Raw genomic sequence first — 115,343 nt, 5'->3', positions numbered from 1 at the left:
TTTACTTTAGCGAAAGAAATACGTGAAAAGAATACCGATGTGCCTATTGTTTTCTTAACGGCTAAAACCATGAAGGAAGATGTTTTAAAAGGCTATAAAGTAGGTGCAGACGACTATTTAAACAAACCGTTTGATAGTGAAGTGTTGTTAATGAAGATTAAAGCCATCATGCAACGTAAAGCTACCGAAACAATTTCAGATAGTAAGCAGTTTGAATTCAAAATTGGTAGATTCGATTTAAATTCAAAGCTACGTTTTCTTAAATTTGATGGTGCAGACCCAGTTAAACTTTCTCCTAAAGAGAACGAATTATTGCGTTTATTGGCTTTGCATGAAAACGATTTAATGCCACGTGAATTAGCGCTTACCAAAATTTGGAGAGACGATAATTACTTTACGTCTCGTAGTATGGATGTTTACATTGCAAAACTACGTAAGTACTTAAAACTTGACGAAAAAGTAGAAATACTTAATATACACGGTGAAGGTTTTAGATTGGTTGTAAACTAATTTTGATACAACTGTTTTAGCACAAAAAAATCCAGCAAATAGCTGGATTTTTTTGTGTCTTATAAATACGTTTTCAGTAATAAATAATTCCTAAATGCGCTTGCTCAACCATTCCTTAAGCTCATAAAAATTTTGAGGCGCTACGCCATGACCCACAGGGAATTCTGAGTAGGTATTTTTAATATTTAAGCTATTTAAAAAAGGAGTTGTTTGGCGTGCCCAATCTACTGGAATCACTTGGTCTACACTACCGTGTGAGTAGTAAAAATCAAGATTTGAATAATCTCTGGTATTTATGTCTTCTGGTAAAATATCTTTATTTACATAGCCGCTTAGTGCTATGATGTTTTTAACTTTTTCAGGATAGGTTAATGCTACGGCATAACCTAAAATGCTCCCTTGGCTAAAACCTAAAAGGGAGATATTATTTTCGTTTACAGGGTATTCGGCAATCACTTCGTCAATAAACGTGGCAATTAAATCGCGAGATTCTTTGGCTTGCTCGTTGTCGTTCCACTTGCCTTGTTCTTCATCAAAATTGATCGCATACCAAGCATTACCGTAAGGCTGCATAGGATAAGGCGCGCGTACCGAAATGATGAAAAGGTCTTCAGGTAATTCAGATGAAAACGAAAATAAATCGTTTTCATCACTGCCATAACCATGCATCAAAATAAGCAATGGTGCATTTTCTGTTAAAGTAGATTTCCTAATGATATGTTGTAAAGAAAGAGATGTATTTGTCATAATTATTTTCCTAAGTTTGAAAAAAGTTTTTGAAACAGATTACCTAGTAATGGAATAGGTTGATATTTTCTTCCAATAGCATTAGAAAGCCCGTAAATGATAAGTGTAAAGAAGAACACGTATATAGCGGCTCTTAGTCTAAAAACATCAAAATTTCTAGTTATTGATAAGTTTATGACGATAAATGACAACCAAAGACCTAAAGACTGTCTGATATGAAAACTAGCAAAAGGGCTTTTTTTATCATTTTCATTATTTAAGTAATAAGCAATAATTACTCCGAATATTGTGATGTAACTAATAATGGCATTTTGTTTTCCTTTTTCAATATCTTGATCTGTCATACTTAAGAATTTAGCGAAACTTTATGGTTTGAAATAATGCCATACACCTTTCCTTTTAAAGCTTCGTGTTCGAAAATGGCATTTTTAGATTTAGAAATAATATCCTTAGTGGTAAACGTATATTTAGTATCAGGATTAAAAAGTGAAATATTTAAAATGTTCCCAACGTTAATAGGTGTTGGTGTGATTCCAAATCTACTTTTTCCTTTGGTTAAAATATCGATGGTTTTTTTAGTGGTAAAAAGAGTTTGTAAAGCTCCAAAAGCACTTTCTAAACCAATAGTTCCGTAGGCTGCGTAATCAAACTCTATTTTTTTATGTTCAATATCAATAGGGTTGTGGTCGCTGGTTACCATATCAATCGTGCCGTCTTTTACGCCGTCAATTAATGCGTCTGCATCCGTTTGTGTCCGTAAAGGAGGTAATACTTTAAAATGGGTGTTAAAGTCGGTTAAAACTGAATCTGTAAAGTATAAATTATGAATGGCAACACTACAGGTTACATCTAGTTTTTTCTTTTTAGCATCTCTGATTAATTCAACCGATTTTGCCGAGGATATAGTCGGAATATGCAATTTTCCTCCTGTGTATTCCAGTAAAAATAAATCGCGTACTACTTGCATTTCTTCAGCTAAAGCGGGAATGCCTTTTAGACCCAATCGGGTGCTTATAATATGTTCATTTACAACACCGTTTCCTGCTATTTTATTTTCCTGCGGAAAAGAGCACACCAAACCACCAAAATTGCTAGCGTATTGCAAGGCTATTTTCATAAGGTTTGGGTTGGTTATCGGTTTTTTATAATCGTAAAAAGCGACAGCACCGGCGGTATTCATATCGTAAAGTTCTGCTAAATCTTCACCTTTACTAGATGCCGTTAAAGCGCCAATAGGCAATAAAGTAACCGCATGATTAGCGGCCTTAGAATTTACAAAAGTAACATCGGAATTTGAATCTATCACCGGATTGGTGTGGGCATTCATCGCAACTGTAGTAAACCCAGAAGCTGCGGCCGTTTTCAACCCGTTTATAATAGTATCACGTTCCTCAAAACCTGGTTCGCCAAAACAAACGCTGCTATCAAACCAACCTTGCGATATATGAAGGTTGTCAAAACTAATTTCTTGATAGTTTTTCGGGTTTTTTATAGAGTTGGCAATCTGGGTAATCACACCGTTTTCAACTAAAATATCTTGAGTTGTATTGTGAAACTCGCTTTTAGAATCTATTATGGTGGCAGATTTTATAAGTATGTTCATTTAAAGTATTTTAATATGAGCATTTCAATAATCAATAACGCTAGTGCAAAAATAACAAACCATTTCCATAAGGCGTTAACTTTTGTATCACTTTTTATGGTGTCGAAAATTTCGGTTATTGAATCACTAACAGTTCCGTTTTTTAAGGCGGATAGGTTTCTGTAAACCAAGGTGCTTTCGGCTCGGTTGTAATTATAACTGACGCTTTTTAGTGATTCATTATTAGTGTTAATCGTGTAAATAGCGGCTGTTGATGGTGTTTCTGATGTATTAATCACCACTTTATTATTGAAATACTGTTGTTTCGGAATCATGTTTATATCTCCATTCACTAAAGTCACAATGGCATCTTGTTGTAATTCCGTTTCTACATCGAAGGTGTTTTCTTGACCAATTGTATAATATAAGGCAGGATTCTTCAAGCTGAATTTCCCTATATTATAAAGAGTTGGTACAATTAATGGTGAATTTTTAAAACTAGAATTAGCAGTATTTAATGCTGCTGTAAATAGGTATATGTTTTTAGTTTGATTTAAAAAAGGCTTCCCATCTTCAAACTTTAAAACGTCAGAGGCATTTTTAGATGCAATAGGATAAAAACTAGCAGTTGTTGGATATTGAAAATTAGTAACCTGTTTTTCAAATACCCCAGAATTGTATAGCGGATGTGAGTAATTTATAGTTGTGATGCGTTTTTCCGTTTGAATGCTATTACTAAAGTTACTTCCGAAGGTATTAAGTAATTCGTTGTAAGACTCTAAATTAATAGAGGTTGAAGGAATAATAATAAGGGAACCGCCTTGATTTGTGAACGATTTTAAAGCAGCAATAAGCGCATTTGGAATGGTTTTTAATTCATTTAAAATAACCACATGTTGTTGGTCTATAAGCGAATAATTTAATTGATTTTCAGGAGATGAAGTAAAAAGAAATTCATCTTCCGTATATATACGTTTTAAAAACGCATCGTTTTCCGCATGTATAGAAAGTACCTTTATTTTTGAAGTTTCATTGATGTTGAAAAACAAATTGTTATCAAACTGTAAGTTGGCATCATCAATGGTAATTTTCCCATTTATAACATCCTTAATTGGAAGTGAAAAGGTGGTTTCAGCACGGTCATTAATAGCGACCGATGTTTTTGCAATTAATACCTCATTATTAAATAAAGATACCGGAAGGTTATCAATAGGTTTGCCACTATTTTTTATGAGGACCTTAATATCGATTGTGGACGCTGTGGTTGCAGTAATAAAAGCGGAATCAATCGCAACATTGTTAGTGTTAACTGGTTTTAGTTGAACGAAATGAAGGTTGGTTAATGAGTCCAATTTTGGTGTGAATTCCGAGTCATCTTGCTGAAAATCAGAAATAAAAACCAGGTTCTTTACTATGTTTTTTTGTTTACTGAAGAAGGTATTGCTTTTTAGTAAGGCTGCTTCAAGCGTTAATGGGTTTGATGCGTATTCTAATTGTAATAAATCGTTTTTAATGGCTTTTATAGTCGTGTTTTTAAAGACGTCATCATTAGTAATCACACTTATGTTTTCATCTTCGGGTACATTACTAATAATATCTTGAACGGCACGTTTTAAAAGGTCACCTTTGCTGCCTTTGGCCTGCATACTAAACGAATTATCTAAATAAATAACCGTTTCTTTTTTCGTGTTAAAACTATTTGATTTAGAGGTGAATGGCTGTGCAAACGCTAGGATAATAGCAGCAAGTAGTAGGAGTCTGGTAAACAGAATTAACCATTTTTTTATTTGAGAGCTTTTACGGGTTTGTATGGTCGCTTCTTTTAAAAATGCGACATTGGTAAAGGCTTCTTTTTGAAATTTACGTAATTGAAATAAGTGAACAATTATAGGAACCAGCAGTAAAAATAAAGCGTAAAGAAGTTCGGGGTGTTTAAACTGCATGGGGTTTTGTGTTTTTCATCTGTTTATATGTTATTAGTTTATAGGTCAGATGCAATTGGTTTTTGAATATGGCAGTTGGTATATTTTCTACTGTTAGTACTCGTTTCAAAAGTAAACATTTTTTCATTATTAAAAGACAAGCAAAACAAATTCCGTTTCATAGGGAATGGGTTTTCGATGGAATTAACAAAAGAAAATATAATCTTTTAAAGGTTCCATTTGAAGTGATTTTAAATAAGCTCGTATTTCTTTTTGAGCCGTTTTGTTTGCAACAGTAATGAGGCTTTGCGGATTTTTAATATTGGAAAGTGCTTTAAAATTCTTCAAGGTTTTTCCGTAAATAGCTTTCCCTATTTTTTTAGGGTTATCGCAAATCCACTCAAAAGGAATGTCTTTTTCAATTAAAAGACTCGCCATCAATTTCCCTTTGGTTCCCGCTCCCCAAATAGTAATTGTTTTTTCTATATTATAATCAATATCTAAAAAGTGGCGTAATTTTAATTCGGTAAAATGGTTTTGTGCATAGTGTATGTGGGTTCTAGAGGTTCTGGTACTGTAATCGCGCCATTGGTGCAAAACGACATCGCAGGGAATGCATTTAAATTGGTGTTTGTAAAACCGGAAGGTTAAATCGTAGTCCTCAGGATATAAGTGTGGGTTAAAGGCATCACAGGCTATTAAATTGGTTCGATGAATCATCCAACAAGGTGATGGAATTACACATTCTTTATAAATTTCAGAATAATTAGTGCCTGTTTTGGTTAGGTTGTTCAACCATGTTTCATAACTTTTATAACCAGGACCAACGCCTAAAGCACTAAAATATTGGACTAAACCAACCGCGACATGCTTTTCACCATGGTTTAATAAATTATTCAACAAAACCTCTAATTTGTTTGGCATCATAATATCGTCGCTATCCATTCGGGTAATAAATGCTCCTTTACTTTGGTTAAAAGCAGCTTGTAAGGCATCAATAATACCGCTACCTTTATTTTTTAAAAGGCTTATGCGCGTGTCATTTTCCGCGAAAGCGTTAACAATATCATAGCTACTATCGGTAGAGCCATCATCAACAATAATCAATTCCCAATTGGTGTAAGTTTGTCTTAAAATAGATTCGATACAGTCTTTTAAATAAGCCTCTGTATTCTTAAAAGGGGTTAAAATGCTTATTAATGGTTTTTGCATATAGCGAATATACATAATTAAGCTTTTTAACAAAACCTTAAGATGCGGATGCGTAACATAATAGTATTTTGGACGTCACTTAAAAGAACCAAAAAACGCATTAATGAATTCTAAAACTTTAACCGCTTTATTTGCGGGTATTATATTAGCAGGTTGTAACGCAACAAAAACATCGAGGAACGATTTAGCCACCAGTTTACCTATAGAAACGGCTATAAATTTAACGCAGGTAGTGAATGATAAAGCGCCTGTTGTTATAAATCCGGGGCGTTTTACTGTAGAAACGGTAACGTATCGTTTGCCAAAAGTGGTACAAGGAACTTATTCAGTTAGTGATTTCGGCAAGTATGTTGACGATTTTAAAGCCTTCGATTACAAAGGAAATGTGATGCCAGTTACTAAAACCGATGATAATACTTGGGTTATTAAAAATGCAAAACAACTAGATAAAATAACCTATTTGGTTAATGATACGTTTGATGTGGAAACTGAAGGCGGTATAGGCAAAGAGACACCGTTTTCACCATCGGGAACAAATATAGAGCCAACAAACTATGTGCTTAATTTACATGGTTTTATTGGTTATTTTGATTCGTTAAAAAACAATCAATATAAGTTGGACGTAACGGCTTCTGCCGATTTTGTGCGTACGTCTGCATTACAAAATACAGGCTCGAAAACGAGTGAAGATGGTAGCACAATAACAACAAGTTACTTGGCAACTAGATATTTTGAAATTACCGATAACCCAATGATGTACGGTAATTTAAGTGTTGAAGAGTTTGAAGTTGGAAACATTAAAATTGTGTTAAGTGTGTATTCGCCTAATAAAGTACACTCTGCAGCATCTTTAAAGGAAACTGTTTTTACCATGATGAAGGCTCAAAAAGCCTTTTTGGAAGATATAAACGCGACACCTCGTTATGATATTTATTTATATTTATCTGAAGAAAAAGAAGAGTCGCCAAAAGGTTATGGCGCTTTAGAGCACCATACATCTACCGTGGTTGTTTTACCAGAATCGATGAATGAAGAAGCACTTGCTGAAAGTATGGTAGATGTGGTATCGCACGAATTTTTTCATATTGTAACGCCGTTGAGTGTGCATTCTGAAGATGTCCATTATTTCGATTATAACAACCCAACATTTTCAAAACATTTATGGATGTATGAAGGGGTTACCGAATATTTTGCAACCTTATTTCAAGTAAATCAAGGTTTGGTTGATGAAGATGCGTTTTACAATAAAGTGATGGGTAAAATTCAAGGATCTAAACGTTTGAATGATGCGATGAGTTTTACTATTATGAGTGAGAATGTTTTAAAGGAACCTTATAAAGACCAATATTTAAATGTGTATCAAAAAGGTGCTTTAATTGGTATGTGTATCGATATTTTAATGCGAGAAGAAAGTAACGGGAACCGTGGCATTTTATCTTTAATGAAAGAACTATCAAACAAATACGGTAAAAATAAACCATTTGAAGATGATAAGCTTATTGAGGAAATTTCAAAAATGACTTACCCATCTGTGCAAGACTTTTTAGAAACGCATGTAGTTGGAGATATTCCAATAAACTACAACGAATTTTTTAATAAAGTGGGTTTAGAAATAGGAGAAGGTAAAGTTGAAACTAATTATATTCTAATGAATGGTGCCCCAATTGTTAGTGGCGATCCGCAAGAAGGAACTATTTTCTTTACAGATATGGTTTTAAAAAATAGTTTTTGGACAGATAATGGTGCACAAACAAATGATATTATTAAATCTGTTGATGGTACAGATTTAACTATGCAAAATGCGAATCAAGTATTGCAATCGGTTTTTATGTGGAAACCAGGAAAAGATGTAGAAGTTGTATTAATAAGAGATGGTAAAGAGGTTGTAATAAAAACCAAAACCACACCAACCTTTACAACTGGTGAGGGGATTATGGAAAAGGCTGAAGTTACAGCAGCTCAAAAAACCTTGCGTGATGCTTGGTTAAAAAGCTAAATTTAATTTCAATTTGATAAAAAAAACGATTGATGAACGTAGGTTCATCAATCGTTTTTTTTATGTTGTTACTCTAGTGTTTTAATACTTTGCAGGTTTACCTTGGGTTAACGAACCTTGAATGAATTCACGCAAATCGTTGTTTGCTGAAATTAAATCTTCATTTCTTAAATACATCATATGTCCACTTCGGTAGCCTTTAAATGTAAAACGGTCTTTCATTTTTCCGCTAGGATCTACTTGCCACATGGTATATTTTGCAGCAAAATATGTGGTCGCACCATCATAATATCCAGATTGAATTAACACTTTCAAATACGGGTTTTCCGCCATGGCTTGTCTTAAACCTTCTCTGGTATAATCATTTTCTCTGTCCCAAGGGTGTACATCACCAAACATATTGTATTTCACATCGGTTTTAAAGTTTAGGTGTTCTCTAATATAATAGTTAATAGCAGGTGTGAAGGCGTGATTCCAACTTGAAAGTTCTGGGCTGTATTCTGGTGAATCTCCTGTTTCTCTTTTATCAATACCTAAATATCTGGAATCTAAGCGTCCAATAATTTGCCCTGTTTTAGTACGTAATAATTCTTTCCAAAAGAAACTGGCGGGTACCTCTAAGTTGTTTTGTAAAATGGAGGTTTTGCTTAGCCCTGAATAGAATGCCATTTTTTCAGCAATTTGATTTTTTTCTGTATCAGAAATAAAACCACCTTTAGCAATGGCAGGCATTAATTTATTAATGGTGAAGTCTTCAACTTCAGGTAAAATAGTCAATAGATCTTGTTGTTGTAACTCTGTTGCTAATACTTTTTGATACCAGGCAGCAGCCGTAAAGTAGGGGAGGTTTAAGGCAGAATAAATAGGTTGCCCAGTGCCATAAAGTTTATAATCGGCAGGAGATACCATGATAACACCGTTCAAAAACATCCATTGTTTATTTTGTAATTCGTTCGCTAAACCCATAACACGTGTGCCTCCGTAGCTTTCTCCAATAATGTATTTTGGAGATTCCCACCTGTTTTTTCTAGTTACAAAGGTGTTAATCCATTCAGCTAAATATTTAATATCAGCATTAATGCCGAAAAAAGTATCGTTACTTGGTAGTTTACCTTCTTTATCTGCAATCATTCTAGAGTAGGCTGTGTTTACAGGATTCACATAAACAATATCTGCAATATCAAGAATGGAATTAGGATTGTTTTTAACACCGTAGGGCTGTACAGGGTAGCCTTCTTCGTTCATATTCAGTACTTTTGGTCCTGTGTATGCTATATGCATCCAAACCGATGCCGATCCAGGGCCACCGTTGAAAGAAATAACAAGGGGTCTATTCGCTCTATCTTTAACATTATTGCGTTCGTAATACGTATAGTATAATGTTGCAATGGGTTCGTCTTTTGCATTCCAAACGGGTTGTGTACCTGTGGTGGCGGTATAGTTTAAGGCAGTCCCCTTAATTACAGTGCTATGCGTAGTAACAATGGTGGTGTCAACAGGGATTTTCCTGTTTTGGGAGATTAGAGATAAGGTAGAAAAACATAAAAGTAATGTTACAAGGTGTTTCATAAGTCGTTATTTAATATTCTAAAGATACTAAAAACAGAAGTTAAAAAAACCTTTCGAATACAACAGACTATTCTTTGTAAAAACAATCTATAAAAAACTTGTTTTCCTATTTAGGAAGCGTAAACATAAAGGTAGTTTCTTGGTTTATAATAGAGTTAACTTCGATGGTACCTCCCAATTTATTGATTAAGGTTTTTACAGTATATAAACCGATACCGGTTCCTTTATTGCCTGTTTTATCTTCAACATCGGCAGTATTAAATAAATCAAATAATTGGTCTTGTTTATTTGGGGCAATACCCATACCGTTGTCTTTTACATAAAAAATATGATGGGTGTTATTTTTAGAATAATCAATGGTAACTATTGGGAATGCATTCAAATTATACTTAAAACCATTATCTACTAAATTTAAAAGGATTTGCTCTAATGCCGATGGGTTCACATTTTGTAAAGAAGCTTTATTAAGTAGTTTGAAATTACTTGAATTAAGGGCTAAAATATTTTTAATAGCTTGAAAAACGTCTTCCAAAGTGGTTTCTTTTTTATCGGTTTTAAGAGATTCTTCACTCTTATAATGTTTTAAAATACCATCAATATAGGCTCTTAATGTATCGGCAGATTCTTCAATATAGTTTAAGTATTCCAGGTTAATTTCTGGATTTGTGATTTTTAATTCTTCTTTAAATAATTGAGATAGCGATGTGATATTGGCTAACGGCGATTTTAAATCATGAGATACTTTATTCGCGAAAGATTTTAGAGTGTCATTCCGTTCATTTAAGTTTGAAAGTGTTTCATTCAACGTTTTGTTTCTCAGTCTTAACTCAAATAGGTTGACTACTTGTTTTCCTAAAATGATTAAGGAATCTTTTTGTTTTTCAGTTAATTTTCTCGGGTTATTATCATAAACGCATAGTGTGCCTAAAGGAAAGCCTTGTGGATTGATTAATGTAACACCTGCATAAAAGGTTACATTGTATGCCTTAATAATGGGGTTATCATGAAAACGCTCATCTTTTGTAGCATCTTCAACAATAAATATGGGGTCGTCATTTAAAATAGTATGTCCACAAAAGGAAATATCTCGAGGCGATTCATTTAAAGCGAAGCCATGATGCGATTTTAAAAAGTTTCTATTGGTATCTAAAAGTGAAATTAATGATATGGGGACATCACAAATACTAGCTACTAATTTAGTGATATTATCATAATCTGATTCTGGTAGGGTGTCTAGTAAATTATAACTCTTAACAGCGTCTAACCTTTTAGATTCATTAAGGGGTAATTTTGGTGTAATCATGGTGTTTTAGTTTAGGGGCTTATAAAGTATACGTAATTAATTCACTAAATGTTTTAAAAACAGCTTAAAAATTTTCAAATACACCTAATCCAAATAAAGCGAAATCGTATTTCACGGGGTCGCTGGGATCGAGGGTTCTTAAGGCGGTATCTAACTCGTATAAGGCTTTACCATCGTTTTGTTTTCTTTTTAATAACTCTAATTTTCGAGCAACATTACCGGAATGCACATCCAATGGGCAGGAGAGTTGGGCAGGAGAAAGGCTTTTCCAAATACCAAAATCGACGCCTGTTTTATCGTTTCGAACCATCCATCGTAAAAACATATTAATACGTTTTGCTGCTGAATTTTTCAACGGGTCGCTAACATGTTTTTGGGTACGTTGAAGGTGCTCAACTTCAAAAAAAGTGGTTTTAAATTTAGAAATAGCATGTTGAAGAGAATCCTTTTCAGCATGTTTGGCAAATGTAGCTTCCAAACCGTTGTGTGCCGTGTACATATGTTTCAAACTTTTTATAAACTGAATAGCATCGTCGCTATTAAAGGTTCTGTGTACAAAAGGTTGAAGTTTTTCTAAATCGGTTTCTGTATGATGCATTACAAAATCAAAAGGAGAATTATCAAGAAATTCCATCAATCGATTGGCATTATTGATAATGCTTTTTCGATTTCCCCAAGCAATGGTTGCAGTTAAAAACCCTGAAATTTCAATATCTTCTTTCAGTGAAAATTGATGTGGAATTTGAATCGGGTCACTGTCTATAAACGTTGGGTTGTTATATTCTAAAACTTTGCTGTCTAGAAAGTCTTTAAGGTCTTGCGGATTTAATTTTTCTGGCTTTACATTCATACGTGTTACAAAAATATTGTAATAAGTTGAATTAAAACCCGTCTTAGTCATTTATAACAACTAATTTGGTTGCGAATTCTTCAATATGAATCACTCAAAACATATTTTACCCATCATTGTTTTTTCTCAATTTTGCTGCACCTCGTTATGGTTTGCAGGAAATGCCATTATGGGCGATTTGGTGAATACGTTTAATTTAGGAACGTCGGCCATGGCACATTTAACATCCGCCGTTCAATTTGGTTTTATATTTGGCACCTTTTTGTTTGCTCTTTTAACTATCACAGATAGGTTCTCACCATCAAAAGTGTTTCTTTTTAGTGCCATAATCGCAGGTGTTTTTAATTTAGGATTTGTTTTAAAAGGACACAGCTTAAGTAGTTTGGTAATACTACGGTTTTTAACTGGCTTTTTCCTTGCAGGAATTTATCCCGTTGGAATGAAAATAGCGTCTGATTACACTGAAAAAGGTTTGGGTAAATCTTTAGGGTTTTTGGTAGGTGCCTTGGTGTTAGGTACGGCCTTTCCACATGTTTTAAAAGCGAATATGGATATGTTTCCATGGAAATGGGTTATATATACCACGTCTTTTTTATCGGTTTTAGGAGGACTGCTCATGTTTTTTCTGGTTCCCAATGGGCCGTATAGAAAATCAGCCAGACAGTTAGAAATATCAACACTTTATAAGGTTTTTAAGTTACCAAAATTCAGGTCGGCAGCCTTTGGTTATTTCGGGCATATGTGGGAACTATATACCTTTTGGGCTTTTGTTCCCATTATGTTGGTTACTTATACTGAAATGCATCCAGAAACTCATTTTAATGTGCCTGTACTTAGTTTTATAATTATTGCAGTTGGCGGTTTGGCGTGTGTAGTATCCGGTTATGTGTCTCAAATTTATAATACAAAAAATGTAGCAGCGGTGGTGCTTGGTGTATCTGGTCTGTGTTGCTTAGTATCTCCACTATTTTTTGCCTTAAATTCTGAATACCTTTTTATTGGTTTCCTTGTTTTTTGGGGAATGGTTGTTATAGCAGATTCCCCTTTGTTTTCAACATTGGTGGCTCAGAATTGTTCGTCAGAGGCTAAGGGAACTGCATTAACTATTGTAAATTCCATAGGGTTTGCGGTTACCATTATAAGTATACAGCTTATAGGCTTTTTTATGAATGTTATAGCAGTGAAATTTCTGTTTATGCTTCTAGCCATAGGTCCCGTTTTTGGATTGGTGGGCTTGTACGGAAGCTCGAAACATTAAAAATTAGCAACAACCTCATTTAGAAATGTGTTGTATTCTTTTAGTTCTAAAGCAACATTTGCATTTTTTTCCATATCATGAAAATGGTGCGTTCCTAGTAATTCCATGCCTGTAAAAGTATTCATTTTATGAAAACCAAACATCACCCCTTGGTCTACGCTTGTTTCCTCAAAAAACTCATTTTCAAGAGTAAATGCGGTTTTAGGCGCGTTCCAACTTGTGGTAAGAATGTATTTTGTTCCTTTCATTAACCCACCTGTCCCATAATTTATTTCAGGATTGTTTCTACTTCTTCCATCGCTGGTATACATACCGTTTTGGTGTCCTTCTGTGAAAACAGTATCTATGTATTTCTTAAAACCAAAAGGCAATTGAAACCACCAAATAGGCGTATGGTAAATTACTAAATCGGCCCACTTAAATTTTTCAACCTCTTCTTTCGGGTCGTATGCGTCTCCAACTTGAGTGAATTGAACCTCATAGCCTTCTAAATCTTTAAAATAAGAGATTGAGTTATTGAAAATGGTTTTGTTAAATAGTCCAGAGGAATGTGCGAATGGATGTGCTCCATTAATTATAAAAATATGTTTCATTTTACTTGGTGTGATTTCTAATTTCGAGCAAATATACTCTGGGTTTTATTATCATGAAAATAATATAAATCATACCTTTGTATCACAATATTAATAGTTATGGTGAATTTAGAATGGTATAGAACGTTAAAAGAAATTTATGAAAACGGAACCTTAACCAAGGCTTCCGTGGCTTTATATGCATCGCAACCTGGTGTCAGTGTGCATTTAAATGCATTAGAAGCTTATGTTGGTAAAAAGTTATTTGAACGTACTTCTAGAAAAATGATTCCGACAGAAGAAGGGAAGTTTTTATATGAGTTTATTATAGAAGCTATCGAAAAATTGGAAGTTGCCGAACAACATTTTAAAAAAACGACCCAAGATAAAAAACCATCATTGCATATAGGTATGTGTTCTGAGATGTTTCAATTTGTTATAGAGGCTGAAATTCCTAAATTAAATTTTGATTTGGTAGCCAAATTCGGAAATCATACCGATTTAATAAAAGATTTAAACAATGGTATTGTTGATTTGGTTATTACTCCGAAAAAACAAAATGATAAAAAAGCGATAGTTGATTATACGGCTTTTTCTAAAGAACGAATCGTTTTAATTGCAGGGGTTAAAACCGATACAACCGTAATAAATAAGCTTATTGAGGACTCTAATTGGCAAGAACTTGAAAAAGAACTTCAGCTAAATACCTGGTATAGCGCATCTAACGAGATGGAGCATTTTAGGCGTTTTTGGCATGAAAATTTCAAAAATCACCCTGCCTTTAAACCTAATTATATATTGCCAAATATCAGTTCTATTATTAGATGTTTAAGTAATGATACCGGTTTGGCTTTAGTTCCAGATTTTTTATGTGAAGAAGCTATTGCCAAAAACGAAATTAAGTTAATATGGAATGGAAAAGTGAGTACAGAAAACATGTTGTATTTCGCTTCCAGAACCGATTTAAAATATAAAAAGGAATTAAATGTGCTACAAAGTATATTTAAAACAAAAATGAAAGGTATTGAGGAGTTCGTATAATATACGCAATGCCTAAACGACTATTTTCCCATCAACCATCACTAATTTTCTGTCTGCTAAATTGGCAAGCTCTTCATTATGTGTTACAATCACGAAGGTTTGGCCAAATTCATCACGTAATTTAAAAAATAAACTGTGTAAATTTTCGGCAGATTCACTGTCTAGATTCCCAGAAGGTTCATCTGCAAAAATTAAATCGGGGTTGTTTATAAGTGCTCTAGCCACAGCAACACGTTGTTGTTCACCTCCAGAAAGCTCGTTTGGTTTGTGGTGGTAACGGTGTGATAATCCTAAAAAGTCTAATAATTCTTTAGCGCGTTTTTCGGCATCAGCTTTCTTGGTGCCTTTTATAAAAGCAGGCAAGCAGGTGTTTTCCAGAGCAGTGAATTCAGGCAATAATTGATGAAATTGAAAAATAAAACCAATATGCTCATTTCTAAATTTAGCTAAGGCTTTATCGTTAAGTCCGTTAATGCTAATATTGTTAATAGTGAGTTCATAATCTTCTTTGGAAGAGGCTCTATCTAAAGTTCCTAAAATTTGCAATAAGGTTGTTTTTCCTGCACCCGAAGCACCTACAATGGAAACAACTTCGCCCTTTTGTACATGAATGTCAACGCCTTTAAGAACTTCTAAATCCTTATAAAATTTATGAATATTTTTTGCTTGAATCATAACTATAAAATAATAGCGTGAAAATACTACTTTAAGGTGTGCTGTACAATTAAGAATTGTTTTTATTGCTATGTCCTATTTATACTTTATATTTAGTATTAGAAAAATAGGAAAAATGCCATACAAAAAGTTCGAAGAATATAATATGCAGGTTACCGATGATGTGAAAGATAGATACAAAAACATTATTGAAGATTTAGGTGAAAATACAGAGCGTGACGGTTTGCTAAAAACACCAGAACGCGCAGCAAAAGCCATGCAATTTTTAACGCAAGGATACCATCAAGACCCTGTTGAGATTCTTAAAAGTGCTATGTTTAAAGAGAGTTATAACGAAATGGTTATTGTGAAGGATATTGAGTTGTATTCCCTTTGCGAGCACCATATTTTACCTTTTTTTGGAAAAGCACATATAGCTTATATTCCAAATGGTCACATTGTAGGTTTGAGTAAATTACCTAGAATTGTCGATGTGTTTTCACGTCGCTTGCAAGTTCAAGAGCGCTTAACAGAACAAATTTTAGATTGTATTAATGATACTTTAAAGCCTCAAGGTGTTGCGGTTGTTATTGAAGCGTCGCATATGTGTATGATGATGCGTGGTGTACAAAAACAAAACTCGGTAACTACGACATCGGGCTTTCGTGGTCAGTTTGAGAAAAGTGAAACTAGAAATGAATTTTTGAAATTAATAGGGAAGTAGTTTGTGGTATGTTTTTTGTTTCTTTTGAAATAATAAAACGATTGAATGAATAAATATAAAAAATTAGCATTAGGAATTCTTTTTGATGCCTTGGGATATGTGTCTTTTATCATCCCAGGTATTGGTGAGTTTTCAGATATTGTTTGGGCACCACTTTCGGGTTGGTTAATGACTAAACTTTATAAAGGAAAACCAGGAAAAATAGCGGGTGTTATAAACTTTGTTGAAGAAGCTTTACCCGGTTTTGATGTGATACCAACGTTTACACTCATGTGGATTTACACCTATGTGTTTGCTAAAGATAAAGGTGTTGTAGATATTAAGAAGTAAAAAAATCCCTTTCAAATTTGAAAGGGATTTTAAGTTTTTACAAATTATAATTGAGTCCAATAATGATATTGGTGCCCATATTAAAAACACCATCAGGTTTTAAGCGTGATAGGTGATTGATGTAGGTTTTGTTCGTTAAGTTTGTCCCCGATAAGGTAAAGGTAGCTTCCTTTTTAAATAGGTTAAAACTCCCACCAAGGCCTGCACTTAATAACGTGTATCCTAGCGTGTTTGTTTCAAAAGTACTTACATTTTTTTGACTAAATGTATTTGTGACTTTTATAAACGAATAGCCCTTTTTTAACCACGGTTTTTCAAATTCAATTCTTAAAATATTAGTTAATGAATTTGCTGGGATTAGAGGTAAATAGCTTTCATTGTCTTGTTTTCCAGTAACGGTTTCAAAACTCGATTCTATATGTAACCAATCTAGTGGGTGTGGGTGTATGTGTAAACCAATTTCACCACCATATAAATTGGCATCATTTTGTAGATACACATAAACGGGGTCTGTGTCTATTTCTGTTCCGTTAGGTGATAAATAAATGTAGTTATTTATTTTGTTATAAAATCCGTTTACGAAAAACTCAACATGGTCGTTTTTAAATTCTAAAGCAATATCTGTTTGAAAATTTTGCTCACTTTTTAAACTGCTGTTACCAATTTCGTAACGGTTGGTACCTTCATGTGTCCCATCCGAAGTTAATTCAGATAAATTGGGAGCTCTAAAGCCGGTAGCTAAATTTACTCTGGCTGTAACTTGTTTAAAAATATTGGTTTTAACACCTAAAGCACCATTAAAACTATTAAAGTCTTTTTGTAAGCCCGAACTAACATCGATAGATCGGTTGTCATATCTAGCACCCAATTGCACATCGGCTTTGTCAAAATGGATATGTGAAGTAGCTAAAACACCAACATCGTTTGTTGTAGCATCTGGAATTAATTGCTCTTCACCATAATTGGTATTCACTTGGTTCATGCCTTGTAGACCAACAATAGTTTCAAACCTTCCCAGTTTTGGTAAGTTGTACTTCACATCATAATTCGCTGTTTTTAGTTTCATATGTAAGGCAGCTTCCAAAATTTCATCTGAATGCTCTTCTTCTTCTTCTTCTTCTTCCTCATGATGCTCTTCAAATTCTTTTCTATCATTATAGATATAGCCTAAATTGATATCTAATCGTGAATTATTTAGGAATAGCGTCGATTTCGAACTAAACAAATGATTGGTAATATTCTGAAAAGGTAGTAAAGGTGTTTTTAAGGTAGATTGTTCACCAATTCCTTCAGGGATTCCTAATTTTGAATTGTTTACGTTATAACGAAATTCAGTTTTAAAATCATGGTTTTGGTAGCCAACGCCTGCCTTAAAATCATGCTCTTTAAAACGCGTATTGGTAACTCTATAGTTGTTTGTTTTGTAATCGGCATGTTCGGTTAGGCTTCCGCGGAACAAAAATTTAAAATGATCGTCTGATGTTTTGTAACCTGCATTGGTGCTAAACCCTTGGGTATTGCTGTAGTAATTACCATTGAAATCGGCATTATAAGTGTTGTTTTGTGCAAATTTTTCAGGATTTAAATACAGAACGCCACCAAGCGCATCACTACCATAAAGTAGGGAAGCAGGGCCTTTAATAACTTCAACACTTTCAATACCAGAGTCGCTAAGTCCTAAACCATGTTCGTCACCAAATTGTTGGTTTTCCAAGCGTACACCTTGCGCATAAACCAAAACACGATTAGAACTTAAACCACGAATTACGGGTTTGCCAATACCTAAACCAGTGGTCACGCTTTCTACGCCAGCAATATTGGTAATACCATCTGATAAATTTACAGCGCCGTTGGCTTTTAAGTTTTTTACAGTTTCATGCTCTACCTTCATAACATTTTCACTTTGAAGTTTGTGGAACGGAGTAGATACTATAATGGCTTCCATTTCAATTGCGGAAGGTGTTAAACTTATTTGAATAGTGGTTGTATTCGGAATGTTTAGGTTGACGGATTTTGTTTCGTAACCCAGAATTGAAACGACTACTTTGTAATGGCCAGCAGGTATGTTTTCTAATGAGAAATCACCATTTTCATTGGTAGATGTGCCTTTTTCTACTTCAGAGAAATAGACGTTAGCATATACCAAGCCTTGTTTTGTGTTGGCATCAACAACGGTTCCTTGTATTGAATTTTGGGCGTATGAGTTTGTGATTGCTAGAAATAGCAACACATTCAAAAATAATTTCATGTATAAAAAGATGTTTTCATTTCCGTTAAACGGAAACAGATTAATTTAATAATGTTTTATTACTGAAAAAGTTTTCAGAGTATGTAGTTATTAAACTAAAGAAGGAGGGCCCCGAAGTGCCGTTTGTAAACGTTGAAACTTACTTAAAAATTGATATTGAGAAATACTATCTAAAGTAATTTCTTTAGGAGAAATTAATTCAATATTGAAAAAAGTAAAGGTATAAGAATGGCTTAATTTGAATTTGTAAAAGTCACAATCTGTATTAATTTCATGCAGGTGTGTAGACTTTTCACCCAAACAAATATCATGTTTATGGTGAGAGAATATATGAGCAAACTTAGTAGCTGTAGGTATAAGTAAAAATAATACTACGAGTAATGTTGCTGTTTTAAAGGCGATATGTTCCTTTGTTTTTTGCACTAATCGACTAAACGTTTTAGTCCAATACGTCTTAGCATCTTTTTTTCAAAATTCCAGAAAAATTTGTGTTGTCCAAATAACCAACCAAAAAAAACAAGCATAAATTGATACATTATGAATAGTAAAACAATGCGAGTTACCCAATAGCCAAGAGATCCAAAACTTTCAGAAGTGATATTTAAATAGTGTAAAATAGGCTTTCCTATAAATGAAGCCGTAGAGCCAGTTACAGTAAATACAATAAGAATCATGATGATTTCCCAGTTCTGTTCGATACCCCAACGTTCTTTTAATTTTTCCACAAGCTTTATTTAAAGTGCAAAAGTAACTAAAAGAGTTTTAAATTCGAGGAACAAATCCAGCTAATTGTTGTTTATAGGTTAATTGGAAATAGATAAAGTAGTTATAAAGTTTGTAATTAACCTCGTAACCGTAATCTATACCTGTGCGATAATCTATTTGCATTTCGTACAAACTTGGGTTAAAGCGTTGCGGTTGTAAAACACGACTATTCCATTCAATTACATAGATATAATTTCTGTTTTCTAAATAACTTTGGGAATAAAAGCCCTCAGGTTTGGCTCTACTTGCTAACCAAGAATTAAACCCAGGTTCTATAATAATGATTTCGTATTCTAGCTCATCGTTTGCAATACTTACCGTGTCGCTGTACTTTGTGTTTTCAAGCGTCTCGTTTTTGTTGGTTGTAACAGGCTTTGTAGTGTTGCAACTTATGGCAAAACCGCAAATGAGTAGAATGGCTATAAGTGATTTCATTTAGTTTCGTTTTAAAGTGGATGCCAAATCTTATTCTCAGGAACAAGTAAAAGCGTCTCGATATGATACTTAAAATTACAAAAACCATTCCTTAAAAGATTGTTTTTGAAATGGTTTAACAAAAAAAAACGTCAAACATGGAAGTTTGACGTTTTAAGTTTATATCTAAGGTTGTTTTTATTTACCTCCAAAAAGACCACCTAGTAAACCACCAAGTCCGCCTTTCTTTTTGTCACCACCTAAAACCATACCAGCAACATCATCAATAACACTACCATCACCATCTGCATCTAAAATAGATTCTAAGAAACTTTGTTCGTTTGAAGCGGAGTTGCCACTTAATAAGCCACCTAATAAAGTTTCGATGCCATTCGCGCTATTTACATTGTCTTTTTTTGCTTGACTACTTAGCATGCCCATAACTATAGGTGCAGCTACTTTTAGTATTTGTGCTACCGATCCAGCATCCATGCCTGCTTTTGCGCCTATTGTATTTTCTACTTGCTTTTGCTTACCACCTAATACATGTCCTAAAATTTTACTACCATCATCTAGAACATTAGAATCTACACCGCCACCAAATAAACCGCCTAAATTATCTAAAATACTACCATCGTGCTTGCCGCTGTTTAAAGCGCCTAATAAGCCTTTAGCACCTTGTGGTGTTGATGCATTTCGTTTCATAGCTTGCATTAACACGGGTAATGCCATAGTTAATACTTCTTGTGTTTTGTTCTCTGGTTGATTGGTTTGACTTGAAACACCATTAATAATAGTTTTTCCTAGGTCGCTGTTTAATAAGTCTAAAATTCCTGACATGATTATTTATTTGTTTTATTTTACTACTTTTAATTGAAAGTTGAAGGTACAAAAAAAGTCCTAACTTATGGGTTAGGACTTTATGAAATCGAATAGATTACAATAATTAATTGTTACCTATTTTAAGATGCTTATAATTTGTTCTGCTAATTCAGTACCAATTCTATCTTGGGCTTCGTTTGTTGCAGCACCTGTATGAGGTGTAAGTGATAATCCGGAATTCATTAATAATTGAATTTCTGGTTTTGGTTCGTTTTCAAAAACGTCTAAAGCAGCACCAGCCACTTTTCCGCTTTCAATAGCGTTCACTAAAGCAGCTTCATCAATAACTCCACCACGTGCAGCATTTGCAATAAATACACCTTTCTTCATTAATTCGAATTCTGGGGCACCAATTACATACTCTTTTTGAGCAGGTACGTGTAAAGTAATAAAGTCAGCTTGTTTTAAAACTTCTTCTTTAGAAATAGTTACAATGTTGAAGTTTACTTTTTGACCATCAAAAAAGTCTAATTCTAAATTAGCACTTTCAAGAAACGGATCGAAAGCAATCACTTTCATTCCAGCACCTAAAGCAACTTTAGCAGTAGCTTGACCAATACGACCAAAACCTAAAACACCTAAAGTTTTTCCTTTAAGTTCTACACCTTTAGCGTATGCTTTCTTTAATTTACCAAAGCTAACATCACCTTCTAAAGGCATCTCTCTGTTAGAGTTATGTAAAAAACGTGCTAATCCGTAGAAATGACCAAATACTAATTCAGCAACAGAATGTGATGAAGAAGCAGGTGTGTTTATAACACTAAGGCCTTTGCTTTTAGCATAATCAACATCGATATTATCCATACCAACACCACCACGACCAATAATTTTGATACTTGGGCACACGTCGATTAATTCTTTACGTACCGTTGTAGCACTACGTACTAATAAAACAGTAATTTGTTTTTCGTTAATGTAGTTTGCTAATTGTTCTTGAGCTACGGTAGTAGTAATAACTTCAAAACCACCTTTTTCAAGGGCTTCAATACCACTTTTTGAAATACCGTCGTTTGCTAATACTTTCATTTTTTTAGTTTAAAGTTTTTAGTTTAAAGATTAAGTTGCAAGAACTTATATGCTTTATACTTTTATTAAATTATTTGTAAGTTTGAGTAAGCACTGAAAACTGTCACTGCCAACTACAAACCAATTTTATGCTTTACTTTCTAATTCGCTCATTACTTCAACAAGTGCTTTTACACTGTCAATTGGTAAAGCGTTGTACATAGAGGCTCTGTAACCACCAACACTTCTGTGTCCGTTAACACCACTAATACCTGCTTCTTTAAGCATGGTTTCGAAAGTTTCTTTTAATTTTTGTTCTTCTAAAGTAAATGTAGCATTCATTAAAGAACGATCTTCTTTTACAGAGAAACCTTTGAATAATGGGTTTAAGTCTATTTCAGAATACATTACTTGTGCTTTCTTCTCATTCAATTCTTCAATAGCTTTTAGGCCACCAAGATTTTTTAACCATTCTAAAGTTAACATGGTTGTGTAAACTGGAAAAACAGGAGGTGTATTGTACATACTATCTGCAGCAATATGCGAGTTGTAATCTAATATAGCAGGAATAGTACGAGATACTTTTCCTAAAATTTCTTCTTTAACAACAACAAGTGTTGTTCCAGCAGGTCCCATATTTTTTTGAGCACCAGCATAGATTAAATCGAATTGTGTAAAGTCTAGCACACGAGAAAAAATATCACTACTCATATCGCAAACCATAGGGATTGGAGAGTTAGGGAATGATTTCATTTGTGTTCCAAAAATAGTATTGTTTGATGTGCAGTGGAAATAATCGTAATCTGAAGGAATTGAATATCCTTTAGGAATATTATTAAAGTTAGCGTCTTTAGAAGATGCTACTTCGTAAATATCACCAATGTTTTTAGCTTCCTTAATGGCTTTATTACTCCACGCTCCAGTATTTAAATAACCCGCTTTTTTTTCTAAAAGATTCATGGCAACCATTAAAAACTGTGAACTAGCACCACCTTGTAAAAATAAAGCTTTGTAACCTTTACCTTCTAAGCCTAAAAGTTCTATAACCAATGCTCTGGCATTTTCCATAACATCAATAAAAGCTTTACTTCTATGAGATATTTCTAAAATAGATAATCCGTCATCATTAAAATCAAGAATTGCCTGAGAAGATTTAAGGATTACTTCTTGTGGTAAAATACTTGGTCCTGCACTAAAGTTGTGTTTCTTCATTTTTGTTGTAGAATTTAAAGATGCAAAGTTGCTAATTAATTAGAAATTTAATGCTAAATATTCGATAATTTTTTTAGGATATTGCTAATAAAAATTCAATAGAATCGACACTATCCGCATAATCCCAAAGTTGTGGTTTTTGTGTGGCACCAAATGCGATTTCGTTTTCTGTAAATCCGTTAGAAACAATGCACTGAATTCGACTACTATCTGCTTCCAGTTTTTCTTTTAATTGGTCCAAACCTTCATAAAATTCATAAAAAACAGTGGCTATTGGCGAAGCGTAACTGGCATCTTCTTTAATCATTAAAAAACCATTTTCCAGCATGTCGAATTCACTCATTAAATACACGGCTTTGTTGTAGTCGTAATTATTGGCGTATTTCGCCTTATCAATAATATTGTGCCAATGGTACATGCCATTAAAAAAGGCGTCAAAATTATAATTTTTGGGTAAAAATAGTTTCGAAACGTTTCTGCAACCCAAACCGTAATATCTAAAAATATCTTCTGAAAGGTTTTTAAAATCGGTTTCAGTTTCATTTCCAGTAATCACAGCGACTGAGTTTCTGTTGTTTCTAATAATAGAAGGTTTTCCTTTAAAGTAATATTCAAAATAACGGGCTGTATTGTTACTTCCTGTAGCAATAACGGCGTCAAAGTTTTCAATTTTACCTTCTGTAAACGTAATAGCACCTTTAAATTCCGGTTCTACAAATTCTAAATATTTAGCTAAATAGGGAAGGAGGTGTTTATCGTTTGATGATTGTTTAACAAGTACCCGGTGTCCCGAAATTAAAACTGATAGAAAATCGTGAAACCCAACCAACGGAATATTGCCCGCCATAATAATGGCCACTTGTTTTGAAGTGGTGTTTTCCATATTATAAGGAGCAAGCCATTTGCTTAAATTGGCCTCGGTTAAAGACTCGACCCAACCCGTAATGGCAAACTGAATGTTTTCTGACGTAAACCAACCATTGTGTTCTCGGGCCAGCTTTAATTGGTGCTTGAAACCGTCAAAGAATAATTCGTTATGTTCAATATTATCCTTCTTTTGAATAATTTCATTAGAAAATTGACTTAAAAAATCTCCTAATTTCACAAATGCGTAAATTCTTTGTTGTAATTGCATGCTTAATTTGGTTATGAATAGTTTTGGCGTTATTTTTGCGAGTACAAAGTTAGAAAGAAAATACACTATGGCAATTATTATAACAGACGAATGTATAAATTGTGGTGCTTGCGAACCTGAGTGCCCAAATACAGCAATATATGAAGGCGCAGACGACTGGCGTTACAAAGATGGAACTAGTTTAACTGGTAAAGTAGTATTAACAAACGGTACTGAAGTAGATGCTGAAGAAGCTCAAGAACCAGTTAGTGATGAACTTTACTATATAGTACCTGATAAATGTACAGAATGTAAAGGGTTTCATGACGAGCCACAATGTGCTGCAGTTTGCCCTGTAGATTGTTGTGTACCTGATGACGAGCATGTAGAAACTGAAGAAGCGCTTTTAGCGAAACAACGTTTTATGCACCCTGAAGGGTAGATTATTAAAAAACGAATAATTGATAATGAGTAGTTGTCAATTTTAATACTATAAAATCCTGAGCTTTGGCTTGGGGTTTTTTTTTGTTATTGTAATGAATAAAAGAAATCTAGAATAAAGTATAGAGGGTTGTGGTAATAACTCCTTTACCATTGGATAAAACAGTAGACACTAATTGTTTTTCTTCTTTTATTTTGAAATGGAATGGTGATGCTAATAAATTTAAACCACTTTGTTTTTTTAGCCTAATGCCTTGGCCTGAAATAATATCTTTATTAGGCGTGAAATCGCCTTGGGGTAGATGTTCAGTTAAAATAACATACTTATATTGGGCTAGCTTACTTATTATGCTTTGTATTTCAGTGTTCGATAGATGTTGCAGTACTTGTCTCAATAATGCACAGTCTCCAGAGGGTAAAGGGTCTAGAGCAATATCCAAACACTTAAACTCTAAATTATCAGCTTTAAAATGTGTTTTATTATGGGTTATAAGATTTGTAACGATATCGACCCCAATATATTCTTTGGTGTGCTTAACTAATTCTTTCCCTATATTAAAATCGCCACAGCCTAAATCGCAAACCACAAGCGGGTTTTTAAATGATGTTAAAAAAGGTATTAATGCATCTAAATAAGGGGATGTAATTTCAGGATGATGCGATCCTGATCCTGAATAGAAATCAGATTTATTATCACCCCAAAGTTTCATGGCATACACTTGCTCCATGGCATCTTTAGTAGGCCAGGGTGTTTTTGGTTTTTTAGTTTCGTTAGGTTTGTGCTTCATAAACAAGTTATGAGTCTGTATTCAATTTAGATATTAAAACAAACGTACAAATTTTAATTTGAAGAGTTGCTAATCTGTTTTTTTAGAAGTGTTTTCAGTTTCTTAAGTGGAGGCATGTATTGTACTATGAACGTATGAAAAAAAGAAAACCGAACTATATAGTTCGGTTTTCTTAATTAAAAAAAGATGTTCTATAATTAAAACTTGTAATTAAGTTTTGCGTAGTAGTAAGCACCACCAAAGCCCATTTGTACAGAATCCCAATAACCTCCAGCTTCTGTCCAGTCGTCTTGTTGGTCTGGGTAGATGTTGAATAGGTTATTGCTTCCTATATTAAGTTTTAAACTTTCAGATAGTTTCAAGCCCAGATTTAAATCTGTTACTATTTTAGATGCATAAGCATCTGTTGCGGCTGTTACTTGTTGAGCAAGTGAACCGTAATCGGCAACATCTTCATACATTTGGTAATCTAATAATTCAACTTCACTAAATTTGGTAAAGGTTAAAGCAGCATCAAATATATCTTTACTGTAGTTTAAATTTAAACTCATTTTACTTTTTGGAGCAGAGGTTAACAAGAAAGCTTTATCGCGTTCCCCAAAAAAGGTTTGCTCATCTAAGGCGCCATTTTTTACTTTGTCAATTTTCATGTCGTTAAAGTTTCCTAAAAAGGTAGCACCAATAGAACTATCGTCTGCCAGTCTTGTTTTATACGCTAAAATAACATCTAAACCGGTGGTTTTTGTATCGGCACCATTAGCGAAAAATTGTGCAGCCTCTACATTTTCAATTTGTGGTGCATCAAAATTACCTGTTAATACGATACGGTCTTTTACATTAATATAGTAACCATCTACTGTCGCTGTGAAATCTCCAAAAGAAGATGTGAACCCTAATGCAGCATTAAATGCTTTTTCTTCTTTTAACGGGCCAATACCAAAAGAGGCCGTTACAGGACTGTTGTTAGGAGATAAAAGAGATTCTAACGCTTGGCCCCCCACAAAGTTTGTGAATTTCAAGTTGTAATATATTTGAGCTAATGATGGCGCTCTAAAACCTGTACTTACAGATCCACGAATATTAATATTATCTGTAGCTTTAAGACGTGCTGCTAATTTTCCATTAACAGTGCTTCCAAAATCGCTAAAGTCTTCAAAACGGGCTGCTGCACTTATTAAGAATGTCTCGGTTAAATCGAATTCCGCATCAGCATAAAGCGATAAATTGCTTCGGCTTCTGTTTACTTCGTTAGCAGGACTGTAGCCTGGGAAACCTTGAGAGCCTCCTGGGCGCGGGTTACCATCATCATCTTCAGCTTGTGCATCTTGATTTTCTGGGTCGGTAATTAGAATACGGCCTTCTGTATAAGTTCCATAAGAGCGTTCTTCTCCAGCAAAAATCATAAAGTTTTCAGTTCTGTATTCAGCACCAAAAGCTAAGTTCATACCGCTTAATACATCATCATAATATTTTGAAAAATCAAAATTAATTGTGTTTTGGCTTAAGCTATGTCCACCTGCATCAAAATCTGTAGGTGATGTTTCTTCTAACGATGCGTTTAATGTTCCTTTAATAAAGTAGTGGAAATTATTTTTTCCGTAGGTATTACTAATATCAATTTTCCAACCACTCTCGGTCGTTGTTCTTACACCTGCAGAAAGTGAATTATCTGTAATAATAGATGTGATTCTAGGTGTAAATCCATTAGGGTAAATAGATTCTACAACACGTTCACCACCGTTTCTTGTAAATGCATAAGCATCTGTATCTCTATAATTTCTACCACCAAAAGCATAAACTTCTGTGTTGTCAGAAACAGGAATAGCAACATTTCCGAAGAAATTAAAGCCATCTATAGCAGCCTCACCAAAACCTTTTCTGAAATCGAAAGCGGGACGTAAAGTTTTGTTCTTACTTAAATACTCGGTAGTAAAGTTGGCATAGCCACCTTCACCAATTTCAAAACCATAGTTAGCAGTTACTTTCATAGAGCCACCATCAAAATTTTTGTCTTTTCCAATAGCGTTTCCGTCTCTTTCCGTGTCTAATCTATAACCATCGGTATTCCATGCGCCATATTCGCCAAAATCAGCAGTGTTTACATCGGCGTTAGTGCTGTATGCACCGTAGCTTACGCTTCCTGTTAATTCATCAATATTATCTTTTAAAACAATATTGATAACACCTGCAATCGCATCCGACCCATATTGAGCAGAAGCACCATCTCTTAAAATTTCTATTCTTTTAATAGATGAAGCAGGAATAGCATTTAAATCGGTTCCTGTATTACCACGACCTCTAGTACCAAAAACATTGATTAAAGACGATTGGTGTCTACGTTTACCATTAATTAAAACAAGTGTTTGGTCAGGACCTAAACCTCTTAAAGATGCAGGGTCTACGTGATCGGCACCATCAGAACCTGTTTGTTTATTGGCATTAAATGAAGGTGCTGCATATTGTAGCATTTCATTTATTTCCACTTTACCAACTTGGGTAGAAATTTGCGCTACATCAATAACATCAATAGCTACAGCTGTATCTACGGCTGTTCTTTTTGGGCTGCGAGATCCTACTAAAACAACTTCGTCAAGGCTTACACCTTCTTCTAAAGTAATATTAATGTTGGTTCTGTTATTAATGTCTATAGTGGCAGAGTTGTACCCAATGTAACTAAAAACAAGTGTGGCGGTAGGGGTCGCATTAATGGTGTATTTACCATCAAAGTCGGATGTTGTACCGTTAGTCGTTCCTTTCACAACAATATTTACACCCGGCAATGGGATGCCAGAAGGGTCTTTAACCGTTCCTGTAATGTTTTGTGCGAGGGAGTAGTTAATGCTAAATAGTACAAGCACTAAAAAGTAAATGTGTTTCATAAAAATTAGTTGTTTGAGTTATAGTTGCTAAGATATGGGAAATTATGGAAGAAAATAAATTGTTTTTATGGAGTTGTTTTAAATGACATCCTAAAAACACTTTATAAAATAATAAAAAGTATGCAGCCGAATTTTGAATTAAATTATAAAATACACTTTATATAGTATATCTTTGCAGCCTTAAATTAAAATTTTCGCATTTGCGGAAATGAAAAAAATAAATTTCAATGAAAGCAGGTATTGTAGGATTGCCAAACGTAGGGAAATCGACTTTATTTAATTGTTTGTCTAATGCCAAAGCGCAAAGTGCAAACTTTCCATTTTGTACTATCGAACCTAATATTGGTGTGGTGAATGTGCCAGACAAGCGTTTAGAAAAACTTACAGATTTGGTAAACCCTGTGCGTGTGCAACCGGCAACTGTAGAGATTGTAGATATTGCTGGTTTGGTAAAAGGAGCTAGTAAAGGTGAAGGTTTAGGAAATCAGTTTCTTGCAAACATTCGTGAAACCGATGCTATATTACATGTATTGCGTTGTTTTGATAATGATAATATTGTGCATGTTGATGGCAATGTAAACCCGATTCGCGATAAGGAAACTATCGATATGGAGTTACAGCTTAAAGATCTTGAAACTGTAGATAAGAAACTTGATAAAGTAAAGCGTGCTGCTAAAACAGGTAATAAAGAAGCCCAAAAAGAAGAAGCTGTTTTATTAAGAATAAAAGAAAGTTTAGAAGCCGGTATTTCTGTACGTGCTTTAGAATTTAGTGAAGATGATTATGAAGATTTTGTAAAACCGTCACAGTTTATTACTGAAAAACCAGTGATGTATGTGTGTAATGTTGATGAAGCATCTGCCGTATCTGGTAATAAATATGTTGATTTGGTGAAAGAAGCCGTTAAAGATGAAAATGCAGAAGTGTTATTTTTAGCTGTAGGTACGGAAGCTGATATTACCGAGTTGGATGATTATGAAGAGCGTCAAATGTTTTTACAAGACATCGGGTTAGACGAAGCAGGTTCTGCTAAATTAATTCGTTCTGCCTATAAATTATTAAAACAACAAACATATTTCACAGCAGGTGTTAAAGAAGTGCGTGCGTGGACTATCGATATAGGTGCTTCTGCACCACAAGCAGCCGGTGTTATCCATACCGATTTTGAAAAAGGCTTTATTAGAGCTGAAGTAATTGGTTATGATGATTATGTCGCTTTTGGAAGTGAAGCCAAAGTAAAAGAAGCTGGTAAAATGCGTGTTGAAGGAAAGAACTACATTGTTAAAGATGGCGATGTAATGCATTTCTTATTTAACGTATAGTTTAAAATAGATCGTTAGAATCTTAGATTTTTAGATGGCTTCGTTTTTATAAAAGAGCTTATTTGTATACGTCATTGCGAACGTAGTGAAGCAATCTTTATTTTAAAAACGAAGCCATGCCTAAAATAGAAATCAATATGCTTGTAAATGCAGGAGTTAAAACCTGTTTTGATTTAGCACGGAATATTGATTTTCATAAAGAATCACTCAAACATTCAAATGAGAAAGCGGTTGCAGGTAAAACTTCAGGACTAATAGAATTAGGTGAATGGGTTACTTGGGAAGCAACGCATTTTGGTGTTAAGCAGCAATTAACTTCTAAGATAACAGTGTTTGAGTCTCCAAACTACTTTGTAGATGAAATGGTTTCTGGAGCATTCAAAAGCTTTCGACATGAGCATTATTTTCAAAAAATCGGAAATACTACAAAAATAACTGATGTTTTCTCTTTTGAATCACCTTATGGTCTTTTAGGGAAATTAGCAAATTGGTTGTTTTTGAAAAAGTATATGACCAACCTTTTAATAACTAGAAACACGTTTTTAAAAGAGCAAGCTGAATCTGTTTAGCTTTTTTAATTAAAAATATTATAGACCGTCTTACTCAAAACCGACACCTAGTTTACATTCGTTTCATGCAATCAAAAAAGAAATTCATCACAGGTATTTTAATTGGAATTTTAGGGATTGTACTATTCTCTTCAAAAGCCGTTATGGTGAAATTAGCATATCTATATGAAGTAGATGCGCTAAGTCTTTTGTTGTTACGCATGCTGTTTTCTTTTCCGTTTTATGTGGTTATAGCGGTAATTTATTACAAAAAAGAAAACCCAAGTATGGTTGTTAAAAACGATTATTATTGGGTCGTGTTTTTTGGGGTAGTTGGTTATTATTTAGCAAGTTATTTCGATTTCGTGGGGCTTCAATATATAAAAGCAAGTTTAGAGCGTATTATCTTATTTTTGTACCCTACAATCATTATTATTTTTAATAAATTCTTTCTTAAAAAGGCTATAAACTCAACCCAAGCATGGGCTATATTTCTAACCTATGTTGGTATTGTTATTACTTTTTGGGGTGAAGTAGCTATTTCTGGAACCGATACGTATTTAGGTGGTTTCTTTATCTTGCTGTGTGCCATCACGTATGCGGCATATTTAGTGGGGAGTGGTTGGCTTATTCCAAAGTTTGGTGTGGTTAAGTTCACATCATATGCCATGATTGTTTCATGCTTTTGTGTGTTTATTCATTTCGGACTATTTTCTAACGTGAATATTTTTGGTTTTCAATGGGAAGTATATCTATTAGGGTTTTTAATAGCCATTTTCGCGACGGTTATTCCTTCGTTTTTAGTATCAGAATCTATTAACCGTATCAATTCTTCAAATTTTGCAGTTATTGCTGGTTTCGGTCCTATTTCAACCATTATATTAGCGGGTGTATTTTTAAACGAAGTACTTACTTTATTGCAGTTGTTTGGTGCATTAATAGTTATTTTTGGTATATTGCTTGTGTCTTTAAAAAAGAATAAATAAATAGCAATTCTTATTAAAATGATGACAGCTAGTGCAGCTGAAAACTGAGACTACGACTTATTAATGCATATTGTTAATTACTTTGTGTCTTGTCGGTTTCTTTTTTTCTTAGGTTGTATTATATTAGCGTCCAATCACGAAATTTTACTTAAATCTATGGCTGAATTAACCAGTTACACCGAAGATAATATACGTTCACTAGACTGGAAGGAGCATATCCGTATGCGTCCGGGAATGTATATTGGTAAGTTGGGTGATGGGTCTTCACCAGATGATGGTATTTACATTCTTCTAAAAGAGGTTTTAGACAACTCTATTGATGAGTACGTGATGGGTGCAGGAAAAACCATCGATATCTCTATACAAGGCACTAAAGTTATTGTTAGAGATTATGGTCGTGGTATTCCTTTAGGGAAAGTGGTAGACGTGGTTTCTAAAATGAATACCGGTGGAAAGTACGATTCGAAAGCCTTCAAAAAATCGGTAGGTTTAAACGGTGTTGGTACTAAAGCGGTAAATGCTTTATCTTCATTTTTTAGAGTGGAATCAAATCGTGATAATAAATCCGCTTCCGCAGAATTTGAGCAAGGTAATTTAATCAATCAAGATTTATTAGACGATACCACACGCAGAAAAGGAACTAAAGTATCCTTTGTTCCTGATGATACCATTTTCAAAAATTATAAGTATAGAAACGAGTACGTCGTTAAAATGCTTAAAAACTATGTATATCTAAATCCAGGTTTAACCATTGTTTTTAATGGTGAAAAGTTTTTTAGTGAGCATGGACTAAAAGATTTATTGTCTGAAAATATCAACGAATCTGATAGAGCATACCCTATTATTCACTTACGCGGTGATGATATTGAAGTTGCTTTAACACACAGTAAAACACAATATAGTGAAGAGTATCACTCGTTTGTGAATGGGCAAAATACCACACAAGGGGGTACGCACTTAAATGCTTTTAGAGAAGCGTTGGTGAAAACCATTCGTGAGTTTTATGGTAAAAACTACGATGCGTCCGATGTTAGAAAATCGGTTGTAAGTGCCATTGCCATTAAAGTGATGGAACCTGTTTTTGAAAGTCAGACTAAAACAAAGTTAGGTTCTACCGATATGGGTGGCGAATTGCCAACCGTAAGAACTTATATTAACGACTTTCTAAAAACCTATTTAGATAACTATTTACACAAAAACCCAGAAACGGCCGAAAAAATCCAGCGCAAAATTTTGCAAGCAGAACGTGAACGTAAGGAACTTTCTGGAATTCGAAAATTAGCCAAAGACCGTGCAAAATCTGCCAGTCTTCACAATAAAAAATTACGCGATTGCCGTGTGCATTTTGGTGATATTAAAAACGAACGTAATTTAGAATCGACTTTATTTATAACAGAGGGAGATTCGGCTTCGGGAAGTATCACGAAATCACGCGATGTTAATACACAGGCAGTTTTCAGTTTAAAAGGGAAACCTTTAAATTGCTACGGGTTAAGCAAGAAAATTGTTTATGAAAATGAAGAATTTAACTTGTTGCAAGCGGCTTTAAACATTGAAGAGTCGTTAGAAGATTTACGTTATAACAATGTGGTAATTGCTACCGATGCCGATGTGGATGGAATGCACATTCGGTTACTGTTAATAACCTTCTTTTTACAATTTTTCCCTGAGGTGATAAAAGAAGGGCATTTGTATATTCTACAAACGCCGTTGTTTCGTGTTAGAAATAAAAAGGAGACTATTTATTGCTATTCTGAAGAGGAACGCAGAAGTGCCATTGAAAAACTAAAACCAAAACCCGAGATTACTCGATTTAAAGGGCTGGGTGAAATATCGCCAGATGAATTTGTCCATTTTATTGGCGAAAATATAAGGTTGGACCCTGTTATGTTAGATGATAATATGTCTATTGAAGATTTATTATCCTTTTATATGGGGAAAAACACACCAACCAGGCAGGAGTTTATTATAGATAATTTAAAAGTAGAATTAGATATTTTAGAGGATAATTAAATTAAAAGTCATGTTATACAGTAAAGAAAAACCAGAATCAAGAAAAACCGTTTACGATTTCGTAACCTCATTCAATAGAAATTTAAGTCATAAAAGAGCCAATGGTTTCCAAAGAACTACGCTAAGCGGAAAGCCAAGAAAATAAGATCAATTAATGATTGAAGAAGATAACGATTTAATTAGCGGACAAGACGAACCAAAAGAAACCATTACCCGTGTTACGGGCATGTATAAAGATTGGTTTTTAGATTATGCATCGTACGTTATATTAGAACGTGCTGTCCCTGCTATTGAGGACGGTTTTAAACCCGTGCAACGCCGTATCATGCATTCTATGAAAGATTTGGATGATGGGCGTTACAACAAAGTAGCAAACATTGTGGGGCACACCATGCAGTACCATCCGCATGGAGATGCGAGTATTGCCGATGCTATGGTTCAAATTGGCCAGAAAGATTTGTTAATAGATACCCAAGGAAACTGGGGAAACATTCTTACTGGCGATAGTGCTGCAGCGTCTCGTTATATTGAAGCTCGAATTTCTAAGTTTGGGTTAGATGTTGTTTTCAATCCTAAAATAACCGAATGGCAATCTAGTTATGATGGGCGTCGTAAAGAGCCTGTAAACTTGCCAGTTATGTTTCCGTTGCTGTTGGCACAAGGAGGTGAAGGTATTGCTGTGGGGCTTTCAACAAAAATATTGCCGCACAATTTTATCGAACTTATTGATGCTTCCATAAAGCATTTACAAGGAAAACGCTTTCTTATTTTACCCGATTTTCCAACTGCAGGAATTGCCGATTTCTCAAACTACAATGATGGGTTAAGAGGTGGGCGAGTGCGTGTGCGTGCTAAAATATCTCAATCAGATAAAAACACCTTAGTTATTACCGAAATTCCTTTTGGAACTACAACTTCTTCGCTGATAGATTCCATTTTAAAAGCGAATGATAAAGGTAAAATAAAAATTAAAAAAATTGAAGATAATACAGCTGCAGAGGTTGAAATTTTAATTCATTTACCTTCCGGTTTATCACCAGATAAAACCATAGATGCTTTGTATGCTTTTACCAGTTGCGAATCGTCTATATCACCGTTAGGCTGTGTTATTGAAGACAATAAACCATTGTTTGTAGGTGTTACAGAAATGTTGCGTCGTTCTACAGATAATACGGTTCAGTTATTAAAACAAGAATTAGAAATTCGTCTTAATGAATTTGAAGAGCAATGGCATTTTGCATCTTTGGAACGTATTTTTATTGAAAATAGAATTTACCGTGATATAGAGGAAGAAGAAACCTGGGAAGGTGTAATTTCAGCTATTGATAGAGGATTAAAACCACATATTCAGCATTTAAAACGGGCTATTACCGTTGAAGATATTGAGCGTTTAACAGAAATTAAAATTAAAAGAATTTCTAAGTTTGATATTGACAAAGCGCAACAGAAAATTGATGCTTTAGAAGATCAAATTGCAGAAGTAAAGCACCATTTAGAGCACCTTATCGATTATGCGATTGCCTATTTTACCAGACTTAAAAAAGATTATGGTACAGGACGCGAACGCAAAACAGAAATTCGCACGTTTGATGATGTTGATGCGACCAAAGTTGTTATTCGAAACACCAAACTTTATGTAAATAGGGAAGAAGGTTTTGTTGGTACCTCATTGAGAAAAGATGAATATGTTTGCGATTGTAGTGATATAGACGATATTATTGTGTTTACCAAAGAAGGTAAAATGATGGTCACTAAAGTCGATTCAAAAACTTTTATAGGTAAAGATATTATCAATGTAGAGGTTTTTGATAAGAAGGATAGCCGTACCATTTATAATATGATTTATCGCGATGGCAAAAGTGGGCCATCGTACATAAAACGTTTTTCAGTTACAGGAATTACCCGCGATAAAGAATACGATTTAACTAACGGGAATAAAGGGTCGGTAGGCTTATATTTTTCAGCAAACCCGAATGGCGAAGCTGAGGTTGTTAGTGTTTTACTGCGACAAGCAGGAAGTATTAAGAAGTTGAAATGGGATATCGATTTTGCTGATATTTTAATTAAAGGAAGAAATTCTAAAGGGAATTTAGTGACTAAATATCCTATTAAAAAAATTGAGTTAAAAGAGAAAGGTATTTCAACTTTAAAGCCACGTAAAATTTGGTTTGATGATACGGTTCAGCGTTTAAACGTAGACGGAAGAGGCGAATTGTTGGGTGAGTTTAGAGGTGAAGATCGCATTTTAATTATCAGTCAAAAAGGAATAGTCAAAACCATTGTTCCAGAGGTTACCGCACATTTTGATAGCGACATGATTGTGATGGAAAAATGGAACCCTAAAAAACCTGTATCGGCTATTTATTTTGATGGTGAAAAGGAAAAATACTTTGTGAAGCGTTTCTTAATTGAAAACGAGAATAAAGAAGAAAGCTTTATTACAAGTCATGATAAATCGCATTTAGAAATTGTTTCAACCGATTGGATTCCGATGGCTGAAATTGAGTTTACTAAAGACCGAGGTAAAGAAAGAAAAGATAATTTAATTCTGAATTTAGAAGAGTTTATTTCCGTTAAAGGGCTTACTGCATTAGGGAATCAACTAACTAAAGAAAAAGTAAACCAAATAAATTTATTAGAACCATTACCACATGAAACTCCAGAAGAAGTGCATGCTGATGATTTAGAAGTGGTGGATGAGGAAGATGTTTCTTCAGATTCTGATGGAAATTCAGAAACTAGTAAACCCAAAAAGAAAGATTCTGATTCAGATACTGACGATGATGAAGGAGGTAAAGGGCAAACTAAACTGTTTTAAACCTTTTTTGTATATATGATTTTCAGACTCATAATTATCATGTTACTTGTATTAGTAGGGCACGATTTATACCGCATTTATAAAGGAAAAAGAACTACCAATTTTAGTTTTTAAATAAAAAAAAAGCGTTGATATTAAATTATCAACGCTTTTTTTTGCGCTCAATTCTAAAACTTAAAAACTCCACAAATAATGAAAATGCAATAGCAAAGTATAAATAGCCTTTAGGTATTGCTCCAACGGTATTTCCAAAGAATTTTGTGTGTGATAAATGCGCTGCTTCGGTAATTAACATAAAACCAATTAATATTAAAAAGGCTAAGCCTAATAATTGCATACTGGGGTGTTCATTAATAAAGCGGCGTATGGGGTTTGCAAATCCTATCATCACGATAATGGAAATAACCACTGCAATAATCATTAAAACAAGGTTGTAATTGTGATTGGAGTGCAAACCGTTAGTCATACCAACGGCGGTTAAAATAGAATCGATTGAAAAGATAAAATCGATAAGCATAATTTGCACGATGGCATGCGACAAGGTTTTTATCTTTTTTCCTTCTAAAGCAGTTTCATCATGTTTTGGTGCTTCCACTTTTTCATGAATTTCAGAAGTGCTTTTGTATATTAAAAACAAGCCGCCACCAAATAAAATAATAGCTTGCCAACTAATGGCTATGTGAAGCCAGGTCCATTCAATAGTATAAAAAGGGTCTTTCAAACTAATTAAAAACGAAACAAAAAACAAGAGGATAATACGTTGTACCATCGCTAAAAGTAAGCCAATAGTCGTAGCCTTCGATTGCTGGTGTTCAGGTAGTTTGTTAGCGGCAATGGATATGAAAACAATATTGTCTATCCCTAAAATAATTTCTAAAAAAGTAAGCGTTAGAAGCGCCATTATTGCTTCACTAGTCAATAGAAAGTCTATCACAATATAAAAATTTAGTATGTAAAATTAATTAAAAAACAGATGTGAGATGTTGATTTTGAACTAAATATTTTTAGGTTCGTTTCAATTGTTTTTTAATTTTTTCAATAGCCGCTTCAATAGATTTTTCGGGTTCAATAATATTATATTCACCCCAAAAAGCAGGGTCTTTAAACCCGGAAGTTTCATCAGCTAAAATTGTAGTGGGTTTTAGCATATGCTCTTTAGTTTTAACTAGTTTCGGGTCGTTGATTCTCCAATCTGTAATGGCCATTTCACTGTTTAAAGTATATACACTGTTAAAAAGTTTGCCTTTCCAATTCACTTTAAAGGTTAGTAAAATGTTGCTGTAAGCATAGTGCCATTTTCCGTTTTGGGTACGGTAATTTACGCGGTAGGTCGCTTCGGTAGGGTATACATCTACTTTTCTAGGTTTTTTCCTGATGTACATCTCGCTTGAGAGTTCTTTATTTTCAACATTGAGTCTAAAAACAGCATTCGTTAAGGCTAATGTTTCAGAATCTATATAAAGTTTCCCGTAGTATAACGGCTCTTGTATGTTAGGCTTTTGTTTGAAATTGATAACATAAACAGGTTTGTTGTTTACTTGAGTAGACACCCCAAAGTTAAAATCGTATAAAGGAATGTTCTCTTTTGTGAAAATGTACTCGGGGTATTTTATAATATCGGTATATAAATTACAGAATGGCCCACCTTGAAGTTTCACAGCGAGGGTATCTAATCTGGTATAATCTGTACTTTTTCTAGATTTTATAAGTTCGATGGCATCGTTTTTAAAATTGCTATATGGCTGCTTATGAATTTGAACAACAGCTTCAGATAGCGATGCATTTTTCCGTCTCTTTTTAATGGTTTCTCTGTAAAAAGCAGTCATCAACGCGTTTTCGTTGTTATACGCATGACTTCTGTTTTTTAAGGTTTCTCGTAATAGTGTTTCAGCATCTTTAAAAGTTTTTATTTCTACAGTTGATAATTCTGTGATAGCAGGAATGAGTTTTATTTTAGAGTAAGCACTTAATTCTGAAATTTTTAATTCCTTTTGTTGATAACCTAAATGAGAAAAACTAACAGATTTGTTTGCAAGCGAATCGGGTATTTTTAAAGCGAACTCACCATCAGAATTCGTGACAGTACTCATATTAGAATCTTTAATAATGATGTCGGCAAAAATTAAAGCATCATTAGAAGCATCGTCTACTATACGACCTTTTATTTCTATAAATGTTGTAGCTGGTTGTGCATGCAGCAACATCAACCCCATAAACATATAAAGACCTGTGAATAATTGAAGTAGAAAGCGTTTATTTTTCATGGTATATAGATAGCTAATAATTTAACTAGCATTAAGTTACGAAAAAAAAGCGCTTCTATATCCTTTTATGATGTTAACTTTTAGGGGTGAATTGTTGTTTTTAAAATAGTTAATATGCTTGTTTTTATTGAGTATCGCTATCGGTAAGGGTTTTCATAAAGGCGATTATGCTTGTTTGTTCTGTTTTTGTTAGGTTCAATTCATCAAACGGAAGGGTTTGGTGCGCTATGTTAAACCCGAATCCGTTACCACCGCCTTGGTTATAAAAATCAACGACTTCCTCTAAAGTTTCATATACGCCATTATGCATGTAAGGGGCCGTTTTTTCTATATTTCGAATGCTCGGTGTTTTAAACATGCCTTTATGCAGCGCTTCTTTATATTTCCAATAAAATCCTAAGTCAGTGTCTAATTGCTTGTTTTTGGCTGTTTGTGGTACGCCAATGACTTCTTTTTCGGTTTCACTAAAAAATGGAGGTACCGTTCCGTTTGTTAAAGGAATGAAATGGCAGGTAGCGCATAGGGCCTTTCCCATAAATAGGTTGTATCCGTGTTTTTCTTCATCTGTAAAGGTGTTTTCTTCACCTCTTATATTTTTGTCGAATTTAGAATTGAATCCGTTCAATGTCGAAATGTAAGACGAAATAGCCTTGATAACGTCCTTGTTGTTTTTAGAAATTTTTCCGTAGGCATCTTTAAAAAGAAGGACATAAGTAGAGTCTTTTAAAATGGCATCCGAAAATTCATGGACGTTTGTATTAAATTCTTTGTTATTTGTAAATACAAGTGAAATTTGGTCTATCAAACTGCTCGCTCTACCATCTAAAAAGAAACTTTGTTGAAAAGCAGTGTTAAGTAGTGTGGGTGTGTTACGTTGAAGCGGTTTGCCATGAGTATCTAAATTAACTTTCATACCATCTGCATAGCCTTTACTAGGTATGTGGCAGGTAATGCAGGCCATATTGCCACTTGCGGAAAGCTTAGGGTCTGAAAATAATTTTTCACCTAGAGCAATTTGTTTGCCCGACGGGTTTCTGTTGGTTGCAGGTGTGAAAAAGTTTAAATTGAATGAATTGTTTTCAAAAAAAGTGGGCGCATCAAAATTAAAAGCTTCCGTAGTTACAGCCTCCCAAAGCTGACTGGTTTTACGTATATCAACCCAGTTTCTAGTAATGGGGTTTAGATAATCTCTAGTGAAGGTAAATCTATCAAAGGTATCAAACTGGTTGTTTTTATCAATAAATAGGATGGCTTTAGAAATGTTATTCAAAAAAGCTTCATCTAAATACACGTTTTTATTCTGAATAATAGATTGAATACTATGTTGATAAACTGTTTTTAAACCTTCTAGTGAAATTTTTGTTTCATTAATACCTAGATGACTTACAGGCGTGTCAAAACCAGAAATGGCTAAACTGACAATGCGGAATAACTGTTGGTGTGTCGCAATAAAAAAACGTTGTGGGGTTAGTTTTCTTTTTTCTATACCTTTTTGTAGAACAGAAAGCATGCCGTTTGTAACGTATACTTCCTGGTCAAAATCGGTTTTGTTAGTGTCTTGATTGTAAATACTTTCTTCTATTTTTTGAAAACCAACGGGGTTTAAAATTTTTCCGCTGTCTTCTTTATAAACGGGTAACGCCGGCCCATTTACGCGATGCCCAACCTCTGGGTTCAAATAGGACGCATAAGGTTCTGCTTTTTTAAAAGCTTCCCGCGCAAGCGTGAAAAATTGTTTTGATTTGTCCCCATCAAAGCCTTCCGTTTTTAAACTATCTAGATATGCTATGGACGTACGCATATTTTCTAAATAATAATTTTGAGCCTTCGACCAATTTATAACAGCGATGGTCGTTTGTTTTTCGTTTTTACATGAAACAACGAATACTAAAAACAGTAATAAGGTTGATGCTTTTATTGATATGTTCATTTTGAAATTTTTATAAACAAAAAGAATCTCCATTAAATAAATGGAGATTTTTTGTTTTAAGAGTCGTTTAATTTTTATCTAGGAAGTCCTTTTAATACCACAATTTGACCACCTTGGTTGTGTGGTAAATTGGTTGACACGAAATCATCACTTTTCCAGTAGTGAGGTTGAAGTGCTAAAATAAAGGTGTCTGGTACGCCAACTTTATCAGAAACATCAACTAACGATCCGAATTCACCAGAAAAACTAGTGCTTCCTGTTGGAGATAGGTTGCTTTCTATTTTAAGTTCTAAAACAACTTTGGTGTTGTTACCGTTTAAATCAGATTGATAAATATATGCAGCGTGCCCTCTGCTAAAAGAGTTTGGGTCTTCCTGGAAATAAATAAAGTTTTCCGTTACACAAATATTATCTGGACTTTGAAGTGAAGACAGGTTTCCGTCTTTATTATTGCTGTCTGTATTACCACTTACTACTTGTGTTAATTTTCCAGCTAATGGGTTTGTTGCGTCTAGTTCTAATTTGTAAACGGTTCCCCAATCGTTAACATCGCCAGTATTTGGGCCAAGACCTGTTACTGCAAAATAAACGTTTCTTCCGTTGGCATCACTTCCTTTTTGGTAATCTACATCTTCAACTCTTATAAATTGAGAAGCGTTTACGGCAGTACAAGCTGTTTCCATTTCATTTTTTGTCATGGCTGCACCGTTTACTATTTCAACAAACTCTATATCGTAGGTTTTTCCAAAATCAAGAGATCCTTCGTCATAAGTGGTTGCAGGTGTCACATCCATAACGCCACCTGTGCCGTTAGAAACTTGTTTGTATCTAAGAACGTATATTTTACCATTTTCTAAATCGGCATCTCCGTTTTCAGATAAATACATGGTTACTTGACCTTTAGAACCGCTCGAATCATCATCACCACCAATAATAACGGTTTTACCAGAATATGCTCCTTTTGGAAGTGGTACGGCATTTTCCCAAGAAAATTCTCCAAGCGCATCTAAACCAAAATCGGCATTAGGGGTTGGTGTTGTTATCCAAGGGTCTATACCTTTAACATCATACGCAATGCTTTCTGATGCCGATAAAAAGATGTCTTTATCACCACCATGAATGGCTTTCTCCCACATAGTCCCAGAACATTGTCTGGCATAATCTGCAACACCCGCATTTAGCAGCCATTCGCCTTTAAGTGGGTTTAGGTCTTTATCAAAACGAATTCGCGATACACCATAATCGTCTTCCGCATTTACAACATAGATGTAATTCTCGCCATCTTTTAAAAACCCAGCGCCATCTTGAGCCCCAACTAAACGAAACCCGTTGGAAAGTACATCTGTAGAACTTATAAGAGAAAAAGCTTCTACGGCACTAAACTCAGCATGCATAGTAACTAAAGGTTCTAATGTTGATTTGTTTGAAAACATCATAGGTGATGGGGTGAAATCTTCACCATCGGTGCCATCAGCACCATCTTGTCCGTCTACACCGTCTTTTCCGTTTATACCGTTAACACCATCTTCACCTTCACAGCTTATTAGCACAGCACTAGTGGAAGTCATAGCAAAAACGAATAAAAATAGTTTTAGTAATTTGTTCATAATCTCATAATTTTTTTTGATTGTTATTTTGATGCCAAAGGTATAATGGGAGTTTATGATGCTTGTTAAGCCTATGCTGTGGTTTGATTAACTTAGGGTTATTGTAATGTAAAGAAGGTTAATGGGGTATTAATAGAAGCCAATTTTTAGTTTGCTATGTTATTTTAAAATGAAGTCGATAAAATTGTTAGGTTCCTTTTAGTGCTATGACTAATATTTTCTGTTTTTAGGAAGCTTCAGAATTCTTAACTTATTTTTTAGATTTCAAAAAATAGAATAACTGTATCTTTACACTTTAACTTTTACGTTTTATATGCCAGCAAATAGTATTTCATTTAAAAAAACAGGATATTTTTCTTCACTAATTTGTGATTATTTAGATGAAAACCCCACACTGAAACCTTTTTATAACAAGTTTCCGACTCTTGATAATTTTAAAGACCAGATTGATGAGAAGGCGGCATCTTTTAAAACAGCGTCCAGAGCTGTTTTAGTAGAACAGTTAAAAAAGCAGTACCAGCATACGGACGTTTCTGTATCAACTTTAGAAAACATAGAAAGTCTAAAATTGAATAATACTTTCACAATAACCACAGGGCACCAATTGAACTTGTTTACGGGGCCGCTTTATTTTCTGTACAAAATTGTGTCAGCTATCAATCTTTCAACCGAATTAAAACACCGTTACCCAGAATATAACTTTGTGCCCGTTTATTGGATGGCAACCGAAGATCACGATTTTGAGGAAATAAACTATTTCAACTTCAAAGGCAAAAAAGTACATTGGAACAAAGACGCGAGTGGAGCTGTTGGTGAATTGGCTACTGATGGGTTAGAAGCCGTTTTGGATTTATTTTCTTTGGAATTAGGCACCACCAAGAATGCGAATTATTTAAAAACCCTTTTCAAGGAAGCTTATATTAAACATGGAAATTTAGCCGATGCCACGCGCTTTTTAGCAAACGACTTGTTTAAAGCGTATGGTTTAGTTATTATAGATGCGAATGATGCTACTCTCAAAAAACAATTTATTCCATTTGTAGAAGATGAATTATTGAATCAAACATCTTTTAAAAAGGTGTCTGAAACAAATGAAAAAATAAACAAATTATCAAATTACGGCATTCAAGTAAACCCCCGTGAGATTAATTTATTTTATATAACCGAGAAGGTAAGAGAGCGTATTGTTTTTGAAGACGGTATATATATAGTAAACAACACCAATATATCTTGGAGCAAGAATGATATACAAAAAGAACTCTTAGAGCATCCAGAACGATTTTCGCCTAATGTGATTATGCGCCCTTTGTACCAAGAAGTGATTTTACCAAACCTGTGTTATATAGGTGGTGGCGGTGAATTGGCGTATTGGTTTCAATTAAAAGCGTATTTTAACGAAGTGAAAGTTCCGTTTCCGGCACTGTTGTTACGTAATTCTGTGTTGATTCAATCTGAAAATCAATCTGAAAAGCTTCAGAATTTAGCTGTTTCCATTGAAGATGTTTTTTTAAAGCGGGATGGCTTCATTAATAAAAAAGTAAGAGAGATTTCAAATATTGATATTGATTTTTCTGCTCAAAAAACGGCTTTAAAACAACAATTTGAAGCGATGTATAGCCTTGCGGAACAAACGGATAAATCCTTTTTAGGAGCCGTAAAAGCACAGGAAGTAAAACAACTAAAAGGTTTGGATGCTTTAGAAAAGCGCTTATTAAAAGCTCAAAAAAGAAAACTATCCGATCAAGTATTTCGAATGACTGAAATTCAAAATGAGTTATTCCCTAACGGAAGTTTACAAGAACGTAATACAAATTTTTCTGAATTTTATTTAGAATATGGCGACCAGTTAATTCCCAAATTAATTGAGAACTTAAACCCGCTTTCACAAGAATTTACACTTTTAACACTCTAGCAAAAGATGCACAAAATTGACCTTGAATTAGTAGAAATGACCTTAGATGTCATGAAATACACCATTGGCAGAATTTCATCTACAAACCATAAAATAGGAAAGCCTAAAAAGGCGGAAGAGTTAAAAGCATTAGTTGGAGAAACAATTACAAATGAAGGTATAGGTGGAGAAGTCGCTTTTAATTTATGGAAAAAGCATTTAATGAAAGCCAATGTGCCGGTAGACCATCCTAGAAATTTGGCTTTTGTACCAGCGGCTCCAACACGAGCTGCGATTATGTTCGATTTGGTAACCTCGGCTTCGAGTATTCATGGCGCATATTGGATGGAAGGTGCAGGCGGTATTTTTTGCGAAATTGAAGCCATGCGATGGATGGTGTCTTTAACAGGATTACCAGAAGGTGCTTTTGGCGTGTTTACTAGCGGTGGTACAGCGGCAAATTTGTCGGCCATCGTTGCAGCAAGAGAAAACTGGCGAAGTTTAGACGACCAGAATAAAGTAGAAAAAGGACTTATAATAACGTCTATAGGGGCGCATTCCTCTATTAAAGCCATGGCAAAAGTGGCGGATATTGATGTAGTGCTTGTAGATACAGAAGATAGGCTAGAGGGAGAAGCCTTGCAAAACAGCATTAAGAACCTAACAGCACACGAAAGGAAACGATTGTTTGCCGTTGTGGGAACTGGTGGTACAACCAACGCTGGTATTATAGACGATTTATTTGCCATTGGTACCATTTGTGAAAACGAAAACCTGTGGTTTCATGTCGATGCTGCTTACGGTGGAGGCGCTTTGGTGGCCGATTCTGTAAGACATTTATTTAACGGTATTGAAATGGCAGATAGCATCACTATCGACCCACATAAATGGATGTTTTCACCGTATGATTGCGGTGCTGTTATTTATAAGAAGCCAGAATTAGCTAAAAAAGCACATTCTCAAGAAGGATCTTATTTAGATATTTTTAAGGATGAAGGCGCACATGGTTTTAATCCAACCGATTATCAAATACAATTAACACGTCGTGTACGTGGGTTGCCTTTATGGTTTTCATTAGCCATGCACGGAACAGATCGTTATAAGCAAGCTGTAGAGCGTGGTTTAGAATTAGCACAAATTGCAGGAGCTTTAATTGAAAAGATGCCGCATGTCGAGTTGGTTAGAGACCCTAGTTTGTCTTGTGTTTTATATAGAAGAATTGGGTGGAAGCCTGAAGATTATACACATTGGACCTATGAAAACCACAAAAAAGGCTTTGCTCTAGTAGCGCCAACAAAATGGAAAACAGGCGATAGTTTTGAAACTGTTTCGCGTTTTTGTTTTATAAATCCAGATACCACAGAAAAAGATATTCAATTGATTTTAGAGAGCATGGTTTAAAATTTTAAAAAAAATCATAAATCATAAATCGTAATTATAAAATCCTTGCTATTTTTGCGCATGCAACATGACAAGGTACTTATTTTAGACTTCGGATCGCAATACACACAACTTATTGCTCGTCGAGTTCGAGAACTCAACATTTACTCCGAAATACATCCATTCAACAAAATTCCAACCAATTTAGAGGAGTTTAAAGCTGTTATACTTTCTGGTAGCCCTTTTTCAGTAAGAGGCGAACAAGCTTTACATCCCGATTTAACACATATTAGAGGCGAAAAACCTTTACTTGCAGTTTGTTACGGTGCCCAATATTTGGCGCATTTTTCAGGTGGTGAAGTAGCACCTTCTAATACTAGAGAATATGGTCGTGCTAATTTGGCATTTATAAAAGAGGAGGAAGGCTTCTTCAAAAATATTCAAATTGGAAGTCAAGTCTGGATGAGTCATAGTGATACCATTAAAACATTGCCAACAAACGGTGTTTTAATTGCGAGTACGCATGATGTAGCGAATGCTGCTTATAGAATTGAAGGTGAAGATACCTATGCGATTCAATTTCATCCTGAAGTATATCATTCTACGGATGGTAAGCAACTACTAGAAAACTTTTTAGTAAGTATTGCAGGCTTAAATCAAGACTGGACACCAGATTCTTTTGTTGAAGAAACCGTAGCGGCTATTCAAGAAAAAGTGGGAACAGATAAAGTGGTTTTAGGCTTATCAGGTGGTGTAGATTCTACCGTAGCAGCAGTATTATTAAATAAAGCCATAGGCAAAAACTTATACTGTATTTTCGTTAATAACGGATTGCTGCGTAAAAACGAATTTGAAAGTGTATTAAATCAATACGAAGGCATGGGACTTAACGTGAAAGGAGTTGATGCTTCTAAACGTTTTCTTGATGCTTTAGCAGGAATTGAAGACCCAGAATTGAAACGTAAAGCCATTGGTAATTCGTTTATTGAGGTTTTTGATGATGAAGCAAACAAACTTACAGACGTGAAATGGTTGGCACAGGGTACTATTTATCCAGATGTTATTGAAAGTGTTTCGGCAACTGGCGGACCTTCTGCAACCATAAAAAGTCACCACAACGTAGGTGGTTTACCCGATTTTATGAAACTTAAAATTGTGGAACCTTTACGTGCTATTTTTAAAGATGAAGTAAGACGTGTAGGCGCTACTTTAGGCATTGATCCAGAGCTTTTAGGACGTCACCCATTTCCTGGTCCAGGTTTAGGTATTCGTATTTTAGGTGATATCACAGCTGAAAAAGTACGTATCCTTCAAGAAGTTGATGCTATTTTTATTAACGGCTTAAAAGAATGGGGACTATACGATAAAGTATGGCAAGCAGGCGCGATGTTATTACCTGTAAATAGCGTGGGCGTTATGGGCGATGAGCGTACTTATGAAAAATGTGTGGCACTTCGTGCGGTTGAAAGTACCGATGGTATGACGGCCGATTGGGTAAATTTACCATACGAGTTCCTTCAAAAAACATCAAACGATATTATAAACAAAGTAAAAGGTGTTAACAGGGTTGTTTACGACATTAGTTCGAAACCACCAGCGACTATCGAGTGGGAATAAAGCCCCGTTTAAAATAGCAGCTCTTAACATTCTAGTAAAGTTATAGTTACACTATTTATAAGTTATATTTAGTACGTTAAACGGCTTAATTATATACATTGAACGTATATAATTAAGTCGGTACTGAATGGCTGTGTATTAAACGCTTTATTTTTGGCATGTTATATGCATTAAGAAAAACACCATTTTGTTTGTAACGCAATTAAAAAAATAGATTTACATGATTAAATTCTTTTCCGTTTTATGTTTCGCATTAGTGTTCAACTTAAATGCTGTAACAGCACAAAATTTTAGCACCCATCAGGTAAAAAAGGGAGAAACTATCCAAGGTATTGCAACGCGTTATGGTGTAGCAATTTCAGATATTTATACTTTAAATCCAGATGCGAAAAAGGAATTAAAATCCAACACTATTTTAATCATTCCTTTATCTAAGGCTAAAAAACCAGAAGCTATTGTTGTTAAAGAGTTGCAAGGTTATAAAGAACACAGAACGAGTAAAAGAGAAACGTTATACAGTATTGGTAAACGTTACGATGTTACCGAAGATGAAATAAAAAAACACAACACCTTTTTATACGCCAATACATTACGAAAGGGTGATAAACTTCAAATTCCTGTTTATAAATTAATTAAGGAAGAACCTAAAGCAGCTACCAAACCTTATATGGTAAAAGCGAAAGAAGGGAAGTGGCGTATTGCTTATAAATTCGGAATTACAGTACAAGAATTGGAAGATTTAAACCCAGGTTTGGGAGAAACCTTGCAAGAAGGGCAACAAATATATGTGCCTAATTTAGAAAGTGAAGCTGTTAAAGTGGTTGATGAAAAATACAGCTATTACAATGTATTACCAAAAGAAGGGTTTTACCGTTTAAAAATTAAATTGGGCTTAGAGCAAGCTGAATTAGAAACTTTAAACCCAGAGTTGAAAGAGACTGGTTTAAAGGAAGGTATGGTTTTAAAAATTCCGTATACCAATTCTACGAATGTAGCGGGAGAAACCATCTCTAAGAAGTCGCATTTAGAAACCAAAATAACGAATTTCGATACCAAACACATTGCGGTTATGTTGCCTTTTAGGTTAAACCGTGTGAATTTAGATTCTATTGGAAGCGCAAAAAATAGTATTAAAAAAGACCCGTATTTAGAAGCGTCTCTTGATTTTTACACAGGTGTACTAACGGCTTTAGATTCATTGAAAGCTTTAGGAGTCTCTGTTAAAGTCGATGTTTACGATACTAAATACCAAGTAAGTGACGTGATCAGAATTCTAAATGACAATGATTTCAAGAATTTAGATGCTGTTATTGGTCCGTTAACATCAGACACGTTTGATAAAGTAGCGAGCCAATTACTTCCATATCATGTACCTGTTGTTTCCCCAATAGGAACTAATTTGAATTTGTATGAGAATGTATTTCAATCGCGACCTTCAGACGATTTGTTAAAAGGTAGAATCATCAATTTTGTAAAAGCAGATTCACTTCCAAAGAACATTGTTATTATTTCAGATGCCAAAAATGCAGCGGTAGCAACCGATCTTAAACGTGAATTTAGCTATGCAAAACAAGTGTATTCTAGAAAAAATAAAGAAGGTAAGGATGAGAATTTTGTGTATGTTGAAGATATAAGAGCCACCTTGAAACCTGGTAAAAATTACGTGTTTCTAGAAACACAAAGTGAAGGTTTTGCATCAAACGTAACAAGTATTTTGGCTTCTTTAAGTCAACGTGGTGAAGGAAACCCAAATGCTATTGAAATTGTTTTGGTAACAACTAATTTTAATAGTGCTTTTGAGGGAGACCAAGTATCTAACGATCATTTATCTAAACTTAAGTTTCATTTTGCAACCGCTTCAAAATCGTATAACGACACCGAAAGCAATTCGTTTGCTAAACGTTACACGCAAACCTACCATACAACGCCAAGTAAACGTGCTGTAAAAGGCTTCGATTTAACTATGGATGTGGTATTGCGTTTAGCAACGGCAAAAGACATGTATATGTCTGTTAATAACGCACCGCTTACCGAGTATGTTGAAAACAAGTTTGGCTACAAGAAGAAACTGATGGGCGGTTATTATAACGATGCAACTTATATTGTAAAGTACAGCGATTTAACCATTGTTGAGGTAAAATAACGCCAGTGCTAGATAAACAATTTTTAATAGACTTAGCGCATACCAAAATGCCATATGGCAAGTATAAAGACCGCTACTTAATAGATTTACCAGAACATTACGTGGTTTGGTACAACCAAAAAGGCTTCCCTAAAGGTAAATTAGGCGATATGCTAAAACAAGTATACGAGCTTAAATTAAACGGTTTGGAAGAATTGATTTGGAATATTAAGAAGCAGTATCCGAAGCGGTAGTGTTTTTTAAATGGCTCGCTTATTTTTTTTGTAAGGTACAGAATTAGATTTTTGAATTTCTTCCTATATTTAGTTTCCCTAAGTACTATTTCCTTTTTAAATTTTTATGACAAATTATAAATTAAGTAAAATCTTAATTTATGTATAAAAAACTCTGATAGTCAAAAATTAAATACTTTAAAAACATATATTTGTTGTTAACTAATGTTTTTTTATGAAAATTAAGAATTTAACATACGTTGATAACATTCAAGAATGGGAATTATCCTCGATTGATTTTGATAACCTTACTTTATTAGTTGGAATATCTGGGGCAGGTAAAACACAGATTCTTAACTCTATATTAAGTTTAAAGGATATTGCATCTGGTGAATCTAAAAATGGGGTTAAATGGTCTATCGAATTTATTGATGATAAGAATACCTATAAGTGGGAAGGTGAGTTTGAATCGATTGAAGGTACTATTGATGAAATGTTTTCATTTAGTGAAGAAGATGAAGTTAAATCTAAATTAAAATCGGAAACGATATCCACTAATGGTAAAGTTGTTGCTAAAAGAAATTCAACTGAAATAACTTTCCAAAAAAAGAAAATGCCTAAGCTAGCTTTTGATGAAAGTATTATCAATTTATTCAAAGAAGAAGATAGTATTAAATCTATTTATGATGGATTTAAAAAAATAGTATTTCGTGACCATACGAGAAAAGAAGGGGCATTTAATAGATTTCCTTTTAGTGACTTGAAATCGAATATATCCAAGTATAAAACACTAGATGATATAAGAGAAAGTCAACTCGATACTCATCAAAAGCTTGCGTGTTTATATGAAAATCAAAAATCAGACTTCGAAGAAATTGTAGATCGTTATATTGATGTTTTTCCACATATCGAAAAAGTTAAAATGGAACCATTAAAAAATGAAAACATACACAGTTTTTTTAAAGAAGTTCCTATACTTCAATTTAAGGAACGAGGTTTGGATAAATGGATTTATGAAAACAGAATGTCTTCTGGTATGATACGTACTTTTGTTCATATTAGTGAAATGTTTTTATTAAGTGCAGGGACTTTAGTCCTTATTGATGAATTTGAGAATAGCCTTGGAGTTAATTGCATTGATGTATTAACGGAAGATTTGATATTTGAAAATAATAGACTTCAATTTATTGTTACAAGTCATCACCCATATATTATTAATAAAATTCCTTATGAGTATTGGAAAATTGTGAGTAGGACTCAAGGAAAAATAGAAACCTTTGATGCAAAGGATTATAAATTAGGTTCTTCAAATCATGATGCATTTATGAACCTTATAAACCTTCCTTCATTTAAGACAGGAGTAGAGCGACCTTTATAAAATGAATCTTTATATTATTGTCGAAGGCGAACAAACTGAAATGATGTTGTATCCTAGATGGATACAATATTTTATTCCAGAATTAACAAGAGTAGATAATTTTGAAAATATAACAAAGAATTCGTATTACTTGTTTAGTGGACAGGGAATTCCCTCTATTTATAATCATGTTGTTAATGCAATAAAGGATATAAATAAAATAAAAAGATATGATTATTTGATTGTTGTTTTGGATGCTGATGAAATTAGTGTAGAGGAGAGAAAACAGAAAGTAATCGATAGTATTAATAATAGTGGAATAGAGCTTAATCATGCTTGTAAACTTGAAATTATAGTGCAATCGAGGGCTGTTGAAACTTGGTTTTTAGGAAATAGAAGTGTCTATAAAAGGAATCCTCAAGGAGAAAGGTTTAAATTATATTCTAGGTTTTTTAATGTTGAGATTAATGATCCTGAACAAATGGAAAAATCTTTTGGATTTAAAAGAATAGCCCATTTTCATGAGTCTTATCTGAGAGAAATGCTTAAAGAATATAATATTAAATATAGAAAGTCTAATCCTGGAGAGGTTCTAAAAGATTATTATCTAAAAGAATTAATAAATAGAACAAATGATAAAGGCGAGCACTTAAAATCTTTATTTCACTGCTTTAATATCTTCATTGCTATTAAGAATAAGATAACTCGAGATAACTAAAAAAGAGTTTTTGATAAGATTTTGATTGTTCTATAAATTACTGGTAACTCTATAAAATAATTAATTTCATGCAATCATATCGGGCTTTAAATGAAATTATTCATTTAAAGCCAAACTTTTCATCCAAAAACAAATTAATTTTCCTACCAAATAGTTTGTTGAAAACTCATTTCAAATAACTAAAAACTTATTCAAGAATAACTATTTAAATTTTGTAAATTTGCCTGCGTTTATAAGCGCAACATGACAACTACAGCAAAATACATTTTTGTAACCGGTGGGGTTACATCTTCCTTAGGAAAAGGCATCATAGCAGCATCACTTGCTAAGCTATTGCAAGCACAGGGTTACAGGGTAACCATTCAGAAATTAGATCCATACATAAACGTCGACCCAGGTACACTAAACCCGTACGAACATGGCGAATGTTATGTTACGGAAGATGGTGCCGAAACCGATTTAGATTTGGGCCATTACGAACGTTTCTTAAATGTGCCAACCAGTCAAGCAAACAACGTAACTACGGGGCGTATCTACCAAAGTGTGATACAAAAAGAGCGTCGTGGTGAGTTTTTAGGTAAAACGGTTCAGGTGGTTCCTCATATTACTGATGAGATTAAAGAACGTATCCAGATTTTAGGAAAATCGGGCGATTATGATATCGTGATTACTGAAATTGGAGGAACTGTTGGTGACATTGAATCACTTCCATACGTAGAGGCTGTACGCCAATTGCGTTGGGATTTGGGTGAAGATAACGGTATTGTTATTCACTTAACCTTAGTGCCATTTTTAGCTGCTGCAGGCGAGTTAAAAACAAAACCGACACAACACAGTGTTAAAACGTTAATGGAAAGTGGTGTGCAAGCCGATATTTTGGTGTGTAGAACCGAGCACGATTTACCATACGATTTACGTAAAAAATTAGCCTTATTCTGTAATGTTAGAGAAGAAGCGGTGATACAGTCTATCGATGCTTCAACCATTTACGATGTTCCAAACTTAATGTTGGAAGAAGGTTTAGATAAGGTCGTACTTAAAAAACTAGGCTTAAAAAGTTCTGTTCCAGATATCACTAGATGGAACCAGTTTTTAACGCGTCATAAAAACCCTAAAAGCGAAATTACTATTGGCTTAATTGGGAAGTATGTCGAGTTGCAAGATTCATACAAATCTATTTTAGAGGCGTTTATTCATGCAGGTGCAGAAAATGAAGTGAAAGTAAATATAGAATCTGTTCATTCTGAATATTTGAATGAAGACAATATCAAACTTAAATTAGCACATTTAGATGGTGTTTTGGTAGCTCCAGGTTTTGGTGAGCGTGGTATTGAAGGTAAAATTGATGCCGTAAGGTTTGTACGTGAAAACAATGTACCATTTTTTGGTATCTGTTTAGGGATGCAAATGGCTGTTATAGAATTCGCTAGAAACGTGCTGAAACTTAAAGATGCCGATTCTATTGAAATGAGCCCAGAAACAACCAACCCTGTAATAAGTTTAATGGAAGACCAAAAAACCATTACAGATAAAGGTGGTACCATGCGTTTAGGTGCTTGGGATTGCGATTTAAAAATGGGTAGTGTTGTACGTGATATTTATAAAACAGAAAGCATTAAAGAGCGTCACAGACACCGTTATGAATTTAATAGTGTTTATAAGGAACAAATGGAAGCTGCTGGTTTAGTTGCTACAGGTTTAAACCCGAAAACAGGATTGGTAGAAATTGTAGAAATTCCAAGTCACCCATGGTTTATTGGGGTACAATACCATCCAGAATATAAGAGTACTGTTGCCAACCCACACCCTTTATTTGTGGCATTTGTAAAGGCAGCTTTAAATTATAAAAAGAAGAAATCTAGTGTCAGATTGGCACAAAGTTAATAGTGGTCAGTTTTTTGATTATAAACAATACGCAGACCTCACTGGTATAAAACTGGTGAGGTCTTATATAGATAACACATGGAAGAAAAAAAATTAGATGTTAATTCGATTGTAGGATTCTTACTTATTTTCGGAATATTAATGTACATGCTTTGGCAAAATCAACCAACGCCAGAAGAACTTGAAGCGCAAGAAAAAGCAAAACAAGAACAGGTTGAAGCAGATAATAAAGTTAAAGCACAGGAAGATACGAAAGTAACAACTGCTGAAGATTTTGCAGTTGGTACCACAGATTCTCTTAAATTAGTAGGTTTAAAAAACAAATTAGGTGCTTTTGCTTATTCTGCAGCAACGGCATCGACAGAAGAAACTCTAGTAGAAAGCGATTTATTAGCTTTAACATTCAATAATAAAGGGGGATATCTTTCAGAAGTAAAACTTAAAAAACATACTGATTTTAAAAACAATCCTATCTATATTATTAAAGATAAGAATGCTTCTTTAAATATTAATTTCGGAACTACAGATAGTAGAATTCTAAATACTAAAGATTTATATTTTCAGCCTACTGTAACTAAAAACGGTAACACGACAGTGGTTTCTATGAAACTAAAAGTGTCTGAAAGCAAGTTTTTAGAGTACCGTTACGAGTTGAAAGAAGGTGAATACATGATGGATTTTACCATCCGTTCACAAGGCTTAAGCGATGTTATTAATGGCTCTCAACCTGTAAATTTAGATTGGGATTTAAAAACATACCGTCATGCTAAAAGTATTTCATATGAAAACAGATATACAGAGGTGGTTTTTGAATATGAAGATGGAAAGGATGATTATTTAGGTCAAAGTGAACTATCTGATGATACAGCTGAAGATGTAACCTATGTAGCCTTTAAACAGCACTTTTTTACTTCTATTTTACTAACGGATAAACCATTTAAAACGGCAGCGTTTGAATCTAGAAACTTAGTTCAAAACGAAGATATCGATACGGTTTATACCAAATCGTTTTCAGCAAAACTTCCTTTAGAACTTGCTGGTGGAGAGATTAATCAATCTATGGACTGGTATTACGGACCAAGTGATTATAAAATTTTAAATAAATACGATAGAAATTTAGATGAAGTAGTGCCTTTAGGTTGGGGTATTTTTGGTTGGATTAACCGTTACCTTTTCATTCCGTTATTTGCATTTTTAGGAGACTTAATGCCTTACGGAATTGCCATTATTGTCATGACTATTTTAATTAAGTTGTTATTATCATTCGTACAATACAAGCAGTTTTTATCGCAAGCGAAAATGAAAATTCTAAAACCAGAATTGGATGCGGTTCGTGAAAAGCATAAAGACAACAAAATGAAAGCGCAACAAGAAACTTTAGCGCTTCAAAATAAGGCAGGAGCAAGCCCTATGGCAGGTTGTTTACCAGCATTGGTGCAATTACCCGTATTTTATGCTTTGTTCCAGTTTTTTCCATCGGCTTTCGATTTAAGACAAAAAAGCTTCCTTTGGGTAAAAGATTTATCATCGTATGATACGATTGCAGAATTGCCTTTTACCATTCCATTTTATGGCGATCACGTAAGTTTGTTCCCAATATTAGCGTCTGTAGCAATTTTCTTTTACATGCGTTTAACAACGGGAGACCAAATGGCGTCGCAACCAACACAAGAGGGTATGCCAGATATGGCTAAAATGATGAAGTATATGATGTATTTCTCACCACTTATGATGTTGTTTTTCTTTAATAACTATGCTTCGGGCTTAAGTTTATATTACTTTATTTCCAATCTTATTAGTATTGGTATCATTTTAGTAATTAAAAATTACATTCTTGATGAGGATAAAATTCATGCTCAAATTCAAGAGAATAAGAAGAAACCTAAAAAGGAGAGTCGTTTTCAACAGAAAATGAAGACCATGATGGAACAGGCAGAACAGCAAAAACAAGCGCAGCAAAAGCGTAAAAAATAATTTTTAAAGCTGCCGTAACTGGCAGCTTTTTTTTTAGATACAATTTGGTGTTTATTGTTTCGTTAATAGTAATTAAGTAACACTGAAGTATTTCAGCATTAAAAGACATTCAAAATAGACAGATGAAAACAGCTTTTGCAATTTTATTTCTAGTACTAGGAGGTTTTATTTCAGCACAAGAAATCAATCAGCTAGACGCTAATGGCAAGTATCATGGGGTTTGGAAAAAGAACTTTGAGGGTACTAACATTCTAAGATACGAAGGTGCCTTTTCGCATGGTAAAGAAATTGGAATGTTTAAGTTTTATAAAAACTATAACAAGAAAGCCATTTTAACAGCTACTAAAGCGTTTAATGAAACGGATGCTAAAGCATATGTGAAATTTTTCGCTTCTTCAGGGAAAGTGGTTAGTGAAGGCCAAATGGATGGTAAAAAACACATTGGTGCTTGGAAATACTACCAAAAAACGAATAGCAAGTTGTTAACCTTGGAGCATTATAACGATTCTGGGCATTTACATGGTGAGCGTACGGTGTATTACCCTAACGGGCAAATAGCCGAAAAGCAAACCTATATAAATGGTAAGCTGGATGGTGTTTCTACGGTGTACTCAGAAAAAAATATCTTGCTTAGTGAACTGATTTATGTAAATGGGGAACTGCATGGGTATTCAAAATACTATTCTCCTAAAGCAGAAATGCTTGCAGAAGGATGGTATAAAAACGGTAAAAAAGAAGGTGTTTGGAAGTATTATGAAGATGGTAAATTAACCGAAGAAAAAGATCTGAGTTACGTGCCTAAAAAAACTAAAAAGCAATAAGAAAAACCTATTACTGCTATAAATTTTAAACATGGTAGCATCTTTATGTTACCTTTTTTTATTCCTAAATTTGCAGAATATAAGGAGTTACTTAAAAAATAAGAGAACAAACAAATGAAACGAGTAATAATTGGACTTTCGGGTGGTGTAGATTCTAGCGTTGCCGCCTATTTATTAAAGGAGCAAGGCTATGAAGTGATTGGTTTGTTTATGAAAAACTGGCATGATGATTCGGTGACTATTTCTAACGAATGTCCTTGGTTAGATGATAGTAATGATGCTATGCTGGTTGCTGAGAAATTAGGAATTCCTTTTCAAACAGTCGATTTAAGCGAACAGTACAAAGAGCGTATCGTAGATTATATGTTTCATGAGTATGAAAAAGGACGCACTCCTAACCCTGATGTACTTTGTAATAGAGAAATAAAGTTCGATGTTTTTATGAATATCGCCTTAGAACTGGGGGCAGATTATGTGGCTACTGGGCATTATTGCAGAAAAGGAACTATTGAAAAGGATGGTGAAGAGGTGTATCAATTATTAGCTGGTAAAGATGATAATAAGGATCAATCGTACTTTTTGTGTCAATTATCACAACAACAATTAGCAAAATCGTTATTCCCAATAGGTGAATTAACAAAACCACAGGTACGGGAAATAGCCATGGAACTTGATTTGGTAACTGCTGAAAAGAAAGATTCGCAAGGACTTTGTTTTATTGGTAAAGTAAAGTTACCCGATTTTCTTCAACAGCAACTTAAGCCAAAAGAAGGCGTTATTGTTGAAATTCCACGCGAACAAGCTATTTTTAATGAAGTAGCACCCGAATTTAATTCCGAGGAAGAAAAACTACAATATCTATCACGTAAAATTGATTATAGAGTCGATCAAGGTAAAATTGTAGGCAAACATCAAGGTGCACATTATTTCACCAAAGGTCAGCGTAAAGGTTTGGCAGTTGGAGGTACTATAGAACCTTTATTTGTAATTGATACAGATGTTGATACCAATGTTATTTACACGGGCCAAGGAAAAGAACACCCTGGCTTGTATAAAAGAGCTTTGTTTGTTACGAATGAAGAATTGCATTGGGTACGTGAAGATTTAGCATTAGAAGTGGGTGAAACTATGGAAGTGCTAGCGCGAATTCGATACAGACAAGCTTTAGAAAATGCGACCTTGCATAAAGTTGATAGTGGCTTATACGTAGAATTTGAAGGGTTTCAATCAGCCATAACTGAAGGGCAATTTGTAGCTTGGTATTTAGACGATGAGTTAGTAGGTTCGGGAGTTATTGCTTAACTTGCAGTAACTTAAATCTATTTGCAATGAAAAAAAATCTACTTTTTTTAATATTGCTGTGCTTTCCTGTCATTCTATTTGCACAGCAAGATGCTTGGGTATACTTTAAAGACAAGCAAGATGTCGCCACTAAAATAGCAGATCCCATCTCTATTTTAACTCAAAAAGCCATTGATAGAAAAAATAAACACAATGTGGTTATTGATGCGCGTGATGTTCCGGTAAACGAAACTTACATTTCACAACTTAAAGCAGCAAGCGGTATTAGTGTATTTGCAAAATCGAAATGGTTTAATGCAATACATGTACGCGGTAGCCAAACAGATATAACTAATTTACAAAGTACTTTTACATTTGTAGATCATATTGAATTTGCAGATAGAAGCTTAAATGTTACTAAAAACATGAAGCAAAAACAACAATCGAAATTCAAAGAAGCCTTAACTACTTTTAATTACGGAAGTGCTGCCAACCAAATTCAGATGATAAAAGGGGAGCAACTTCATGTCGCTAATTATACAGGAACAGGTATGACTATGGCTGTTATAGATGCCGGGTTTCCTAATGTGAATACCATGACAAGCTTTCAACGCTTGAGAAACGCCAATAATATTCTGGGGACTTACGATTTTGTAGAGCGCGATGTCGATGTGTATACCAATACCACAAGTAACCACGGAACTTTAGTGTTAAGCACCATTGCTGGTTATATGGAAAATGAATTTGTGGGTACCGCACCAGATGCGTCGTATTATTTATTTATAACGGAAGATGCGCCTTCTGAAAACCCAGTTGAAGAAAGCTATTGGGTAGAAGCAGCCGAACGTGCCGATAGTTTGGGTGTTGATGTGATTAATACATCGTTGGGCTATACTACGTATGACAATGTTAATTACAGCTACACCAATGCTGATATGAATGGAAATACCGCCTATATAACTAAAGGTGCTAATATTGCTTTTGAAAAAGGCATGTTATTGGTGAATTCTGCTGGAAACTCAGGAAGTGCCAGTTGGGGAATTGTAGGTGCGCCTGCTGATGCTGCTGGGGTATTAAGTATTGGCGCCGTGAAATCGGATGGTACTTATGCTGCGTTTAGTTCACGAGGTAGCAATGCACAACCTTCACATAAACCAGATGTGATGGCACAAGGTCAATTTAGTGCTGTAATTACAGAAGCAGATATTATTACCACTTCAAGTGGAACCTCTTTTAGTTCGCCTATAATGGCTGGAAGCGTTATTTGTTTATGGCAAGCATTGCCAGATAAAACAAATGCCGAAATAATGCAATTAATTCGCGAATCGGCTTCACAATATACCACGCCCGATTATTTTTTAGGTTTTGGTATTCCCAATTTTCAGGTGGCTTTAAATACCGCTTTATCTGTTGAGAGTGAGTTTAACGACCAAGAGATAAACGTTTTTCCAAACCCAGTAAAAGATCTTGTTTATTTTAAGTTGCCTTCCAATGAAAATGGGGTGACTGTAAACGTTTTTAGTATGTTAGGTAAGCACTTGCTAAGTACTCTTGTTACTCCTAGCAATAATCAAATTGAAGTGTCTTCATTATCAAAAGGTATGTATGTGGTACAGTTGCAATCTGCAAATATCTCAAAAACTATAAAAATTATCAAGCAATAAATGGCAAACAGAATTACCCAATTATTTCAAATAGAACATCCCATTATTCAAGCAGGTATGATCTGGACTAGTGGTTGGCGATTGGCATCGGCAGCGAGTAATTCAGGTATTTTAGGACTTATTGGTGCGGGTTCTATGTATCCTGAAGTTTTACGAGAACATATTCAAAAATGTAAAAAAGCGACGAATAAACCTTTTGGGGTAAACGTACCGATGCTGTACCCAAATATTCAAGAAATTATGGATATTTTGGTAGAAGAAGAGGTGAAAATCGTTTTTACTTCCGCAGGAAATCCAAAAACATGGACTTCCTGGTTAAAGGATCGCGGTATAACGGTGGTGCATGTGGTAAGTAGCGTGAAGTTCGCGTTAAAAGCGCAAGAGGCCGGTGTAGATGCCGTTGTTGCTGAAGGTTTTGAGGCTGGAGGCCATAATGGTCGTGATGAAACCACCACGTTTACTTTAATTCCTATGGTTAAAGAACAAATAAACATTCCTTTAATAGCTGCAGGAGGTATTGCCACGGGACGTGGTATGTTGGCGGCTATGGTTCTGGGAGCTGATGGCGTTCAAGTAGGAAGTAGGTTTGTAGCTTGTACAGAAAGTTCTGCACACGACGCATTTAAACAAACCGTTGTAAACACTAAAGAAGGTGACACGCAATTAACTTTAAAAGAGTTGGCACCCGTACGTTTAATCAAGAATAAATTTTATAACGAGGTTCAAGAACTTTACAAGTTGGCACCAACACGTGAACAGTTAAAAGAATTATTAGGGAGAGCACGTGCTAAAAAAGGCATGTTTGAAGGTGATTTAGAGGACGGCGAACTTGAAATAGGGCAAATTGCCGGACTTATACACGACATTAAACCAGTAGCAAACATTGTAGAAACCATGCTGCAAGAATTTGAAGATGCTAAAAGGCAAATCGGGTCTTTATAACAAAAAAAAAGGAGGAAAATAATTTCCTCCTTTTTAAGTCCTGAAACTTAACTCATCTTAAATCCCTATAAAACAAAAGCTAATGTTTCCAATATTTCATGCTATTATTTAGTTTTAAGGTTTTCAAACTTACTAAATATTCGGGTAAAATAAAAGTAATACTTAACTTACTTATTAACATTTGTTAATTTGTGACTAAAAATCATTTTTTTTTAGTTAGTCTAAACTAATTCTAAAGCCTATTTTTGCACCATGCAATTAAAAGATTACACCAAAGAGTTTACATATAATTGGCAATTAGCAGCGCCTGTTATGTTAGGTATGCTAGGTCATACCTTTGTTGGTTTTGTAGATAATGTTATGGTTGGCCAATTAGGAACGGCAGAACTTGCTGCTGTATCCTTGGGTAATAGTTTTATGTTTATAGCCATGTCTATAGGTATTGGATTTTCAACAGCGATTACCCCGTTAATAGCAGAAGCCGATGCTGAAAAGGACTTTGAAAAAGGTAAATCGACCTTCAAACATGGGCTGTTTTTGTGCACCATGCTAGGTATTGCATTATTTCTAGTTGTACTTTTAGCGAAGCCGCTTATGTATTTAATGAAACAACCCGTAGAGGTTGTAGAGTTGGCTATTCCGTATTTAAATTTGGTTGCCATTTCATTAATACCCTTAATTGTTTTTCAAGGTTTTAAACAGTTTAGTGATGGCCTGTCTATGACGAGATTCCCTATGTATGCCACCATTATAGCCAACGTTTTAAATGTGATTTTAAACTATTTACTAATATTTGGAAAGTTTGGTTTTCCTGAAATGGGCATTGTAGGTGCCGCATACGGAACCCTTGTATCTAGAATTGTTATGGTCTGGTATTTATGGCTTTTACTGAAATTAAAAGGAAAATCGAAAGCCTATGTAACCAACTTGAAATTTTTTGTATTGGATAAACTCATGATTCGTAAACTACTGGATTTAGGAACTCCGAGTGCGATGCAAATGTTTTTTGAAGTTGGTATTTTTACCGCCGCTATTTGGTTAAGTGGCTTGCTGGGTAAAAATCCGCAAGCAGCAAACCAAATTGCACTAAACTTAAGTTCTATGACTTTTATGGTGGCAACTGGTTTAAGTGTCGCCGCTATGATACGTGTGGGGAACCAAAAAGGTCTGCAAAAATATGTCGATTTACGTCGTATTGCTTTTTCCATCTTTTTATTGGGTATCATTTTAGCGTTTGGTTTTGCTACCATGTTCTTTTTATTACACAACCAGTTACCCAAATTGTATGTCGATTTTGATGACGCTAAGAACTTTGTAGATAATACCGAAGTAGTTACCATAGCTTCCAAACTGCTAATTGCAGCTGCTATTTTTCAAATAAGTGATAGTATTCAAGTTATCTTTTTAGGTGCTTTACGTGGTTTGCAAGACGTTAAAATACCAACCATTATCACCTTTATCTCATATTGGCTTATTGGGTTTCCTGTAAGTTGGTTTCTAGGTAAAGAGGAGGCTTATGGGAGTTTTGGTATTTGGTTAGGCTTACTTGCAGGTTTAACAACTGCAGCTATTTTATTATACTTTCGATTTAACTTTTTAACAAAAAAACTGATCAGACTTAAAAATGCTTAATGTGAATTAAAGTATTGAAAGTTTAAAAGAAGCGGATAGTCTAGAGCGAGTTTGCTGAATAGCGAATAAATTATAACTTTGAATAATTAAATAACTAAAGGGCCTTTTGGGTCACTTATAACATATAACTTAAAATGAGCCTTCCAAAATTTATACTAGGTGATAACACCGAATATCCAAATGCGATTTATGTGATTCATACTGAATTTCCTAGATTTATAATTAATCTTGAAGATGATGAAATTGAATGGTTTGAAGATTTTGATGATGAAGATGAAAAGGAATTACTAGCCGAAACCGAAAACATGGTGCAATTGGCAACCGAGTTTTACGATAATGAAATATTAAAATACGAAGAGTAGTTGCGTTAAGGATAGCAGTGGAAAGCCCACAGCGAGGTACGAGCGAGGACTTGTAACGGATAGCCTGACCCGATAGGGGAACGCCAAAATAATAATTAATGATAGAACAACTTTTAGAATACGATACCAAACTATTTTTATTTTTAAACAATTTAGGTTCTCCAACTTGGGATAGTTTGTGGTTAGTTATAACACACGAAGTGACTTTTGTACCCTTGTACGCTATTTTACTTTTTCTTTTGTATAAGAAATTTGGACTGAAAGCTTTACTTATTTTTGTAGTGCTTGTAGCTTTAATGATTACGTTTACAGACCAAATTACGAATGTGTTTAAACGTGGTTTTCAAAGACCTCGCCCTTGTGGTGAAGCTAATTTAATAGACCACATACGTTTTATTGCAGTACGTTGTGGCAAGTATGGATTCTTTTCTGGGCACGCATCCAATTCTATGGCAGCGGCCGTATTTGCAGGTTTAATGCTGCGACCGTATTATAAAAACTTAATATTTATTTTACTTTTATGGAGTGCTGTTGTGGCTTATAGCCGAATTTATGTTGGGGTGCATTACCCTTTAGATATTTTTTGCGGGTTAACTTTTGGCGCTATTGGAGGTTTCTTGTTTTATAAATTAGCCAACTATTTTTTAGTGCGATTTAAAGCGGTTTAATGAGTTTAAGCGATTACTTTTAAGGCTTTATCGAGTATGGAAATAGTAATGATTTTATTTTTTATCATTATAAATTCACCATCAATTTGAGTTTGAAATATTGGTTTGTCTTTTTGTGTTATTTTTAATTGTTTTGTTTGATAGCAATCAACTTCTTTTAAAATATGATGACGCTTTATTAGCATTAATATGCTAAATAAGAATATTTTAAAAGCACCTATTTTTTTAACGATAAGGATGTCTAATTTACCATCTTCCAAAGAGGCATTTGGAGTTAAACTTACGTTATAACCCATTTGATTTGAGTTTGATATAAAAATTAAAAAGGGCTTGTGTTTAATCGTTTTACCATTGATATTGGTTTCAACTTTAGATAATTTTTTCACCTTTTTTAAGGATTTTAATGTGGCCTTAATATAGCTAGTCAACGTTCTTTCATTCGATGCTTCGTAATGTTTTATTACTTGCGCATCAAAACCAATACCGGTATTACTGAAAAAGTAATGGTTGTTAAGCTGTCCCACATCAATGCGTTTTGTCGCTTGGTTTTTAATGATTTGCAAGGCCTTATTAAAATTTTTTGGAATGTTTAAATTAGACGCTAGTCCATTTCCAGAACCAATGGGAATGATGCCTAAAATAACATTGGTGTTAATTAAGCAGGAAGCAACTTCGTTAATGGTTCCATCACCCCCACAGGCCACTATAATATGAGCTTTCTCATTTATGGAGTCTTGGGTTAATTGAATGGCATGCTTTTTATAACTTGTCGGTTTTACAATTAGCGTAAAATCCGTTTGGTTAAAATACGCTTTAAGAAGCGCTTGATCTAAATTGTTATTACCTTTTCCAGCAATAGGATTTAGAATAAAGTGTATGTGTGTCACTGACTATTTTTTTAATTTGAGGCCGTCATTGCGATATAGATAATCTGCTACTTGATAAAACGAAATGGTTTCATTCAATAAATTTGTGTCAATTGCTTTGGGTATTAAATCATCATTGTTCGTTTCCCATTCATAATAATTAACAATATGTTGATCGCTCAATATCATTAGTTTTCGGTCTTTTAAAAGGCCTAAATTGCGATAGTTGCCTATAAAGGCGCGTTCGTCTTCTTTTTTCATTTTCATGATATCCATACCAAATAAATTGGAATCGTAATCCCAATTTAAAAGTGAAAATAAGGTAGGAAACATATCTATTTGTGAACTTAATTTTTCGATTTTTTGAGGCGCCACATTTTCTACATTGAAAATTAAGGCAGGAATACGGTATTTATCAATATTCAAATTCCAACGTCCTGCACTACTTGCGCAATGGTCTGCCATAATTACAAACACCGTATTATTAAACCAAGGTTTGGTTTTGGCTTCCTTTAAAAAGTTACCAATGGCATAATCGGTATATTTTATAGCACCTTCTCTGCTTGTTCCTGAAGGGATATCTATTTTGTTTTCAGGGTAGGTAAAGGGACGGTGGTTAGAGGTCGTCATTACAAAATTAAAGAAAGGAGTTTCTGTTAGGTGTGCGGCGTCTGCTTCTTTTAAAACCTTATTGTAAATATCTTCATCACAAACACCCCAAGCATTTTCGAAAGTGACTTCGTCATCATCTATATTAGTTCGCTTGGTTTTAATGTTCGAATCTAGTAAAAAGCCACGGCCTCTATCTATAATATTAAAACCATTACCACCAAAATAGGTGTTCATATTATCGAAATAACCGTCACCACCATAAAAGAAATTACGTTCGTAACCCTGTTGTTTAAAAACGTCTCCAATAGTAAATAGATCTTGGTTTTTATCACGTTTTACAATACTTCTACCAGGAGTTGGCGGTATAGAAAGGGTAATAGCTTCCATGCCACGTACGGTACGTGTACCTGTGGCGTATAGGTTTGTGAAAAATAAACTTTCGTTGGAAAGTGAGTCGAGTGTAGGGGTTATGTCGAATTCGCCTCCTAAGGAGTTTAGGTAAGAAGCACTTAAACTTTCAATGCATATAAAAATAACATTGGGTTTTTGAGCAGGCGTTAAACTATCGGCATGTGTTATAGTTCTATAAATTTGTCTTTCTGTGGGTTGAGAAAACACACCGTTAGAAGCTGCTAATTTTTGCTTAACAGTAGCGAATGCTTGGTCTTCATCGATAGTATTATAAAACTCGGTGTATGATAATTCGTTGCTTCTAAAGGCTGCGAAAAAGGAATAGATACCTGTTTTTGCTAATTCGTTATTATATCTATTGCTAAATTGTTCTGCATCTTCATTTTTTATAAATAGCGCAAATAGGGCTGCTATGAAAATAATTAAGCTTGTAGGGATTAATTTATCTTTAAGAATCGTATCGCTATGAAAGGTTTTTTGAAAAACCTTTGCTTTCTTAGTAAGGTATATGAATACAAATAATACACTTAAAATAGCTCCTAATAATAAGGGAATGGGGTATGATTCATTAATGTTTTTAACCACCTCGTAGGTGTAAATTAAATAATCTACAGCTATAAAATTAAAGCGACGTTCAAATTCTTCCCAAAAGGTAATTTCAGCAAAAAATGAGAATAGAAATATGAGTAGCCCTAAGCCGTATGCTATATAGGTAACAGTACGGTCTAAAAGTGAGCCGTAAAGTTTTTGTGGTATTATTAAGAGGTATAAAGCGTATGGTAAGGCGAAGAATGATACGGTACCTAAATCAAATAAGAAGCCTATAAAAAAGGTTTTAATGACTGTAAGTAGAGAACCATCTATTTGCGGAAAGTACCAAAATGTTAAACAAAACCTTAATATAAATGCAATAAACATAAATATTAAGACATAAACCTTGAGTAACTCAAAACGTTTTGGGAAAATTTTATTCCACATAGTTATGTTGGTTGGGTTGATTTAATAACGATTAAAATCACTAATTATTCTTTAAGCGGAACAACTACTTTAACACGGTCCCATGCCATGGTTAATGATAAACTATCGGTAGAATTATCAAAAGCTATGGTAAATTGTTCAACGGGTGCATTTAGTTTTTCAACAGGAACTTCAATATCTACAACATCATAGTTGGGATCCCACATAGGTTTCATTTCAGAATTTACACCCCAAGAATATTGCTTAGAATTAAAAATAACGGTCCAGGTACTATCTCTTGGTACCGTCCATAACGTATATTTTCCAGCCGGTAGTGTCATGCCTTTTATAGCTAGGCTTTGGTTTGTTTCGAAGGTAGTTGCTTCATTCGCACCTGTTCTCCAAACTTGATTAAACGGCACTAAGGCTCCAAAAACGTCTCTCCCTTTTTTAGAAGGTCTGTTATAAAACACTTTAAGTTTCAAGTCGTTTAATTCAAACTTAACGTTGTCTTTTGGACTCAAACGCTTTTCGAAAATATTTTCAACAAAAAAAGAATATAAAAATAAGGCTAGAGCGACAATGGATAATAGTACTAAAATGCGTTTTAAAAAGGTATTCATAAAAGGTAATTATTTGGGATAAAGATACTTTAAAAAGTAATGGATTCTAAAAAGCAAACGTAGAATTCTTTAGTTTTGTTTTATTCATAATAAAAAATATTTTTTTAGTGTGTAACTTCTTTTTAGATCACTTTTTACTGAATAAACAAAAACAAATGTAAAACATACGAGAAATGAAACGCTTTAAACAGGTTACTGTTTTGATATATAGACGTGTGTATGTCTTGCTGAACTGTTTTTTTGGATGGTAGATGCGGTAGAAATTAATGGTGACCCACTTTTATTAGAGCTTAATAGCCTTTTAAGGTGTTGTTATTTTCCAGAAAATTAATTTCCTTCTTACGTTGAAACCTAATTTTTTATACAAAGCAACAGGGCCTGTATTAGTTTCATCTACATGTAAAAAAGGGGTTTTGTTTTTAGTGAAAATATTGTTTGCTGTATGGGTTACTAATTGTTTTGCATAACCTCGACCACTATAATCGGGGTGTGTAATAACAGCGCTAATTTCTATAAAATGATTGGTTTGCATGCGTTCTCCAGTTAAAGCAACCAGTTTTCCGTCTTTATAAATACCAAAATATTGCCCTAATATATTGCTTTTAGGTCTGAAGTATTCAGGGTATACTAATTTTATAAGCCCAATCAAGTCGTTGTAGTGCGCATCTGTAAGCTCTACAATAGTGTCGGTAATTGGATGGTTTATTTTGTTGTAAACAATCATTTGTAACCCTTTATGCTGTTTGGGTTCTTCAAAATGAGCAGGAAGTAGTGGTTTGTCGCCAACAATAAAAAAACCACTTATTAACGCTCCATGTTTTTCAATAGCTAAACGAGTGTCTGCATTATTTATGAAAGCACCAAAAGGGGTGTAATCTGGTTGGTAAAACTTTACATGATTATAATCAATTGCATGATTATAATGGATGTTGGTTAAAGCATGCCAAACAGGGTTATCTAATTCTTCTTCGTTTATCAACAAAACTAGTGCGTATTTATGTTTTTTATAATGTCTTCGAAAGGAGTTTCATAATCGAACCACAAAGTGTTTTCGCCCTTTTTAAACCAAGTAAGTTGGCGTTTTGCAAAGCGTCTACTATTCTTTTTAATTTCCGAAATGGCAAAATCGAGTGTCCATTCACCTTCTATAAAATTAAAAATTTCTTTGTAACCCACCGTATTTAAGGCATTTAAATCTTTAAACGGAAGCAGGCTTTTAACCTCATCCAATAAGCCCTGGTTTACCATAATATCAACTCGTTGGTTAATACGGTTATAAATGGTGTCTCTTTCTGCTGTTAAACCTATGGTGGTGGTGGTGAAGTTTCTGTTTATATTTTTCTTATTCAAAAATGAAGAATAAGGTTTGTTGGTGCCTATGCAAATTTCTAAAGCGCGAATAACCCGATGCGGATTATCAATCGCAATGGAATCATAAGATACAGGGTCTAGTTCTTTAAGTCGGTTTTGAAGAACTGGTAAACCTTCTATTTCCAATTGATTATTTAGGCTTTCTCTAATACTACCAGCGACTTCAGGGAAATAATCCAATCCTTTTGTTACCGCATCTACATATAAACCAGAGCCACCAACCATAATAACAACATCGTGTTTTTTAAAAAGGGTTCCTAAACAAAGGAGGGCTTCTTTTTCGAAAGTGCCAACATTATAAGTGTCTTGAATGGATTTATGATGAATAAAATGATGCTTTGCTGATGCTAATTCTTCTGTTGAAGGTGCCGCAGTACCAATACTCATTTCTTTAAAAAACTGTCGTGAATCTGCTGAAACAATTTCAGTATTAAAATAATTAGCAAGTTTAATACTTAAAGCTGTTTTACCAATGGCTGTAGGGCCTACTATAGAAATTAAGTGTTTAGGCATTATCAAATTTATGACCGCAGTTATAGCAAAATTCGGCGTTGTCTTTATGTCTTCCAGCCGCACAATTAGGGCAAGATTGTGTATTTAGATCTACATGCGGTTTTTCTGGTTCTTCTTTTGGTTTGTTTTGTGCGGTGTATTCTGCTGAAACGATACCTGTTGGTACGGCAATAATGCCATAACCTAAAATCATGACTAAAGCGGCTATAAATTGCCCTAAAGGTGTTTGTGGTGCAATGTCGCCAAAGCCCACTGTAGTCAGCGTTACAATACACCAATACACGCTTTTCGGGATGTTAGTAAAGCCGTTTTCTTCACCTTCAATTAAATACATAATGGTACCTAAAATGATGGCTACTATAATAACGGCAAATAAAAATACCGATATTTTAGCGCGACTCGCTCTTAAAGCTCTTACCAAATTATTGGAAGCACCTAAATAACGTGCAAGTTTTAAAATTCTGAAAATACGTAATAAACGTAAGGCACGTAAAGCAGCCAAAGCGTGTATACCACCAAAAATTAACGAGATGTATTTGGGGATGGTAGATAGTAAATCGATAATACCATAAAAACTAAAAATATAGTGAAATGGTTTTCTTACTGTTATAATTCTAGCAACATATTCGATGGTAAATAAAATGGTTATAATCCATTCGGATATGTTTAATAGGTTATGATATTTGGCGTCAATGCTTTTTACACTTTCAAGCATGACTAATAAAATACTGGCAATAATGGTTATCATTAAAACAACATCAAACAGTTTTCCCGCAGGTGTATCTGCCTCATAAATTATTTCATGAAGTTTTTCTTTCCAGTTTGTTTTTTGTGTAGCACTCATAAGTGTCAAAAGTAATAAAAGATTTATTACTTCTTTTTTATTAATATAAGGGAATTGGTTTGTATATCCACAATTTTATTCATGAATTCTTTTAAATAAGGATAATATTCTGGTTCGTAAACAGCTTCTTTGAAATCTACTTTAAATGTAAGTACTAAGCTATTTGCTATCATATTGCTTGATAAGATAATTTGTCCTTTTTTATTTGGAAGCACTAAATTAACATCTTTTGGTTTTTCTTGCAGTGTGTAATTATTACTAAAATTTAGTTTAAATGCGAAGTAATATGAATCTTTATATCCAAAATCGATGGGGTAAGTGCGTTCTTGAAGTTTAAATGGGTTCTCATTAAAAAACTTGATTATAAACGGATTTAAATAAATGTTATCTCCCACAACATTGTCTTCATATTCAACATCATAAGTTTCTATAAAATCGGAACTTGTTTGCCCTTCACTTATTACTTCATGGTTTGAAATTTCTAGATTAGGGTTTTCATCGTGAATATTATTAATGTATGAATTCTTATTTGGGTAATATGCTTTTCTAGAGTTTAATGCGTGGTAGCCTGTGTTTTTTGCATATACATTACCAGTCATATTAGCTTCTGCGCCTATATTTAATTCGACTTTATATTGCGTGGAGGATAGTTTTTCTGGTTCGATATCTACCCAGTTACTTCCATTTTTAAAGTCTAAAATTCGCCCATAACCATTTAGGCATTGGAAGGGAATGTCTCCAAAACTCAAGTACTTATCGGTAGCATCTAATAAATAGGTTTTGTCATTTATTTTGGCTTGTACTATTAAATAGTTGAATTCTGAAATAACAGGAAAAAGCTTCGTTGCAAATCCATTGTTTCTAGTTGATAGTAAAATAGGACTTACTTCAATACCAGACTCTTCTAATAAATTATGAAGCAACATGTTTATTGAAGAAACATTTCCTGATCTATCTTTTATTAAATCCTTAATTGAAGCATCTTTAAAAAGTGAATATTTATCATTCCAAGTATAGTTTTCTTGAACGAATGTATACATGGCTTTTGCCTTTTTTAAAAGGTCTTTTTCATTTAAAATAGCAGTATCAAAAAAATCTTCTGGTTTTATTGATTTCCCTAGTTGTTTACCAATATTAGGGTCTGTTCTTAGTTCATCATCTACACTTTCCCATGTTTTTGTGTAATCATTTTTTACACCATCAAACCCTTGAAACGTTTTTAATTCATACTCAACGCGTGCTAAGTAGTTTGATTTCGCCGTCATATTATCTTCCTCTATAAAGGCAGGAATATCTTTCATGGCATAGCGGTTTATAGAACAATCTGCACTAGAGTCACGCGGCCCGTCCAAGCAATTCTTTTTTAAATCTGAAGTACTTATGTCTAGTGGTCTATATCCTACGCGCTTGATGTTGTAAAGCCAGTTTCCAGGAATACTGGTTCGATATTCACTATATAATTTAGGGATGTCATCTTGAAAGTCCCAACCTTTATAGTTAAACATAAAATGAGAAAAAAGAGTATAGCTATAGGTAATAACAGAGCCTTCTTTTATATTAGGTAAGGTGAATTTGGCAAGGGTATGGTTTTCATCATACACTTCGGTAAAAATGTTTTCTTTTTCCAGTTTGGTTTGAATAACCTCGTTTCCTTCTTTGTTATAGGTCGTCGCGATAATGTTTTTTACGCGTTCCGACGTATTTTTGTTGTTATATAAATGAATGGAAATAGTGGCTTTATTAAACCCTTCTTTTTTTAAAATCTTTATTTTATGTTTTACTTCGGTTCTTAAATCATAATCCGATGGGTCCACATAGCTATTACCTTCTTCGTAAATTACTAAAGCCGTTGCTGTAGAATCTTTTTCAAAGGAGTTTGTTTCAAGGTCACCTAAAGTTACTCGGAAGGATTCTGAGTTAAAACTTGATTGAGAAAAGAGGGATGCGTTTGATAGGATTATTAAAATGAAGTAGATTTTTTTCATACTCAATTAAAAAGTAGTTGTTTTACTTGTTTATTCTTTCTTAAATAACTCTGAATAATATGTTGGGTGTCTCTATTATTCTGCATAGGCGTGATAATAGATTCTAAAACCTCTATGTTGTTTATTTGATAGTTTAAATTGAAAAACCCTAAGCCTTTAAAAACCCCGTTTTCGATTAAAATAGCACTGCGCTCATCGATCGCTCTGCCTTTATCAATAATCACCATGTTTTTGTTTTTGTAACTGTTTTTATTGATTAATTCAGTAACACGCTTGTTGTAAGAATCTGCAGGTTCTTTTTGAATGCAGGCACCATCACAGGTTTTTAAATCGTAGTTAAAGCAACTGGTTTTGGTTTTGTATAAACCGGTTAGTTTTTGGCATAAATTATAATCTTCAACCACTTTGGTTATAAAGCTTTTGCCGCTTTGCTTATTGCTAAAGGTTGTTATGGGGTTTTTACGACCATCGGCCAGATCAATTTTTAAATTGATATACCCATGATTATCTACAAAACTATAAAGTGCATGAGTGAAGGTGGTACGACGCAAGGCTCTATTAAAAATAGGCTTAACTCGTTTAATTTCCTCACTTTCCTTTAAAAGAGCCACAAGTTCGCTGCCGGTAGTTTCGTAAGTCACTGCCGTTACTTGATCTTGTAATTTTTTTGATTTTTGATTGGTGTTTGTAAAGTGCTGGTTAATGCGCTTTTTTATATTGTTACTTTTCCCAATGTAGATAATGTCTCCATCGGCTTTGTGAATATAATATACACCAGTTACAGCAGGTAAATCTGCTATAATATCAAGATGCTTGGGTTCTAATTGAAGTTTCGGGTTTAATTTTATAGAGGCCTGAATAATACTTTTAGTCGTGTCCTTATCCAAAAGCATTTTGAATAATTTTACGGTGGCTAAAGCATCTCCAGAAGCACGGTGTCTATCTGTAACAGGAATACCAAGCGAGCGTACCAATTTACCTAAACTGTACGATGGCAGGTCTGGTATTAAGTCTTTAGCAAGTTCAACGGTACAAAGCGATGGTCTTATAAATTCGAAACCAAGTCTTCTAAATTCGGTGCCTAAAATACGGTAATCAAATTGGGCGTTGTGCGCCACTAATATGCAGCCTTCAGTAATTTCTACGATGCGTTTTGCAACCTCATAAAATTTGGGTGCATTGCGCAGCATGTTATTGTTTATGCCTGTTAGGTTAACCACAAACGGTTGAATGTCGCGCTCAGGGTTTACAAGACTTATAAATTGATCTACAACTTGGTGGCCATCAAACTTATAGATAGCTATTTCGGTTATGCCTTCTTCATTGTACTTACCTCCAGTGGTTTCTATGTCTAATATTGCGTAAATGAGTGAAAAAAAAGTTAAAAGTTAAAAGTTTAAATTGGGCTTTCTATTAGCTGTTTACAAATAATTGCGCTCACCAAATATAGTGCTTCCAACACGAATCATGGTGCTTCCGCAATCTATTGCTAAGGCGTAATCGCCGCTCATTCCCATGCTAATGGTTTCAGGTTTAAAAATACATGTTTCAATTGATTTTAAACCATCAAAAGTGGTTTTTAATAAAGAAAACTCTTTTTTAATTTGATTTTCGTCGTCGGTAAATGTGGCCATTCCCATAACACCAACCACTTGAATGTTTTTTAATTCTGAAAAGGCTTTAGATTTTATAATCTCTGAAGCTTCAAAACCAGTCATTCCAAATTTAGAATCTTCCGAAGCTATTTTAATTTGAAGCAAACATTTGATAATTCTATCATGTTTTTTTGCCTGCTTATTAATTTCTTGCAGTAATTTAAAATTATCCACCCCATGAATTAAACTCACAAACGATGCCATGTATTTTACTTTATTGCTTTGTACATGCCCAATCATGTGCCACTCAATATCTTTTGGCATGCTATCATGTTTTTCGGCCATTTCCTGAATTTTGTTTTCACCAAAAATACGCTGACCCGCATTGTAGGCTTCCATTAAATCACTAACAGGTTTGGTTTTCGAAACGGCAACTAATGTTACGTGCTCTGGGAGTGTCGATTTTATATAATCAAGGTTTTGTTTAATACTCATTAAATGGGAAATTGAGAAGGTGTTTATAGTTTGGTTAACGCAATATACAAATCAACAAATGAACAAATAAGTATTTTATTCAAAATTCATAAATAGTAAGGCCACTTCGTAACTTGGGCTCGATAAACGTACTTTTTGGAGGCATGGTCAACTGGTTATCGGCAATGGCTTTTAGTTGGTCTATCGTAATAGGGACAAGTCCAAAGCCAACGGCAAACTCGCCCGAATCGACTTTGCTTTTTATAGTAACTAAGTTGTTCTTTCCTTGTGAATAACTTATACGTGTGTTGTTACGCACATTGGTAATCCCTAAAATAAGTTCTTAAACGGTTTTGTGTAAAATTTGAGTATCTAAAGCATCCAATGCGGTGTGAAATTGGGTGTTGGTTTTCCGTAAGAATAAGGAATAGAATTCACCATCCAAATACATACTAAAATGATGTTTTTTTGTTGGCTTATAGAGCTCTTTGACTCGTTTTTCAATACGAAATAAGGTGTCGAGCTGAATTTAAAAAGCCTCTTTTGTTAAGCCGTTTAAGTCTTTTATGAGGCGGTTGTATTCATGAATTTTTAATTCAGATTCTGGAATTAAATAGCTCATGAAAAAATTATAAGTTTCAGTCCCACTGTGTTTGTTGTTTTCAGATTTTAAGTCTTCTGAAAGTAAAAGGGACGAAGCCGTACGGTGGTGACCATCTGCAATATAAATTGAATCGATACTTTTAAAGGCGCGCTTTATTTTATCAATTAATTCGGGGGCGTTCACCAGCCATAAATAATGCGTGTCTCTAAAATGCGTCGTGAATTCATATTCGGCACGTACTTTTTGCACCTCGGTAATTGTGGCTTTAATATCAAGGTTGTCGGGGTAGGTGAGAAGTACAGGTTCGGCATTAAAGCCCACGGTTTTTAAATAATTTTTAAAAATATGTTCGCGGTATTCAATGGTGTCTTCGTGTTTTTTTATAACATCGTTTTTGTAATCTTCAGTACTCGCAGCGGCGATAATACCAGAAAAAGTATGGCCATTTCGGTTTACAATTTTATAGATATAGTAGGAAGGAATTTCATCTTGAATAAAAATGCAATTCTCCTTAAATTCTAAATAACGGTTTTTAACTAAACTAAAACGTTCCTTGCCATGAATATTTTTATCGTATTTATATCCCGGATTTAAAATGTGTAAGAATGAAAACGGATTGTATTCTAACCGTGCTTTTAATTCTGCTTTTGAATAACTTTGGTACGAACGGGATGCGACAAGTCCAACCTTATCTCGCGTGGGTCTTACTGCTTTAAAAGGGAGTATGTTCGCCATGAGTTACTAGTTTTTAGATTAAGCTATAACGCTTGGGACTGAAAACTGAAATTGCGACTGTTTACTTTAAAAACTGAGACGCAATTTTTTCTGCTTTTCTGCTTTCAGAATAATCATAAAAGCCTTCACCAGATTTTACACCTAATTTACCAGCACGTACCATATTTACTAATAAAGGACATGGTGCATATTTTGGGTTTTTAAAACCATCATACATTACATTTAAAATGGATAAACAAACGTCTAGCCCAATAAAATCGGCTAATTGTAATGGTCCCATAGGGTGTGCCATTCCTAATTTCATAACGGTATCAATTTCATGAACACCTGCAACACCATTATACAAGGTTTCAATAGATTCGTTAATCATGGGCATTAAAATACGGTTGGCAACAAAACCAGGGTAATCGTTCACTTCAACAGGGGTTTTGCCTAAAGTTTTCGATACATCCATGATGGTATTGGTTACTTCGTTACTGGTGTTGTAGCCACGAATAATTTCTACCAATTGCATAATAGGCACGGGGTTCATAAAATGCATGCCAATAACCTTATCTGGTCTAGAAGTGACTGCAGCTATTTGGGTTATAGAAATGGAGGAAGTGTTTGAGGCTAGAATGCAGCCTTCAGCGCAAGCTTCATCAATTTGCTTAAAGATGTTTAGTTTTAAATCGACATTTTCGGTGGCAGCTTCAACCACTAAGTTTACATTTTTAACACCTTCAGCAATGCTAGTAAACGTACTAATGTTTTTAAGCGTTTCTTCTTTTTGAGTTTCAGTTATGGTTTCTTTAGCTACCATTCTGTCTAGGTTTTTGGTAATGGTAGCCAACCCGTTTTTAAGTGAAGTTTCGCTAATGTCAATCAGGTTTACCTTAAAATTACTTTGAGCAAAGGTGTGTGCGATACCATTTCCCATAGTACCAGCACCAATTACAGCAATGTTTTTCATCTAATACGTTGTTTTGTTATTCCCTTGAAAGAGAGAATTAATTTAAATTATTTCAGAGCTCATACATGAGTTATTTATATAAATCGAAGATTAAGTGCTAATTTTCAATAGCTATATTGTCTAAATAGGATTCGATTTCTAATGTACGTTGTCTTGTTAAATTTAATCTTGTTTCTGCATGTATTGGAATCCACATAGTGCCTTGCATATCGTGGTAAAGCTTATTAGAAAATGCTAATTCATTATCTCTAAAAGCAATCCATGATTTTTGAGCGTTTACCAGTATTTTCTTTTGTTCAGAAGACAGCTTTTTTAATAGCGTTTGATAGGTTTCATTCAATCTTTCGTCCCAGTTTTTGGTCGCATCTATTACACACTGCGTCATGGCACTTGTTGTATAATTCTTCTCCGATTCCAAACAGTTTTTTAATTCTAGATCAATTTGGTCTCCGGTTTTAGATTGTCCGAATAAGCCGTTTAATGTAAAAATAAAAATAATGGAAAGACTAATTTCCTTTAAATACATAACCTAAAAACAGATAAATATTCGAGTTATTTCCTAAAAACAATTAATAATTTGAGTCGCAACACGTAAGGCTTCGGTACCATCATGTAGCGTTACCACGGGTGATGAATTTGTATTAATAGCATGTGCAAAAGCTTCCAACTCATCTAGTATGGAGTTGTTGTTCTCTACATGTGGGTTATCAAAATAAATTTGTTTTTTCTCGCCTTCAGCATTTTGAAGGACCATGTCAAAATCTCCCGGACTTTCAGGAGCGTCTTTCATTTTTACCACTTCACATTTCTTATCTAGAAAGTCAACCGAAATGTAGGCATCCTTTTGAAAAAAACGTGCTTTACGCATTTTTTTAAGTGAAATTCTGCTGGCTGTTAAGTTCGCTACACAACCGTTTTCGAATTCAATACGTGCATTTGCAATATCGGGCGAGCTACTAATTACGGCTACACCACTAGCACTAATGCTTTTTACTTTCGATTTTACAACACTTAAAATAATATCAATATCATGAATCATTAAATCCAGCACCACAGGTACATCGGTTCCACGTGGGTTAAATTCTGCCAAACGATGTGTTTCAATAAACATAGGCGAATTAATATCGTCTTTTACCGCTAAATAGGCTGGGTTAAAACGTTCTACATGGCCTACTTGTCCTCTAAGGTTGTTTTCTGCTAAAAGTTCTCTAATATGCTCCGCTTCTTCAACCGTATTTGTAATAGGCTTTTCAATAAAAATATGTTTGCCTTTTGCAATCGCTTTTTTAGCACAATCGTAATGCGATAATGTAGGTGTAACAATATCTACCACATCTACAGCATCAATAAGAGCATCTACAGAATTGAAAAATTTATACCCAAATTCAGCTTCTACTTTTTTACCATTGGTTTCATCGGCATCATAAAAACCAACAAGATCAAATTTATCAGATTGTTTAAGAAGTCTTAAATGAATTTTTCCAAGGTGGCCAGCACCAAGTACTCCAGCTTTTAGCGTCATATTTTACGTTTTCAACAAAAATAAGATTTTTAGAACATGAATCTATATTATTCCGTACGAATTTTTATTGAAAGATTATTACCGTGTTCCCGCTTCTTGTTCAGAACTATTTACGAGAAGGCTTGCTTCATCTAGGGTCAAAAAATTGGTGAAAGTTTAAAATTTCAAGTCAATTCAATTTGTAATCAGCACATTAAAAACAAGCTGAAATTAATTCTAATTTAAACTATATAACCTAAAAATGTTTAACTAATTTTACGCTATAAACCAAACCACCATTGAAAGACACTTTTAAGCATAAAGGCTTGCGCCTGCAGTTAGTTAACATATTAAAAAACAAAGGAATAAAAAACGAAGCTGTTTTGGCAGCGATTGGAAAAGTACCTAGACATTTGTTTATGGATTCTAGTTTTTTAGACCATGCATACCAAGATAAAGCGTTTCCTATTGCTGCAGATCAAACTATTTCGCAACCTTATACTGTAGCCTTTCAATCGGAATTATTACAAGTTAGAAAAGAAGATAAAATTCTAGAAATTGGTACAGGTAGTGGGTATCAAACCGCCGTTTTATGCGAGTTGGGTGCCAAAGTATATAGTATTGAACGCCAACAAGAATTGTTCAAAAAAACGAGTAATTTTTTACCAAAACTGGGTTATCGTGCAAAGAAGTTTATTTTTGGTGATGGTTATAAAGGCTTAAAAGAGGAAGCTCCGTTTGATAGTATTATTGTAACTGCTGGTGCACCATTTGTGCCGAAGCCTTTATTAAGTCAGTTGAAAATAGGAGGTAGGTTAGTGATTCCTGTGGGCGACGATGTACAAATTATGACTCTTTTTATTAGAAAAGATACCAAAGAATTTGAACAACATGAGTTTGGCGAATTCCGTTTCGTGCCCTTATTGGAAGATAAAAATTAATTTTGTCTACGGTAGACTACAGTCTATTTAGGTAAATAATTTCTAGGTATCGGGTTTCTACGGCTTTCATTATCCCAAAAAACATTTACAATCCACCAACGGGTGCCATCGTTAAGTAGTTGTATGCTGTTAATACCACGCATAAAAGGTTCGTCGTCTTTTTTACTGTGAAACGACTCAAAGGTGCTAAATACATGCGCCATATTACCAAAAGCATCAACAGTTCGGTGAATTTCTTTTTCAATAAAACCATTTTCAACTAGCCATTTCCCAGAACTTTTAACATAATCGTCAGGTTTCATATAACGTATTTGAAACTTACTTTCATTATTCTTACCCGAGGTAATTAACTTTCCGTCGGCATGAAATAAAAATTTAAAAAGGGTCCAATCTCTTTTTTTGCCTTTTTCACCAGAAATGACGGCATATAATGAGTTGATGATACTATCGATGGTTAAAACATGTTCGGAATAATCTTTAGGAGCTTCTTTTTCTTTCCCTTTGTCATTACCCTTTTTTTGAGCGTACATGGTTATGGATACAAAAGAAATTAAAGCGAAGAGCAACAGTTTTTTTATCATTTTTAAACAGATTATTTACCTAAACGTATGTTTGTAATTTATTTAAAGTTTTTCTTAACACGGTCTAAATCGCGTTTATTATCACGGTCTTTTATTGTTTCACGTTTATCAAAAAGCTTCTTACCTTTTGCAAGAGCAATATCCAATTTAGCATACCCCTTTTCATTAATAAATAAACGTAGGGGAATAATAGTAAGTCCCGAACTTTGAACTTCTTTTTGTAATTTTTTAAGTTCCCGCTTATTTAGCAGCAATTTTCGTTCCGCTTTAGGGCGGTGATTGTAATAATTACCAAAAGCGTATTCTTCAATCGTGGCGTTAATTACAAAAAGTTCTCCTTTTTCATTAAACTCACAAAAACTCTCTGCAATAGAAGCTTTACTGCTTCGTATCGATTTTATTTCGGTACCAGATAGTACAATACCAGCGGTGTACTTGTCTAATATTTCAAATAGAAAGCGCGCTTTTTTGTTTTGTATGTTTATATTTTTTTGCATCGACCACAAAACTACATAAATTTATTTTTAGACCCACATACCTTTTTATTGAAACGTTAAATAAATTTAAATCCTTTTTGTATTGGGTAAAATACAAGTAATTTAGTCTCGCTTAAATTCTGAAAGTTGGTTTATGAAAAAACAATTACTGTTTCTTATTGTTATAATGTTGGTGATTTCCTGTGGAAGCATCAAAAAGCATAACGAACAAATTACGAAACTACATACGGTTGAAGATTTAAGAACGGATATAGACAAAGTTTATAACCAATTACAAAAACACCATCCTAAATTATATCAATACACCACAAAACAGGTTTTAGATTTTAAGTTTGATAGTTTAAAAACAAGCGTAACAACACCCATTACGTCTCGCGAGTTTTATAAAAAATTAGCTCCCGTAGTTGCACATATAAAACAAGGGCATATTTCTGTAGGATCGGTAAGTAAGCGCTACACAAAAAAAGAGCGAAAAGAGTTGAAGAAACTAAAATTCGAGTTTTATGACTTGGATTTTGAGTATTTAGATAACAAATTGTGGGTAGTTGGAACCAAAGGTAAAGATTCAACTATAATAGGAAGTGAAGTTCTTAAAATTGATGGAGAGCCAACAACCAACTTGGTAGACCTGTTTAAAACCCGTTTTGCTTCCGATGGTTATAATAAAACCTTGCATAATAGAGTAGTAGGTAGAAGTTTTGTGTCTTTCTATTATAAAGATAAAGGCTATTTAGATAGCTTAAATATTGAATTTAAGCAACAAGATTCACTGTTTGCAAAAACATTCCGTCGTATTTTAAAGGATGAAAAAAAAACAAAGAGCGATTCTATTGCTCCCGTAATTCCTGAAATATTAACCAAAGCGGAAAAGGATCAAAACCGTTTGGCGGCCAAAAAGAAGCGTAAAGAACATCGAAAACGTGGTTTTATAGCGTCAAAAAAAGAATATACACGAAATTTCGATTTTATAGGAAAGGATAGTACCGTTGCGTATATGAACATTCGAAGCTTTACAAATGGTAATTACAAGAAGTTTTATAAAGAAAGTTTCGCAACATTAGATTCGTTAAAAACGGAGCATCTCATTTTAGATTTGCGAGATAATGGTGGAGGGCGCATAGCAGAGATTGATTATCTCTATTCCTTCTTAACTGATAAAAATTATAAACTAGTGGATGCGAGTGAGGTAAACAGTCGCTTGCCTTATTTTAAATTTTTAATGAGTAACACAACGCCGTTTATAATAAAAGCGTCAACTGTGGTGCTTTCTCCTTTAATTATCGCTCAAAATCTCATTAAAACGAAAAAAAAGGATGGTAAAATTTATTATAATTTCAGGTTCTCAAAAGAAAAGGAACCTAAAGCATTACATTATAAAAGGCAGTTGTATGTTATAACTAACGGGAATTCTTTTTCGGCATCGTCTCTAATTTCAACCCATTTAAAAGCCAATAAAAGGGCGGTTTTTATAGGGGAAGAAACAGGTGGTGCCTACAATGGTTGTGTAGCAGGTATTTATAAAATTTATGAAATGCCAAGTTCCAAACTTAAAATTAGAATGGGTTTAATGCAAATTGAAACACCTTTTAAGCAAGCTCCAGATGGCTATGGTATAATGCCCGATGTTGCTATTGTTCCTACCCTTGAAGACAGGAAACAGCATATAGACCCCGAGTTAGATTGGATACTAAACACCATTAATACCAATGAAAAATTAGTGGAATAAAACACATTAACTTAAAAGATTCTTATCTATAATGGGTTTTATTTTCAATGTAATAGAAATAAAAATTACTCATATTTAAGAATTCTTTTTTATTGTCTTACCATAAAACATTTGTATTTTTGTTTTCAAATTTTTACAAACATACTTCAATAATATAATATGAATTCATACGATGTAGCCGTTATAGGCTCGGGTCCTGGAGGCTATGTAGCAGCGATTCGTTGCGCACAATTGGGCATGAAAACTGCCATTATAGAAAAGTACAACACCCTTGGTGGTACCTGCTTAAATGTAGGTTGTATTCCAAGTAAGGCACTTTTAGATTCTTCACATCACTACGAAGATGCTATTAAGCACTTTGAAGAGCATGGTATCGAAATTCCTGGAGATATTAAAGTGAACCTTGAAAAAATGATTGCCCGTAAACAATCGGTCGTAGACCAAACTACTGGTGGTATCGATTTTTTAATGAAGAAGAATAATATTGATTTGTATCAAGGTTTAGGAAGCTTTAAAGATGCGACTCATATTACTATTGCAGGTGATGAAACTATTGTAATTGAGGCAAAAAACACCATTATTGCTACAGGAAGTAAGCCTTCTAGCTTACCGTTTATAAATATTGACAAAGAACGCGTCATTACATCTACCGAAGCTTTAAAACTTAAAGAAATACCAAAACATTTAATTGTTATTGGTGGTGGCGTTATTGGTTTAGAATTAGGTCAAGTTTACAAACGTCTAGGATCGGATGTTTCTGTGGTTGAGTTTATGGATCGTATCATCCCAACTATGGATGGCGGACTTTCAAAAGAACTTAATAAAGTACTGAAGAAACAAAAATTTAATATCAACATATCTCATAAAGTAAAATCTGTTGAGCGCGTAGGTGATGAAGTGATCGTGAAAGCAGATAATAAAAAAGGAGAAGAAGTTGAATTTAAAGGCGATTATTGCTTAGTATCTGTAGGGCGTCGTCCATATACTGACGGATTGAATGCTGAAGCTGCTGGTGTAAAATTAACTGATAGAGGTCAAATTGAAGTAAACGATCATTTACAAACAAGTGCTTCTAACATTTATGCGATTGGCGATGTAGTGAAAGGTGCCATGTTAGCGCACAAAGCAGAAGAAGAAGGTGTGTTTGTTGCTGAAACCTTGGCTGGACAAAAACCACACATCGATTATAATTTAATTCCAGGTGTTGTTTACACATGGCCAGAAGTTGCTACAGTTGGTAAAACAGAGGAGCAGTTAAAAGAGGCAGGTGTAGAATATAAAACAGGATCTTTTCCAATGCGTGCTTTAGGTAGAAGTAGAGCAAGTATGGATTTAGATGGTTTTGTTAAAATTTTAGCTGATAAAAAGACAGATGAAATTTTAGGAGTACACATGGTTGGTGCACGTGCTGCGGATATGATTGCGGAAGCAGTTGTAGCTATGGAATTTAGAGCATCTGCTGAAGATGTATCTCGTATGTCTCATGCACACCCAACATTTACTGAAGCTATTAAAGAAGCTGCTTTAGCAGCTACTGGAGATAGAGCGTTGCATATATAACAAATTCCTGCGAAAGCAAGAATCTCATACATTAAAAAAAAAGCGAACCTAAATGGTTCGCTTTTTTTTTAATGTAACATCTTGTTAGTATCTGATAATCAGTGTTTTGTTTTGTAAATAAGCATTTTTTAGTTCTTTATTCGTAACTTACAAGTATAACCAACCAACCGCCGTTATGAAATTTCTATTTCGATTAACGTTCTTTTTTATTTTTACTTTTTCTCATGCTCAATCAGTTCGTATTCCCGACAAGAATTTTGAACGGGCCCTAATCGAAAAGGGTATTGATAGTGATAAAAAAGTAAATGGATTCGTTTTGAGCAGCGATGTTAAACCTGTTGTCTTTTTAAGTTTATATAATAAAAAGATAAGGAGTTTAGAGGGGATTCAAGCTTTTACATCATTACAATATCTAGATTGTAGAAAAAACAACTTATCGGCCGTAGATGTTAGTCAAAATATAGCCTTAACCTCATTCCGAAAAGATGTTAATAATGTTATAAAGACAAATAATATTTTTAATTTAATGGCTTGGTTTGAATAATAAATTAATTAATGGCGTTCAGCTATGCAGAATCTTGTAGGTGTCTTTTAAATATATGTAAAGAATAACTATTAAAATGGGAGCAATAGCAAAAAGGAGTAGTTTCATGAAATTAATTTAAGCAAGCTTTTCCATAATACTTCGCCATGCCAATTCATAATAAGTTTTATTTGAAGGAACAAAGTGATTATCTTCTCCAATATGTTCTATAAGGTTTTTAAAGGTATCGAGTGTAACAAATTTCAAGGCTTCGACCTCTTCCTCTTGTCGTTTTAACACGGAAAGTGGCTCTGTTATTTCAGCAATAAAAGTGTTATGAAATTCATTATCTATAATACCATTATCATAAGATTGAAAACATTCAAAAACACCAATAGGTTGTAAAGAACTTTCTAAAACAGTGAAGCCAATTTCTTCTTGTGCTTCTCTAATAGCCCCTTGTTTTGGAGTTTCTCCTGCATCTATATGGCCAGCAACTGAGACGTCCCACATAAGCGGACAAATAATTTTTTTTGCCGAACGTTGTGATAGTAATATCTCGCCTTGTTTATTATAAAACCAAACATGCGCCGTATGGTGGAAATAACCTTTTTGGTGAATTATGGATTTTAATTCAGACTTTCCCGTTGGGTTTCCGTGTTTATCTACTATGTCTATATATTCGTCCATAAGAAATTAAAAATCGTCATTGCGTGAAACGAAGCAATCTGTTAATAATACCGCTGATTTTTTAAGTCAGTTTCAATTAAAAAGATTGCTTCGCTTTTTTTCTATTGAAAAAGCTCGCAATGACGATTCAAATTAAATTTTATTTAAAATAACTAAAGGTTTCGCCTTCTTCTATATTAAGCAAGGTTTCATAAATAAGCTTAATTACGTTTTCAACATCATCTCTATGAACCATTTCTACAGTGGTGTGCATGTAGCGTAATGGTAATGAAATTAGAGCAGATGCTACACCGCCGTTACTGTATGCAAAGGCATCGGTATCGGTTCCTGTAGCACGCGATAAGGCGTTACGCTGAAATGGTATTTTTTTAGCTTCGGCAGTATCTGTAATTAAATCACGAAGCTTTTGTTGTACCGCTGGAGCATAAGCTATAACGGGGCCTTTACCCATTTCTAAATCGCCCTGTGATTTCTTCTCAATCATTGGCGTGGTCGTATCGTGTGTTACGTCTGTTACAATCGCTACATTTGGTTTGATGGTTTGCGCTATCATTTCAGCACCACGTAAACCAATTTCTTCCTGTACAGCGTTTACAATGTATAAGCCAAATGGTAATGTTTTTTTATTTTCTTTTAATAAACGCGCTACTTCAGCAATCATAAAACCGCCCATACGGTTATCTAATGCACGACACACAAATTTGTCCCCATTTAAAACATGAAACTCATCTGGATAGGTGATTACACAACCTACGTGTACACCTAATTTTTCAACATCGGCTTTAGTTTTGCAACCACAATCAATAAAAATATTATCTGGTTTTGGAGCTTCTTCATTCGATTTGTCTCTTGTATGTATCGCAGGCCAACCAAAAACGCCTTTTACAATGCCATTTTTAGTATGAATATTTACCACCTTACTTGGTGCTATTTGGTGGTCGCTACCTCCATTTCTAATCACGTAAATTAATCCGTTGTCTGAAATGTAATTTACGTACCATGAAATTTCATCAGCATGTCCTTCAATAACAACTTTATATTTAGCATCTGGGTTTATTACGCCAACAGCAGTACCATAGGTGTCTGTAATAAACTCATCTACATAAGGTTTTAAATAATCCATCCACAGTTTTTGCCCAGTCCATTCGTAACCGGTGGGCGCTGCATTGTTTAAATATGTTTCTAAAAAGTCCATAGACTTTTTGTTTAAAATGCTCTTCATCGTATTGTGTTAAAGTTTTGCACTAAATTAATAATATAAATACAAAAAAAATGTTTTAAACATTGTAATTTGTTAATTTTGAATGATTATTGCTCCAGAAGTTTTATGAAGAATTTTGTTATATATCTATTTTTAGTGTGTCCTATTTTTTTCTTTGCTCAAGTTAAGGATGAAGAGGAAGATCTTTCGGAATACGAATATATGTTTATTGAGGGCGACTCGGTGCCTCAAACCATTGTAAATTTAAATCCTATTTATATACTGGGCGATTTGAAATTCCCGAGTAAAGAAGCCCGTATTAGGTATTTAATTTTACGTCGAAAAACGCTGAAAGTATATCCGTATGCCAAGTTAGCTTCAGAACGCTTAGATTCTTTAAGCTCACGTTTAGAGTCTATGAAAAAAGAAAAGGATAAACGTCGATATACGAAGTTGATTCAGAGTTATATAGAAGGTGAGTTTTCAGATGAATTAAAAAAACTAACACGTACCGAAGGTCAAATTTTGGTTAAATTGATACATAGGCAAACGGGTAAAACTACCTTTGGTTTGGTGAAAGAACTCCGCAGTGGGTGGCGTGCTTTTTGGTACAATACCACGGCTAGTATGTTTGATATTTCTTTAAAGAAACCTTTCGATCCTAAAAGTGTATATGAAGATTACCTTATTGAAGATATTTTACAGCGTAGTTTTAATAACGGATTATTGGTACGACAAAAAGCGGCTGAAGAATACGATTTTTATGATTTAACCAATATTTGGATGGATAAACAGAAAAAAGAATAAGGTGCCAGATTCTAAGCAAACACCATTACAGGAACGATTAAACGCCATTTCTCATGCCATTGGCGCTATTTTTGGTGTTTTAGGTTTGGCTTCACTTATTGTTTTTAATAGCGATAAAACCGATTGGAGTCTGTTTAGTGTTATTGTTTATGGTCTTTCTATTATAATATTGTTTACAGCCTCTACTTTATACCATTCCGTAAAAGATGAAGTTAAAAAACACTACTTCCGGATTATAGATCACATTAGTATTTATGTACTTATAGCTGGTACTTATACGCCTGTTTTACTTATAACCCTGCCTAATAGCCTAGGTTGGACCTTGTTTTATGTGGTTTGGGGCATCGCTGTTTTTGGCGTTATTTTAAAACTGTTTTTTACGGGTAAGTTTGAACTGTTTTCGACCTTGTTGTATTTAGTTATGGGGTGGCTTATTGTATTCGACTTTGCAAACTTATCTAAATTAATGGATAGCAATGGCTTATTATTGTTGTTTGCTGGCGGTTTAGCATATACTGTTGGTATTATATTTTATGCCATTAAAAAGATACCATATAACCACGTTATTTGGCATTTGTTTGTACTTGCGGGTGCCGTTTTTCACTTTTTTATGATCTTCTTTTATGTGATTTAATTGATTTTATTGAATTGAATAGTTTATGATAAAGATACTACCAGCAATTACACCAGCACACTTTCAAGAAATAGAAACTCTTGCGAATACCATTTGGAGAGAACATTATATTCCTATTATTGGGAAAGCGCAGGTAGATTATATGCTCGATAAATTTCAATCTGCAAAGACGATAGCGGAACAAGTACAAAATGGTTTTGATTATTTTTTAATCACTTTTGAAGATACTCCAGCATGTTACATTGCTATTAAGACAGAAGAAGAAGCTCTTTTTCTTAGTAAAATATACGTGTTAAGTACTTATAGAGGAAAAAAAATAGCCAAAGCAGGATTACTATTTATAGAAGAAAAAGCAAAAAAACAGGGGCTAAAAGCCATTCGGCTTACAGTAAATATTAATAATACCAACGCTATTAAAGCCTATGAGAAAATTGGTTTTGTTAATGTAGGCTCGTTGGTAGCCGATATTGGTAATGGTTTTGTTATGGACGATTTTGAAATGGTTAAAGCAATTTAATTACGAATTAACAATGGTTATGCATGTGGTTCGCTCTCAATAACATCTTTATATTCTTCAAAAAAGGCTTCAAATAAACTCATGTTTTCATTGAAAAACTCCATCACATCGCGCCAGGTGTTTTTGTTATGAATGGATACTTTTTTATCTAAAGACACATGAATTCTAGAAATTTCTTTTTCGTTTTCAAGAAAATAAGCTTCTTCAAAAATGGCTTCGGGTAAATACTCATCTAAAAGAATCGATTTTAAAGCGACTAGTTTCTCCCAGTATTTAATACGGGATTCCAAGTCGTCTTCCAAATCAATGGTAACTAAGGCTGTTTTTGTATCAAAATGGAATTTAAAACTGAAACCTTTCAATTTTGTATCGTATAAAATCCATTTCCGTGGAAACGATTTCCCAAAACTAGTCCAAAATTCTTGTCGTAATATGCGCGATTCTTCTTTACTAAACACTGGTTATTTTAAATTTTGAAAGTTAAAAAGTGAAATTTGTCATTTTGAATTAAAGCTCTTTTACAATTTAGATAAATTGATTCTAACCAAAATAAATACAGACGCAAAAGTAAAAACAAATAATAGATTTTACTATTTAGTAGAAACTTATTAGAGAGCTAGTTTGTACTAAGTGGTTTTGGATTGTTTTTGTGATTAAGTTGAAGCTAGTATTCAATTTATTAATAATCCTTATCCTTAATAACCGAGTTTAATCCCCAATACCTTGAAATACATTGGTTAGACCAGTTGTTAGGGTCTTCTGAAATATCCTCGAAAAATATTGTTTTTGGTTTGTTTTTTAAAGGCGGTAATGTTAGGGTTGCTTCTTTGTGTTTTAAGTTACTATATCTATCATTTAGTTCTAAATTATAACGATCAGCGGCTCCGCTTATAAGATCTGAATAGGCAACTCTAATATTGTTGTTCTGACCCAAAAGGATAAAAATTAATGTGTAAATTAAAAATTTAACTGATTTTGTATAGATTATAAAGTCTGATTTTTTTTGTTTTAAATAGTAAAAGAATCCAAAGGATATATAAATAAGACCAATTAAAAACATAAAATAAATAACATTAATGGTTCTTTCAGGAGGTATTCTGCCAACACTCCAATAACCAGTAAAGAATCCTAGAAATGGGATAATTGCCACAAAAAGTACGGCAATAAAGGGATTAATATTGAAAAATTGGGAAGTGATTATGTTAGCTTTTCTTCTGAAATCATTGAAATAAATTAAAATAAATAAAATAATTAGAGGAAGCCATATTCCTATATAACTTTTAAGTCCTACTAAGGATTTGAACAATGAATAAATCAGTTGGTTTTTATTAGGGAAATAGGAAGCTCTCAGCGTATTTCCTGGAGATTTTACAACTAAAATTGAAAATGCTGTTATACACAGAACTAAAAGTAATAATGAATAATTTATTTTTTTGTGGTGTATGGAATTATAAATAAATACTGTAAAAATAAAATAGTCAATCAAAAGCATTGATACTTCATTTGAGCCAATGATAAGAAATGAACACAGAATAGATAATAGTAAATAAATTAAGTTTTTTACTTGTAGTAATTTAATTAAAAAACACATTAAAAATATAGACAAAATATTAGGGACCTGATACGTAATTGAACCAGCTAGCCAGTATACACCTTGCGAGATAGAGGGCATTTGAAAAAAATAAAGAATTAGAATGAGTGTAATTAAAACTAAAATATCTCTTTTTTTTAGATTAATAAATAGTAATGAAAGTAATGTGTATAGTGAAAAAAACAGGCCTAATATTAAAACTATTGGGACGAACTTATATGCATAAAATGGCTCAGAAACTAACTGTTCTATGCTTAACAGCGCAGATGAGGTGTATCTTCCAGTCCATGTTTGGTACCATGATATTTGTGCGTTCCAAAAACCTAGATCGTTACTTTTTATGTTAAAACAAAAATCGTCGGCGCTAGGGTTATTGTATATAGAAATGGTTACTAATGGTAGAAAGGTTAAGAATCCAATACTAAATATAAAATTATCACTTTTAAATAATTTTGAAACTTTGGATAGGATGAGTTGAATCGCGTGATAGTGCATTATTTAAATGTTATTTAATAAAATTACGGTACTTTTTCCATATAAGAAACAGCTGAAACGGAGCGTAAATAAAATTTGTTAATTTTAGCTTTGACCCAGAAATGTCATGCCATGATTTTAGAGGATGTTCAATAATCATGTTTTTATATTCTGGGAAAATAATGTCCCATCTTATTATCAATTCAATATCAAATAACCATTTGCTAATAAATTTATCTTTAAAAAGTTGAGTTATTAATGAGGATTCAATCAGTTTGAGCCCACATTGCGTATCATATATGTTTTTTTTAAATAGTATGCTAAATACGGTGGCAAATAACCTTCCTGTATAGTGCCTTTTTAAAGTTCGTTTAATATCCGAGCCTAAAAGATTGACTCGAGAACCCATAATGAATTTAATCTCGCTTCTTTCATTAATTATTTTAATGAAATTGCTTAATTCTTCAAGCTTCACGGATAAATCGGCGTCCATATATCCAATAAAATCATATTCTGACACCTGGTTTTTAAAAGAAAGAACAGCTGTTCTAATAGCTTCTGCTTTTCCTTTATTCTTGTCTAGAACAATTAGGCTAGAGTTTTTTAATTTATCACAAATTTGTTGAATAACAAATGTTGTATTATCGGTACTGCCATCATTAACGAATAAAAAATTTATATGCTGATGATCGCTACCAAATTTGATAAAGCTATCAATATTTAATCGGAGCTCTTCGTTGTAACACGGTATGATGATGATTAGTTTCATAGAGGTGTTATTCTTTAGAGGAGCAGATTATATAACACGATAATCCAGGTAAATTAAGTCCTGTTTTTTTTAAGAGTCTAGATACATGAAAATCTAATAACAAAGTGTTTTTAGTTATTTTTGTGAGTACGCGATTGCCTTTCCAGTTTCCTAAATTATCAAGGTTTTTATTTTTTTTAGAAGCTGTTTTCTCTATAATCAGTTGAAAACAACGAGTAATTAATAAAGTCGTGAAAAAATAACCGCCCTCAATGTAGTTAAGATTGACTTTTGTTATTACTTGTTTTAATTTTTTTAAATTATACCGTCGGTAATGTTTTAGAGCAATATCGTGTTGACTAAAAAGGCTTTGGTAAGCAGGGACAGTAATAATAAAGTAGGTGTCTTTACTAATAAAAGGCTGTTTAATTATATCGTTTAAGAAGTCGATATCCGATGGGACATGTTCAATAACATCTAACAATGTAACTATATCTATTTTGTTTGTTTTAACAGCACTAAGTGTTGTATGTAGCTTTAGGTTTTTGTTGTTAAAGTTGTTTTTTATTTTATTTATTTGGGCATCTGTATAGCCAATATCAACACAGTTGGAGTAAGTGTTTTTGAAATTAGAAGTAAAACTATTGGCTAAATATGCGTCCCCACTACCTACATCTAGAATTTCAATGTCACTTTTCTTTATTCTAGAAATAAATTTATTTATAATTATTTTTCTTGAGGTTTCCCAGGGGTGTCGAGTAGTGTTATCTTCATTAATCTCTATTAAATCCATTTATGATAAATTTGTTTTATAAAAAGTGACTTTTAAATTTCCACAGGAGCGAAATTAATTCATTTCTAATTTAAATTACTGTATTTAGTTTAATAAAAATAATACTAATTCATTCTTAATAAAATTTACTAGGAATTTTTAATTGAACTAAGCTGGGATGTATAGCTCTTGTGTTATAAAAAAAAATCCTGATAGTTTTCTATCAGGATTTTTAAAATTATGAGATTTCTGTTTTCACAGGAATTGGTTTATTCTTCAACTAAAACCCAGTCGCCTTTTGCTAATAAAGGTTCGGCTTGTTTGTATTTAAGGGTTTTGTTTTCGCCAGTAATAACTTGTTTGATAGTAACTTGATCGTTACGTCCAATTTTTGGTTTATCACGTACAATCGTTTCTATAACTTGTTGTTGACTTTGCGTATTACCTGCAGATCTGTTTTGTGCCGAACGTTCATCTAAATTAGGGATTTCGTCTTTTTGCACATTTAGTTTTTCCTGCTTACGCTCTTTAGCTTCTTGAATGGTATTTTGAGTTTCTTGAGGTAATTCACCTTTAAACAAGAATGAAATCACATCTTTATTCACTTCATCAATCATTCTTTTAAACAATTCAAACGCTTCAAACTTATAAATAAGTAATGGGTCTTTTTGCTCATGTACGGCTAATTGTACCGATTGTTTTAACTCATCCATTTTACGTAAATGGGTTTTCCATGCATCATCAATAATAGCAAGGGTAATGTTCTTTTCAAAATCGGTAATTAATTGTTTACCTGCTGTTTCGTAAGCTTTTTCAAGATCGGTTACAACATTTAAGGTTTTAATACCATCGGTAAAAGGAACTACAATACGTTTGAATTTATCACGTTGCGTTTCGTATACATTTTTAATAACAGGAAATGCTAGATCTGCATTACGTGTCATTTTTTCTTTATAATGATCGAAGGCTGCACGGTAAATTTTACCAGTAATTTCTTGAGCAGAAAGTTTACCAAATTCGGCTTCTGTAATTGGTGAACTCATAGAGAAATAACGAATCAATTCAAATTCGAAATTTTTAAAGTCGCTTGCCGTTTTATTGGTTTCAACAATACCTTCGGTAGTATCGAAAATCATATTCGCTAAATCAACACGAAGACGCTCACCAAATAAGGCGTGGTGACGACGTTTGTAAACCACCTCACGTTGGGCGTTCATAACATCATCATATTCTAATAAACGCTTACGAACACCAAAGTTGTTTTCTTCTACTTTTTTCTGCGCACGTTCAATAGATTTTGAAATCATAGAATGCTGAATTACTTCGCCTTCTTTTAATCCCATCCTGTCCATCATCTTCGCGATACGTTCACTACCAAACAAACGCATTAAATTATCTTCTAACGATACGTAGAATTGAGAACTACCAACATCTCCTTGACGACCTGCACGACCACGTAACTGGCGGTCTACACGACGCGAATCATGACGCTCTGTACCTACAATGGCTAAACCACCTGCTTTTTTAACTTCATCACTTAACTTAATATCGGTACCACGACCTGCCATATTCGTTGCAATGGTTACTTGTCCAGATTTACCTGCTTGATCTACAATTTCGGCTTCTTTTTTATGTTGTTTCGCATTTAATACATTATGTGGTATTTTACGAATACTAAGCATTTTACCAAGAAGTTCACTAATTTCTACCGAAGTAGTACCAATAAGTACCGGTCTACCAGCTTGCGAAAGTTGTGTTACATCATCAATAACCGCATTGTATTTTTCACGCTTCGTTTTATAAACTAAATCCTCTTTATCATCTCTAGCAATAGGCCTGTTTGTTGGTATTTCAACAACATCTAATTTGTAGATTTCCCAAAATTCACCAGCTTCTGTTACCGCTGTACCCGTCATACCAGACAGTTTACGGTACATTCTAAAGTAATTTTGAAGTGTTACAGTTGCAAAAGTTTGTGTAGCATCTTCAATTTTTACATTTTCTTTCGCTTCAATGGCTTGGTGTAATCCGTCAGAATAACGACGCCCATCCATAATACGGCCTGTTTGTTCATCTACAATCATTACTTTATTGTCCATGACCACATATTGAATGTCTTTTTCAAATAATGCGTAGGCCTTAAGTAATTGATTAAGTGTATGAATACGTTCCGATTTCACACCGAAATCTTTGTATAAGACTTCTTTTAACTTAGCTTCTTCAGCTAAAGGTAAGTTCTGATTTTCAATTTTAGCAATTTCAATACCTATTTCAGGCATAATGAAAAAGTTAGGATTGTCTTTACCAGAAATATATTCAACTCCTTTATCAGTAAGTTCTATTTGGTTGTTTTTTTCCTCAATAACATAGTATAACTCGGCATCAACCTTTGGCATTTCGCGGTTGTTGTCTTGCATATAAAAGTTCTCAGTTTTTTGAAGTAGTTGTTTAACACCTTCTTCACTTAAAAACTTAATAAGCGCTTTGTTTTTAGGAATACCACGGTAAGCACGTAGTAATTGAAAACCACCTTCTTTAGTATCTCCTGCAGTGATTAATTTTTTGGCTTCAGCTAAAACCCCTGTTAAATATTTACGTTGTACGGCAACAATATCATCTACTTTAGGTTTTAACTCGTTAAATTCATGACGCTCTCCTAAAGGGATGGGTCCAGATATAATTAACGGTGTACGCGCATCATCAACTAATACAGAATCGACCTCATCTACAATAGCGTAGTGGTGCGGACGTTGAACCAAATCGTTTGGTGAGTGCGACATGTTATCACGTAAATAATCGAAACCAAACTCATTATTGGTTCCGTATGTGATATCGGCGTTATAGGCTTTTTTACGGGCATCAGAATTTGGTTGATGGTAATCTACACAATCAATAGTCAAACCATGAAACTGAAAAATAGGGGCCATCCACGCGCTATCACGTTTTGCCAAGTAGTCATTTACCGTTACTAAATGCACACCTTTTCCAGAAAGTGCATTTAAGTACATAGGCAAGGTTGCTACTAAGGTTTTACCCTCACCGGTATGCATTTCTGCAATTTTACCTTGGTGCATGGCAATACCACCAATAAGTTGTACATCATAGTGTACCATATCCCAAGTAATGGCTTTTCCAGCAGCATCCCAAGAGTTAGACCAAATGGCCTGATCGTTATCTAAAGTTACATAGTCCTTATCTGCAGATAGTTCTCTATCGTAAGTACTTGCTGTAACCGCAATTTTAGTGTTATTTGTAAAACGTTTAGCAGTTTCTTTTACAACGGCGAAGGCCTCTGGTAAAATGTCGTTTAAAACATCTTCAGTCGTTTTGTAGGCGTCATCTTTAAGCTTATCAACGTCTAAGTAAATATCTTCACGTCTATCAATATCTTCAGTAGCTTCTGCTTCTTCAAGTAATTTGGCTATTTGGTCGTTTATAGGTTGTATTGCTTCAGCGATTATTGCTTTAAACTGTGCTGTTTTTGCCCTAAGTTCGTCGTTCGATAATCCTTCTAAAGCAGCTTCAAAAGCCTTGATTTTAGTTACAATAGGCGTAATAGCCTTTACATCTTGTTTGGATTTGTCGCCAACAAATACTTTAAGTACAGAATTTAAAAAACTCATGTGTATATATGTTATGTGTTAACTAGGATTTTCCTAGTGGTGAATTATTTTGTTTTTGTTACTTATTAAAAGCAATCAAAGATACATTTTGTAATATGTTTTATAAAGATTTAAGACAAAAAAAAAGCCTCAAACCGAGACTTTTTAACTTTTCTTTATGCTTTATTAATATTCATCCTCATTCCAAAGGTAATCTTCATCTGTTGGATAATCAGACCAAATTTCGTCAATAGAGTCGTAGGCATCACCTTCGTCTTCAATAGACTGTAAATTTTCAACAACTTCCAAAGGTGCTCCAGTTCTAATAGCGTAATCTATTAACTCGTCTTTGGTAGCTGGCCAAGGCGCATCACTTAAATAAGATGCTAATTCTAAAGTCCAATACATTTTTTGTGCGTTTTAATTTTGTGCAAAAATAAATTTTTAGTTTAAACACACAAGGAAAAAATGAATTATTTAATTGTTATTTCTAAGAACGTGTTGTTTTTAATTATAAATAGCTCAAATCAAGAGTCTTAATTTGGGCGTTTCCCTATCGGGTCGGGCTTTTCGTTACAATCTTTTTAAAACTTTACTCTGTGAACAAAGTCGGTGGTAATCTACTATAATTTAGATCACACAATTATTATTACATATCAATTTTAAAAAGGATTTTCACTGCAATCCCTAACGCATAACCGTTTTTACATGAAAATCACTGTTTTTCAGGAATCCATTTAATCTCGTTTGCTTGTAAGTCGTAAGTCAACTTTCGTGCCAACACAAAAAGATAGTCAGAAAGGCGGTTTAAGTACATTAAGGTATTTGGGTCCACTGTTTCAATATCGTTAAGTGCTGTAGCTAAGCGTTCTGCTCTTCGGCATACACAGCGTGAAATATGACAGAATGACACCGTTTGGTGGCCGCCAGGGAGCACAAAATGCGTCATAGGAGGCAAGGCTTCATTCATCGCATCCATTTCATGTTCTAAGCGTTCAATATTCTCGCTAGATATTTTCGGAATATTCAATCGTTCTTTTCCGTTTTTTAGCACTGCTTTTTCAGGGTCGGTTGCCAAAATAGCACCAACCGTAAATAATCGGTCTTGAATATGAATTAAAAGCTCTTTATAGTGAGAGTCAATCTCTTGGTCGCGAATTAAACCCAAATACGAGTTTAACTCGTCAACAGTACCGTAACTTTCAATGCGTATATGGTGTTTTGGCACACGTGTACCTCCAAATAATGCCGTGGTACCTTTATCTCCAGTTTTTGTATAAATTTTCATATTACGAAGTTAAAAGTTCTAAGTTAAAAAGTTGAAAGTTTTTCTAACTAATTCATGACTATTATTCCGCGAAAAAGTTTGAAGTAGAAGTCTTAAATTTAATGATGTCAAAAACCTGAAGCAACTCATTAATCTAAATGCGTATAGTGAAATGCTCTTTAACCTGTTCTTTTCTGAAAAACACAAACCCCCAAAAGAAGGTGTCGATGGTTACAGTAACTCGGGGATGTTGCTTAATGGTCTCCCAAGCTTGCGTCATGCCTTCCGACCAATAAATATCATCAAAAATAAATACAGAATCGTTGTGGACGGTATTTAGCAGTGTTTCAAAATAATGCAAAGTCGCCTCTTTTTGGTGGTTACCATCAAAGAAAACTAAATCGTATTTGTTTGATGTTTCTTTGCGTAGTATATCTTTAAAGTCACCTGTTTTTAAATTTATATTTTCTAATTGAAGCCTTTCAAAATTAGTTCTGGTATACTCAGAAATTACAGGGCATCCTTCAATAGTTGTGATTTTTGAGTTTGGAGCGCCTAAACGCATTGCATGTGTTGCGATACCTAAAGAGGTGCCTAATTCTAATATGGTTTCGAAATTGAAATAGGAGCTAAGTCGGTATAAAAGTTTGGCTCTTTTATTTGTACTGCCTGCATTTTTGGTGATTTCAGAAATGTTACGCTGATTTTCTTTAATGACTGTAGAGCCAGCACCTAGATCAGTTACTGTAATTTTAGTTTTAATTTGGAGTAGGTTTTCCTTGTAAGTTTCTATGTTTTTATAAGCCTCATAGGTAGAATGATCATAAAAACATTTGGTCACTAAATTATAAACAAAAGGAGAATGTACCCCATGTTCATTACTCGATTTTAGTAAAAATTTTAGGTATGATTTAATTTGGTGTGTCATGGTTTCTGAGTGTCAAAGAGACAAAGTTTCAATGCCACAAAGTAAGTACTCTGAGGCTTTGAAACTTTGTGGCTTTTCAGCTTTTAATTACCAAGTAACTTTTCTTGTAATTCCATCCAGCGTATTTCTTTGGTCTCTATGTCGTCAATAATCGTTTGCAAAGTTTTTGAAAGTTTGTTTATTTTATCGGGTGCTAATTCTGGGTTGTTAAATTTAGCTTCTAATTCTTTTTTATCAAAAGCTAACGATTTTAACTTGCTTTCAATGTTTTTAAGTTCTTTCTCCTCGTTGTAAGACAGTTTGTTGTCTTCTGTTTTTTTCCAAGAATTCTTTTCTTTTTTATCGTCTGAAGCATTTGAAATAGCGGGTTGGCTATCTTCATAAATTCTAAAATCGGTATAATTACCAGGGAAATCTTCAACAACGCCTTCTCCTCTAAAAACAAAAAGGTGATCTACCACTTTATCCATGAAATAACGGTCGTGCGATACCACAATCACACAACCTGGGAAGTCTAATAAGAAACTTTCAAGGACGTTTAGAGTTACAATATCCAAATCGTTGGTAGGCTCATCCAGTATTAAGAAGTTGGGGTTTTGAATTAAAACGGTACATAAATACAAGCGTTTACGTTCACCACCACTTAATTTTTCAACAAAATCGTACTGTTTTTTTCTACTGAATAAAAAGCGTTCTAGCAATTGTTGTGCAGAAATTTGTTTCCCTTTTTTAAGCGGAATGTAATCTCCAAATTCACGGATCACATCAATAACCTTCTGGTCGGGTTTTACGGTAATTCCATTTTGGGTATAATAACCAAATTTAACTGTTTCACCGATAACTACCTTACCCGAATCGGGCTGTCCTATTTGCGTTAAAATGTTTAGAAAGGTTGTTTTTCCAGTACCGTTTTTCCCAATAATACCGGTACGTTCGCCGTTTTTAAATAAGTATTCAAAATCATTAAGAATCACTTTGTCATCATACGATTTAGATACTTTATGAAATTCAACCACTTTACTACCTAAGCGTTCCATGTTTAGTTCCAGTTGAACTTCGTGGTCGTTTCTGCGTTGGCTGGCGCGGTGCTTTATATCGTGAAAATCGTCAATACGAGATTTCGATTTGGTGGTTCTTGCTTTTGGTTGGCGGCGCATCCAATCTAACTCCTTTTTAAAAAGTTGCTTGGCTTTGCCTGTTTCTACTTCTGTTTGTTCTATTCTAGCTTCGCGTTTTTCTAGATAATAGGAGTAGTTACCTTTGTAGTTATAAAGTTGGCCTTCATCTAATTCAATAATTTCATTACACACACGTTCTAAAAAGTAACGATCGTGCGTTACCATAAAAAGAGTGATGTTTTCTTTAGCAAAAAAGGCTTCAAGCCATTCAATCATTTCTAGGTCTAAATGGTTGGTAGGCTCATCTAAAACTAATAAGTCAGGCTTGTTAATAAGAGCATTCGCTAAAGATAAACGTTTTTTTTGTCCACCTGAAAGCGATCCTACTTTTTGGTGTATATCGTCTAGTTTTAACTTAGAAAGTATTTGCTTGTATTGGGTTTCAAAATCCCAAGCTTGGTGCTGTTCCATTTGCTCGAAGGCATTTTGGTAGGCATCGGCATCTTCGGGGTTTAAAAGTGCTTTATCGTAGTTCGAAATGACTTTTAAAATAGGGTTGTCGCTCGCAAAAATGGTTTCTTCAACCGTTAGGGCTGAATCAAATTTGGGATCCTGAGATAAAAATGAAACGACTATATCATTTCTGTAAGTGATGTTACCCGAATCGGCTTCATCATCACCAGAAATAATATTTAGAATGGATGTTTTTCCAGTACCATTTTTAGCTACGAAGGCTATTTTCTGGTCTTTATGGATACTAAAAGAAATGTTTTCGAAAAGGGTTAATTCTCCGTAAGATTTCGATATATTTTCAACAGTTAAATAATTCAAAAGGCTATATTTTTTACAAAGAACGCATAAAAAACCAAAAACTCAGTGATAAGTTTTATTGTTCATTATGAAAAGTTATATTTGTGATAAATCTATTACCCCTATGCTCAAACAAATATTCCTGCTTATTTGTATATCAATCAGCGTTTTATGTTCTTCTTGTATCACCAATAAAGATGTTGTGTATTTGCAAGATAAAGGTACTACTAAACAAGATTCTTTATTGGTTAAAGAATTATATAAGCCATATCGCGTTCAAGTTAACGATATTCTAAGTATAAACGTAAAAGCTTTAGATAATGAATTGACCGCTATTTTTAACCCAGTTGAAGGTGCTAGTTCTGGAAATTTATATTTTAACGGCTTTACTGTAAATTTACATGGTAATATTAAATTTCCTATTTTAGGAGAGATTAATGTTTTGGGTTTTACTATAAATGAAATAGAAAACAAAGTAAAAAGTGAATTATTAGCCCAATATTTTAAACAATCGGCACAGTTGTTTGTTACCGTTAAATTGGCTGGGTTACGATATACAACTATTGGAGAGGTTGGAACAGGGGTACAGACGCTTTTTCAAGACCGAGTAAATATTATTGAAGCTTTAGCGAATGCAGGTGATATTAAAGATACAGGAGATAGAAAAGATGTTTTAATCATTCGTCAATATCCCGATGGGCAAAAAATACATCATATAGATTTAACAGATATTGCTGCAATGCAATCGCCCTATTATTACATTCAACCTAATGATATTATCTTAGTAAAGCCTTTAAAACGTAAAGCTTTGGGAGCTGGCCAAACGGCTATACAAAATTTAACAACTGTGGCGTCTATTTTATCAGTGTTGGTTTCCACGTTTTTTTTAGTTAAAAATTTATAAGCTTTTAGTATGAATGATGAATTTGAAGTATCGGAATCGCAATTTCAATCGGTATTTGATTTTAAAGCTTTTTTATTTAAAGCTCTAAGTTATTGGAAACTCTACATACTTTTTATTGGTATAGGTGTTTTTATAGTGTACCAACAAAATATACGAAAACAACAGTCCTACAGGTTAAGTACTCAAATTTCAATTGAAGAAGAGTCGAATCCTTTATTTACTTCAACAACCAGTTTGACCTTTAATTGGGGAGGTGTGTCAGGAAAAGTGCAAACCATGATGACGTCTTTAAGTTCGCGTTCCATTCATGAAAAAGTAGTTGATAATCTTGAGTTTTATGTGTCTTATTTAAAACAAGCACGCTTTAGAAAAGACGATATTTATAAACAGGCACCTTTTAGATTTAGGTTAATCCCTAATACGAATCAGGTTTTAAACATCCCTATAAAAATTGTATTCTTAGATAAAAATAAATATGAGTTAACTTTTAACTTTACTAATAGTGTTGTAAGAACACAAAACTTCACAACCAAGGAACGGCTTAATGTGGACGTTCCTATTCAAGAACTTAAAATGCAGTTTGCTTTTGGAGAGCCGGTGATTCTTCCCTATTTTAATGGGACTATAGAATTAGCTGAAAAAAGAAGTGTTAATCCTGGAGATGAGTATTTTATACAATTTAGTGATTTTGATGCGGTTGTTGCTAATTATAAAAATAGACTATCGATAGATAATCCTCGAAACTCTGCCATCCTAAACTTGAGTATGGTAGACGTTAATACAGGTAAAATTGTAGACTATTTAAATGAGACCGTTCAAGTTTTAAGCGAAGACCAATTAAATAGAAAAAACCAGTTTGTTACCAATACCATCAATTTTATTGATGCCCAATTAGAAAGGGTGCGTTCACAACTTACTTTGAATGCAGATTCATTAAACGATTATAGAGAACAAAACAAGATTTATAATATAGACGGTGAAAGTGCCACTATCAATAATAAATTAACGAGCTTAGAGTTAGAGAAAGATAATATGAACAGGAAACTGGCTTACTATGCCAGTTTAAAAAACTACTTAGAAACCAGTAATTCATTTACCGATGTTCCAGCTCCATCTATTGCAGGGATAGATGACGGAAATATTTTAGCAAATATTGGAAAGATTAATCAGCTATCCGTCCAAAAATCAAAGTATGAATCTACCGTAAGAAAAGATGCTTTAATTTTTGATGATCTTAATAGGCAAATAGAAGGTCTAAAAACGGTGCTTATGGAAAATATAAGTTCTGCAACCAATGGGATAAAAAGAGAAATGCAGACTATAAATTCTAAAATAGCCATTGCAGAATCTGAAATTAGAAGACTTCCTAAAGCCCAACAAAAGTTATTGAGCATTAGGCGCCAATATGCCTTAAGTGAGCAAACTTATAATGTGTTTTTGGCAAAACGTGGTGAGGCTGATATTATTAAATCGGCAAGTGTTTCTGATGTTATGATAATAGACACCGCTAAAGATACGGGAGCTATTCCTATTGATTTGAAATTAAGCTCCAGGTATTTGTTCGCCGTTATTGGAGGGTTACTGTTGCCTTTAGTTCTAGCTTTCTTGTTAACGTTTTTGGACAATAAAATTCATAACCCTCAGGTTTTAGAAAACCTGTCTAGAATTCCTTTATTAGGAGTTGTTGGTAAAAGTAATATTGAAGGTAATTTAGTGGTGCATCTAAAACCGAAATCGGTTGTTGCTGAGGCGTTTCGAGGTATTAGGTCTAGTTTACAGTATATGTACAATAAAAGAGATTTAAATAGTTCAAAAACAGTTATGGTTACCTCGTCTGTGAGTGGAGAAGGGAAAACGTTTTGTTCTATTAATATTGCGACCGTTTTTGCCTTAAGTGGAAAAAAAACTGTTTTAGTAGGACTGGATTTAAGAAAGCCCAAAATTTTTGGAGATTTTGAAATAAAAAATGATATTGGTGCCGTAAATTATTTAATAGGGCAAAATAATGTTGAAGAAATTGTTCAACAAACGAATGTGCCTAACTTAGATGTTATAACTTCAGGACCAGTACCTCCTAATCCTTCGGAATTACTTATAGGTGAGAAAACGGATGCATTAATGGCGGAGCTAAAAGAAAATTATGATTTCATAGTTTTAGATACGCCTCCCATAGGTTTGGTCGCAGATGCTTTTGAACTCTTAAAATACACAGATGCCACCATATATGTGGTGCGACAGGACTACACGGAAAAAGGCATGTTAAACCTTGTAAATGATAAGTATGATAAAGGAGAGGTTAAGAATATAAGTTTCCTATACAACTATTATGACCAAAAAGGGAAATATGGCTACGGCTACGGCTACGGCTATGGCTACGGCTACGGTTATGGACATTATGCAAATGGCTATCATGAAGATGATAAATCTAAAAAGGGTTTTTTAGACAAGTTAAAAAAGAAATTTAAAATAGGTTAATTGATCGACCTATGTTATTCTATAATTAGAAGTTGGAATCCAAATGGATAACATTGGTAGTTTTGATATGTTTCGAGTAAATACAACAATGAATACATTACTAATAACAGCCATAAAAGGAGCTATTTACGCGGGGGCAGAAATAATGAAGATTTATTCTGAAGATTTTGAAGTCACTTTAAAACAAGATAATTCGCCATTAACAAAGGCAGATGAAGAAGCCAATTCTGTAATTAACTCTTATTTAGTAAAAACGGGGATTCCAATTATTAGTGAAGAGAATAAACAGGTCACATATGCTATTAGAGAAAAATGGGATACTTGTTGGATGGTCGATCCACTAGATGGGACTAAAGAGTTTGTTAAGAAAAACGGAGAGTTTACGGTCAATATAGCTCTTATAAAAAATAACACACCTGTTGTCGGTGTTATTTATGTACCAGTGTCCAAAACGTTATATTATGGCGCTGTTTTAGATAATAAAGCGTATAAGTGTCAATTAAATTCACATGAGTTTACAGAAAGTATAATTCAGAATAGTATACCATTAGTGCCTCAAAAAAAATATAATAATCAAATTAAAATAGTAGGAAGTCGTTCTCATAAAAGTAAAGAAACAAATGCATTTATTCAACAATTACAGTCTGAAGGAAACGACATTAGTTTGGTATCCAAAGGAAGTTCTTTAAAGTTTTGTTTAGTTGCTGAAGGCAGCGCTAACATATACCCTAGATTTGCACCAACAATGGAGTGGGATACTGCTGCAGGACATGCTATTTGCAGTGCTGTTGGGTTAAAAGTGATGCAGGTTGGTTTAAATGAAGGATTACAATACAATAAAGAAAATTTATTAAACCCCTATTTCATAGTACAGTAAAAATAATGAAGCACAATAAAGAGCAAAACTATACTATAAATAGGCAAGATAGGTCGCTAATAAACAAACACAAACCCTGTTTGATTTGGTTTACAGGTTTGTCGGGTTCAGGAAAATCGACCATTGCAAATTTGTTGGAAAAAGAATTACATAAGCATAACATTCATACGTACACCCTGGATGGTGATAATTTAAGGCGTGGTTTAAATAAAGATTTACTTTTCACAAAAGAAGATCGTGTTGAAAATTTAAGACGTACCGCTGAAGTTGCCAAATTATTTATAGATGCTGGTTTAGTAGTCATTGCAGCGTTTATTTCACCTTATAATAAAATAAGAGAAGACATAAAAACGATTGTAGGAAGCGATTACTATATTGAAGTATTTGTAAATCCACCATTGGAAGTGTGTGAACAACGAGACGTTAAAGGTTTATATAAAAAAGCTAGAACAGTAGAAATTAAAAACTTCACAGGTATTAGTTCGCCTTTCGAAATACATTTAAATTAAACTGTTGAAATTCATAAAATTAAGGAGGGTCCTAAAGAAGCAATTTCTAAAATTTTTCCAAGTTTAGAAAGTAAGCTATAATAAATTTTAATTTTTAAAATGCAACTTGAAACTAGAGTATATCAAAAAGAAAACAATTTAAAAATAGGCAAGCTATTAAAAGCGAGTGCTAGAGATTTTTTTGGGTCTCATTTTTTGGCAAAACAATTAGCCACTAGGGATATTACTTCACAATACAGACAATCCTATTTAGGTATTTTATGGGCCTTTATAGCACCAATTTCTTCTGCTTTTGTCTGGATTTTTTTAAGTGCAACAGGTACCGTAAACCTTTCGGATACAGGAGTTCCATATCCGGTATTCGTGTTCTCTGGTACTTTAATTTGGTCAATAATTATAGAGTCGATTAATTCTCCAACAAGTAATACCAACGCAGCCCGTGGGATAATGACGAAAATTAACTTTCCAAAAGAAGCCTTAATTTTATCTGGTATTTACAAAATACTTTTTAATAGTTCTATTAAGATCATATTATTGGTTATTTTAATTTTTGCATTTGGAGTTGGGTTTCATTTTTCTTTGTTGCTATTTCCCTTTGCAATAATAGCAGCCATTGTGTTTGGTACTACTATAGGCTTGTTTTTAACACCTATAAGCCTTATTTATACAGATATTGCTAGAATAATTGGAATGGGGTTGAGTTTATTAATGTATATAACACCTGTAGTTTATACAATTCCTAAAGAAGGACTTATGAAAACTGTTATGGAGTTGAACCCTTTTACGTCCTTAATTTTAACAGCAAGAGATCTAGCCTTAGGAAATACACCTGAATATTTGAGTTATTTCTGTGGTATTTTTATAGCTAGTGTGTCCGTGTTTTTTATAGGATTGTTGTTTTATAGAATATCCATTCCCATTATTGTTGAACGTTTAAGTGCTTAATATGAAAGAGGACGAAGTATTAGTAAAAGTAGAAGGACTATCAAAAAAATTCTGTAAAGATTTAAAAACCAGCTTGTGGTATGGTGTAAAGGATTTAGTATCCAATATAAAGGGAAACAAAAATGAAAGGCTATTACGTGATAAAGAATTTTGGGCAGTAAAAGACGTTAATTTTGAATTACGTCGTGGTGAATGTTTAGGTTTAATAGGGCATAACGGAGCAGGAAAATCTACTTTGTTAAAAATACTAAACGGCTTAATCAATCCAGATGCAGGAAAAATCACTATTAATGGCCGTGTTGGCGCGCTTATTGAATTGGGAGCAGGTTTTAATCCCATTTTAAGTGGGCGTGAAAATATTTACAACAATGGAGCGGTTTTGGGATTTACCCGAAAGGAGATTGATGCGAAAGTAGAAGAAATTATAGATTTTTCTGAGATACGAGAGTTTATTGATATGCCTGTGCAAAATTATAGTTCTGGTATGAAAGTACGTTTGGGCTTTGCTGTTGCGGCACAAATGGAGCCTGACGTTCTTATTATTGATGAAGTTTTAGCAGTTGGAGATGTAAGTTTTAGAGCAAAATGTTATGATCGTATTTCTGAATTAATGAAATCATGCTGTATTATTTTAGTAACACATTCAATGCCTCAGGTTTCAAAAATATGTACAACATCTATTTTGATGCACAAAGGGCAAATAAAAGCTCATGGTAACAACGGTAATGTTATTGAAGCATATTATGACGATAACTATATTGAGGATAAGCCGACTCTGATTCATTCTGAAGATTGTGTTTTGGAGTACTTTAGAACAAAAGAAAAGGTGTTTAATGGACAAATAAAAAATTTGGAAGTTGATATTAGTATTTTATCCGAAATAGAAACAGATGATATTGATATCAGTATTTTTTTAATGAGTAGAGAGTTAATTCCTGTATGTCAAACTAGTTCTAAATTTTTTAATAAAAAAATAGCTTTGCATAAAGGAGTAAATTCGGTTAAGTTTATAATTGATGAACTTTATTTGAATACTGGAATATATAAATTTTCAATTACAATTGAAGGGATTAATACAAATAAAATTTACTTATGGATGCAGAATCTAAATTCAATACAAGTTTTTAATCAATTTACTTTGGTTAGTCCAATAATAATTAAAGGAAAGTTTATATGTTAAGTTTTTTTACTAAAAAAAGAAAGATAAAAATTGGAAAGAACTTTTTAGTTTTAAACACTTCTAATCCTCACGAAAAGAAATATTATGAATCAATTCATAATGATGACTATTATATTTCTAAAAATTTAATAAAACAAGGAGATAAGGTTTTAGATTTAGGTGCTAACATTGGATTTACAGCTTTGTTATATTTAAGTTTTGGAGCTTCTGAAGTATATGCTTTTGAACCTGTGTCTAGTTTAGTTAAAAGACTGAAAGCTATTAAGTCTAGTAAAATTAAGGTGTTTGATTTCGCGTTATCTGATTATAATGGATTTAGTGATATTTACTTGTCAACATCACATAATCAAGGACATTCATTAAACGATAGTTGGCCGGAACGTTTTGGTAACGTTTTTAAGAAAATTAAAAGAGAAAAAGTTAAAGTTGCTGCTTTAGACTCCTTGCTTATTGACGAAGTTTTTAATTTTATTAAAATAGATGTAGAAGGAATGGAAGAAAAAACTATAAAAGGAGGTGATGTTTTTTTTAAAAGAAATAGGGATGCTATTGTACAAATTGAAATTTATTATTGGCAATTTGAAATCACACATCAATTATTGTCAAAATATTATGAAAACACCTATATACCAATAATTGAAAATGGAAAATTAAAAAGTTTTAAAAATTTAAATTCATTTAAAGATTTAAGCGAAATACAATTTGATGGAGCTCCTAATTATGTTTATTCAAATTCATTAATTTTTATTGAAAAGAAGTAAAGGGAATGAAAGAGAAAATTAAAAAGTTTTTAAGTTTTTTCGGATTAAAAATAATTCGAATAAAAAACAACCCAGTTCCACCAAAAGCACCAGATTCTAACTCTAGAGAATTTGCTTTAAATGGTAATGTTGAAGCACCTTATAATAAACTACCGTTTGCAGGCGAAACCCTTAAAAAATTTATTACAGATTTTGATTTCCTAACCGTTTTAGATATCGGTAGTGGTGAAGGAAAGCATAGCGATATGTTAAAACAAAATGGAAAAAAAGTAACCTCAATAGACTTCGGGAAATCTATATATTTTGAAAAACGTAATGATAACCATACTTGTGTTTTTGGAGATTATTATACTCATGATTTTGGAGAACAATTTGATGCTATTTGGGCATCTCATGTTTTAGAACACCAACCAAACCCAAACTTGTTTTTAAAAAAAATACATAACGATTTAAAGGAAGGTGGCATATTAGCAATTACAGTACCTCCATTAAAACATGAAATTGTTGGTGGGCATGTTACGCTTTGGAATGCAGGTTTATTGATGTATCAATTAATAATGGCAGGATTTGATTGTAGTAATATTTCCATTAAATCATATGGCTATAATATTAGTATTATACTAAAAAAGAAAAGCATAGCGTCTTATCCAGATTTGAGTTATGATAGTGGAGATATACTAAAACTTGAAAAGTATTTTCCAATGGGGACTACAGAGCCCTTTAATGGTAGCATTAAAGAATTAAATTGGGTCTAATTTGAAAAAATAGATACTTATATATGCTTACAATAGTTTAAGCGAGGAAGAGCTTTTATTTTGGGAAGACACACATGAAAATCTACAAAATAAAGGTTATACTTTATTTTTTTGTAATTATTTTCACAATACTTTTATCTAAAGTTCTATATAATCATATTGAACTTTTTTATATTAAAAAAGATAATAAAATTTTAAAAATTAAATCATATTGAATAAAATAATTTTTAATAATATAAAATTGAGTTGGTTTAATATGAGCCAAAGGGAGTTAGAACTTGGTTTCAGTTCTATTGGTTTTAATACCTATCCAATTGATGAGAATATATATTTAAAATGTTTTAAGAGTGATAAAAGTGCCAATTTAAATATTGATGAGACATTTTTAGGCATGCGATTATATGATTTAACAATTTATAATATTTGTAATGATTTAATTATTTTTAAAGATGAGTTAGATTTTAACCTACACAAGGACGTTATTGGTAAATGGTTTTTTTATGCAAAAACTATTATTACAGACTTTGATAGAATATTTAATAGCAATACTTTTTCTTTAGTTATTGTTGTTAATGGGCATTCATTGTTGGATGCTTGTTTGTTAGCTTTTGCAAAGAAACATAACTTACCTTTTTTATGTATCGAGAATACTTCTAATAGACATAGAATTGTTTGGGATGATATATCAGGTAAAGTTGTTACTTATAACTTAGCTAAAAATTATTTTCATAAGTATAAAAACATAGTCAATAGTCAAACGTGTAGATCTTATGTAACCCATTTTAAAAGCACTGTTTTTGATAATAAAAATGAAGAACATATTTCCAATGTAAATAATACCCAAATACCATTCAAAAAACCTTTTGTTTTATTCTTAGGTCAAGTTTATTGTGATGCTGCACTATTGTTTGGTATTGAAGATGATTTTAATAACCCCGTGGATATTATTAAGGATACAATAGGTGTTTGTCATAACCTAGATATGCCCTTAGTTATAAAATTACATCCAAAAGAATTGGAAGGTAAAAGTCCAGCAGTAGATAGACCTTATGGCTCGCCAACTTACAATAGAATAAAAAAATACGAGTCAGAAAATGTATACATTGACTATCTTAACAGTTATAACACATTTAAGTTAATTAAGAGTTCTCAAATTGTTGTAACAGTAAATTCACAAGCTGGATTAGAAGCGTGCTTATATAACAAACCAGTCTTGTCTTATTCAAATAGTTTTTATTCTGGTTTAGGTTTTACATATGATTATGACAATAAGCAGGCTTTGAATCGGCATATAGAATTTTTAATTAAAAACAACATTAACGTAAACAAAAATTTAGAGCAAGCACAAAATTTTTTCTATATTTTCTTTGAAAGATATTGTATAAAAAATTCAATTTTAGATTTATTTTATAAAATTTTACAGATAGGGTTTTTTAGCAAAACCGTTTGGTTGAAATTTTATATACTAAAGATAAAAAAATTCATAAAAGGAATGCTCGGTCCATATGTAAGTGTATTCTATAAGTATAAAAAAAACAAGAAAATTTTTAACTATATCAATCTAATTTTTAAATGGATTTCCTTGTGGAAAAATAAGATTTTTAATGAAAAATAAAATGGTTTCAGTAATAGTACCCGTTTATAATGCCGCTAGGTATATTGAGCAAACAATTCAATCGGTAATTAATCAAAGTTACGATAATTGGGAACTAATACTTGTAGATGATGGGTCTGTAGATAATTCTATTGAAATAATTAATGCTTATACGGATGCTGACAAAATATTCCTTTTTCAGCATCCTAGTGGTGTTAATTTAGGTGTTTCGAAATCTCGTGAATTAGGAATTACAGTTGCGAAAGGGGAATATATAGCATTTTTAGATGCCGATGATGTGTTTTATCCATCAAAACTAAGAAGTCAGCTTAATATTTTTGCGAACGAGAAAAATATAATTCTGGTACATTCAAAAGTTGAAATATTAAATGATTTTGAACTTACGTTTAATAATGAATTTGTATTGGCGATTCAAGATAAAGTGTATGTGATGCATGAGCAAGAAAATTGGTTGAGAGCTAATAAAATTTGTAATTCAACAGTAATTGTAAAAGCAGACATTATCAAAAACATTCAATTTGGTTTACCTCAATTATTTCAGTATGAAGATTGGGTGTTATGGAGTTTGGTCGCTGAGAAAGGTGAGTTTTATTATCAAAACGATCCACAAATAAAATATAGAGTACATCCAAACTCTGCGACAACAGCTGTTATGAAAAATAGGCTGGTATCACCATTTTCAAAAATTGAGTATTTACTTTCACTCTATTTTTTGAATAGTTCGAACAGGTTTAATTCAGAAATCATAGAACAATTAAGGGAAGCTATTATTCGTTTAATGGAAATTTATTCGAATGGAAACACAGGCAAAGTTAATAGTTTTAGGACAGGAATTTACAATAGAAAGGGTGATGGTGAAATCTACATTAAAAAATACAATGAATTGTCGATTAAATATGATAAATTGGTTTCTAGGCATGTAAATTTACAAAAGGAATTACAAAATATAAAAAAATCAATATGGTATAGGTTCTTAAGAAAGTTTAAAATAATTTAAAGTAGATATATTATTGCGAAATTCCTTTTTACATCTAACAATACAACCAGACCTTTTGTCTATAAATTATTATTATTATATTTCTTTAACGGGTTAAATATACCAAATAAACATATAGTTAAGAATACTTTTCTCCACCTGGAAGTGTCTTAAACCAAGATTTTAAAGTGATATAAATGATTGCTTATTTAACTCTAACAGCTCAAAAAATAAATAGTAGAATGAATATAGCTCTTTTCTCAATTAATAAACATGTTTATTCCGAGACTTTTATTGCGGCGCATAAAACCTTATTGAATGGGAATGTTTTTTATTATTATGGTAATAATATAGCTAATATGAAATTAGAAAATTCTGATTTTGATATTAGAGACTATACATTAAAACAGATGATTTTAAGTAGGTTGTCTAAGTCTTATAAAAATAGAATTAATAGAGCAAACTTGCTGAGTAATAATTTAAAAGCGAACAAGATAGATGTCGCACTTGTAGAATATGGAACCTTGGCATTTAACTTATTACCTCTTTTTAGAATTTGGAATATACCTTTTATAGTTCATTTTCATGGATATGATGCTTCAGTTAAAAATGTGATTGCTGGATGTAACAATTACAAAGAAGTTTTTGAACGAGCTTCGGCAGTAATTGCAGTGTCTAAAACAATGGAGTTGGCATTGCTTGATATGGGGTGCCCAAAAGGAAAACTATATTATAATACTTATGGGCCAAATGATTTGTTTCTAAAAGTAGAATCAGATAAGTCAGAATTACTTTTGGTGGGGATAGGAAGATTTGTAGATAAGAAAGCACCTTATTTTACAATTCTAGCTTTTTCAAAAATATTAGAAAGTTTTCCAAAAACTAAACTAATATTGGCAGGTGATGGCCCTTTGTTAAATACAAGTAAAAATTTAGTTGAATATCTAGGAATAGAAAATTCAGTTTCTTTTCCAGGTAGTGTTACTCCGGATCACTTTAGGGAGTTGTTAAGTAAATGCAGGGCTTTTGTGCAGCATAGTATTACAAGTGCAGAAGGAGATATGGAAGGTACGCCAGTGGCTATACTTGAGGCGCAAGCGGCATCTATACCTGTGATATCAACATATCACGCAGGGATACAAGATGTAGTAGAAAACGATTTAACAGGACTTTTAGTTAAAGAAAAGGATGTTGAAGGTATGGCAAATGCAATGTTTAAGTTATTATCAAGTAAAAACCTAGCCGATGACATGGGAAATAAGGCAAGGCAAAACATATTAGCTAATTTTACTATGTCTAGACACATTAGGGTTTTAAATGAAATATTACAAAACCTTACTAAAAAATAAGTTAATGGATTTAGCACCTATCGTTTTATTTGTTTATAATAGACCAAAGCATACTCTTGAGACTTTAGAGGCTTTAAAGTCCAATGAGTACTCAGATAAAAGTATACTCTACATATATGCTGATGGTGCAAAGGAAACTGCTTTAACTGATGATATAAAAAACATTCAGGAGGTTAGGAGTATTATAAAATCTAAAAAATGGTGTAAAGAAATCATTATAATTGAACAACAAGATAATTTTGGATTAGCTAAATCTATTATAAACGGTGTAACAGAAATTATAGATAAACATGGTAAAATCATTGTACTTGAAGATGATATGGTTACATCTAAATATTTTTTGAAATACATGAATAATAGTTTAAATTATTATGAAATTGAAAAAAGAATTTTTCATATAAATGGATTTAATAACCAATCTAATTTACAATTTGTTCTTGACGATTACTATATGCTTAATTTTATGTTTTGTTGGGGCTGGGGAACTTGGAAAGATAGATGGGTAAAGTTAGATAAAGATTATAAAAAGCATTATGATAACCTAATTAGTGATGAGAATTTATTACGAAAGTTTAACTACGGAACTCGAATGAATGGTCATGAGCAATTAGCAGCGAACATTAATAAAAAGATAAAAACTTGGGCTATATTATGGAACTGTACTATTTTTTTTAATAATGGTTTATGTTTGACAAGTAAAAAAAGTTATGTTCAAAATATTGGCTTAGATGGTTCAGGTGAGAATTGCGGAAAGGACAACTTTTATGATCTTAAAATAAGTGATAAAATAAAGCCATTTACGGGAAATGTAAAAATTTTAGAAAAAAAGAGATCTCGTTTACATTTAAAATTATTCTCAGAATATGGTAGGAACTTTAAGTTGTATAAGTTTTTATATAGAACTTTAAAAAAACAATTTAAATAATGAGAATTGTTCATATATCAACATTTGTTTCTGGAGGTGCTGGTTTAGCAGCCTATAGACTACATGCTACAATGTTAAAAAATAATTTAGATAGTGTTCTATATTCTCAAAGTTATAACAATCCAAATCAATCTTGTTTTCAAGTTAAAATAACTAGACCTAAAGGTATTATTTCTAGAAGTTTAAATTACTTGTTTAATAAATTAGCTAATATTATAAATGCTAAGTATAATCGATTTAGTTTTGAGTATCACTCTAATATCAGAACTCTCTATAGAATGGATAAATTCTGTAAAAAAAATGATATAATTATCCTACACTGGGTAGCAGGTTTTTTGGATTACAAGTCATTTTTTAGTAAAATAGATAAAGATTCGAAAGTTTTTATCTATGTACATGATTTTAATACTATACAAGGTAAATTACACACGTTATTTGATAGGGAAAAGATTAGGGGAACATCACTTGAAAAAATAGAAAACTATTATCAGTCAAAAAAAAAAGGATATTATAATCAATTAAATAACTTAAAAATTATAGCTAATAGTAGTTTTACCGAAAAAATTTTAATTCAGTCAAATTTTTTTTCAAAAGAATCTATATTTAAAGTTCAACTCGGATTGCCTGTAGATGAACTTAAATCTATGGAAAAGAAATTGGCGAAAAAACATTTGGGGTTTGAAAAACATGATTTTTTAATTTTAATATGTTCCCATAATTTGGAGTCTGAATTAAAAGGATTTGACAGAATAATGAAAATTTTTAATAAATTTAAAAACCATCCAAATATTAAATTTATTGGGTTAGGTAAGCTTATTACTGATTCTTTTATAAATAAAGATAATTTTTTCTGTTTTGAAACATGGGATCCTGAGTTTAAAAGTAAATTATTTTCGGCTTCCGATGTTACTTTTTCTGCATCCTATGAAGAAACTTTTGGTCAAACAATAATTGAATCTTATGCATGTTCAACCCCAGTAATAGTTTATAATAATTCTGCTTTACCAGAGTTAGTTAGCCATCACGAAACTGGTTTTATTGCAGAAAATGATAATGATGTAATTGGTTTTATTAATCTGTTATTAACTGATTCTGATTTAAAAGAAAAAATGAATATAGCATCAAGGAATTTGTTTTTGATGAAATATACATCTGAAAATCAATTAAATAAACTTCGTGAATTATTAAATAATAAGATTAGTAGTAAATGTTAATATCAATCATAACGGTTAATTATAATAATCTTTCTGGCTTAATTCGTACAGGTGAAAGTGTTTTAAATCAATCGTGGCAAGAGTTTGAGTTTATTGTAATAGATGGTGGCTCAACTGATGGAAGTAAAGAATATCTAGAAAGTCAAGATGAAAAAATAAAATACTGGGTAAGCGAACCAGATAATGGTATTTATAGTGCCATGAATAAAGGAATATGGGAAGCGTCTGGAGATTATTTGTTTTTTTTAAACAGTGGAGATCATTTCAACGATGAAGATTCGTTAAATGCAATTCAAAAGCATCTAAAGCAATTTGAAGTTATATACTTTAATATCAATATTGTTAATAATGGAGTTTCTCAAATTTTAGAGAATCCAAAAACCATGTCATTTGAGTATCTGTACAATAACTTGCCATGTCATCAATGTACTTTTATACAGAAAAAAGCGTTTGACCGCATAGGGAGTTATGATGAAGGTTTGAAAATTGTAGCAGATTGGAAATGGTTAATTTTAGCTTTATTGAAACATAATGCAAGCTATTTGCATGTCAACGACGTTTTTTCAACCTTTTATAACGACGGTGTTAGTTCTCTTGAAGAAAATCAACATCTAATCCAGTCAGAACGAGAAAAGGTTTTAAATTCCGAATTTCCCATATTTATGAATGACTTAAAAACTATTTATAAATTAAAAAGAGTGATTAGAAATTTAAGAAAATCTAAAAAAATTAATTTGCTAATTAGGCTAGGGCTTTTAGATAAATTTTAACACAATTATGAGTTTTTTTGTATCAGTTGTAATTCCAGTATATAATTGCGAACAGTTTATTGAAAAAGCCATTACTTCAGTATTGGATCAGCCGGAAGTACATGAAATAGTGGTTGTTAATGATGGAAGTGTGGATAAAACAGCTCAGATTCTTGAGAAATTACAAGCACAATACCCCATAATTAAAGTGTATTCACATAGTAACTATTCTAATAAAGGTCGCTCTGCCAGCAGAAACTTAGGGATAGAAAATGTGACAATGGATTATATTGCTTTTTTAGACGCTGATGATTTTTATTTACCTGAAAGGTTTAAGAATGATCAAAGTATATTTCTTAATAATTCAGAATGCGACGGCATATACAATGCCGTAGGCTTTCACTTTTACAGGAATTCAACAATTGCAGAGCAAGAGAAGTATAAATTGTATACCGTTACTCAAGAAATAAAACCAGAACAGCTTTTTGAATCATTACTTTATGGTAAACATGGTCATTTTCATATAAATGGGCTAACGGTTAAAAAGTCTGTATTCGAGGCTACAGGGTATTTTAATGAAGCGTTGGTAGTGGCTGAGGATACAGATATTTTTTGGAAATTGGCTTTGAAATGCCGTTTACATACTGGAGTTATTGATAGGCCTTTGGCTATTAGAGGAGTTCATGAAGATAATGTTTTTGAAAACGTAGATCTATATAGAAAATATACTATAAAAATGTATCAGTCTATGGTTATTTGGAGCTCAGAAAACCAAGTTCCCTCATATAGAGTTGATGATTTATTAAAGTGGGTTTGGATTCTAAAACATAAAGAGCAGAACAAACTTTATACTGATATTGGCTATTGGGCAAGACATTTTTTTCCTTATCCTAAACTATTATTTTCGGTACTAAGCATAAAATACTTCCCGGTAATTAGGCTTAGAAAGAAACTTTTTCCATTTTTATACAAACAATAAGTTAATTAATTATATGAATACGCCTAGCAATGTTACCGTAGTAATTCCTTGTTACAATGATGGAGCATACGTTATTAGTGCGTTACATTCCGTTTTAAATCAAACTTTAAAACCTGAAAGGGTTATTATTATTGATGATGGCTCTAAAGCCGAAACAAGAAAAATTCTAGAAACCATTCAACATGAAAATGTAGATGTTGTTTTTCAAGAAAATAATGGAGTTTGTATGGCCAGAAATTTTGGCATTGGTTTGGCAAAAACAGATTTTATTTTAAATCTTGACGCCGATGATTATTTTGAACCTAGCTTTATTGAAAAGGCTGTTGAGGTATTAAATGGTAATTTGGATATAGCCATCGTTGGGTGTTATTATAAAAAATTAAAAGGCACTAAAATTAGTAACGAAATTATAAAACCATTAGGAGGTTCTATTGCTGATTTCCTGGTAAAAAACAATGCGATGAATTGCTCTCTGTTTAGAAAAAAATGTTGGGAGCAGGTTTCTGGTTATGATGAAAATATGTCTAATGGCTATGAAGATTGGGATTTTTGGATTTCTATTTTGAAAAATGGTTGGTATATGCATATCATTAAGGAACCTCTATTTATTTACAGAGTAAAAACCATATCGCGAGACAGCAAAGCACTTGAAAATCATGACAGTGAATTAAGAAATTATATACTCAATAAGCACAAGCAAGTATATTTGGATAATTTTGAATCATTTTCAAGTCAATTGTTATATACGAACCACGAATTAAGAAAAAACAAACTAAAAGTAATAAACTCATTAAATTACAAATTAGGAAGTGCTATTTTAGCGCCACTAAGGTTTTTGAAAAAACATTTAGGTATTTTTAATAAGTAAAATAGTAAGATTAGGATTTTCCTTTTGAATGAATAAACTAGTTTCCATAATAGTTCCCTGTTACAACCAAGCTCATTTCTTGAGCGAAGCTTTAAAGTCTGTACTAAACCAAACCTATACAAATTGGGAGTGTATTATTGTGAATGACGGAAGTCCAGACAATACCCAGGAAGTAGCCAAAAGTTGGTGTACCAAAGACAAAAGATTCACTTATGTAGAAAAGGAAAACGGTGGTTTGTCTAGCGCGAGAAATGCAGGTGTAGAAGGAAGCAATGGTGAATTTATACTACCCTTAGATGCAGACGATATTATTCATGAAACCTTTTTAGAAAAGTTAGTACCTGTTTTAAATCAGAATAAAAATTTGGCGATTGTATCTTGCTACAGCAATTTTTTTACAGATACCATTGAGAATGTTATTCATAAACAGAAACCAGTAGGTACAACATACCACGCATTATTATATGAAAATATCATGATGGCCACCTCTTTATATCGGAAGTCGTGTTGGGAAACTGTTGGAGGCTACGATGAAAATATGAAAAGTGGTTTTGAAGATTGGGAGTTTTGGCTTGCCATAACAAAACATGGTTGGGAGTTTAAGTTTGTTGAAGAGTTTTTGTTTTACTACAGAAAATCTAAAAAATCAATGCTTACGGATACTTTGAAAAGTCATTTAGAAGCTAATATGAGTTATATGTATAAAAAACATAAAGAAGTTTATATAGCTCAATATGACACCACATTAGATTATCTTTTTCATATTATAAAGAAACACCGCACAAGTGAAATGACTATTAAAAATTCGTTTGAATATAAAATAGGAAGGTTACTAACTAAACCGTTTAGGTTGTTTAATAATTTATTAAAATAGATTAAAATGATTTCAGTTGTCATCAGAAATAAAAACCAAGCAGAAGCGTTGTCGTTCTCGTTGAAAAACTTAACCGAACGTTATAGTGATGATATAGATGAAATTATAGTAGTTGACAACCTGTCTTCTGATGCTAGTGAAGCTATTACTAAACAATTTGGAGCTCGTTTTGTAACCATAGAAAATTTCAGTTTTGGCGGTAGTGCAAATATTTGTGCTAAAGAAGCTAAAAACAATATTGTGGTTATCTTTAGTGCGCATTCCTATCCCGTAAGTCACGATTTTTTTAAATTGATAGTTGAAAAG

At 33.4% G+C, this 115,343-nt stretch carries 103 protein-coding genes and 1 pseudogene (2 of these 104 cut by a window edge); 54 read left to right on the top strand and 50 right to left on the bottom strand.

Annotation, left to right across the window (positions count from 1 at the left end; all coding sequences use genetic code 11):
• A protein-coding gene (locus Q5N74_RS11575; RefSeq protein WP_304388971.1) for a response regulator transcription factor crosses the window boundary here: on the top strand, positions 1–510 show its 3' portion. It extends 192 nt beyond the left edge of the window; 510 of the gene's 702 nt are visible here — the last part of the coding sequence; the start codon falls outside the window, past its left edge; its stop codon occupies positions 508–510.
• Between the two features lie 90 nt (positions 511–600).
• On the opposite strand, the gene Q5N74_RS11570 is transcribed toward Q5N74_RS11575, so the two are convergent.
• The 5 genes from Q5N74_RS11570 to Q5N74_RS11550 all read right to left on the bottom strand — a co-directional run bounded on the left by Q5N74_RS11570 (position 601) and on the right by Q5N74_RS11550 (position 5,988).
• The gene (locus Q5N74_RS11570; protein WP_304388970.1) at positions 601–1,257 is read right to left on the bottom strand and encodes an alpha/beta hydrolase; all 657 of its coding nucleotides are present in this window, start codon (positions 1,255–1,257) and stop codon (positions 601–603) included.
• A gap of 2 nt (positions 1,258–1,259) precedes the next feature.
• The gene (locus tag Q5N74_RS11565; RefSeq protein WP_304388969.1) at positions 1,260–1,601 is read right to left on the bottom strand and encodes a hypothetical protein; all 342 of its coding nucleotides are present in this window, start codon (positions 1,599–1,601) and stop codon (positions 1,260–1,262) included.
• Between the two features lie 2 nt (positions 1,602–1,603).
• Positions 1,604–2,860, bottom strand: coding sequence for a dihydroorotase family protein (locus tag Q5N74_RS11560; RefSeq protein ID WP_304388968.1), 1,257 nt, complete (start codon positions 2,858–2,860; stop codon positions 1,604–1,606).
• Entirely contained in the window at positions 2,857–4,782 is a 1,926-nt protein-coding gene (locus Q5N74_RS11555) for a BatA and WFA domain-containing protein (RefSeq protein ID WP_304388967.1), read from the bottom strand. Before Q5N74_RS11555 ends, Q5N74_RS11560 begins: the two co-directional genes overlap by 4 nt.
• A gap of 183 nt (positions 4,783–4,965) precedes the next feature.
• Positions 4,966–5,988, bottom strand: a complete 1,023-nt coding sequence (locus Q5N74_RS11550; RefSeq protein WP_369686032.1) for a glycosyltransferase family 2 protein — start codon at positions 5,986–5,988, stop codon at positions 4,966–4,968.
• An 88-nt stretch (positions 5,989–6,076) separates the two neighbouring features.
• Between Q5N74_RS11550 and Q5N74_RS11545 the strand changes: the two genes are divergently transcribed.
• The gene (locus Q5N74_RS11545) at positions 6,077–7,969 is read left to right on the top strand and encodes a peptidase M61 (protein WP_304388966.1); all 1,893 of its coding nucleotides are present in this window, start codon (positions 6,077–6,079) and stop codon (positions 7,967–7,969) included.
• Positions 7,970–8,050: 81 nt separating this feature from the next.
• Here the strand turns inward: Q5N74_RS11545 and Q5N74_RS11540 are convergent, their stop codons facing one another.
• The 3 genes from Q5N74_RS11540 to Q5N74_RS11530 all read right to left on the bottom strand — a co-directional run bounded on the left by Q5N74_RS11540 (position 8,051) and on the right by Q5N74_RS11530 (position 11,691).
• A complete protein-coding gene (locus Q5N74_RS11540) occupies positions 8,051–9,538 on the bottom strand; it encodes a S10 family peptidase (RefSeq protein ID WP_304388965.1) in 1,488 nt (495 codons plus the stop codon).
• Between the two features lie 106 nt (positions 9,539–9,644).
• Positions 9,645–10,841: a GAF domain-containing sensor histidine kinase gene (locus Q5N74_RS11535; RefSeq protein ID WP_304388964.1), complete on the bottom strand. Its 1,197-nt coding sequence runs from the start codon at positions 10,839–10,841 to the stop codon at positions 9,645–9,647.
• 64 nt (positions 10,842–10,905) lie between these two features.
• Complete coding sequence (locus tag Q5N74_RS11530) at positions 10,906–11,691, bottom strand: TIGR02757 family protein (protein WP_304389043.1); 786 nt, start codon at positions 11,689–11,691, stop codon at positions 10,906–10,908.
• An 85-nt stretch (positions 11,692–11,776) separates the two neighbouring features.
• Between Q5N74_RS11530 and Q5N74_RS11525 the strand changes: the two genes are divergently transcribed.
• Positions 11,777–12,949 carry a nitrate/nitrite transporter gene (locus tag Q5N74_RS11525; protein ID WP_304388963.1) on the top strand — a complete coding sequence of 391 codons (1,173 nt, stop codon included), beginning with the start codon at positions 11,777–11,779 and terminating at the stop codon, positions 12,947–12,949.
• On the opposite strand, the gene Q5N74_RS11520 is transcribed toward Q5N74_RS11525, so the two are convergent.
• The gene (locus Q5N74_RS11520; protein ID WP_304388962.1) at positions 12,946–13,542 is read right to left on the bottom strand and encodes an NAD(P)H-dependent oxidoreductase; all 597 of its coding nucleotides are present in this window, start codon (positions 13,540–13,542) and stop codon (positions 12,946–12,948) included. The genes Q5N74_RS11525 and Q5N74_RS11520 overlap by 4 nt on opposite strands.
• 99 nt (positions 13,543–13,641) lie before the next feature.
• On the opposite strand from Q5N74_RS11520, the gene Q5N74_RS11515 reads away from it, so the two are divergent.
• The gene (locus Q5N74_RS11515; protein ID WP_304388961.1) at positions 13,642–14,562 is read left to right on the top strand and encodes a LysR family transcriptional regulator; all 921 of its coding nucleotides are present in this window, start codon (positions 13,642–13,644) and stop codon (positions 14,560–14,562) included.
• 12 nt (positions 14,563–14,574) lie between these two features.
• Here the strand turns inward: Q5N74_RS11515 and Q5N74_RS11510 are convergent, their stop codons facing one another.
• On the bottom strand, positions 14,575–15,237 hold the full coding sequence (locus tag Q5N74_RS11510; RefSeq protein ID WP_304388960.1) for an ABC transporter ATP-binding protein: 663 nt from the start codon (positions 15,235–15,237) through the stop codon (positions 14,575–14,577).
• Positions 15,238–15,352: 115 nt separating this feature from the next.
• Here Q5N74_RS11510 and folE point away from each other — a divergent pair, with 115 nt between their 5' ends.
• Positions 15,353–15,940, top strand: coding sequence for a GTP cyclohydrolase I FolE (gene folE, locus Q5N74_RS11505; RefSeq protein ID WP_304388959.1), 588 nt, complete (start codon positions 15,353–15,355; stop codon positions 15,938–15,940).
• Between the two features lie 45 nt (positions 15,941–15,985).
• Positions 15,986–16,270, top strand: coding sequence for a hypothetical protein (locus tag Q5N74_RS11500; RefSeq protein ID WP_304388958.1), 285 nt, complete (start codon positions 15,986–15,988; stop codon positions 16,268–16,270).
• A gap of 37 nt (positions 16,271–16,307) precedes the next feature.
• On the opposite strand, the gene Q5N74_RS11495 is transcribed toward Q5N74_RS11500, so the two are convergent.
• The 8 genes from Q5N74_RS11495 to Q5N74_RS11460 all read right to left on the bottom strand — a co-directional run bounded on the left by Q5N74_RS11495 (position 16,308) and on the right by Q5N74_RS11460 (position 23,931).
• Positions 16,308–18,518, bottom strand: a complete 2,211-nt coding sequence (locus Q5N74_RS11495) for a TonB-dependent receptor (protein ID WP_304388957.1) — start codon at positions 18,516–18,518, stop codon at positions 16,308–16,310.
• A gap of 90 nt (positions 18,519–18,608) precedes the next feature.
• Entirely contained in the window at positions 18,609–18,941 is a 333-nt protein-coding gene (locus Q5N74_RS11490; RefSeq protein ID WP_304388956.1) for a hypothetical protein, read from the bottom strand.
• Positions 18,941–19,243 (bottom strand): DUF6787 family protein, encoded by a 303-nt coding sequence (locus tag Q5N74_RS11485; RefSeq protein WP_304388955.1) that lies wholly within the window; start codon positions 19,241–19,243, stop codon positions 18,941–18,943. Before Q5N74_RS11485 ends, Q5N74_RS11490 begins: the two co-directional genes overlap by 1 nt.
• Before the next feature lie 37 nt (positions 19,244–19,280).
• Positions 19,281–19,718: a DUF6146 family protein gene (locus Q5N74_RS11480; protein ID WP_304388954.1), complete on the bottom strand. Its 438-nt coding sequence runs from the start codon at positions 19,716–19,718 to the stop codon at positions 19,281–19,283.
• A gap of 177 nt (positions 19,719–19,895) precedes the next feature.
• Positions 19,896–20,537, bottom strand: a complete 642-nt coding sequence (locus Q5N74_RS11475) for a DUF937 domain-containing protein (RefSeq protein WP_304388953.1) — start codon at positions 20,535–20,537, stop codon at positions 19,896–19,898.
• A gap of 117 nt (positions 20,538–20,654) precedes the next feature.
• Complete coding sequence (locus Q5N74_RS11470) at positions 20,655–21,605, bottom strand: D-2-hydroxyacid dehydrogenase (protein WP_304388952.1); 951 nt, start codon at positions 21,603–21,605, stop codon at positions 20,655–20,657.
• Positions 21,606–21,731: 126 nt separating this feature from the next.
• Positions 21,732–22,796, bottom strand: a complete 1,065-nt coding sequence (gene serC / locus Q5N74_RS11465; protein WP_304388951.1) for a 3-phosphoserine/phosphohydroxythreonine transaminase — start codon at positions 22,794–22,796, stop codon at positions 21,732–21,734.
• A 73-nt stretch (positions 22,797–22,869) separates the two neighbouring features.
• Positions 22,870–23,931: an acyl-CoA reductase gene (locus Q5N74_RS11460; RefSeq protein ID WP_304388950.1), complete on the bottom strand. Its 1,062-nt coding sequence runs from the start codon at positions 23,929–23,931 to the stop codon at positions 22,870–22,872.
• Between the two features lie 67 nt (positions 23,932–23,998).
• On the opposite strand from Q5N74_RS11460, the gene Q5N74_RS11455 reads away from it, so the two are divergent.
• Positions 23,999–24,352, top strand: coding sequence for a 4Fe-4S dicluster domain-containing protein (locus Q5N74_RS11455; RefSeq protein WP_304388949.1), 354 nt, complete (start codon positions 23,999–24,001; stop codon positions 24,350–24,352).
• A gap of 109 nt (positions 24,353–24,461) precedes the next feature.
• Here the strand turns inward: Q5N74_RS11455 and Q5N74_RS11450 are convergent, their stop codons facing one another.
• Both Q5N74_RS11450 and Q5N74_RS11445 read right to left on the bottom strand, forming a co-directional pair.
• Complete coding sequence (locus Q5N74_RS11450) at positions 24,462–25,139, bottom strand: class I SAM-dependent methyltransferase (RefSeq protein ID WP_304388948.1); 678 nt, start codon at positions 25,137–25,139, stop codon at positions 24,462–24,464.
• Positions 25,140–25,336: 197 nt separating this feature from the next.
• Positions 25,337–28,018 (bottom strand): TonB-dependent receptor, encoded by a 2,682-nt coding sequence (locus Q5N74_RS11445; protein ID WP_304388947.1) that lies wholly within the window; start codon positions 28,016–28,018, stop codon positions 25,337–25,339.
• Between the two features lie 227 nt (positions 28,019–28,245).
• On the opposite strand from Q5N74_RS11445, the gene ychF reads away from it, so the two are divergent.
• From ychF to Q5N74_RS11415, 6 genes are all read left to right on the top strand, one after another.
• Positions 28,246–29,340 (top strand): redox-regulated ATPase YchF, encoded by a 1,095-nt coding sequence (ychF, locus tag Q5N74_RS11440; RefSeq protein ID WP_304388946.1) that lies wholly within the window; start codon positions 28,246–28,248, stop codon positions 29,338–29,340.
• Positions 29,341–29,456: 116 nt separating this feature from the next.
• Positions 29,457–29,909 (top strand): SRPBCC family protein, encoded by a 453-nt coding sequence (locus tag Q5N74_RS11435; RefSeq protein ID WP_304388945.1) that lies wholly within the window; start codon positions 29,457–29,459, stop codon positions 29,907–29,909.
• 65 nt (positions 29,910–29,974) lie between these two features.
• Positions 29,975–30,874 (top strand): DMT family transporter, encoded by a 900-nt coding sequence (locus tag Q5N74_RS11430; protein ID WP_304388944.1) that lies wholly within the window; start codon positions 29,975–29,977, stop codon positions 30,872–30,874.
• Positions 30,875–31,030: 156 nt separating this feature from the next.
• On the top strand, positions 31,031–32,887 hold the full coding sequence (locus Q5N74_RS11425) for a DNA topoisomerase IV subunit B (RefSeq protein WP_304388943.1): 1,857 nt from the start codon (positions 31,031–31,033) through the stop codon (positions 32,885–32,887).
• 10 nt (positions 32,888–32,897) lie between these two features.
• The gene (locus Q5N74_RS11420; protein WP_304388942.1) at positions 32,898–33,032 is read left to right on the top strand and encodes a hypothetical protein; all 135 of its coding nucleotides are present in this window, start codon (positions 32,898–32,900) and stop codon (positions 33,030–33,032) included.
• 9 nt (positions 33,033–33,041) lie between these two features.
• On the top strand, positions 33,042–35,705 hold the full coding sequence (locus Q5N74_RS11415) for a DNA gyrase/topoisomerase IV subunit A (protein WP_304388941.1): 2,664 nt from the start codon (positions 33,042–33,044) through the stop codon (positions 35,703–35,705).
• A gap of 142 nt (positions 35,706–35,847) precedes the next feature.
• Here Q5N74_RS11415 and Q5N74_RS11410 read toward each other — a convergent pair whose 3' ends face one another.
• From Q5N74_RS11410 to Q5N74_RS11395, 4 genes are all read right to left on the bottom strand, one after another.
• Positions 35,848–36,639: a TerC family protein gene (locus Q5N74_RS11410; protein WP_304388940.1), complete on the bottom strand. Its 792-nt coding sequence runs from the start codon at positions 36,637–36,639 to the stop codon at positions 35,848–35,850.
• Between the two features lie 70 nt (positions 36,640–36,709).
• Positions 36,710–37,969, bottom strand: a complete 1,260-nt coding sequence (locus tag Q5N74_RS11405) for a carboxypeptidase-like regulatory domain-containing protein (protein WP_304388939.1) — start codon at positions 37,967–37,969, stop codon at positions 36,710–36,712.
• Positions 37,970–38,093: 124 nt separating this feature from the next.
• A complete protein-coding gene (locus tag Q5N74_RS11400; protein ID WP_304388938.1) occupies positions 38,094–39,899 on the bottom strand; it encodes a cytochrome-c peroxidase in 1,806 nt (601 codons plus the stop codon).
• A 74-nt stretch (positions 39,900–39,973) separates the two neighbouring features.
• Positions 39,974–41,506 carry a hypothetical protein gene (locus Q5N74_RS11395; RefSeq protein WP_304388937.1) on the bottom strand — a complete coding sequence of 511 codons (1,533 nt, stop codon included), beginning with the start codon at positions 41,504–41,506 and terminating at the stop codon, positions 39,974–39,976.
• Positions 41,507–41,819: 313 nt separating this feature from the next.
• Between Q5N74_RS11395 and bshC the strand changes: the two genes are divergently transcribed.
• The 16 genes from bshC (at position 41,820) to Q5N74_RS11315 (ending at position 62,052) form a co-directional block, all read left to right on the top strand.
• Positions 41,820–43,418, top strand: a complete 1,599-nt coding sequence (gene bshC / locus Q5N74_RS11390) for a bacillithiol biosynthesis cysteine-adding enzyme BshC (protein ID WP_304388935.1) — start codon at positions 41,820–41,822, stop codon at positions 43,416–43,418.
• 6 nt (positions 43,419–43,424) lie between these two features.
• Entirely contained in the window at positions 43,425–44,798 is a 1,374-nt protein-coding gene (locus tag Q5N74_RS11385) for an aminotransferase class V-fold PLP-dependent enzyme (RefSeq protein WP_304388934.1), read from the top strand.
• Between the two features lie 60 nt (positions 44,799–44,858).
• Positions 44,859–46,394 (top strand): glutamine-hydrolyzing GMP synthase, encoded by a 1,536-nt coding sequence (gene guaA / locus Q5N74_RS11380; protein ID WP_304388933.1) that lies wholly within the window; start codon positions 44,859–44,861, stop codon positions 46,392–46,394.
• A gap of 220 nt (positions 46,395–46,614) precedes the next feature.
• Positions 46,615–48,537 carry a LysM peptidoglycan-binding domain-containing protein gene (locus tag Q5N74_RS11375; protein WP_304388932.1) on the top strand — a complete coding sequence of 641 codons (1,923 nt, stop codon included), beginning with the start codon at positions 46,615–46,617 and terminating at the stop codon, positions 48,535–48,537.
• Positions 48,538–48,542: 5 nt separating this feature from the next.
• On the top strand, positions 48,543–48,770 hold the full coding sequence (locus Q5N74_RS11370; protein WP_304388931.1) for a DUF3820 family protein: 228 nt from the start codon (positions 48,543–48,545) through the stop codon (positions 48,768–48,770).
• 214 nt (positions 48,771–48,984) lie between these two features.
• Positions 48,985–50,127: an AAA family ATPase gene (locus Q5N74_RS11365; RefSeq protein WP_304388930.1), complete on the top strand. Its 1,143-nt coding sequence runs from the start codon at positions 48,985–48,987 to the stop codon at positions 50,125–50,127.
• A 1-nt stretch (position 50,128) separates the two neighbouring features.
• Entirely contained in the window at positions 50,129–50,824 is a 696-nt protein-coding gene (locus Q5N74_RS11360; protein ID WP_304388929.1) for a hypothetical protein, read from the top strand.
• A 243-nt stretch (positions 50,825–51,067) separates the two neighbouring features.
• A complete protein-coding gene (locus Q5N74_RS11355) occupies positions 51,068–52,708 on the top strand; it encodes a CTP synthase (protein ID WP_304388927.1) in 1,641 nt (546 codons plus the stop codon).
• 78 nt (positions 52,709–52,786) lie between these two features.
• Positions 52,787–54,682 (top strand): membrane protein insertase YidC, encoded by a 1,896-nt coding sequence (gene yidC, locus Q5N74_RS11350; RefSeq protein WP_304388926.1) that lies wholly within the window; start codon positions 52,787–52,789, stop codon positions 54,680–54,682.
• Positions 54,683–54,804: 122 nt separating this feature from the next.
• Positions 54,805–55,503 (top strand): toxin-antitoxin system YwqK family antitoxin, encoded by a 699-nt coding sequence (locus Q5N74_RS11345; protein WP_304388925.1) that lies wholly within the window; start codon positions 54,805–54,807, stop codon positions 55,501–55,503.
• A gap of 114 nt (positions 55,504–55,617) precedes the next feature.
• Positions 55,618–56,805: a tRNA 2-thiouridine(34) synthase MnmA gene (mnmA, locus tag Q5N74_RS11340; protein ID WP_304388924.1), complete on the top strand. Its 1,188-nt coding sequence runs from the start codon at positions 55,618–55,620 to the stop codon at positions 56,803–56,805.
• Between the two features lie 26 nt (positions 56,806–56,831).
• The gene (locus tag Q5N74_RS11335; RefSeq protein WP_304388923.1) at positions 56,832–58,448 is read left to right on the top strand and encodes a S8 family serine peptidase; all 1,617 of its coding nucleotides are present in this window, start codon (positions 56,832–56,834) and stop codon (positions 58,446–58,448) included.
• Positions 58,449–59,390: a nitronate monooxygenase family protein gene (locus tag Q5N74_RS11330; protein ID WP_304388922.1), complete on the top strand. Its 942-nt coding sequence runs from the start codon at positions 58,449–58,451 to the stop codon at positions 59,388–59,390. It begins immediately after the preceding gene.
• A gap of 252 nt (positions 59,391–59,642) precedes the next feature.
• A complete protein-coding gene (locus Q5N74_RS11325) occupies positions 59,643–61,022 on the top strand; it encodes an MATE family efflux transporter (protein ID WP_304388921.1) in 1,380 nt (459 codons plus the stop codon).
• A gap of 134 nt (positions 61,023–61,156) precedes the next feature.
• Positions 61,157–61,384 (top strand): hypothetical protein, encoded by a 228-nt coding sequence (locus Q5N74_RS11320; RefSeq protein WP_304388920.1) that lies wholly within the window; start codon positions 61,157–61,159, stop codon positions 61,382–61,384.
• Between the two features lie 98 nt (positions 61,385–61,482).
• On the top strand, positions 61,483–62,052 hold the full coding sequence (locus tag Q5N74_RS11315; RefSeq protein ID WP_304388919.1) for a phosphatase PAP2 family protein: 570 nt from the start codon (positions 61,483–61,485) through the stop codon (positions 62,050–62,052).
• Between the two features lie 5 nt (positions 62,053–62,057).
• Here the strand turns inward: Q5N74_RS11315 and Q5N74_RS11310 are convergent, their stop codons facing one another.
• The 13 genes and pseudogenes from Q5N74_RS11310 to Q5N74_RS11250 all read right to left on the bottom strand — a co-directional run bounded on the left by Q5N74_RS11310 (position 62,058) and on the right by Q5N74_RS11250 (position 76,116).
• Positions 62,058–62,939: a diacylglycerol kinase family protein gene (locus tag Q5N74_RS11310; protein ID WP_304388918.1), complete on the bottom strand. Its 882-nt coding sequence runs from the start codon at positions 62,937–62,939 to the stop codon at positions 62,058–62,060.
• Between the two features lie 3 nt (positions 62,940–62,942).
• Positions 62,943–64,919, bottom strand: a complete 1,977-nt coding sequence (locus Q5N74_RS11305) for an LTA synthase family protein (protein ID WP_304388917.1) — start codon at positions 64,917–64,919, stop codon at positions 62,943–62,945.
• Positions 64,920–64,963: 44 nt separating this feature from the next.
• Positions 64,964–65,521: a DUF2911 domain-containing protein gene (locus Q5N74_RS11300; protein WP_304388916.1), complete on the bottom strand. Its 558-nt coding sequence runs from the start codon at positions 65,519–65,521 to the stop codon at positions 64,964–64,966.
• 301 nt (positions 65,522–65,822) lie between these two features.
• On the bottom strand, positions 65,823–66,500 hold the full coding sequence (locus Q5N74_RS11295) for a GNAT family N-acetyltransferase (RefSeq protein WP_304388915.1): 678 nt from the start codon (positions 66,498–66,500) through the stop codon (positions 65,823–65,825).
• Between the two features lie 5 nt (positions 66,501–66,505).
• Positions 66,506–67,405: a tRNA (adenosine(37)-N6)-dimethylallyltransferase MiaA gene (gene miaA / locus Q5N74_RS11290; protein WP_304388914.1), complete on the bottom strand. Its 900-nt coding sequence runs from the start codon at positions 67,403–67,405 to the stop codon at positions 66,506–66,508.
• Entirely contained in the window at positions 67,398–68,249 is an 852-nt protein-coding gene (locus tag Q5N74_RS11285) for an ion transporter (protein WP_304388913.1), read from the bottom strand. The genes miaA and Q5N74_RS11285 overlap by 8 nt, the downstream gene beginning before the upstream one ends.
• A 26-nt stretch (positions 68,250–68,275) precedes the next feature.
• Entirely contained in the window at positions 68,276–70,234 is a 1,959-nt protein-coding gene (locus Q5N74_RS11280) for a DUF3857 domain-containing protein (RefSeq protein ID WP_304388912.1), read from the bottom strand.
• A 2-nt stretch (positions 70,235–70,236) separates the two neighbouring features.
• Complete coding sequence (locus Q5N74_RS11275) at positions 70,237–71,601, bottom strand: exonuclease domain-containing protein (RefSeq protein ID WP_304389042.1); 1,365 nt, start codon at positions 71,599–71,601, stop codon at positions 70,237–70,239.
• A gap of 54 nt (positions 71,602–71,655) precedes the next feature.
• Positions 71,656–72,324, bottom strand: coding sequence for a YggS family pyridoxal phosphate-dependent enzyme (locus Q5N74_RS11270; protein ID WP_304388911.1), 669 nt, complete (start codon positions 72,322–72,324; stop codon positions 71,656–71,658).
• Between the two features lie 79 nt (positions 72,325–72,403).
• Positions 72,404–73,642: pseudogene (locus Q5N74_RS11265) on the bottom strand (DUF1015 domain-containing protein).
• Between the two features lie 61 nt (positions 73,643–73,703).
• Complete coding sequence (locus tag Q5N74_RS11260; RefSeq protein WP_304388910.1) at positions 73,704–74,594, bottom strand: 3-hydroxyacyl-CoA dehydrogenase family protein; 891 nt, start codon at positions 74,592–74,594, stop codon at positions 73,704–73,706.
• A 97-nt stretch (positions 74,595–74,691) separates the two neighbouring features.
• Positions 74,692–75,120, bottom strand: a complete 429-nt coding sequence (locus Q5N74_RS11255; protein WP_304388909.1) for a lysozyme inhibitor LprI family protein — start codon at positions 75,118–75,120, stop codon at positions 74,692–74,694.
• A gap of 33 nt (positions 75,121–75,153) precedes the next feature.
• Positions 75,154–76,116 (bottom strand): Gfo/Idh/MocA family protein, encoded by a 963-nt coding sequence (locus Q5N74_RS11250; protein ID WP_304388908.1) that lies wholly within the window; start codon positions 76,114–76,116, stop codon positions 75,154–75,156.
• 278 nt (positions 76,117–76,394) lie between these two features.
• On the opposite strand from Q5N74_RS11250, the gene Q5N74_RS11245 reads away from it, so the two are divergent.
• Positions 76,395–77,036 (top strand): protein-L-isoaspartate(D-aspartate) O-methyltransferase, encoded by a 642-nt coding sequence (locus Q5N74_RS11245; protein WP_304388907.1) that lies wholly within the window; start codon positions 76,395–76,397, stop codon positions 77,034–77,036.
• 23 nt (positions 77,037–77,059) lie between these two features.
• Here the strand turns inward: Q5N74_RS11245 and Q5N74_RS11240 are convergent, their stop codons facing one another.
• Together Q5N74_RS11240 and smpB are read right to left on the bottom strand one after the other, a co-directional pair.
• Complete coding sequence (locus Q5N74_RS11240; protein WP_304388906.1) at positions 77,060–77,617, bottom strand: hypothetical protein; 558 nt, start codon at positions 77,615–77,617, stop codon at positions 77,060–77,062.
• Between the two features lie 38 nt (positions 77,618–77,655).
• Positions 77,656–78,114 carry an SsrA-binding protein SmpB gene (smpB, locus tag Q5N74_RS11235; protein WP_304388905.1) on the bottom strand — a complete coding sequence of 153 codons (459 nt, stop codon included), beginning with the start codon at positions 78,112–78,114 and terminating at the stop codon, positions 77,656–77,658.
• Between the two features lie 133 nt (positions 78,115–78,247).
• Between smpB and Q5N74_RS11230 the strand changes: the two genes are divergently transcribed.
• The 3 genes from Q5N74_RS11230 (at position 78,248) to Q5N74_RS11220 (ending at position 81,944) form a co-directional block, all read left to right on the top strand.
• Positions 78,248–79,840 carry a S41 family peptidase gene (locus tag Q5N74_RS11230; protein ID WP_304388904.1) on the top strand — a complete coding sequence of 531 codons (1,593 nt, stop codon included), beginning with the start codon at positions 78,248–78,250 and terminating at the stop codon, positions 79,838–79,840.
• A 159-nt stretch (positions 79,841–79,999) separates the two neighbouring features.
• Positions 80,000–81,400: a dihydrolipoyl dehydrogenase gene (gene lpdA, locus Q5N74_RS11225; protein WP_304388903.1), complete on the top strand. Its 1,401-nt coding sequence runs from the start codon at positions 80,000–80,002 to the stop codon at positions 81,398–81,400.
• Positions 81,401–81,575: 175 nt separating this feature from the next.
• Positions 81,576–81,944, top strand: a complete 369-nt coding sequence (locus Q5N74_RS11220) for a hypothetical protein (protein ID WP_304388902.1) — start codon at positions 81,576–81,578, stop codon at positions 81,942–81,944.
• A 117-nt stretch (positions 81,945–82,061) separates the two neighbouring features.
• Here the strand turns inward: Q5N74_RS11220 and Q5N74_RS11215 are convergent, their stop codons facing one another.
• Together Q5N74_RS11215 and Q5N74_RS11210 are read right to left on the bottom strand one after the other, a co-directional pair.
• A complete protein-coding gene (locus Q5N74_RS11215) occupies positions 82,062–82,613 on the bottom strand; it encodes an NUDIX domain-containing protein (RefSeq protein ID WP_304388900.1) in 552 nt (183 codons plus the stop codon).
• Between the two features lie 139 nt (positions 82,614–82,752).
• The gene (locus tag Q5N74_RS11210; protein WP_304388899.1) at positions 82,753–83,835 is read right to left on the bottom strand and encodes a M42 family metallopeptidase; all 1,083 of its coding nucleotides are present in this window, start codon (positions 83,833–83,835) and stop codon (positions 82,753–82,755) included.
• A gap of 105 nt (positions 83,836–83,940) precedes the next feature.
• On the opposite strand from Q5N74_RS11210, the gene Q5N74_RS11205 reads away from it, so the two are divergent.
• The 3 genes from Q5N74_RS11205 to Q5N74_RS11195 are packed head-to-tail and all read left to right on the top strand — an operon-like array spanning position 83,941 to position 85,772.
• Positions 83,941–84,621: a DUF4294 domain-containing protein gene (locus Q5N74_RS11205; protein WP_304388898.1), complete on the top strand. Its 681-nt coding sequence runs from the start codon at positions 83,941–83,943 to the stop codon at positions 84,619–84,621.
• 1 nt (position 84,622) lies between these two features.
• Entirely contained in the window at positions 84,623–85,255 is a 633-nt protein-coding gene (locus Q5N74_RS11200) for a hemolysin III family protein (protein WP_304388897.1), read from the top strand.
• Positions 85,256–85,280: 25 nt separating this feature from the next.
• Entirely contained in the window at positions 85,281–85,772 is a 492-nt protein-coding gene (locus Q5N74_RS11195; protein WP_304388896.1) for a GNAT family N-acetyltransferase, read from the top strand.
• A gap of 17 nt (positions 85,773–85,789) precedes the next feature.
• Here the strand turns inward: Q5N74_RS11195 and Q5N74_RS11190 are convergent, their stop codons facing one another.
• The 9 genes from Q5N74_RS11190 to Q5N74_RS11150 all read right to left on the bottom strand — a co-directional run bounded on the left by Q5N74_RS11190 (position 85,790) and on the right by Q5N74_RS11150 (position 97,103).
• Complete coding sequence (locus Q5N74_RS11190) at positions 85,790–86,230, bottom strand: DUF4268 domain-containing protein (protein WP_304388895.1); 441 nt, start codon at positions 86,228–86,230, stop codon at positions 85,790–85,792.
• 221 nt (positions 86,231–86,451) lie between these two features.
• Positions 86,452–87,858 (bottom strand): DUF6056 family protein, encoded by a 1,407-nt coding sequence (locus Q5N74_RS11185; RefSeq protein ID WP_304388894.1) that lies wholly within the window; start codon positions 87,856–87,858, stop codon positions 86,452–86,454.
• Positions 87,859–87,868: 10 nt separating this feature from the next.
• Positions 87,869–88,606 carry a glycosyltransferase gene (locus tag Q5N74_RS11180; RefSeq protein ID WP_304388893.1) on the bottom strand — a complete coding sequence of 246 codons (738 nt, stop codon included), beginning with the start codon at positions 88,604–88,606 and terminating at the stop codon, positions 87,869–87,871.
• 7 nt (positions 88,607–88,613) lie between these two features.
• Positions 88,614–89,378, bottom strand: a complete 765-nt coding sequence (locus Q5N74_RS11175) for a methyltransferase domain-containing protein (RefSeq protein WP_304388892.1) — start codon at positions 89,376–89,378, stop codon at positions 88,614–88,616.
• A gap of 248 nt (positions 89,379–89,626) precedes the next feature.
• Positions 89,627–92,980 (bottom strand): preprotein translocase subunit SecA, encoded by a 3,354-nt coding sequence (gene secA / locus Q5N74_RS11170; protein WP_304388891.1) that lies wholly within the window; start codon positions 92,978–92,980, stop codon positions 89,627–89,629.
• A 165-nt stretch (positions 92,981–93,145) separates the two neighbouring features.
• Positions 93,146–93,367 (bottom strand): DUF2795 domain-containing protein, encoded by a 222-nt coding sequence (locus Q5N74_RS11165; RefSeq protein WP_044638512.1) that lies wholly within the window; start codon positions 93,365–93,367, stop codon positions 93,146–93,148.
• Between the two features lie 307 nt (positions 93,368–93,674).
• Positions 93,675–94,247 (bottom strand): cob(I)yrinic acid a,c-diamide adenosyltransferase, encoded by a 573-nt coding sequence (locus Q5N74_RS11160; protein WP_304388889.1) that lies wholly within the window; start codon positions 94,245–94,247, stop codon positions 93,675–93,677.
• 133 nt (positions 94,248–94,380) lie between these two features.
• Positions 94,381–95,154: an O-methyltransferase gene (locus tag Q5N74_RS11155; protein WP_304388888.1), complete on the bottom strand. Its 774-nt coding sequence runs from the start codon at positions 95,152–95,154 to the stop codon at positions 94,381–94,383.
• Positions 95,155–95,237: 83 nt separating this feature from the next.
• Positions 95,238–97,103: an ABC-F family ATP-binding cassette domain-containing protein gene (locus tag Q5N74_RS11150; RefSeq protein ID WP_304388887.1), complete on the bottom strand. Its 1,866-nt coding sequence runs from the start codon at positions 97,101–97,103 to the stop codon at positions 95,238–95,240.
• Between the two features lie 103 nt (positions 97,104–97,206).
• Here Q5N74_RS11150 and Q5N74_RS11145 point away from each other — a divergent pair, with 103 nt between their 5' ends.
• From Q5N74_RS11145 to Q5N74_RS11060, 18 genes are all read left to right on the top strand, one after another.
• Positions 97,207–97,986 (top strand): polysaccharide biosynthesis/export family protein, encoded by a 780-nt coding sequence (locus Q5N74_RS11145; protein WP_304388886.1) that lies wholly within the window; start codon positions 97,207–97,209, stop codon positions 97,984–97,986.
• Between the two features lie 9 nt (positions 97,987–97,995).
• Complete coding sequence (locus Q5N74_RS11140; RefSeq protein WP_304388885.1) at positions 97,996–100,461, top strand: exopolysaccharide transport family protein; 2,466 nt, start codon at positions 97,996–97,998, stop codon at positions 100,459–100,461.
• Between the two features lie 88 nt (positions 100,462–100,549).
• Positions 100,550–101,338, top strand: coding sequence for a 3'(2'),5'-bisphosphate nucleotidase CysQ (gene cysQ / locus Q5N74_RS11135; RefSeq protein WP_304388884.1), 789 nt, complete (start codon positions 100,550–100,552; stop codon positions 101,336–101,338).
• A gap of 5 nt (positions 101,339–101,343) precedes the next feature.
• A complete protein-coding gene (cysC, locus tag Q5N74_RS11130; RefSeq protein ID WP_304388883.1) occupies positions 101,344–101,847 on the top strand; it encodes an adenylyl-sulfate kinase in 504 nt (167 codons plus the stop codon).
• 99 nt (positions 101,848–101,946) lie between these two features.
• Positions 101,947–102,792 carry an ABC transporter permease gene (locus Q5N74_RS11125; protein ID WP_304388882.1) on the top strand — a complete coding sequence of 282 codons (846 nt, stop codon included), beginning with the start codon at positions 101,947–101,949 and terminating at the stop codon, positions 102,790–102,792.
• Position 102,793: 1 nt separating this feature from the next.
• The gene (locus Q5N74_RS11120; RefSeq protein WP_304388881.1) at positions 102,794–103,972 is read left to right on the top strand and encodes an ABC transporter ATP-binding protein; all 1,179 of its coding nucleotides are present in this window, start codon (positions 102,794–102,796) and stop codon (positions 103,970–103,972) included.
• The gene (locus Q5N74_RS11115; RefSeq protein ID WP_304388880.1) at positions 103,966–104,733 is read left to right on the top strand and encodes an FkbM family methyltransferase; all 768 of its coding nucleotides are present in this window, start codon (positions 103,966–103,968) and stop codon (positions 104,731–104,733) included. Before Q5N74_RS11120 ends, Q5N74_RS11115 begins: the two co-directional genes overlap by 7 nt.
• 5 nt (positions 104,734–104,738) lie before the next feature.
• A complete protein-coding gene (locus Q5N74_RS11110) occupies positions 104,739–105,488 on the top strand; it encodes a bifunctional 2-polyprenyl-6-hydroxyphenol methylase/3-demethylubiquinol 3-O-methyltransferase UbiG (RefSeq protein ID WP_304388879.1) in 750 nt (249 codons plus the stop codon).
• Between the two features lie 211 nt (positions 105,489–105,699).
• A complete protein-coding gene (locus Q5N74_RS11105; RefSeq protein WP_304388878.1) occupies positions 105,700–107,103 on the top strand; it encodes a hypothetical protein in 1,404 nt (467 codons plus the stop codon).
• The gene (locus Q5N74_RS11100; RefSeq protein WP_304388877.1) at positions 107,093–108,100 is read left to right on the top strand and encodes a glycosyltransferase; all 1,008 of its coding nucleotides are present in this window, start codon (positions 107,093–107,095) and stop codon (positions 108,098–108,100) included. Before Q5N74_RS11105 ends, Q5N74_RS11100 begins: the two co-directional genes overlap by 11 nt.
• A 176-nt stretch (positions 108,101–108,276) precedes the next feature.
• Positions 108,277–109,428, top strand: coding sequence for a glycosyltransferase (locus Q5N74_RS11095; RefSeq protein ID WP_304388876.1), 1,152 nt, complete (start codon positions 108,277–108,279; stop codon positions 109,426–109,428).
• 4 nt (positions 109,429–109,432) lie between these two features.
• Positions 109,433–110,353, top strand: coding sequence for a hypothetical protein (locus Q5N74_RS11090; protein ID WP_304388875.1), 921 nt, complete (start codon positions 109,433–109,435; stop codon positions 110,351–110,353).
• Positions 110,353–111,567 carry a glycosyltransferase gene (locus Q5N74_RS11085; RefSeq protein WP_304388874.1) on the top strand — a complete coding sequence of 405 codons (1,215 nt, stop codon included), beginning with the start codon at positions 110,353–110,355 and terminating at the stop codon, positions 111,565–111,567. Before Q5N74_RS11090 ends, Q5N74_RS11085 begins: the two co-directional genes overlap by 1 nt.
• A complete protein-coding gene (locus tag Q5N74_RS11080; protein WP_304388873.1) occupies positions 111,561–112,337 on the top strand; it encodes a glycosyltransferase family 2 protein in 777 nt (258 codons plus the stop codon). Before Q5N74_RS11085 ends, Q5N74_RS11080 begins: the two co-directional genes overlap by 7 nt.
• A gap of 7 nt (positions 112,338–112,344) precedes the next feature.
• Positions 112,345–113,295 (top strand): glycosyltransferase family 2 protein, encoded by a 951-nt coding sequence (locus Q5N74_RS11075; RefSeq protein WP_304388872.1) that lies wholly within the window; start codon positions 112,345–112,347, stop codon positions 113,293–113,295.
• A 13-nt stretch (positions 113,296–113,308) separates the two neighbouring features.
• Positions 113,309–114,163 carry a glycosyltransferase family A protein gene (locus Q5N74_RS11070; protein WP_304388871.1) on the top strand — a complete coding sequence of 285 codons (855 nt, stop codon included), beginning with the start codon at positions 113,309–113,311 and terminating at the stop codon, positions 114,161–114,163.
• A 28-nt stretch (positions 114,164–114,191) separates the two neighbouring features.
• Positions 114,192–115,037, top strand: a complete 846-nt coding sequence (locus Q5N74_RS11065; protein ID WP_304388870.1) for a glycosyltransferase family A protein — start codon at positions 114,192–114,194, stop codon at positions 115,035–115,037.
• Between the two features lie 6 nt (positions 115,038–115,043).
• Positions 115,044–115,343: the beginning of a glycosyltransferase family 2 protein gene (locus Q5N74_RS11060; RefSeq protein ID WP_304388869.1), read on the top strand. 480 nt of this gene lie beyond the right edge of the window; only the first 300 of its 780 coding nucleotides appear in the window; the start codon lies at positions 115,044–115,046; the stop codon falls past the right edge of the window.

The organism is Mariniflexile sp. AS56, assembly GCF_030552475.1.
Lineage (GTDB): Bacteria > Bacteroidota > Bacteroidia > Flavobacteriales > Flavobacteriaceae > Mariniflexile.
This window is presented reverse-complemented; position numbering and strand designations above follow the sequence as displayed.

Excerpts from the sequence above, each read along its gene's own strand:
- Q5N74_RS11535 (WP_304388964.1), bottom strand. The coding sequence starts at position 10,841 with ATGATTACACCAAAATTACCCCTTAATGAATCTAAAAGGTTAGACGCT.
- Q5N74_RS11515 (WP_304388961.1), top strand. The coding sequence starts at position 13,642 with ATGGTGAATTTAGAATGGTATAGAACGTTAAAAGAAATTTATGAAAAC.
- Q5N74_RS11450 (WP_304388948.1), bottom strand. The coding sequence starts at position 25,139 with ATGAAGCACAAACCTAACGAAACTAAAAAACCAAAAACACCCTGGCCT.
- Q5N74_RS11520 (WP_304388962.1), bottom strand. The coding sequence starts at position 13,542 with ATGAAACATATTTTTATAATTAATGGAGCACATCCATTCGCACATTCC.
- Q5N74_RS11215 (WP_304388900.1), bottom strand. The coding sequence starts at position 82,613 with ATGGACGAATATATAGACATAGTAGATAAACACGGAAACCCAACGGGA.
- Q5N74_RS11420 (WP_304388942.1), top strand. The coding sequence starts at position 32,898 with ATGTTATACAGTAAAGAAAAACCAGAATCAAGAAAAACCGTTTACGAT.
- Q5N74_RS11415 (WP_304388941.1), top strand. The coding sequence starts at position 33,042 with ATGATTGAAGAAGATAACGATTTAATTAGCGGACAAGACGAACCAAAA.
- mnmA (WP_304388924.1), top strand. The coding sequence starts at position 55,618 with ATGAAACGAGTAATAATTGGACTTTCGGGTGGTGTAGATTCTAGCGTT.
- Q5N74_RS11145 (WP_304388886.1), top strand. The coding sequence starts at position 97,207 with ATGCTCAAACAAATATTCCTGCTTATTTGTATATCAATCAGCGTTTTA.
- Q5N74_RS11110 (WP_304388879.1), top strand. The coding sequence starts at position 104,739 with ATGAAAGAGAAAATTAAAAAGTTTTTAAGTTTTTTCGGATTAAAAATA.
- Q5N74_RS11445 (WP_304388947.1), bottom strand. The coding sequence starts at position 28,018 with ATGAAACACATTTACTTTTTAGTGCTTGTACTATTTAGCATTAACTAC.
- Q5N74_RS11330 (WP_304388922.1), top strand. The coding sequence starts at position 58,449 with ATGGCAAACAGAATTACCCAATTATTTCAAATAGAACATCCCATTATT.
- bshC (WP_304388935.1), top strand. The coding sequence starts at position 41,820 with ATGCCAGCAAATAGTATTTCATTTAAAAAAACAGGATATTTTTCTTCA.
- Q5N74_RS11305 (WP_304388917.1), bottom strand. The coding sequence starts at position 64,919 with ATGTGGAATAAAATTTTCCCAAAACGTTTTGAGTTACTCAAGGTTTAT.
- Q5N74_RS11270 (WP_304388911.1), bottom strand. The coding sequence starts at position 72,324 with ATGAGTATTAAACAAAACCTTGATTATATAAAATCGACACTCCCAGAG.
- Q5N74_RS11240 (WP_304388906.1), bottom strand. The coding sequence starts at position 77,617 with ATGATAAAAAAACTGTTGCTCTTCGCTTTAATTTCTTTTGTATCCATA.
- Q5N74_RS11540 (WP_304388965.1), bottom strand. The coding sequence starts at position 9,538 with ATGAAACACCTTGTAACATTACTTTTATGTTTTTCTACCTTATCTCTA.
- Q5N74_RS11220 (WP_304388902.1), top strand. The coding sequence starts at position 81,576 with ATGAAATTTCTATTTCGATTAACGTTCTTTTTTATTTTTACTTTTTCT.
- Q5N74_RS11385 (WP_304388934.1), top strand. The coding sequence starts at position 43,425 with ATGCACAAAATTGACCTTGAATTAGTAGAAATGACCTTAGATGTCATG.
- Q5N74_RS11260 (WP_304388910.1), bottom strand. The coding sequence starts at position 74,594 with ATGAAAAACATTGCTGTAATTGGTGCTGGTACTATGGGAAATGGTATC.
- Q5N74_RS11435 (WP_304388945.1), top strand. The coding sequence starts at position 29,457 with ATGCCTAAAATAGAAATCAATATGCTTGTAAATGCAGGAGTTAAAACC.
- Q5N74_RS11345 (WP_304388925.1), top strand. The coding sequence starts at position 54,805 with ATGAAAACAGCTTTTGCAATTTTATTTCTAGTACTAGGAGGTTTTATT.
- Q5N74_RS11250 (WP_304388908.1), bottom strand. The coding sequence starts at position 76,116 with ATGACGCTAAAAGCTGGAGTACTTGGTGCTGGCCACCTTGGAAAAATT.
- Q5N74_RS11325 (WP_304388921.1), top strand. The coding sequence starts at position 59,643 with ATGCAATTAAAAGATTACACCAAAGAGTTTACATATAATTGGCAATTA.
- Q5N74_RS11160 (WP_304388889.1), bottom strand. The coding sequence starts at position 94,247 with ATGAAAATTTATACAAAAACTGGAGATAAAGGTACCACGGCATTATTT.
- Q5N74_RS11320 (WP_304388920.1), top strand. The coding sequence starts at position 61,157 with ATGAGCCTTCCAAAATTTATACTAGGTGATAACACCGAATATCCAAAT.
- Q5N74_RS11430 (WP_304388944.1), top strand. The coding sequence starts at position 29,975 with ATGCAATCAAAAAAGAAATTCATCACAGGTATTTTAATTGGAATTTTA.
- cysQ (WP_304388884.1), top strand. The coding sequence starts at position 100,550 with ATGAATACATTACTAATAACAGCCATAAAAGGAGCTATTTACGCGGGG.
- Q5N74_RS11565 (WP_304388969.1), bottom strand. The coding sequence starts at position 1,601 with ATGACAGATCAAGATATTGAAAAAGGAAAACAAAATGCCATTATTAGT.
- Q5N74_RS11185 (WP_304388894.1), bottom strand. The coding sequence starts at position 87,858 with ATGCACTATCACGCGATTCAACTCATCCTATCCAAAGTTTCAAAATTA.
- folE (WP_304388959.1), top strand. The coding sequence starts at position 15,353 with ATGCCATACAAAAAGTTCGAAGAATATAATATGCAGGTTACCGATGAT.
- Q5N74_RS11495 (WP_304388957.1), bottom strand. The coding sequence starts at position 18,518 with ATGAAATTATTTTTGAATGTGTTGCTATTTCTAGCAATCACAAACTCA.
- Q5N74_RS11525 (WP_304388963.1), top strand. The coding sequence starts at position 11,777 with ATGAATCACTCAAAACATATTTTACCCATCATTGTTTTTTCTCAATTT.
- Q5N74_RS11555 (WP_304388967.1), bottom strand. The coding sequence starts at position 4,782 with ATGCAGTTTAAACACCCCGAACTTCTTTACGCTTTATTTTTACTGCTG.
- Q5N74_RS11470 (WP_304388952.1), bottom strand. The coding sequence starts at position 21,605 with ATGAAAGTATTAGCAAACGACGGTATTTCAAAAAGTGGTATTGAAGCC.
- Q5N74_RS11120 (WP_304388881.1), top strand. The coding sequence starts at position 102,794 with ATGAAAGAGGACGAAGTATTAGTAAAAGTAGAAGGACTATCAAAAAAA.
- Q5N74_RS11315 (WP_304388919.1), top strand. The coding sequence starts at position 61,483 with ATGATAGAACAACTTTTAGAATACGATACCAAACTATTTTTATTTTTA.
- secA (WP_304388891.1), bottom strand. The coding sequence starts at position 92,980 with ATGAGTTTTTTAAATTCTGTACTTAAAGTATTTGTTGGCGACAAATCC.
- Q5N74_RS11085 (WP_304388874.1), top strand. The coding sequence starts at position 110,353 with ATGAGAATTGTTCATATATCAACATTTGTTTCTGGAGGTGCTGGTTTA.
- Q5N74_RS11090 (WP_304388875.1), top strand. The coding sequence starts at position 109,433 with ATGGATTTAGCACCTATCGTTTTATTTGTTTATAATAGACCAAAGCAT.
- Q5N74_RS11360 (WP_304388929.1), top strand. The coding sequence starts at position 50,129 with ATGAATCTTTATATTATTGTCGAAGGCGAACAAACTGAAATGATGTTG.
- Q5N74_RS11095 (WP_304388876.1), top strand. The coding sequence starts at position 108,277 with ATGATTGCTTATTTAACTCTAACAGCTCAAAAAATAAATAGTAGAATG.
- Q5N74_RS11125 (WP_304388882.1), top strand. The coding sequence starts at position 101,947 with ATGCAACTTGAAACTAGAGTATATCAAAAAGAAAACAATTTAAAAATA.
- serC (WP_304388951.1), bottom strand. The coding sequence starts at position 22,796 with ATGAAGAAACACAACTTTAGTGCAGGACCAAGTATTTTACCACAAGAA.
- Q5N74_RS11210 (WP_304388899.1), bottom strand. The coding sequence starts at position 83,835 with ATGAAGAGCATTTTAAACAAAAAGTCTATGGACTTTTTAGAAACATAT.
- guaA (WP_304388933.1), top strand. The coding sequence starts at position 44,859 with ATGCAACATGACAAGGTACTTATTTTAGACTTCGGATCGCAATACACA.
- yidC (WP_304388926.1), top strand. The coding sequence starts at position 52,787 with ATGGAAGAAAAAAAATTAGATGTTAATTCGATTGTAGGATTCTTACTT.
- Q5N74_RS11300 (WP_304388916.1), bottom strand. The coding sequence starts at position 65,521 with ATGAATACCTTTTTAAAACGCATTTTAGTACTATTATCCATTGTCGCT.
- Q5N74_RS11570 (WP_304388970.1), bottom strand. The coding sequence starts at position 1,257 with ATGACAAATACATCTCTTTCTTTACAACATATCATTAGGAAATCTACT.
- ychF (WP_304388946.1), top strand. The coding sequence starts at position 28,246 with ATGAAAGCAGGTATTGTAGGATTGCCAAACGTAGGGAAATCGACTTTA.
- Q5N74_RS11280 (WP_304388912.1), bottom strand. The coding sequence starts at position 70,234 with ATGAAAAAAATCTACTTCATTTTAATAATCCTATCAAACGCATCCCTC.
- Q5N74_RS11230 (WP_304388904.1), top strand. The coding sequence starts at position 78,248 with ATGAAAAAACAATTACTGTTTCTTATTGTTATAATGTTGGTGATTTCC.
- Q5N74_RS11065 (WP_304388870.1), top strand. The coding sequence starts at position 114,192 with ATGAATAAACTAGTTTCCATAATAGTTCCCTGTTACAACCAAGCTCAT.
- smpB (WP_304388905.1), bottom strand. The coding sequence starts at position 78,114 with ATGCAAAAAAATATAAACATACAAAACAAAAAAGCGCGCTTTCTATTT.
- Q5N74_RS11395 (WP_304388937.1), bottom strand. The coding sequence starts at position 41,506 with ATGAACAAATTACTAAAACTATTTTTATTCGTTTTTGCTATGACTTCC.
- Q5N74_RS11140 (WP_304388885.1), top strand. The coding sequence starts at position 97,996 with ATGAATGATGAATTTGAAGTATCGGAATCGCAATTTCAATCGGTATTT.
- Q5N74_RS11070 (WP_304388871.1), top strand. The coding sequence starts at position 113,309 with ATGAATACGCCTAGCAATGTTACCGTAGTAATTCCTTGTTACAATGAT.
- Q5N74_RS11475 (WP_304388953.1), bottom strand. The coding sequence starts at position 20,537 with ATGTCAGGAATTTTAGACTTATTAAACAGCGACCTAGGAAAAACTATT.
- Q5N74_RS11180 (WP_304388893.1), bottom strand. The coding sequence starts at position 88,606 with ATGAAACTAATCATCATCATACCGTGTTACAACGAAGAGCTCCGATTA.
- Q5N74_RS11365 (WP_304388930.1), top strand. The coding sequence starts at position 48,985 with ATGAAAATTAAGAATTTAACATACGTTGATAACATTCAAGAATGGGAA.
- Q5N74_RS11480 (WP_304388954.1), bottom strand. The coding sequence starts at position 19,718 with ATGAAATCACTTATAGCCATTCTACTCATTTGCGGTTTTGCCATAAGT.
- cysC (WP_304388883.1), top strand. The coding sequence starts at position 101,344 with ATGAAGCACAATAAAGAGCAAAACTATACTATAAATAGGCAAGATAGG.
- Q5N74_RS11255 (WP_304388909.1), bottom strand. The coding sequence starts at position 75,120 with ATGTATTTAAAGGAAATTAGTCTTTCCATTATTTTTATTTTTACATTA.
- Q5N74_RS11405 (WP_304388939.1), bottom strand. The coding sequence starts at position 37,969 with ATGAAAAATAAACGCTTTCTACTTCAATTATTCACAGGTCTTTATATG.
- Q5N74_RS11560 (WP_304388968.1), bottom strand. The coding sequence starts at position 2,860 with ATGAACATACTTATAAAATCTGCCACCATAATAGATTCTAAAAGCGAG.
- Q5N74_RS11355 (WP_304388927.1), top strand. The coding sequence starts at position 51,068 with ATGACAACTACAGCAAAATACATTTTTGTAACCGGTGGGGTTACATCT.
- Q5N74_RS11195 (WP_304388896.1), top strand. The coding sequence starts at position 85,281 with ATGATAAAGATACTACCAGCAATTACACCAGCACACTTTCAAGAAATA.
- Q5N74_RS11530 (WP_304389043.1), bottom strand. The coding sequence starts at position 11,691 with ATGAATGTAAAGCCAGAAAAATTAAATCCGCAAGACCTTAAAGACTTT.
- Q5N74_RS11205 (WP_304388898.1), top strand. The coding sequence starts at position 83,941 with ATGAAGAATTTTGTTATATATCTATTTTTAGTGTGTCCTATTTTTTTC.
- Q5N74_RS11115 (WP_304388880.1), top strand. The coding sequence starts at position 103,966 with ATGTTAAGTTTTTTTACTAAAAAAAGAAAGATAAAAATTGGAAAGAAC.
- Q5N74_RS11100 (WP_304388877.1), top strand. The coding sequence starts at position 107,093 with ATGAAAAATAAAATGGTTTCAGTAATAGTACCCGTTTATAATGCCGCT.
- Q5N74_RS11285 (WP_304388913.1), bottom strand. The coding sequence starts at position 68,249 with ATGAGTGCTACACAAAAAACAAACTGGAAAGAAAAACTTCATGAAATA.
- Q5N74_RS11165 (WP_044638512.1), bottom strand. The coding sequence starts at position 93,367 with ATGTATTGGACTTTAGAATTAGCATCTTATTTAAGTGATGCGCCTTGG.
- lpdA (WP_304388903.1), top strand. The coding sequence starts at position 80,000 with ATGAATTCATACGATGTAGCCGTTATAGGCTCGGGTCCTGGAGGCTAT.
- Q5N74_RS11425 (WP_304388943.1), top strand. The coding sequence starts at position 31,031 with ATGGCTGAATTAACCAGTTACACCGAAGATAATATACGTTCACTAGAC.
- Q5N74_RS11080 (WP_304388873.1), top strand. The coding sequence starts at position 111,561 with ATGTTAATATCAATCATAACGGTTAATTATAATAATCTTTCTGGCTTA.
- Q5N74_RS11335 (WP_304388923.1), top strand. The coding sequence starts at position 56,832 with ATGAAAAAAAATCTACTTTTTTTAATATTGCTGTGCTTTCCTGTCATT.
- Q5N74_RS11175 (WP_304388892.1), bottom strand. The coding sequence starts at position 89,378 with ATGGATTTAATAGAGATTAATGAAGATAACACTACTCGACACCCCTGG.
- Q5N74_RS11510 (WP_304388960.1), bottom strand. The coding sequence starts at position 15,237 with ATGATTCAAGCAAAAAATATTCATAAATTTTATAAGGATTTAGAAGTT.
- Q5N74_RS11400 (WP_304388938.1), bottom strand. The coding sequence starts at position 39,899 with ATGAACATATCAATAAAAGCATCAACCTTATTACTGTTTTTAGTATTC.
- Q5N74_RS11550 (WP_369686032.1), bottom strand. The coding sequence starts at position 5,988 with ATGTATATTCGCTATATGCAAAAACCATTAATAAGCATTTTAACCCCT.
- Q5N74_RS11375 (WP_304388932.1), top strand. The coding sequence starts at position 46,615 with ATGATTAAATTCTTTTCCGTTTTATGTTTCGCATTAGTGTTCAACTTA.
- Q5N74_RS11155 (WP_304388888.1), bottom strand. The coding sequence starts at position 95,154 with ATGACACACCAAATTAAATCATACCTAAAATTTTTACTAAAATCGAGT.
- miaA (WP_304388914.1), bottom strand. The coding sequence starts at position 67,405 with ATGCCTAAACACTTAATTTCTATAGTAGGCCCTACAGCCATTGGTAAA.
- Q5N74_RS11075 (WP_304388872.1), top strand. The coding sequence starts at position 112,345 with ATGAGTTTTTTTGTATCAGTTGTAATTCCAGTATATAATTGCGAACAG.
- Q5N74_RS11545 (WP_304388966.1), top strand. The coding sequence starts at position 6,077 with ATGAATTCTAAAACTTTAACCGCTTTATTTGCGGGTATTATATTAGCA.
- Q5N74_RS11455 (WP_304388949.1), top strand. The coding sequence starts at position 23,999 with ATGGCAATTATTATAACAGACGAATGTATAAATTGTGGTGCTTGCGAA.
- Q5N74_RS11500 (WP_304388958.1), top strand. The coding sequence starts at position 15,986 with ATGAATAAATATAAAAAATTAGCATTAGGAATTCTTTTTGATGCCTTG.
- Q5N74_RS11460 (WP_304388950.1), bottom strand. The coding sequence starts at position 23,931 with ATGCAATTACAACAAAGAATTTACGCATTTGTGAAATTAGGAGATTTT.